This window comes from Aeromonas aquatica (assembly GCF_000764655.1).
Taxonomy (GTDB): domain Bacteria; phylum Pseudomonadota; class Gammaproteobacteria; order Enterobacterales; family Aeromonadaceae; genus Aeromonas; species Aeromonas aquatica.
On record NZ_JRGL01000087.1, the window covers coordinates 1 to 115,343 of the forward strand.

General features: G+C 62.2%; 93 protein-coding genes, 1 tRNA gene and 1 pseudogene (1 of these 95 running past the window's edge). 49 read left to right on the forward strand and 46 right to left on the reverse strand.

Translation table 11 applies throughout. The annotated features are described in order from the left end of the window. The 14 genes and pseudogenes from LG30_RS0108195 to LG30_RS0108255 form a co-directional block, all read left to right on the forward strand. A pseudogene (locus LG30_RS0108195) lies at positions 1-392 on the forward strand (type VI secretion system tip protein VgrG); the annotation flags it as partial. A gap of 9 nt (positions 393-401) precedes the next feature. Then, a complete protein-coding gene (locus tag LG30_RS21140) occupies positions 402-2,780 on the forward strand; it encodes a glycoside hydrolase family 24 protein (RefSeq protein ID WP_052100911.1) in 2,379 nt (792 codons plus the stop codon). Next, positions 2,770-3,195, forward strand: coding sequence for a hypothetical protein (locus LG30_RS21990; protein ID WP_152599126.1), 426 nt, complete (start codon positions 2,770-2,772; stop codon positions 3,193-3,195). Before LG30_RS21140 ends, LG30_RS21990 begins: the two co-directional genes overlap by 11 nt. A gap of 1,376 nt (positions 3,196-4,571) precedes the next feature. Beyond that, entirely contained in the window at positions 4,572-5,705 is a 1,134-nt protein-coding gene (gene hybO, locus LG30_RS0108205; protein ID WP_033130221.1) for a hydrogenase 2 small subunit, read from the forward strand. A 2-nt stretch (positions 5,706-5,707) separates the two neighbouring features. Continuing rightward, a complete protein-coding gene (gene hybA / locus LG30_RS0108210) occupies positions 5,708-6,727 on the forward strand; it encodes a hydrogenase 2 operon protein HybA (RefSeq protein ID WP_033130222.1) in 1,020 nt (339 codons plus the stop codon). Next, a complete protein-coding gene (gene hybB / locus LG30_RS0108215; protein WP_033130223.1) occupies positions 6,720-7,907 on the forward strand; it encodes a Ni/Fe-hydrogenase cytochrome b subunit in 1,188 nt (395 codons plus the stop codon). The genes hybA and hybB overlap by 8 nt, the downstream gene beginning before the upstream one ends. Then, positions 7,904-9,607 (forward strand): hydrogenase 2 large subunit, encoded by a 1,704-nt coding sequence (gene hybC / locus LG30_RS0108220; protein ID WP_033130224.1) that lies wholly within the window; start codon positions 7,904-7,906, stop codon positions 9,605-9,607. Before hybB ends, hybC begins: the two co-directional genes overlap by 4 nt. Beyond that, complete coding sequence (locus LG30_RS0108225) at positions 9,607-10,137, forward strand: HyaD/HybD family hydrogenase maturation endopeptidase (RefSeq protein ID WP_033130225.1); 531 nt, start codon at positions 9,607-9,609, stop codon at positions 10,135-10,137. The genes hybC and LG30_RS0108225 overlap by 1 nt, the downstream gene beginning before the upstream one ends. After that, positions 10,119-10,628, forward strand: a complete 510-nt coding sequence (gene hybE, locus LG30_RS0108230) for a hydrogenase-2 assembly chaperone (protein WP_033130226.1) — start codon at positions 10,119-10,121, stop codon at positions 10,626-10,628. The genes LG30_RS0108225 and hybE overlap by 19 nt, the downstream gene beginning before the upstream one ends. 105 nt (positions 10,629-10,733) lie before the next feature. Continuing rightward, positions 10,734-12,314 carry an ABC transporter substrate-binding protein gene (locus LG30_RS0108235; protein ID WP_033130227.1) on the forward strand — a complete coding sequence of 527 codons (1,581 nt, stop codon included), beginning with the start codon at positions 10,734-10,736 and terminating at the stop codon, positions 12,312-12,314. Next, positions 12,299-13,309: an ABC transporter permease gene (locus LG30_RS0108240; protein ID WP_033130228.1), complete on the forward strand. Its 1,011-nt coding sequence runs from the start codon at positions 12,299-12,301 to the stop codon at positions 13,307-13,309. The genes LG30_RS0108235 and LG30_RS0108240 overlap by 16 nt, the downstream gene beginning before the upstream one ends. Next, on the forward strand, positions 13,299-14,111 hold the full coding sequence (locus LG30_RS0108245; protein WP_033130229.1) for an ABC transporter permease: 813 nt from the start codon (positions 13,299-13,301) through the stop codon (positions 14,109-14,111). Before LG30_RS0108240 ends, LG30_RS0108245 begins: the two co-directional genes overlap by 11 nt. 136 nt (positions 14,112-14,247) lie before the next feature. Further along, the gene (locus LG30_RS0108250; RefSeq protein WP_033130230.1) at positions 14,248-15,036 is read left to right on the forward strand and encodes an ATP-binding cassette domain-containing protein; all 789 of its coding nucleotides are present in this window, start codon (positions 14,248-14,250) and stop codon (positions 15,034-15,036) included. 302 nt (positions 15,037-15,338) lie between these two features. Further along, positions 15,339-15,986, forward strand: a complete 648-nt coding sequence (locus LG30_RS0108255; RefSeq protein WP_033130231.1) for an ATP-binding cassette domain-containing protein — start codon at positions 15,339-15,341, stop codon at positions 15,984-15,986. Positions 15,987-16,110: 124 nt separating this feature from the next. Here the strand turns inward: LG30_RS0108255 and hypB are convergent, their stop codons facing one another. After that, positions 16,111-17,061, reverse strand: coding sequence for a hydrogenase nickel incorporation protein HypB (hypB, locus tag LG30_RS0108260; protein WP_420796342.1), 951 nt, complete (start codon positions 17,059-17,061; stop codon positions 16,111-16,113). On the opposite strand from hypB, the gene LG30_RS22990 reads away from it, so the two are divergent. Next, entirely contained in the window at positions 16,942-17,292 is a 351-nt protein-coding gene (locus LG30_RS22990; protein WP_420796343.1) for a hypothetical protein, read from the forward strand. The genes hypB and LG30_RS22990 overlap by 120 nt on opposite strands. Here LG30_RS22990 and hypA read toward each other — a convergent pair. The 19 genes from hypA to LG30_RS22005 form a co-directional block, all read right to left on the reverse strand. After that, positions 17,270-17,611 carry a hydrogenase maturation nickel metallochaperone HypA gene (gene hypA, locus LG30_RS0108265; RefSeq protein ID WP_033130233.1) on the reverse strand — a complete coding sequence of 114 codons (342 nt, stop codon included), beginning with the start codon at positions 17,609-17,611 and terminating at the stop codon, positions 17,270-17,272. The two genes, LG30_RS22990 and hypA, sit on opposite strands and share 23 nt — an antisense overlap. A 25-nt stretch (positions 17,612-17,636) precedes the next feature. Then, entirely contained in the window at positions 17,637-18,641 is a 1,005-nt protein-coding gene (gene hypE, locus LG30_RS0108270) for a hydrogenase expression/formation protein HypE (protein WP_033130234.1), read from the reverse strand. A 180-nt stretch (positions 18,642-18,821) separates the two neighbouring features. Next, positions 18,822-19,934: a hydrogenase formation protein HypD gene (hypD, locus tag LG30_RS0108275; protein WP_033130235.1), complete on the reverse strand. Its 1,113-nt coding sequence runs from the start codon at positions 19,932-19,934 to the stop codon at positions 18,822-18,824. After that, a complete protein-coding gene (locus tag LG30_RS0108280) occupies positions 19,928-20,179 on the reverse strand; it encodes a HypC/HybG/HupF family hydrogenase formation chaperone (protein ID WP_033130236.1) in 252 nt (83 codons plus the stop codon). Before LG30_RS0108280 ends, hypD begins: the two co-directional genes overlap by 7 nt. Before the next feature lie 9 nt (positions 20,180-20,188). After that, positions 20,189-22,588: a carbamoyltransferase HypF gene (gene hypF, locus LG30_RS0108285; protein ID WP_052100914.1), complete on the reverse strand. Its 2,400-nt coding sequence runs from the start codon at positions 22,586-22,588 to the stop codon at positions 20,189-20,191. Next, positions 22,585-24,525, reverse strand: coding sequence for a SelB domain-containing protein (locus LG30_RS0108290; RefSeq protein ID WP_033130237.1), 1,941 nt, complete (start codon positions 24,523-24,525; stop codon positions 22,585-22,587). The genes hypF and LG30_RS0108290 overlap by 4 nt, the downstream gene beginning before the upstream one ends. Positions 24,526-24,529: 4 nt before the next feature. Next, a complete protein-coding gene (gene selA, locus LG30_RS0108295; RefSeq protein WP_033130238.1) occupies positions 24,530-25,924 on the reverse strand; it encodes an L-seryl-tRNA(Sec) selenium transferase in 1,395 nt (464 codons plus the stop codon). Between the two features lie 203 nt (positions 25,925-26,127). Continuing rightward, positions 26,128-26,219, reverse strand: a tRNA-Sec gene (locus LG30_RS21995). 188 nt (positions 26,220-26,407) lie between these two features. Next, on the reverse strand, positions 26,408-26,902 hold the full coding sequence (hycI, locus tag LG30_RS0108300) for a hydrogenase maturation peptidase HycI (protein ID WP_033130239.1): 495 nt from the start codon (positions 26,900-26,902) through the stop codon (positions 26,408-26,410). Next, a complete protein-coding gene (locus LG30_RS0108305; RefSeq protein WP_033130240.1) occupies positions 26,902-27,315 on the reverse strand; it encodes a formate hydrogenlyase maturation HycH family protein in 414 nt (137 codons plus the stop codon). Before LG30_RS0108305 ends, hycI begins: the two co-directional genes overlap by 1 nt. Continuing rightward, the gene (locus LG30_RS0108310) at positions 27,308-28,123 is read right to left on the reverse strand and encodes an NADH-quinone oxidoreductase subunit B family protein (RefSeq protein WP_033130241.1); all 816 of its coding nucleotides are present in this window, start codon (positions 28,121-28,123) and stop codon (positions 27,308-27,310) included. Before LG30_RS0108310 ends, LG30_RS0108305 begins: the two co-directional genes overlap by 8 nt. After that, on the reverse strand, positions 28,123-28,662 hold the full coding sequence (locus LG30_RS0108315) for a formate hydrogenlyase complex iron-sulfur subunit (protein ID WP_052100918.1): 540 nt from the start codon (positions 28,660-28,662) through the stop codon (positions 28,123-28,125). Before LG30_RS0108315 ends, LG30_RS0108310 begins: the two co-directional genes overlap by 1 nt. A gap of 9 nt (positions 28,663-28,671) precedes the next feature. Continuing rightward, complete coding sequence (locus LG30_RS0108320) at positions 28,672-30,390, reverse strand: hydrogenase large subunit (protein WP_033130242.1); 1,719 nt, start codon at positions 30,388-30,390, stop codon at positions 28,672-28,674. Positions 30,391-30,466: 76 nt separating this feature from the next. Next, positions 30,467-31,420: a respiratory chain complex I subunit 1 family protein gene (locus tag LG30_RS0108325; RefSeq protein ID WP_033130243.1), complete on the reverse strand. Its 954-nt coding sequence runs from the start codon at positions 31,418-31,420 to the stop codon at positions 30,467-30,469. After that, entirely contained in the window at positions 31,420-33,309 is a 1,890-nt protein-coding gene (gene hyfB / locus LG30_RS0108330) for a hydrogenase 4 subunit B (RefSeq protein WP_033130244.1), read from the reverse strand. Before hyfB ends, LG30_RS0108325 begins: the two co-directional genes overlap by 1 nt. Further along, positions 33,309-33,971: a 4Fe-4S dicluster domain-containing protein gene (locus tag LG30_RS0108335; RefSeq protein WP_033130245.1), complete on the reverse strand. Its 663-nt coding sequence runs from the start codon at positions 33,969-33,971 to the stop codon at positions 33,309-33,311. Before LG30_RS0108335 ends, hyfB begins: the two co-directional genes overlap by 1 nt. Before the next feature lie 312 nt (positions 33,972-34,283). Continuing rightward, complete coding sequence (gene kup / locus LG30_RS0108340) at positions 34,284-36,152, reverse strand: low affinity potassium transporter Kup (RefSeq protein WP_033130246.1); 1,869 nt, start codon at positions 36,150-36,152, stop codon at positions 34,284-34,286. Positions 36,153-36,761: 609 nt separating this feature from the next. Then, complete coding sequence (locus LG30_RS22000) at positions 36,762-37,430, reverse strand: hypothetical protein (RefSeq protein ID WP_152599128.1); 669 nt, start codon at positions 37,428-37,430, stop codon at positions 36,762-36,764. Positions 37,431-37,707: 277 nt separating this feature from the next. Beyond that, entirely contained in the window at positions 37,708-38,643 is a 936-nt protein-coding gene (locus LG30_RS22005) for a hypothetical protein (RefSeq protein ID WP_152599130.1), read from the reverse strand. A gap of 910 nt (positions 38,644-39,553) precedes the next feature. Here LG30_RS22005 and LG30_RS0108345 point away from each other — a divergent pair. The 14 genes from LG30_RS0108345 (at position 39,554) to LG30_RS0108415 (ending at position 56,083) form a co-directional block, all read left to right on the forward strand. Then, positions 39,554-40,141 (forward strand): 4Fe-4S dicluster domain-containing protein, encoded by a 588-nt coding sequence (locus LG30_RS0108345; RefSeq protein ID WP_033130247.1) that lies wholly within the window; start codon positions 39,554-39,556, stop codon positions 40,139-40,141. 227 nt (positions 40,142-40,368) lie between these two features. After that, on the forward strand, positions 40,369-42,513 hold the full coding sequence (gene fdhF / locus LG30_RS0108355) for a formate dehydrogenase subunit alpha (protein WP_081966088.1): 2,145 nt from the start codon (positions 40,369-40,371) through the stop codon (positions 42,511-42,513). An 81-nt stretch (positions 42,514-42,594) separates the two neighbouring features. Continuing rightward, positions 42,595-42,993 carry a hypothetical protein gene (locus tag LG30_RS0108360; RefSeq protein WP_033130250.1) on the forward strand — a complete coding sequence of 133 codons (399 nt, stop codon included), beginning with the start codon at positions 42,595-42,597 and terminating at the stop codon, positions 42,991-42,993. Positions 42,994-43,328: 335 nt separating this feature from the next. Continuing rightward, positions 43,329-45,479, forward strand: a complete 2,151-nt coding sequence (locus LG30_RS0108365) for a sigma 54-interacting transcriptional regulator (protein ID WP_033130251.1) — start codon at positions 43,329-43,331, stop codon at positions 45,477-45,479. A gap of 14 nt (positions 45,480-45,493) precedes the next feature. Further along, positions 45,494-46,318: a formate dehydrogenase accessory sulfurtransferase FdhD gene (fdhD, locus tag LG30_RS0108370; protein ID WP_152599143.1), complete on the forward strand. Its 825-nt coding sequence runs from the start codon at positions 45,494-45,496 to the stop codon at positions 46,316-46,318. Positions 46,319-46,481: 163 nt separating this feature from the next. Next, complete coding sequence (gene recR, locus LG30_RS0108375) at positions 46,482-47,084, forward strand: recombination mediator RecR (RefSeq protein ID WP_033130253.1); 603 nt, start codon at positions 46,482-46,484, stop codon at positions 47,082-47,084. Positions 47,085-47,230: 146 nt separating this feature from the next. Further along, positions 47,231-49,144 (forward strand): molecular chaperone HtpG, encoded by a 1,914-nt coding sequence (htpG, locus tag LG30_RS0108380; protein WP_033130254.1) that lies wholly within the window; start codon positions 47,231-47,233, stop codon positions 49,142-49,144. Positions 49,145-49,408: 264 nt separating this feature from the next. After that, a complete protein-coding gene (gene adk, locus LG30_RS0108385) occupies positions 49,409-50,053 on the forward strand; it encodes an adenylate kinase (RefSeq protein WP_033130255.1) in 645 nt (214 codons plus the stop codon). 113 nt (positions 50,054-50,166) lie between these two features. Then, positions 50,167-51,141: a ferrochelatase gene (gene hemH, locus LG30_RS0108390; protein ID WP_033130256.1), complete on the forward strand. Its 975-nt coding sequence runs from the start codon at positions 50,167-50,169 to the stop codon at positions 51,139-51,141. Positions 51,142-51,247: 106 nt separating this feature from the next. Further along, entirely contained in the window at positions 51,248-51,640 is a 393-nt protein-coding gene (locus LG30_RS0108395; protein ID WP_033130257.1) for an MAPEG family protein, read from the forward strand. Positions 51,641-51,835: 195 nt separating this feature from the next. Next, positions 51,836-53,140, forward strand: a complete 1,305-nt coding sequence (locus LG30_RS0108400) for an inosine/guanosine kinase (protein ID WP_033130258.1) — start codon at positions 51,836-51,838, stop codon at positions 53,138-53,140. Between the two features lie 160 nt (positions 53,141-53,300). Next, entirely contained in the window at positions 53,301-54,929 is a 1,629-nt protein-coding gene (locus LG30_RS0108405; RefSeq protein WP_033130259.1) for a methyl-accepting chemotaxis protein, read from the forward strand. Between the two features lie 124 nt (positions 54,930-55,053). Then, on the forward strand, positions 55,054-55,416 hold the full coding sequence (locus LG30_RS0108410) for a DUF2750 domain-containing protein (protein WP_010674427.1): 363 nt from the start codon (positions 55,054-55,056) through the stop codon (positions 55,414-55,416). Positions 55,417-55,588: 172 nt separating this feature from the next. Continuing rightward, complete coding sequence (locus LG30_RS0108415; protein WP_033130260.1) at positions 55,589-56,083, forward strand: hypothetical protein; 495 nt, start codon at positions 55,589-55,591, stop codon at positions 56,081-56,083. On the opposite strand, the gene LG30_RS0108420 is transcribed toward LG30_RS0108415, so the two are convergent. Beyond that, positions 56,046-57,683 (reverse strand): EAL domain-containing protein, encoded by a 1,638-nt coding sequence (locus tag LG30_RS0108420; protein WP_033130309.1) that lies wholly within the window; start codon positions 57,681-57,683, stop codon positions 56,046-56,048. The two genes, LG30_RS0108415 and LG30_RS0108420, sit on opposite strands and share 38 nt — an antisense overlap. 187 nt (positions 57,684-57,870) lie before the next feature. Here LG30_RS0108420 and glgC point away from each other — a divergent pair, with 187 nt between their 5' ends. Beyond that, positions 57,871-59,148, forward strand: coding sequence for a glucose-1-phosphate adenylyltransferase (gene glgC, locus LG30_RS0108425; RefSeq protein ID WP_033130261.1), 1,278 nt, complete (start codon positions 57,871-57,873; stop codon positions 59,146-59,148). Positions 59,149-59,219: 71 nt separating this feature from the next. Here the strand turns inward: glgC and LG30_RS0108430 are convergent, their stop codons facing one another. Both LG30_RS0108430 and LG30_RS0108435 read right to left on the reverse strand, forming a co-directional pair. Next, a complete protein-coding gene (locus LG30_RS0108430; RefSeq protein ID WP_033130262.1) occupies positions 59,220-61,220 on the reverse strand; it encodes a hypothetical protein in 2,001 nt (666 codons plus the stop codon). A gap of 134 nt (positions 61,221-61,354) precedes the next feature. Beyond that, a complete protein-coding gene (locus tag LG30_RS0108435) occupies positions 61,355-61,909 on the reverse strand; it encodes a lipoprotein (RefSeq protein WP_033130263.1) in 555 nt (184 codons plus the stop codon). Positions 61,910-62,245: 336 nt separating this feature from the next. Between LG30_RS0108435 and LG30_RS0108440 the strand changes: the two genes are divergently transcribed. From LG30_RS0108440 to LG30_RS0108470, 7 genes are read left to right on the forward strand one after another with little or no spacing between them, the layout of a single operon-like run. Continuing rightward, positions 62,246-63,394: an isochorismate synthase gene (locus tag LG30_RS0108440; RefSeq protein WP_274518498.1), complete on the forward strand. Its 1,149-nt coding sequence runs from the start codon at positions 62,246-62,248 to the stop codon at positions 63,392-63,394. Further along, positions 63,391-65,058, forward strand: coding sequence for a (2,3-dihydroxybenzoyl)adenylate synthase (locus LG30_RS0108445; protein ID WP_033130265.1), 1,668 nt, complete (start codon positions 63,391-63,393; stop codon positions 65,056-65,058). The genes LG30_RS0108440 and LG30_RS0108445 overlap by 4 nt, the downstream gene beginning before the upstream one ends. A gap of 23 nt (positions 65,059-65,081) precedes the next feature. After that, the gene (locus LG30_RS0108450; protein ID WP_033130266.1) at positions 65,082-65,990 is read left to right on the forward strand and encodes an isochorismatase family protein; all 909 of its coding nucleotides are present in this window, start codon (positions 65,082-65,084) and stop codon (positions 65,988-65,990) included. Further along, a complete protein-coding gene (amoF, locus tag LG30_RS0108455; protein WP_033130267.1) occupies positions 65,987-69,076 on the forward strand; it encodes an amonabactin biosynthesis non-ribosomal peptide synthetase AmoF in 3,090 nt (1,029 codons plus the stop codon). Before LG30_RS0108450 ends, amoF begins: the two co-directional genes overlap by 4 nt. A 17-nt stretch (positions 69,077-69,093) precedes the next feature. Next, the gene (gene dhbA, locus LG30_RS0108460; RefSeq protein WP_033130310.1) at positions 69,094-69,843 is read left to right on the forward strand and encodes a 2,3-dihydro-2,3-dihydroxybenzoate dehydrogenase; all 750 of its coding nucleotides are present in this window, start codon (positions 69,094-69,096) and stop codon (positions 69,841-69,843) included. Between the two features lie 21 nt (positions 69,844-69,864). Further along, positions 69,865-76,161: a non-ribosomal peptide synthetase gene (locus LG30_RS0108465; RefSeq protein WP_033130268.1), complete on the forward strand. Its 6,297-nt coding sequence runs from the start codon at positions 69,865-69,867 to the stop codon at positions 76,159-76,161. Then, entirely contained in the window at positions 76,158-77,687 is a 1,530-nt protein-coding gene (locus LG30_RS0108470; protein WP_033130269.1) for an amino acid adenylation domain-containing protein, read from the forward strand. The genes LG30_RS0108465 and LG30_RS0108470 overlap by 4 nt, the downstream gene beginning before the upstream one ends. A 214-nt stretch (positions 77,688-77,901) precedes the next feature. On the opposite strand, the gene LG30_RS0108475 is transcribed toward LG30_RS0108470, so the two are convergent. Then, positions 77,902-78,843 carry an ABC transporter substrate-binding protein gene (locus tag LG30_RS0108475; RefSeq protein WP_033130270.1) on the reverse strand — a complete coding sequence of 314 codons (942 nt, stop codon included), beginning with the start codon at positions 78,841-78,843 and terminating at the stop codon, positions 77,902-77,904. Between the two features lie 195 nt (positions 78,844-79,038). On the opposite strand from LG30_RS0108475, the gene LG30_RS0108480 reads away from it, so the two are divergent. Further along, positions 79,039-79,770, forward strand: coding sequence for a 4'-phosphopantetheinyl transferase family protein (locus LG30_RS0108480; protein ID WP_033130271.1), 732 nt, complete (start codon positions 79,039-79,041; stop codon positions 79,768-79,770). Positions 79,771-79,830: 60 nt separating this feature from the next. On the opposite strand, the gene LG30_RS0108485 is transcribed toward LG30_RS0108480, so the two are convergent. From LG30_RS0108485 to LG30_RS0108505, 5 genes are all read right to left on the reverse strand, one after another. Continuing rightward, positions 79,831-80,658, reverse strand: a complete 828-nt coding sequence (locus LG30_RS0108485) for an amonabactin ABC transporter ATP-binding protein (RefSeq protein WP_033130272.1) — start codon at positions 80,656-80,658, stop codon at positions 79,831-79,833. A gap of 43 nt (positions 80,659-80,701) precedes the next feature. Then, positions 80,702-81,772 (reverse strand): amonabactin ABC transporter permease subunit 1, encoded by a 1,071-nt coding sequence (locus LG30_RS0108490; RefSeq protein WP_033130273.1) that lies wholly within the window; start codon positions 81,770-81,772, stop codon positions 80,702-80,704. Positions 81,773-81,782: 10 nt separating this feature from the next. Further along, on the reverse strand, positions 81,783-82,799 hold the full coding sequence (locus LG30_RS0108495; protein WP_033130274.1) for an amonabactin ABC transporter permease subunit 2: 1,017 nt from the start codon (positions 82,797-82,799) through the stop codon (positions 81,783-81,785). 76 nt (positions 82,800-82,875) lie between these two features. Further along, positions 82,876-84,849, reverse strand: coding sequence for a siderophore amonabactin TonB-dependent receptor (locus LG30_RS0108500; RefSeq protein WP_033130275.1), 1,974 nt, complete (start codon positions 84,847-84,849; stop codon positions 82,876-82,878). Positions 84,850-84,908: 59 nt separating this feature from the next. Beyond that, positions 84,909-86,147 (reverse strand): MFS transporter, encoded by a 1,239-nt coding sequence (locus LG30_RS0108505; protein ID WP_033130276.1) that lies wholly within the window; start codon positions 86,145-86,147, stop codon positions 84,909-84,911. A gap of 248 nt (positions 86,148-86,395) precedes the next feature. Here LG30_RS0108505 and LG30_RS0108510 point away from each other — a divergent pair, with 248 nt between their 5' ends. Beyond that, entirely contained in the window at positions 86,396-87,148 is a 753-nt protein-coding gene (locus LG30_RS0108510) for a hypothetical protein (protein WP_033130311.1), read from the forward strand. 60 nt (positions 87,149-87,208) lie between these two features. On the opposite strand, the gene LG30_RS0108515 is transcribed toward LG30_RS0108510, so the two are convergent. The 4 genes from LG30_RS0108515 to LG30_RS0108525 all read right to left on the reverse strand — a co-directional run bounded on the left by LG30_RS0108515 (position 87,209) and on the right by LG30_RS0108525 (position 90,905). Then, complete coding sequence (locus LG30_RS0108515) at positions 87,209-87,679, reverse strand: DUF2919 domain-containing protein (protein WP_033130277.1); 471 nt, start codon at positions 87,677-87,679, stop codon at positions 87,209-87,211. Positions 87,680-87,821: 142 nt separating this feature from the next. Further along, positions 87,822-88,769 carry a magnesium/cobalt transporter CorA gene (corA, locus tag LG30_RS0108520; protein ID WP_033130278.1) on the reverse strand — a complete coding sequence of 316 codons (948 nt, stop codon included), beginning with the start codon at positions 88,767-88,769 and terminating at the stop codon, positions 87,822-87,824. 378 nt (positions 88,770-89,147) lie between these two features. Next, positions 89,148-89,249, reverse strand: coding sequence for a 4Fe-4S dicluster domain-containing protein (locus LG30_RS22995; protein ID WP_081966090.1), 102 nt, complete (start codon positions 89,247-89,249; stop codon positions 89,148-89,150). A 3-nt stretch (positions 89,250-89,252) separates the two neighbouring features. Next, positions 89,253-90,905: an electron transfer flavoprotein-ubiquinone oxidoreductase gene (locus tag LG30_RS0108525; protein WP_033130279.1), complete on the reverse strand. Its 1,653-nt coding sequence runs from the start codon at positions 90,903-90,905 to the stop codon at positions 89,253-89,255. Positions 90,906-91,031: 126 nt separating this feature from the next. On the opposite strand from LG30_RS0108525, the gene LG30_RS0108530 reads away from it, so the two are divergent. From LG30_RS0108530 to aroG, 5 genes are all read left to right on the forward strand, one after another. Further along, complete coding sequence (locus LG30_RS0108530) at positions 91,032-91,784, forward strand: electron transfer flavoprotein subunit beta/FixA family protein (protein ID WP_033130312.1); 753 nt, start codon at positions 91,032-91,034, stop codon at positions 91,782-91,784. A 94-nt stretch (positions 91,785-91,878) separates the two neighbouring features. After that, complete coding sequence (locus LG30_RS0108535; RefSeq protein ID WP_033130280.1) at positions 91,879-92,808, forward strand: electron transfer flavoprotein subunit alpha/FixB family protein; 930 nt, start codon at positions 91,879-91,881, stop codon at positions 92,806-92,808. A 224-nt stretch (positions 92,809-93,032) separates the two neighbouring features. Beyond that, the gene (gene serC, locus LG30_RS0108540; protein WP_033130281.1) at positions 93,033-94,121 is read left to right on the forward strand and encodes a 3-phosphoserine/phosphohydroxythreonine transaminase; all 1,089 of its coding nucleotides are present in this window, start codon (positions 93,033-93,035) and stop codon (positions 94,119-94,121) included. A gap of 317 nt (positions 94,122-94,438) precedes the next feature. Then, positions 94,439-95,722: a 3-phosphoshikimate 1-carboxyvinyltransferase gene (gene aroA / locus LG30_RS0108545; RefSeq protein WP_033130282.1), complete on the forward strand. Its 1,284-nt coding sequence runs from the start codon at positions 94,439-94,441 to the stop codon at positions 95,720-95,722. A gap of 218 nt (positions 95,723-95,940) precedes the next feature. Further along, positions 95,941-96,996 (forward strand): 3-deoxy-7-phosphoheptulonate synthase AroG, encoded by a 1,056-nt coding sequence (aroG, locus tag LG30_RS0108550; RefSeq protein WP_033130283.1) that lies wholly within the window; start codon positions 95,941-95,943, stop codon positions 96,994-96,996. A gap of 94 nt (positions 96,997-97,090) precedes the next feature. Here aroG and LG30_RS0108555 read toward each other — a convergent pair whose 3' ends face one another. Then, positions 97,091-97,813, reverse strand: a complete 723-nt coding sequence (locus tag LG30_RS0108555) for a TerC family protein (RefSeq protein WP_052100920.1) — start codon at positions 97,811-97,813, stop codon at positions 97,091-97,093. 106 nt (positions 97,814-97,919) lie between these two features. Here LG30_RS0108555 and LG30_RS0108560 point away from each other — a divergent pair, with 106 nt between their 5' ends. From LG30_RS0108560 to LG30_RS0108570, 3 genes are all read left to right on the forward strand, one after another. Continuing rightward, on the forward strand, positions 97,920-99,035 hold the full coding sequence (locus LG30_RS0108560; protein ID WP_033130285.1) for an ATP-NAD kinase family protein: 1,116 nt from the start codon (positions 97,920-97,922) through the stop codon (positions 99,033-99,035). A gap of 108 nt (positions 99,036-99,143) precedes the next feature. Beyond that, positions 99,144-99,422 (forward strand): YfcL family protein, encoded by a 279-nt coding sequence (locus LG30_RS0108565; protein ID WP_033130286.1) that lies wholly within the window; start codon positions 99,144-99,146, stop codon positions 99,420-99,422. 99 nt (positions 99,423-99,521) lie between these two features. Then, the gene (locus tag LG30_RS0108570; RefSeq protein ID WP_033130287.1) at positions 99,522-101,183 is read left to right on the forward strand and encodes an AMP-binding protein; all 1,662 of its coding nucleotides are present in this window, start codon (positions 99,522-99,524) and stop codon (positions 101,181-101,183) included. Positions 101,184-102,063: 880 nt separating this feature from the next. Here the strand turns inward: LG30_RS0108570 and cdd are convergent. The 3 genes from cdd to LG30_RS0108585 all read right to left on the reverse strand — a co-directional run bounded on the left by cdd (position 102,064) and on the right by LG30_RS0108585 (position 104,297). Next, positions 102,064-102,945: a cytidine deaminase gene (gene cdd / locus LG30_RS0108575; protein ID WP_033130288.1), complete on the reverse strand. Its 882-nt coding sequence runs from the start codon at positions 102,943-102,945 to the stop codon at positions 102,064-102,066. 247 nt (positions 102,946-103,192) lie between these two features. Further along, a complete protein-coding gene (locus tag LG30_RS0108580; RefSeq protein WP_033130289.1) occupies positions 103,193-103,879 on the reverse strand; it encodes an LrgB family protein in 687 nt (228 codons plus the stop codon). A gap of 58 nt (positions 103,880-103,937) precedes the next feature. Next, positions 103,938-104,297, reverse strand: coding sequence for a CidA/LrgA family protein (locus tag LG30_RS0108585; protein ID WP_033130290.1), 360 nt, complete (start codon positions 104,295-104,297; stop codon positions 103,938-103,940). Positions 104,298-104,429: 132 nt separating this feature from the next. On the opposite strand from LG30_RS0108585, the gene LG30_RS0108590 reads away from it, so the two are divergent. Further along, entirely contained in the window at positions 104,430-106,145 is a 1,716-nt protein-coding gene (locus tag LG30_RS0108590) for a glycoside hydrolase family 36 protein (RefSeq protein WP_033130291.1), read from the forward strand. An 84-nt stretch (positions 106,146-106,229) separates the two neighbouring features. Here the strand turns inward: LG30_RS0108590 and LG30_RS0108595 are convergent, their stop codons facing one another. Further along, the gene (locus LG30_RS0108595) at positions 106,230-106,736 is read right to left on the reverse strand and encodes a hypothetical protein (RefSeq protein WP_033130292.1); all 507 of its coding nucleotides are present in this window, start codon (positions 106,734-106,736) and stop codon (positions 106,230-106,232) included. 148 nt (positions 106,737-106,884) lie between these two features. Beyond that, positions 106,885-108,312, reverse strand: a complete 1,428-nt coding sequence (gene sbcB, locus LG30_RS0108600) for an exodeoxyribonuclease I (protein ID WP_033130293.1) — start codon at positions 108,310-108,312, stop codon at positions 106,885-106,887. 180 nt (positions 108,313-108,492) lie between these two features. Between sbcB and LG30_RS0108605 the strand changes: the two genes are divergently transcribed. Further along, the gene (locus LG30_RS0108605; protein WP_052100922.1) at positions 108,493-109,686 is read left to right on the forward strand and encodes a tyrosine-type recombinase/integrase; all 1,194 of its coding nucleotides are present in this window, start codon (positions 108,493-108,495) and stop codon (positions 109,684-109,686) included. Here LG30_RS0108605 and LG30_RS22010 read toward each other — a convergent pair. The 7 genes from LG30_RS22010 to LG30_RS0108635 form a co-directional block, all read right to left on the reverse strand. After that, the gene (locus LG30_RS22010; RefSeq protein ID WP_102948335.1) at positions 109,633-109,827 is read right to left on the reverse strand and encodes a helix-turn-helix transcriptional regulator; all 195 of its coding nucleotides are present in this window, start codon (positions 109,825-109,827) and stop codon (positions 109,633-109,635) included. The two genes, LG30_RS0108605 and LG30_RS22010, sit on opposite strands and share 54 nt — an antisense overlap. An 8-nt stretch (positions 109,828-109,835) precedes the next feature. After that, positions 109,836-110,252 carry a hypothetical protein gene (locus LG30_RS0108610; protein ID WP_033130294.1) on the reverse strand — a complete coding sequence of 139 codons (417 nt, stop codon included), beginning with the start codon at positions 110,250-110,252 and terminating at the stop codon, positions 109,836-109,838. Between the two features lie 87 nt (positions 110,253-110,339). After that, positions 110,340-112,151 carry a DNA cytosine methyltransferase gene (locus LG30_RS0108615; protein WP_052100924.1) on the reverse strand — a complete coding sequence of 604 codons (1,812 nt, stop codon included), beginning with the start codon at positions 112,149-112,151 and terminating at the stop codon, positions 110,340-110,342. Further along, positions 112,148-113,155 (reverse strand): phage N-6-adenine-methyltransferase, encoded by a 1,008-nt coding sequence (locus LG30_RS0108620; RefSeq protein WP_033130295.1) that lies wholly within the window; start codon positions 113,153-113,155, stop codon positions 112,148-112,150. The genes LG30_RS0108615 and LG30_RS0108620 overlap by 4 nt, the downstream gene beginning before the upstream one ends. After that, complete coding sequence (locus LG30_RS0108625; protein ID WP_033130296.1) at positions 113,152-113,688, reverse strand: phiTE_072 family protein; 537 nt, start codon at positions 113,686-113,688, stop codon at positions 113,152-113,154. Before LG30_RS0108625 ends, LG30_RS0108620 begins: the two co-directional genes overlap by 4 nt. Further along, a complete protein-coding gene (locus LG30_RS0108630) occupies positions 113,685-114,029 on the reverse strand; it encodes a DUF4406 domain-containing protein (RefSeq protein WP_033130297.1) in 345 nt (114 codons plus the stop codon). The genes LG30_RS0108625 and LG30_RS0108630 overlap by 4 nt, the downstream gene beginning before the upstream one ends. 210 nt (positions 114,030-114,239) lie before the next feature. Next, positions 114,240-115,343, reverse strand: partial view of a hypothetical protein gene (locus LG30_RS0108635; RefSeq protein WP_033130298.1) — the 3' portion only. Its footprint extends 102 nt past the window's final position; the window shows 1,104 of its 1,206 coding nt (coding positions 103-1,206); its start codon lies off the right edge, out of view; the stop codon is at positions 114,240-114,242.

Sequence of the window (115,343 nt, forward strand, 5' to 3'; positions counted from 1 at the left end):
AAGCCGATTACTCGCTCACAGTGGATGCCTCCCTGCACCAGAAGCTGGGGCAATCCCTGCTGGTACAGGCCGGGCAGGAGGTGCATATCAAGGTGGGGGACAAGCTGGTGCTGGAGGCGGGGGCCGAGATCACCCTCAAGGGCGGTGGCAGCTTCGTGAAAGTGGATCCGAGCGGCATCAAGCTGGTGGGGCCCGCCATCAAGCTCAATGCCGGCGGCAGCGCGGGTTCCGGTTCTGGCTGGGCAGGCAAGGCTCCGATCGTTCCCAAGGCGGTGGAAGTGGTCAAGGCGCCCGATGCGGTAGAGCTGCTCAAAGCCATTCCCACCGAGAAGGCGATGGAGGCGCTGCTCAAGGAGCAGAAACCCATGGCGTTCTACCTCTTTTCTGAATAAGGAGAAAGCATGAAGTTTGCATTTCCCATCCTCACGGCCAAAGGGGAAGAGTTCAAGGACGCCAAGGCGCTGACAGCGTTGATCAATGGGGAAAAGTCAGGTCACTATCTGCTCGGCAATCACAACAAGTGGCACGGTGGCATTCATATCAGCGACAAGAGCGCCCCTTGGTGCAAGGATAAATACCCCGTCAGGGCCATCGCCGATGGCAAGGTAGTGGCATTCAGGATGATGGAGGATTACCTGATCTCCGAATTCAAGGGAGAATCCCTGCGCTATTCCAACTGCTTCTGTCTGGTGCAGCATGAATATTGTGAAATGAATCCAGAGACAAAGGCGAAAAACGAGTTCACCTTCTATTCGCTCTATATGCACCTACTGCCTTGGCAGCATTATCAGAATACCGAGAAACTGGTGCTGAAAAAGAACTGGAATGCCCGCAATTCGGTGCCCCATGCCAACCCTGATGAGGATCAGAAGCGTGCCGATGCGGCCTTGCCCCGCTTCGCGCTACCCAAGGATACCGAGCTGGAAATAGACAGCGGTACCCCGCCGCAAAAAGGCATGGTAGGCGGCAAGGAGTATGACTTCATCAAGGTGACCATCAAGAGCCCGCTTTCCAGTACCCAAACAACAGAGGGTGAGAAAGCGGGGGTATTGGTCAGCGAAGGGAGTTCGGTCTGGATTGCCAATAGCCCGGATGCGGTGACTTTTATCAAACCCAATCTGCCAAGTTGGCTATTCGATCAGATAGACGCCGAGTTGCTGACCAATATGGCTGGTCGGGCAGATCCCACTCCTGATAATGAGACTGGTCGTCTGATGGCCGGCAGTAGCAGCGTCTCCCTGCCAGCGGGCACCAAAGTGCAGTATGATGCGCACCAACTCGAATTTCATTGGGTGGGTGACAAGGCGCGCAAGATGGCCAGATGCAAATATGTGATGCCGAGTGTGGACGGGGCGCCAGGAAGTTGTGGCTTGGCCTGGGTATGCGTGGAAGATGAATATATCAAGGTGAATGCGCGCGCACCGTCTCATCTTGGCGAGTTATATGTATTGTCTTCGCCGGTCGCCATCGCGGCGGGGGAGACCATCGGTTATCTCGGCCTGGTGGAAACACCGGGATCCCTGATGGGGGGAAAACAGAGCAAGCATCAGGTGCATCTTGAGGTCTTCACCCAGGATCCCAGACTGGACGATGTATTGTCCAACAAGGCCAATACAAAAGGCGGTGCTACCTATGCCAAGGTACCGGCAGAGCTTGTCTTGCATGAGAAGCAAAAACAGGATGGTAAAGATCAGTGGGTGAAGACCGAGGGCAAGAGCCTGGAAGATCTGATTGAATCGCCCATGCTGGAGAAAGATGACGCAAAGAAGGAATGGGTCTGCGTCTCGTCAGGAAAATATGTCGAGAAATCGCAAGTCGAGCTGCTGAGTCAACATGACTGGCTGAAGCTCGGTTTTAAAAAGATCGATGGCTCTGGCTCCGATGGCTATCTGGATCCCGATGCGCCGCCTGCATTCTTTACCAATCTGGTAAAAAGTTTTGATACCGATGGCAATGGTGAACTTAGCAGTGAAGAGCTCCAGGCTGCACTGCAAAATAGCGGTAATGCCGATCAACTTCATAAGCTAATCGTCAAGCACCCCAGCGAGTGGTACGAAAAATCCTCGGCCAGCAGTTATCTATGGCTGGACAAGTTAATGGCCAAGATTGGTCTGCCCGATTTTGACCAACTGGTGGATCATGAAAAACAGCGGATCGATAAGCTGGAGTGGATGCAGAGTGCTGCCAAGTTAAAGTTTGAGAAGGAGATTTGGCATCTATACCCATTACTTTATTTGCAAACAAATTTAGTACCGACGTTAAGTGATGCTCGAGTTAGAGCTTTTATGAGAATGCTACGAGTAGGTGAAGGTACTATTGGAGATAAAGGATATGAAACGCTCTTTAGTGGCAAGTCATTTATAAAGGATTACAGTCGAGACTTTTCTGATCATCCTAGAATAAAAATAAAATCTGGTAAGTTGATTTCCAGTGCGGCAGGGGCATACCAAGTAATGGGTTATACGTGGGATGACCCATCGATGGTTAAGGCTAGGAAAGAATATAATGTAAATGACTTCTCTCCATTGTCCCAAGATATTTTTTGCCTTATCTTATTTAAGAAGAAAAGGGAAGGGACATTGGATAAAATAAGACGAGGTGAAATTGAGGGAGCATTAGATAAGTTAAGTTATGAGTGGGCAAGTCTTCCACCTGGCCGATATGGGCAACCATCAAAAACGATGGGAGAGGCATTGTCTATTTTTGATCAATATTTAAAAGAAGAACTTGATGGAAAAACGGACTTAAAAATATCTTTTGGGGTGACAAATGAGTTTTAGAATTTATTTTTTTATTTTTACATTTTTATTTTCATTTAATGTTGGTGCCAATGAACGGTGGGCCATTGATTGTGAATCAGGAATAGGGAATATTCTTTTTAAGAATAAAGGTGAAGCGGAGATGATAGTTAACTCAAATCAAATTGTAGTGGGTGCTGCAGTAGTTCGGAATGATAATTCATTATCGTTTTTTCTTGAAGAACCACTTGATTTGGGGCGGGGAGGGATGATGCTTAATTGGGATGAATTTTCCAAGAAAAATGCTATTGCCGATGCTGTAATAAGTGGCGATAAGATGAAGTTATCATGGAAGGGCTTTTTCGAAAAAAATACATCAAAATATATATGGAAAGCAGACTCTGATTTTTCTGCGTTAAGTGATAAAAATTATATCGTCATAAATAAATGCGAGTGAAATGTATTTAACATCTCTTGATAGATTATAGAGGCACTGGCGATAGTCAGTGCTTTTTATCACCTCAGATTGAATTATCCATGTAGTAGAAGCATTTCACTATAATCGCTTAAATATAACAAGTCGATATCCTTTACTATCAATAACTTTAGTGAATTACATGAAATAATATAATATTACAAAGCGAATGTACGGGTGAGTGTAGGCATGAATAAATGAGGTTGTTTTGAAATTAAATACCCGTCTATGCTCGTTTCTTTAGCAACACTTTCGTTAGCCGTTACATGCTAACGGAGAAGATAATAGCTTATGTCTATCTGATGAAATAAAAATAGCAGTATGTCATATAGATGAAAGAAAACAAAGGTTGGTGTCATTTTGTTTAGATAAGAATAAGCTGTCGATTTGGTAAAAAAGATGCTGTGGAGTTGGTTTTAAATTTTGATGATAGAAACCAACTTCAACGATGGACTGATATGGGAACATATACTGTTTATTTTGGTTTTAAACGTGAATAATATTATATATTTGGTGTTCCGCAGAAAACACTGGATGCAAAGGCATTTCTTACTGTCAATAAAAGCAATGTTGAGTTAGATCTTGATAATTTCTGTGTAAGCAATCCATTTGGCGAAAAAATATATCTAGTCATGCGATAATCGATATTGATGATAACGTAGTAAGAGATAATGAATTCAATTTCCCTAATTGATTAGTGCCCTTGCTAGTGGTCTCGAACACCGGCTTCAAGCCGGTGTTTTTTTATGTCGTTTGAGTTCATGTCTTATTCGAGACCTATATCACATTTGTTTTGAACAGTACCCTCCTACCCAGCCCCATAGGGGACCCTCCTAAACATTCTTGATCGGGGCGATAGAAGGCCATTATAGAGGTCTATATGAGGCTCTTTATATCACCTCTAGGATCGTGCTTCATTTCAAGCCTTAACCTCGTTCAGCTAACATCGATTTTTTGATTAATTAATTCAGGGTTTTGTGACTTCTGGTTGCGATCACACCGGGCACTACTGATCTCGGAATTGCGACCAGAATCGGACAGGGGCTAATAACAGCTGCGAATGATAAATGCTGTGACAACGCTTTCATTTTAAACCACCGAATGCCGGGAATAGGCCGAAGTTTAAATGTGGTTAATTCATGATTGTCATAAATTAACCCTTAATGGGTAATTTTTGTTTGAGAATGATTTTCGATAACTCATTGCTGTGTATGGCTTTTTTAGAAACACTTGATGAGTTTTATCGGCGGCTAATGTCCCTTGACTTGATAGAGATCAACATACAGAGCGAAGGGGAGGCATAGCATTCCCGCCATTAAGCATTTGTCAAACAATGCTCACTGACGGGAATAAAAAGAATGGTCGAGGATACATTTTTATCGGCTCATGGAATTAATCGCCGTGATTTTATGAAATTGTGCGCCGGGATGGCCGCAACCCTGGGGTTAAGCCAGAATGCCGTGGCCAAGATGGCCACCGCACTCACCAGTCCCGAGCGGCCTCCGGTGATCTGGATTGGGGCGCAGGAGTGTACCGGTTGTACCGAGTCGCTGCTGCGCGCCACTCACCCCACCATCGAGAACCTGATCCTCAACACCATTTCGCTGGAGTACCACGAGGTGCTTTCGGCGGCCTTTGGTCATCAGGCGGAAGAGAACAAGCACAACGCCATCAAGCGTTATAAAGGCAAGTATGTGCTGGTGGTGGATGGCTCCATTCCGCTCAAGGATGGGGGTGTCTACTGCATGGTGGCCGGCGAGCCCATCGTCGATCACATCCGCCGTGCGGCTGCCGATGCGGCCGCCGTCATCGCCATCGGCTCCTGCTCCGCCTGGGGGGGGGTGCCCGCCAGCGGCAGCAATCCCACCGGGGCCGTCAGCCTGGAGGAGGCGCTCGGCAATATCGGCACCCCTCTCATCAATATTCCCGGCTGCCCGCCGAACCCCCATAACTTCCTCACCACGGTCGCCTACTACATCACCTACGGCAAGTTGCCGGCGCTGGATGCCAAGAAGCGGCCGTTGTTTGCCTATGAGCGGCTCATCCACGAGAACTGCGAGCGTCGCCCGCACTTCGATGCCGGCCGCTTCGCCAAGGAATTTGGGGACGAAGGCCACCGGCAGGGCTGGTGTCTTTATCACCTTGGTTGCAAGGGGCCCGAGACCTACGGCAACTGCTCGACCCTGGAGTTCTGCGACGTGGGCGGCGGCATCTGGCCGGTTGGGATCGGTCACCCTTGCTACGGCTGCAACGAGCAGGGGGTCGGCTTTAGCAAGGGGATCTTCCAGCTCGCCAAGGTGGAGAATCCCACCCCGCGAGTAGAGAAACCCGACGTGGCCATCCAGGAGGGGGGGCATGTGTCGCCCACGGCCACCGGCCTCATCGGCGGCGCCCTCGGGGCGCTGGCGGGGGTCAGCCTGATGACGGTGCGTGAACTCGGTCGCCAGCAGAAACGCCACGAAGACGGGCAGCACCCATCACGGGAGGAGTGACCGTGAACAGACGCAACTTCCTGAAATTTGCCTCCGTCGGTGCGCTGGCGGCGGGCACTACTGTGCCGGGTACGGCGCTGGCGGCGGCCAAGAACAAGCCGCCCATTCCCGGGTCGCTGGGCATGCTCTACGACTCCACCCTCTGCGTCGGCTGCCAGGCCTGCGTGGCCGAGTGTCAGCGGCTCAACGGCAACCCGGCCAGTCCGGCCGGTGAGCAGACCTGGTCCAACAACGACAAACTGACGCCCTACACCAACAACATCATTCAGGTGTGGAAGAGCGGAACGGGGGAGCGCAAGGATCAGCTGGTGGATGGCTATGCCTACATCAAGAAGCAGTGCATGCACTGCGTCGATCCCAACTGCGTCTCCGTCTGTCCGGTGCAGGCCCTCAAGAAGGATCCCAAGACCGGCATAGTTCACTACGACCCGGATGTCTGCACCGGATGCCGCTACTGCATGGTGGGCTGCCCGTTCGACGTGCCCAAGTACGACTACGACAACCCGCTCGGCGCCATCCACAAGTGCGAGCTGTGCAACCAGAAGGGGCTTGCGCGCATCGATCAGGGCAAGCTGCCCGGCTGTGTCGAGGTCTGTCCCACCGGCGCCGTCATCTTCGGTACCCGCGAGGATCTGATGGCCGAGGCCAGGCGCCGTCTGCTGGCGACCCCCGGCAGCGAGTACGTCTACCCGCGCCAGACGCTCACCGCCAACGATCCCTATCGCCACCAGGTGCCGAGCTATCAGCCCTATGTCTATGGCGAGAAGGAGGGGGGCGGCACCCAGGTGCTGGTGCTGGCCGGGGTGCCTTATACCAAGCTCGACATGCCGGACTTGCCGGAGCTCTCCTCCGGCGCCCGCTCCGAGCACATCCAGCACACCCTCTACAAGGGGATGGTGCTGCCTCTGGTGGTGCTGACTGGTCTCTCCGTGCTGATCCGGCGCAATGCCAAGAAACACGAACAGGATCATGACCAGGAGCCTGGGCAAGGAAAAGAGAAGGGAGGCGACGACCATGAGTGAACATAAAGCCCGTCCGCTCGGCGGCAAGCTGGTCAGCTGGCCGGTCATCGTGCTGGCGCCTTTCGTCGTCCTGTGCGGCATCCTGATCTTGAAGCGCCTCATCTTCGGGTTGGGCTCGGTGACGGACTTGAACGGCGGCTACCCCTGGGGGCTCTGGATCTCCTTTGATCTGCTGATCGGGACAGGGTTTGCCTGCGGTGGCTGGGCCCTGGCCTGGGCCGTCTACGTCTTCAACAAGGGCGAATATCACCCTCTGGTGCGACCGGCGCTCTTGGCCAGCCTGTTTGGCTATTCCCTCGGCGGTCTCTCCATCACCATAGACGTGGGCCGTTACTGGAACCTGCCTTACTTCTACATTCCGGGTTTCTTCAACACCTCCTCGGTGCTGTTCGAGACGGCGGTCTGCATGACCATCTACATAGGGGTCATGGCGCTGGAGTTTGCCCCCGTGCTGATGGAGAAGTTCGGCTGGAAGGTCTCCCTTGCGCGGATCAACAAGGTCATGTTCTTCATCCTGGCGCTGGGGGCCCTGCTGCCCACCATGCACCAGTCCTCCATGGGATCCCTGATGATAGTGGCGGGGGAGAAGATACATCCGCTCTGGCAAAGCTATGAGCTGCTGCCGGTCTTCTCCTTGCTGACCGCCTTCATCATGGGTTTCTCCATAGTGGTGTTCGAAGGCTCCCTGGTGCAAGCCGGGCTCGCGGGGCGCGGCCCCAACGAGAAGCCGCTGTTCTACAAGCTGACCCAGGTGATCGACATCTTCCTGATCCTGTTTGTGGCGCTGCGCTTTGCCGAGATCGTCATCAACGACAAGTCGGAGTACCTCTCCGAGTTCAACCGCTACGCCGTCATGTTCTGGAGCGAGATCGCGCTGATGATCTTCCCGCTGCTGGTGTTCCATTGGGACAAGAGCCGCCGGGATTCCCGCATGTTGTTCCTGGGGGCCCTCAGCATGCTGCTGGGCGCCGCCCTCTGGCGACTGGACTACTCACTGCTCGCCTTCAATCCAGGCAATGGCTATCACTACTTCCCCAGTGCCGAAGAGGTGCTGATCTCCCTTGGCTTCGTTGCCATCGAGGTCTGTGCCTATCTGCTGCTGATCCGGCTGTTACCGGTGCTGCCATCGCTTGAACGTGTTCACCAAGATTATCAGGCCCAAGGGAAAGTCAACGTATGAGCCAACGTATCACCATAGACCCCATCACCCGTATCGAGGGGCACCTGCGTATCGACTGCGAGATCGACGGCGGCGTCGTCACCAAGGCCTGGTCATCCGGCACCATGTGGCGCGGCATGGAGGAGATCCTCAAGGGCAACGATCCGCGCGACGCCTGGATGATAGTGCAGCGCATCTGCGGGGTCTGCACCTCGATCCACGCCATCGCCTCGGTGCGGGCGGTGGAGAATGCCATCGGCGCCAAGGTGCCGGTCAACGCGCAATTCATCCGCAACCTCATCATCGCGGCCCACAACATCCACGATCACATAGTCCACTTCTACCAGCTCTCCGCGCTGGACTGGGTGGACATCACGGCGGCGCTGCAGGCCAATCCGCAAAAAGCGGCGGGCATCCTTAAAGGGGTGTCGACCTGGTCCCTCAACAGCGCCGAGGAGCTGACCAAGGTGCAGGAGAAGATCCGCGCCCTGGTGGCGAGCGGCCAGCTCGGCATCTTCGCCAACGGCTATTGGGGCCACAAGGCGATGAAGCTGAGCCCTGAGGTGAACCTCATCGCCGTGGCTCACTACCTGCAAGCCCTGGAGTGCCAGCGCGATGCCAACCGCATCGTCGCCATTCTGGGGGGCAAGACGCCCCACATCCAGAACCTGGCGGTGGGCGGGGTGGCCAACCCCATCAACCTGGATGCGCCCAGCGTGCTCAACCTCGAGCGGCTGCTCTATGTGAAAACCTTCATCGATCGGCTCGGCGAGTTCATCGAGCAGGTCTACAAGGTGGATGCCGCCATCATCGCCGCCCACTACCCCGAGTGGCTGGCGCTGGGGCAGGGTGCCAAGCACTATCTGAGCGTGCCCGAGCTCCCCACCGATGCCGACGGCGGCAGCTTCCTGATGCCGGGCGGCTACATCGAGAACGGCGATCTGGCGAATTACCGCCCCATCGAGAGTCACCAGGATGCCTGGCTGATGGAGGGCATCGCCGAGAGCAACAAGCACGCCTGGTACAAGGACGATGCCCCGCTCAAGCCCTGGGAGGGCAAGACGGAGCCGAACTACACCGGTTGGCAGGATGACGGCAAGTACTCCTGGGTCAAATCCCCCACCTTCTACGGCAAGGTGGTCGAAGTGGGCCCGCTCGCCGACTTGCTGGTGAAGCTGGCGGCCAAGCACCCGGGCACTGTGACCCATTTCGATCAGCTCAACGGCATCTACCAGGCCCTGACCGGCTCGGCCATCAAGCCTGCGCAGCTGCACTCCACCATGGGTCGCATCATAGGCCGGGCGGTGCGCTGCTGCGTGTTGAAAGACACCTTGTCCCACCAGTGGCAGGCGCTCATCGACAACATCGGCAAGGGGGACTTCAGCGCCTACATCAAGGCCGAGATCCCGGCGGACAAGGAGTTTCGCGGGGTGGGCTTCGAGGAGGCGCCGCGCGGCATGCTCTCCCACTGGATCGTCATCAAGGGCGGCAAGATCGAGAACTATCAGGCGGTGGTGCCGTCGACCTGGAACTCGGGCCCGCGCAACTTCAACGACGAGCCCGGTCCCTACGAGCAGGCGTTGGTCGGCACCCCGGTGGCGGATCCCGCCAAGCCGCTCGAGGTGGTGCGCACCATCCACTCGTTCGATCCCTGCATGTCCTGCGCGGTGCACGTGGTGGACACCCAGAACGGGGAAGTGACCCAGGTGAAGGTGCTGTGATGAACACCTTGATCCTGGGGGTCGGCAACCTGCTGCTGAGCGACGAGGCCGTCGGGGTGCGCATCGTCGAGGCGCTGGAGCGCGAATACCGTTTCGCCCCCGGCATCGACTTGCTCGATGGCGGCACCGCCGGCATGGAGCTGCTGGAGGAGATGGCGAACCGCGACCACCTCATACTGGTGGACGCGGTGCGCAGCGGCAATCCGCCCGGCACCGTCGTCACCCTGAAGGATGAGGAGATCCCGACCCTGTTTGGCCGCAAGATCTCCCCCCATCAGCTCGGGCTGGCGGACGTGCTGTCGGCGCTGCACATGACCGGGGAGTCGCCCAGGCGGCTCAGCCTGATCGGGGTCGAGCCAGAATCCCTCGAACCCCGCATCGGCCTCACCTCTGTGGTGGCGGCGGCGATGGGGGAGGCGAGGGCGCGGATCCTGAACCTGCTGGCCGAGGCCGGTTGCCCGGCCATTCCCCTTTCCGAACAGGAAAGGGCCGCACGAGAGCAGGAGGGCGCATGGCGCAACCCCATCTGACCGAGGCAGCGGACGCGGTGGAGAAGCTTGCGGGTTTTGCCGCCGATCCCGCCCCCCTGCTGGTGGCCCAGTACGAGCGCATCGCCCGCGAGCAGATGGCCGATCTGCCCTTCTACCACTCCGCCATGCCCATAGTGGCCGAGTGCGTGTTGTTCGAAGATCAGTGGCTCGGCTGCGTGCTCACCCCCTGGATGCTGAGCGTGGTGGTGTTGCCCGGACCGGATCAGCGCTGGCCAAGGCGCGGCAGCGGCGAGCGGCTCGCCCTGCAACTGCCCTGTGGTGACATGACCTTCATGGTGGGGGAGCTGCCCGAAATAGGCCAGATGCTCGCCTGCTCGCTGATGTCGCCGCTCGACCCGCACCTGGAGGCCGAGACGGGCAGGGCGCTGGTGGCCAGCACCCTCAGGATGCTGCACTCCCTGCCGCTGCAACAGGGCACAGGGGCGGTGGATCTGGGGCGCAGGCGGCTGTTTGGCGCGAGAGAGCGCTAGCCTGCCGGCACCGGCAAAGATAGACATGGGGCCCATCAGGCCCCTCATTCGCTTTTAGTGGTGGCCACTTTTCTTCCCGGGTGGCAGCAAGAGACGAGAACATTGATGACGATCCAACCCCTTGGCGCCGCCGTGCTGCTGGCCCTCTCGATGGGCGCCGGCGCGCAGAGCGCCGCCCCCCAGCCCATACCCGCCGAGCTCAAGCTCGCCATCGGCAGCGAGCCCACCGAAGGCTTCGATCCGCTGCTCGGCTGGAGCCACGGCAGCTACCTGCTGCTGCACAGCCCGCTGCTCAAACAGGGGGCCGATCTCAGCTGGCAGAACCTGCTGACCGAGTCGGTCAGTCCGAGCGAGGATGGCAAGGGCTGGCTCATCCGCCTCAAGCCCAGCCTGAAGTTCTCCAACGGCGCGCCGCTCGATGCCGAGGATGTGGCCTTCACCTACAACAGTGCAGCCAAGGGCGGTGGCAAGATCGACATGGGCAACTTCGTCGCCGCCCGGGTGGTCTCCCCGCTGGAGGTGGCCATCAGTTTGAGCGCCCCCCAGAGCACCTTCGTCAACGTGCTGGGATCCCTCGGCATAGTGTCGAAGCGGGATTACGATCCCAAGCGCTACGCCCGCCAGCCCGTCGGCGCCGGCCCCTACCGGCTGCGCAGCTTCCTGCCCGGCCAGCAGCTGGTGGTGGAGGAAAACCCCTATTACGTCGGGGAGCACAACGATTTCAAGCGGCTGGTGTTCGTCTTCATCGACGAGGAGAGCGCCTATGCCGCCGCCCAGAGCGGCCAGCTCGACGTGGTGCGCATCGCCCCCTCCCTGGCGCCGACGGTGCCGGCGTCTCTCAAACTCTGGGTGCGCCCGAGCGTGGAGAACCGCGGCATCGTCTTCCCCATCCCGCCCGCCGGCGGCAAGGATGCCAAGGGAAACCCCGTCGGCAACGACATAACCTCGGACGTGGCGGTGCGCCGCGCCATCAACTACGCCATCGATCGCCAGCTGCTGGCCGATCAACTGCTGGAGGGGCATGCCATCCCCGCCTACAGCGCGGTGCAGGGGCTGCCCTGGTACAACCCGGCCAGCGCCTTCAAGGACGGGGACCCCGCCCATGCCAATGCCCTGCTCGAAGCCGCTGGCTGGCAGCGGGGCAGTGACGGCATCCGCCACAAGGGCTCCCGGCGCGCCGCCTTCACCCTCTGGTACACCAGCGGTGACAGCACCCGGCGGGATCTGGCCGAAGCGGTGCGCGCCATGCTCAAGCCCATCGGTCTGGAGGTAAGCCTGAAGTCTGGCAGCTGGGAGCAGGTGGAGCGGGAGATGCACGCCAATCCGGTGATGATGGGCTGGGGGAGCCTGGATCCCATGGAGCTCTATCACCACTATCAGAGTGCCGCCGCCGGGGTCGAGTTCTACAATCCCGGCTACTACCGCAACGCCGCGGTGGATGCCCACCTCAAGCAGGCGCTGGATGCCCCGAACTGGCAGGCGGCCGTGCCGTTCTGGCAACAGGTCGAGTGGGATGGCAAGACAGGCGCCGGGGTGCAGGGGGACGCGGCCTGGGCCTGGTTGCTCAATGTGCAGCACAGCTATCTGGCCAACGCCTGCGTCGATCTCGGCAAGGGGGCGCCGGAAATCCACGGTAGCTGGTCCCTGTTGAACAACCTGCAGGATTGGCGGTGGACGTGCCGCTAAGATCGCCCCTGAGTCTGACCGGCAAGGCGCTGGGAAAGGCCCTGCTGCGGCTGGCAGGGCTGCTCGCGCTGGTGTCGCTCGCCAGCTTCGTGCTGCTGAGCTACTCCCCCATCGATCCCATCAAGGCCTATATCGGCAACGATCTGCTGCACGTGCCTCCCGAGCAATACGCCAGGATCGCCGCCCGCTGGGGGCTGGATCAGCCGCTGTGGCTGCGTTACTGGCACTGGTTCGGCCAGGTGCTGCGGGGGGATCTCGGCTACTCCATGCTCTACAACGCGCCTGTCACCGAGGTGATCGGCAGCCGTTTCGCCGCCTCTTTTGCGCTGCTGGCGGGGGCCTGGCTGCTGTCCGGCAGTCTCGGTGTGCTGCTGGGGCTTTTCGCTGGCCGCTACCTCAACCGCTGGCCGGACAGGCTCATCTGCCGCCTGGCTTACCTGCTCGCCTCCCTGCCCACCTTCTGGGTCGGCCTGCTGCTGCTCGCGCTCTTTGCGGTGCACTGGCCGCTGCTGCCGGTCTGCTGCGCCTGGACCCCGGGCCTCGGCGCGGACCAGGTGGACTGGGCCTTGCGGCTGCGCCACCTCATACTGCCGATCACCACCCTGGCGCTGCTCGGGATGGGCAACATCGCTCTGCATACCCGGGGCCGGGTGGCCGAGGTGCTCGGCAGCGACTTTATCCGCTACGCCCGCGCTCAGGGGGACGGCGGCTGGCCCATGCTGCGCTTTCACGTATTGCGCCACGCCCTGACCCCGGCCCTCTGCCTGCAATTTGCCTCCCTTGGCGAGCTTATCGGTGGATCCCTGCTGGCGGAGAAGGTATTCGCCTATCCGGGGCTGGGGCAGGCGACCGTGGATGCGGGGCTGCGCGGTGACATCCCCCTGCTGATGGGCATAGTGTTGTTCTGCACCCTGCTGGTGTTCTTGGGCAACAGCATGGCAAGCGGGTTGCTGGCCCGCATCAATCAGGGCTGGGAGGGGCGTCATGCTGTTTAATCCACTGCCTTCGCTGCTGCGACTCGGTTTTGCGTTGACCTGCCTGATCCTGCTGGCCTGCTATGGCTGGAGCCTGTCGGCTCAGGACGTGCCCATGGATCTGCTGTCCCGCCATCAGGCCCCCTCCATGTTGCACTGGTTCGGCACCGATCAGATGGGGCGGGATCTCTGGCAGCGCGCCTTCCAGGGCACCCTCACCAGCCTGGATCTCGGTGTCAGCACGGCGCTTTGCAGCGGCATGCTGGCCATGCTGGCCGCCAGCCTCTCGCTGCTGCATCCCAGATGCGACAGTGCGGTGCGCCTGGTCATCGACGCCATGCTGGCGCTGCCCCACATGCTGCTGTTGATCCTCATCTGCTTCACCCTGGGGGGCGGCATGCACGGGGTGATCCTGGCGGTGGCGTTGACCCACTGGCCCAAGCTCGCGCTGATCCTGCGGGCCGAGGCGAGGCGGATCGCCTGCAGCGACCATGTGGTGCTGGCTCGCTGCCAGGGCATGGGGCCGCTGCGGCGTTGGTGTGTTCATCTGCTGCCCGGCCTCTTGCCCCAGTGGTTTATCGGCACCCTGTTGATGTTTCCCCATGCGGTGCTGCACAGCGCCGCCTTAAGTTTTCTGGGGTTTGGTCTCGCGGCCCACGAGGCGTCGCTGGGGCTGCTGCTGGCCGATGCCCTGCGCTATCTGGCGGGGGGCGGCTGGTGGCTGGCGCTCTTCCCCGGCCTGATGTTGCTGCTGCTGGTGTTGCTGTTTGATCAGGCTACCCGCGCCCTGCAGCAGCTCTGGTTTGGGGGGGAACCATGCTGATACTTGAAACCGCCACCTGGCGTCAGCACAGTCTGGCTGGCGCTCTTCCTCAGTTTCATGATGTTGTCGCTGGCGCTGCTGTTCGATCAGGTTACTCGCGCGCCCTGCAGCAGCTCTGGTTTGGGAGCAATGAGCGATGTTGAGCTTCGAGCACGTCACCATAGAGGCGGCCCGCTACAGCTGGCTTGGCCGCCGTCGCTGGCAGCCGTTGCTGAGCGAGGTCAGCCTGCAGCTGGCTCCCGGCGAGATAGTGGCGCTGGTGGGGGGCAGCGGCGAGGGCAAGAGCCTGTTGCTGCAAAGCGCCCTCAGCTTGCTGCCGGACAACCTGCGCATGGGCGGCACCATCACCCTCGATGGTGCGTCCCTGTGTGACGAGGGCCGGGCCCGCTTGCGTGGCCATACCCTCTGCCATGTGCCGCAGGGGGTGAGTGCCCTCAACCCCTTGTTGACGGTGGAGCGCCAGCTCGGCCGCGCCGCCCGTCTCTGCGGCCAGAGCGGCTCCCACGAGCAGCTCAGCCGGCAATTGCTGAGATACCAATTGCCCGTGCAAACCCTCGCCCATTACCCGCGTCAGCTCTCCGGCGGCATGGCGAAACGCATCCTGGCCTGCGCCGCCGCGCTCAGCGGGGCGCGATATATTTTGGCAGACGAGATCACCGCCTGGCTCGATCAACCCCTGGCCTGCCAGCTGCTCACCCAGCTGCGCGAGCTGGCCCAGGAGGGCAGCGGCATCCTCTGGGTCACCCACGATCTGGCGCTGGCGGCTCGCTTCGCCGATCGCATCGTCGCGCTCCATCAGGGGCGGGTGAGCGACAGCCTGAGCAGCCAGCAGCTGCGGGCGGGGCAGGGCAGCGCCATGCTGCGGGCCCACTGGCAGGCGCTGCCGGAATTCAACTCACTCTTCGCGGCTTCAGAGGTTTCCTGATGGCTGAATCGCAATCTCTGATCTTCTCTCTGGCTGCGGCAGGTCGGTGGCAGGCGCTGCCGAAATGCAATTCATTCTTCGCGATACCGGAGGTCTCCTGATGATTGAGTCGCTGGAACGGATCGCTTGTCAGGCTGCGGGCATTCGGTGGCAGGCCTTGTCGGAGTTCAACTCACTCTTTTGCACGCCGGAGGTTTCTTGATGATTGAGTCGCAATCTTTGGCCTTCTCTCTGGCTACGGGTATTCGGTGGCAGGCGCTGCCGGGGTTCAATTCACTCTTCTCTGCACCGGAGGTCTGCTGATGTTCGAGGTACGGGATCTCAGCCTCCATCAAGGGGAACGCCCCCTCTGGCAGGGGCTGTCGTTGACTATCCAGGCGGGCGAGCGACTCGGTCTCTCGGCGCCGAGCGGCCATGGCAAGACCACCCTGGGGCGGGTGCTGGCGGGCTGGCAACCGGCAGGGGGGCAGCCGGGGGAAGGCAGTAAGATCTTGCTCGATGGCACTCCCTTGCCATCACGGGGTTACAACCCGGTGCAACTGGTGCCCCAGCATCCTGAGCTCAGCTTCAATCCCTATCGCAGCACCGGCCAGTCGCTGTGGGATGTCTGGCGCCCCGATGACGCCACGCTGGCGCGCTTTCTGATCAAGCCCGAGTGGTTATCCAGAAAACCGTCTCAGCTCTCCGGCGGTGAACTGGCCCGCATCGCCCTGCTGCGGGCGCTCGATCCCCGCACCCGCGTGCTTATCGCCGACGAGGTGACAGCCCAGCTCGATCCCCACATCCAGCGCCAGCTCTGGCAAGAGCTGATGCGCGAATGCGATACCCGGGGGCTCGGCATGCTGGTGTTCAGCCACCAGCAGGCGCTGCTACAGCAGGTGTGTCATCGAATCATCCGCTTTGGCGAGCAAGGAGAGCAGCGGAATACGCTAACCTATCACGCAGCCTGAGCATCTTCTGCTGTCAGAATAAAAAAGAGAGGGAGGCATCAGCCTCCCTCTCTTGTTATCAACATTCCCGGCACCTTGGTGGCGGTAGGTTCGATTAGCGCAGCGTAATCGGACGCTCGTAACCTCAGGCGCTGGCGAGCCAGTCGAGCCAGGCGTCCATCCCCTCGCCGGTGGTGGCGCTGAGCTGGATCACCTGGATGTAGGGGTTGACCCGCTTGGCATTCTCGATGCAGCGCGCCACGTCGAAACTGACATGGGGCAGCAGATCCGTCTTGTTGATGATCATCAGCTGGGCGGCGGCAAACATGTCAGGGTATTTCAGCGGCTTCTCCTCCCCCTCGGTGACCGAGAGGATGGCAACCTTGTACTTTTCGCCGAGATCGAAGCCGGCGGGGCAGACCAGATTGCCCACGTTCTCGATGAAGAGGATGCCCCCTTCATTGGCGGGCAGCTGGTGGCAGGCGTCGTGCACCATCTTGGCATCCAGGTGGCAACCCTTGCCGGTGTTGATCTGGATAGCGGGCACCCCGGTGGCCCGGATGCGATCCGCATCGGCACTGGTCTGCTGATCCCCCTCGATCACGGCGCAGGAGCGCTGGCCCTCCAGTCGGCGCAGGGTCTCGCACAGCAGGGTGGTCTTGCCCGAGCCCGGGCTCGACACCAGGTTCAGCACCAGCTGACCGGCCTGGTCGAAGTGCTCCCGGTTGTGGACCGCCAGCTTGTTGTTCTTGGCCAGCACATCCATCTCGATGGCGATCAGCTGACGCTGGCCCATGCCCGGCACCGACAGCCCCGCCGCGCCCTTGCCATAGTGCAGATCCGCATGCTGATGGGCATGGCCATGCTCGTGAGCGTGTTCGTGGTCATGGGAGTGGGCATGATGGTGCTCATGCTCATGCTCATGCTCATGTTTATGTTCATGGCCGTGATCGTGGGGGTGAGCATGATGATGCTCATGGTCGGCGGCGTGATCGTGGGGGTGAGCCTGATGATGCCCATGGTCGGCGGCGTGGTCATGGGGGTGAGCGTGATGATGCCCGTGAGCCTGAGGCTGGCCGGCCTGCACAGTGCCCACCCCGTGGTAGTGGTGATGGACATCCCCCTGATGGTGGTAGTGATGGTGAATGATCAGGGTGCGCGGCGCTGGCTGCCGATGAGCGTGCTCATGGTCGTGATCGTGGCCGTGCTCGGCATGATGCTGGTGTTCGTGCTGGTGTTCATGTTCATGTTCATGATCGTGCCCGGCGATTCGTGCCTGGCCGCATCCGCATACGCTACACATATCAACTTACCTCGATGTCGGTGATGCGCAGGCTATCGCCCTGCGCGACTCGTAATTTGTATCCGCCACACAGGGGGCAGGCCTGGCCGCGCTCGGTGAGGGTCACCGTCTTGCTGCAGTCGTAGCACCAGCCCTCGGCGGCCTGGTGCTGAAAATGCAAGCTGGCGCCCTCGACGGCCGTGCCTTTGGCGGCGGCCTCGAAGCAGAAGGCGATGGTATCGGGGTCGACGCAGGAGAAACTGCCGACCTCCAGCCAGAGTGCGGTGACCCTGGTAAAGCCGCGCTGGCTGGCCTGCTCGGCCGCCAGATCGATGGCCGCCATGGCAAGGGACATCTCGTGCATGATCAGGGCTCCTTTGGCCGGGTGCTTAGCAGATGCGGGGGAGCAGCTCCCCCTGTGGCAGTTCGAGATAACGGCGGCTGCCCCAGGGATTGTTGAGGATCACCTTGTGCTGGGGGCTCTCTTTCACCACCCCGATCCGGCTGGCGGAGGGGTTGAAGGCGCGCAGCAGCGCCAGCGCGGCGTCCGCCTGCCCGGCGGGCAGGGCCAGCACCATGGTGCCTTCGTTGGCGAGATCATGGGGCTCGAAGCCGTACAGCTCGCACAGGCCGCGCACCGGATCGCACACCGGGATGGCGGACTCTTCCAGCTCGATGGCGACCCCGGAGGCGGTGCTCCATTCGTTGAGCACGGCGGCGAGCCCGCCCCGGGTGGCGTCGCGCAGGGCGTGGGGGGTGAGCCCCGCCGCCAGCAGCGCCTCGACCTGGGGCCAGAGGGTGGTGCAGTCGCTCTTGAGCGCGGAGCCGAGCTGCAGGGCGTCGCGGGCCATCAGGATGCAGGCGCCGTGGCTGCCGATATCCCGCGACACCAGGATGGCGTCATCTGGCTTGAGGTTGCGCACCGAGATCCCCCGGCTCTGTTCGGGCAAGGGGAAGGTGCCGACCCCGCTGGTGTTGATGAACAGCTTGTCCGCCGCCCCCCTCGGCACCACCTTGGTGTCGCCGCAGACGATGCGGGCGCCGCTTTTGGTCAGTTCGGAGGCCATGGACTCGACGATGCGGGCGAGATCGGCGTAGGGGAAGCCCTCCTCGATGATGAAGCTGCAGCTCAGGTACTCGGGCCTGGCCCCCATCATGGCGAGATCGTTGACGGTGCCGGCGATGGCCAGCTTGCCGATGTCGCCCCCCTCGAAGAAGAGCGGGGAGACGGTGAAGCTGTCGGTGGTGAAGGCGACGGGGCCTTGTACCGGCAGCAGGGCCGCGTCTTCACCGCGCAGCAAGATCTCGTTGCCAAAGTGGCGGAAGAAGAGCTGGTTGATCAGCTGGTTCATCTCGACACCGCCACCACCGTGGCTAAGTTGAATCTCTCTCATCGGGATGGGGTCTCCAGGTAGTGATAAAAGCAGACGGGTTCATCTCGACCCATCACCCGACCACCGTGGCTAAGTTGAATCTCTCTCATCGGGATGGGGTCTCCAGGTAGTGATAGAAGCAGACGGGTTCATCTCGACCCATCACCCGACCACAGTGGCTAAGTTGAATTTCTCTCATGCTCATTGGATCCCCATATAGCGGTAGTAGGCGTTGCAGGCCCCCTCTGAGCTGACCATGCAGCTGCCCATGGGCTGGGTCGGGGTGCAGCCCCGGCCGAAGACCTTGCACTGGTTCGGCTTGGCCAGCCCGCGCAATATGTCGGCGCACTGGCACGCCTTGTGATCGTCGATGGGGGTCTGACTGAGCTGGAAGTGGCGCTCCGCATCGCGGGCGGCGAAGGCGTCCCGCAGGCGCAGGGCGGAGGCGTTGATGTCGCCGAGGCCGCGCCAGCGAAAGTGCTCGCGGGTCTCGAAATAATGGGCCACCAGCCGCTGGGCGGCCTGGTTGCCGCTGGCGGTGACGGCGCGGCTGTACTGCACCTCCAGCGCGCAGCGTCCCTCCACCTTCTGGCGCACCATCATCAGCAGCGCCTCCATCACGTCCACCGGCTCGAAGCCGCTCACCACCACCGGCACCCGATAGCGCTCGACTATGGGCAGATAGATGTCGGCGCCGGTGATGACGCTGACGTGGGAGGGGCCGATGAAGGCGTTCACCTTGGCGACCCCATCGGCCATCACGGCGTGAATGGCGGGGGGCACCAGCACATGGTTGATATGAAACAGCAGGTTGTTCACCCCGGCTGCGTCAGCCGCCGCCAGCAGCGCGGCCGTCATGGGGGTGGAGGTCTCGAAGCCGATGGCGAAGAAGACCACCGTCTTGTCCGGGTTCTCGGTGGCGATGCGCAGCGCATCGAGCGGGTCGTAGACCGGGCGGATGTCGCTGCCCCTGGCCCGCTGCTGGGCCAAGGATCCCTTGGAGCCCGGCACCCGGATCATGTCCCCCAGGGTCACCAGGATGACGTTGGGCTGACCGGCCAGCTCTATGGCCTGATCGATGCGCTCCTTGGGCATCACGCAGACCGGGCAGCCGGGGCCGTGGACGAATTCGATGCTGTCCGGCAGCAGCTGGGGCAGGCCGTACTTCATGATGGTGTGGGTATGGCCACCGCACACCTCCATCACCCGCAGGGGCTCGGGCATATCCTTGGCCAGCGCGTGGATCTGGGCGGCGAGGGCGCGGATCACCTCGGGCTGGCGAAAGCCCTGAAACAGGTCATTGAGCGTCAGCATGGCAAGATGTCCTGCTTGGGCATCAGCGCCACCATCTGGCGGAAGCTCTCCAGGCTGGCCTGGGCCTCCTCCTCGTCAATCTTGCTCATCACGAAACCGATGTGGAGCAGCACATAGTCCCCCAGGGCCAGGGGATCCTCGAGCAGCATGCAGCTGACCCGGCGCTGTACCCCCAGGGTGTCGACGGTGACGCAGTTATCTTCGGGGTGCAACTGCACCACCTGAGAGGGAATGGAAAGGCACATGAGAGACTCCTAAATGGCGGGGGAGAGGGGCTTGGCCCTCTCCTTCGCAACATGGTGGATGGCAAACCAGAGCTGGCCCGCGGCGATGCCGCCGTCGTTGAGGGGCAGGGTCTGGCTTATCAAGACCTCGCGCCCGGCCTCGGCGAGGCGGGGGAGGAGCTGGTCCATCAGCACGCGATTCTGGAAGACGCCGCCTCCCAGCACCACAGGGTGGGTGGGGAAGCGCTGGCTCAGGGTGAGGATGAGCTCGCCGATGGCGCGGATAAAGCCGGCGGCCAGCCTGGCGACCTCGACGCTGGCGCGCCATTGCAGCAGCTCGGCCAGCAGCGGCGCCCATTCGATCAGCAGGGGGCCGTCTTCTTGGTCGGTGATCCCGAATTGCAGCGGCCAGGGCGCGGTGCCGGGCGTGAGTCGCAGCGCCGCCGCCTCCAGCAGCAGCCCCGCTTCGCCCTCGTAGTCGGGGGTATCGATCAGGCCGAGCAGGGCGGCGACCCCGTCGAACAGTCGGCCCATGGAGCTGGTGTGGGGGGCGTTGCGGCCCAGGCGCCACAGCTGGTGCAGGTTATTGATCCGATCGGCGGGCAACTGGTCGATCACCGCAATATTCAGCTCGCCGATCTCGCGCGGGGTCGCGGATTCAAACAGCAGCCCCAGCAGCTGGCGTACCGGCTCGCGGATGGCGGCTTCGCCGCCGATCAGCCGAAATGGTCTTAGGTGCGCCACTCGCTCAAACCCCCATACGTCGGCGATCAGCAGCTCGCCCCCCCAGAGGGTGCCGTCGTCGCCGAGGCCCGTGCCGTCGAAGGCGAAGCCGAGCACGGGCCCGCTGTGGTCGTGCTCGGCCATCACCCCTAGCAGGTGGGCGTGATGGTGCTGCACCTCGAGATGGGTCGCATCCTCTGCCGCGCAATAGTCCTTGGCCCACTGGTGGCTCAGATAACCCGGGTGGCGGTCCGACACCAGCAGGGTTGGAGCGAGATCGTAGAGCTCGCGGAAGGTGGCCAGGGTCTGCTCGAAGTGCCCCTGCATCGGCAGGCTGTGCAGATCGCCGATATGGGGGCTGTAGATGCGCTGGCGACCGAAGGCGAGCGCCAGCTGGTTCTTCTGCTGGGCGCCGACCGCCAGAAGGGGCCGGGCCACCGGCTCTTTCAGGCTGGGGGTGCAGGGGGCATAACCCCGGGCGAGACGCAGGGTCTGGCGCTTGCCGCCGGCCCACTGTACCAGGCTGTCGTCGCAGGGGTGCAGTATGGGGCGATCGTGGTCCAGGATGCCGTCGATCTGGCTCCCGAGCTCAGCTATCACCGCCTCGCACTCGATGAGGATCGGGCTGCCGCGGCCATTGGCGCTGGTGGCCACCAGCGGCATGGCGCAGGTCTCCAGCAGCAGCTGGTGGAGCGGGGTATAGGGCAGCATCACCCCCAGGTAGGGGATGCCGGGGGCGATGGCGTCAGCCAGCGGTATTGTGTCGGACGACTGCTGGTCAGGCTCCCGCTTGCGCAGCAGGGTGATGGGTCTTGGCTGGGAGCAGAGCAGCTCCCACTCGGCCTCGCTGCCGGTCACGTGCAAGCGCGCCTCTTCGAGGGATCCCATCATCACCGCCAGCGGCTTGCGCGCGCGGCGCTTGAGCTGGCGCAGCCGGGCCACGGTCAGTTCATTGCGGGCATCACACATCAGGTGGTAGCCCCCCATCCCCTTGACCGCGACCAGGGCCCCCGCTTGCAGGGCCTGGGCGGCCGCCTGCAGCGCAGCCTCCCGGCTGGCCTGCGCCTCGCCGGTGCCGCTGCGCCAGCAAAGCTGCGGCCCGCACTGGGGGCAGCTCACCGGCTGGGCGTGGTAGCGCCTGTCTAGGGGATCCTCATAGGCGCTGGCGCAGCGCGGGCACATGGCGAAGCTGGCCATGGCGGTGTGGGGTCTGTCGTAGGGGAGGCGGCGAATGATGCTGTAGCGCGGGCCGCAGTGAGTGCAGTTGGTAAAGGGGTAGTTGTGATGGCGATCCGCCTGATTGGCGATGTCCAGGGCGCAGGCCTCGCACATCCCCTGATCCGGCGAGATGGCCACCGTGGCCGCGCTCTGCTGCTGGCTGGCCCTGATATGAAACTGGCCATCGAAATCGGGGTCGCTCGTCAGCGGCAGCGCCCGCTGGTCGAAGCTGTCGATGCGGCTGAGCGGCGGCGCCAGCGCCCGCAGGTCGCGGCCAAAGGCGGCGAGCTGGGCGGGAGAACCCTCTGCCCCTATGGTGACGCCGCTGGCATCGTTGAGCACATAGCCGGTGAGGCGATGGCGCAGGGCCAGGCCATAGACGAAGGGGCGAAAGCCGACCCCCTGCACAATGCCGTTGATATGAAACTCGAGGCGCAGCGGGGTGCTCGCCTCTGGCGGCAGGGTCATTGGGGTTGTGGGCGCCGTCATGCCGGCGTCTCGTCAGCCAGGGGGTTGCCCTCGGGCAGGCGCAGCACCCGGCGATCGTTGTCTTCCCGTCGCACCCAGCCGTCCATCTCCATGCGCAGGCAGAAGGGGATGGCGTATTTGCGCGACAGGCCGGTGATCTCCTTGAGCGAGCCCATGTCGATCAGATCCCCGACCCGCTGGCCTGCCAGCACGGCCCGTACCATGTGGTGATAGAGTTCGGCATCGTAGTAGATGGGACCTTCCAGCTGTATCAGGTAGGTGAGCCTTGCCAGATTGCGCAACTGCTTTTGCAGCGCCCCCTTTTGCCGTAAACCGGCCGGCAGGGTGAGATGACGCACCGGGTCTATCTCCACACCGCCGGGGCCCAGTTTACCGGGCTGGTAGCCCTCCTTGCCTTGATCTCGCACCAGTTTGAGCACCAACAGTGCCTCTTCCCCGAGATCGTCTTCCGACTCGCCACCGCCGGGCTGCCACTTGTCGTGGTGCAGCCGGATCCGTTGCTCGGCCTTGAGCGCCAGCAACAGCGGCTGGATAGCCTCGAGGCCGATGCGCAGCCTGCCGGCGAGCTCGGCGCCGCTCAATGGCTCGGCCTGCAGGGCGGCCAGCATGGCCTCGCGGGTCTGCGCCAGCCAGGACTGGCTCATCATCCAGTCGCCCTGTTGCACAGCCCCGGCGGGGGGAGCATCAAAGCGGTCGGCGGGGGCATAGCCATTGAGCCCCAGCAGCAGGGTGGCGGGGTTGTGGCCCGCGAGATCCTCCGGCAGCGCCCGCAGCAGGGCGTGCAGCGCCTTGCGCCTGGCGGGGGAGATGTCGCCGCACCAGAGGATGCGGGCGCCGTGCAGCAGCTCGCTGCTGCCGTGGCGGATGATGGCGAGCGGCTGGCCGAAGAAGCAGGGCAGGGGACTGGTGAAGACGAGGCGGGCGAGCCCAGGGTGATCGGCATCCTCTGCGTCAGCGTCGCGGATATAGATCAGCTGGGCCCGGCCATGCCAGCTGCCCAGCGCCACCTCGACCTCCTTGTTGCGCAGAGAGGTGCGCAGTTCTTTGCTGGATTGGCCATCGGCCTCCAGGCGCACTATCAGGTGGGTGGCCGCCTGACAGCCCCCGGCCGCGTTGCCGAGGCAGTGGCCGCGGGCCACCTCCTTGTGGGGCACTTTTTTCAGCCCCACCGCCACCCGGCAGACGGCGCCTATCTCGTCGACGCTCTGGTGATAGGCCTGCAGGGAGCGCACCTGCACCTCCCGATCGGCGGGGTAGAGGCGCAGCTTGTCCCCCACCTTGAGGCTGCCTTGCTGCAGGGTGCCGGTGAGCACTGTGCCGGTGCCGCTGGCGGTGAAGACCCTGTCCACATAGAGGCGGGGTGGCGCCTCTTCACGAGAGCGGCGCGGCGCCCCCTGTTCGCGGGCAGTTTGCGATTCTTGTACATCGGCAAGCTGGCCCACGATGGCGGCGTGCAGGCCGTCGATGTTGTCGCCGCTCTTGGCGCTGACGCAGACGATGTCGGGCACCATGCCGCTCTCGTCCATCACCCGCTCCAGCAGCGTCTCCTCCAGCAGTTCAAGCTCGTCGGGGCTCACCAGATCGCACTTGTTGATGCAGACCAGCAGGCGCGGCACCCCCATGGCCTTGAGCAGGCGCAGGTGATCGCCGGTCATCGGCATCCAGCCCTCGTCGGCGGCGATGACCAAGAGCACCAGATCCAGGCTCCAGAGCCCCGCCACCATGTTGCGGACATAGCGCTCGTGACCGGGCACGTCGATCACCCCTATGGTGTTGCCCTGGCCGTCGTCGAAGTGGGCGAAGCCGAGATCCTGGGTCATGCCGATGGCCTGCTCGTGGGCGCGGGCCGTGGTGATGCCGGTGAGGGCCTTGATCAGCAGCGTCTTGCCGTGATCCACGTGGCCGGCCAGACCGATGACGGCGCGGTAGGAGGTCATGGGATCAGGGCTCCTGTGCGGCTGGTATGAGCAGCTCGCTCAGCTGGGCGATCAGCAGCGGCATGTCGTCCGCCAGCAGGCTGGCCATGTTGAGCAGCACCTTCTGCTGGCGCACCGTGGCGATCACCGGCACCGGCAGCTCCCGCAGCGCATCGAGCAGCTGCTGGGCCGGGCGCGGGTCGCGGCATTCGAGCGCCGGGGCGGGGTAGAACTCGTCCGGCAGGGTGCCGCCGCCGACCACCAGCTGGGCGGGGACGGGCACGAAGCAGCCGGGCAGGGCGGCCAGCAACTGGTCGGCCCTGGCCTGCATGGCGGCGGGGGAGCTCAGGGTACGCTGGGCGATGCCGGCCCCGGTGGGGGACTTGTTGAGCTTGTGGATCAGCAGGCGCTCGAGCAGGGAGTAGACGATGCGGCTCGGGCGGAAGGTGCGCATCATGGGGTGCTTCTCCAGCCGCTTGATGAGATCCGCGCGGCCGCCGATGATGCCGCACTGGGGGCCCCCCAGCAGCTTGTCGCCCGAGTAGCAGACCAGATCCGCCCCCGCCTTGAGGTACTGGCGCACCGAGGTCTCGTCCGGCGCGAACTCCTCGGTGGTGAGGCCTGAGCCCTGATCCACCGCCAGCACTATGTGATCCGGCAGGGCGCGGGCCACTTCGCCGATGTCGGGGGACTCGGTGAAGCCGCGAATGGCGAAGTTGGATCTGTGCACCATCAGCACCAGCGCGGTCTGATCGGTGATGGCATCGAGGTAGTCCCGGACCGTGGTGATGTTGGTGGTGCCCACCTCCACCAGTTTGGCGCCGGACAGCGCCAGAATGTCGGGGATGCGAAAGCCGCCGCCGATCTGGATCTGCTCGCCCCGGGAGACGATCACCTCGCGCCCCTTGGCTATCTCCTGCAGCAGCAGAAACAGCGAGGCCGCGTTGTTGTTCACCACCAGGGAGTCTTCGGCCTGGGTCAGGCAGCCGAGCAGGGGGGCGATCAGCCCCTTGCGCCCGCCGCGCTTGCCGGTGGCGAGATCCAGCTCCAGGTTGTTGTAACCGGTGTTGAGCTCGCGCACCTCGTCCCACAGTTCGGCGCAGAGCGGCGAGCGCCCCAAATTGGTATGAACGAGCGTGCCAGTGGCGTTGATCAGCCGGGTCTGGCGCTGGCGCACCCACTGCCGGCAGCGACTGTCGATCAGCCCCTCAAGCCGGGCGAGCGCCACCCCATGCTGGCGAAAGCCTTCGCTCTGGCGCAGCTCGCTCAAGGTGTCGCGCACCAGCTGGGTCACCAGCGGCCGGCTCAGACGGGCGATATGGGGGGCGAGGAAGGCTTGCTGCAGCAGCTGCTCCACCTGTGGCAGGCGATGGCTTGGCTGGTTGACGGTTGACGCTTGAGGCTGTGACTGGTTCGGCATGGGGGTTACCAGGGCAGTGCGTGGGTGACGGATGCACACCGGTTTGCCGATAGATTGACGGGGCTGGCGGTTATTTGCGGGCGGACAACTTGCACAGAGTGTTAATGCTGAAACGGTTCTGACAAATTAATTTACGACCGAGGAAGCCATCCCGGAATAATATTGGCAAGCGGTATCTAGTCGATGCATCCAATATAGGAAAGTGGCGGAAGAGGCAGGAATCGAACCTGCCCGAGCCTTCTCGGCTCACATCGGTTTTGAAGACCGAGGAGGCCACCAGACCCCATCAACTTCCGCAGTGGTCGCCATTTTGGGGCAAGGTCCCCTGGCTGACAACGCTTTTTTTGCCATATAAAAACGGCATTTATATTATTTAACGGAGAGTTGTTTTATATCAAAAACAGGGCAGTTAGCCCGATGTTTTTATTTTAACATCGGGCGTCGATTAAATTCCTGTCTGGCCGTTTTTAACAACTCGGTAAATTATAGTGCCGCGTCGTTGACCTTATTCCACTGGGCGAGCTGGCGGATTAACAACTTGGTATCCTTGGCGGTATCCAGATGCTGATGGAGGTAATCCATGGCGCCGCTCACCATCCCGGTCATGGGGAAGGAGAAGGCGACGATGGCGGGTTGCACCCCGACGAAGATCACCTCGGGCACGAAGCGCTTGAGCTCGTCGATGAGAAAGTTCAGCGGCATGTTGTGGGTCGAGAAGATGAACATGTCGGCTATGGTGTCGGGGGGGATCACCTTGAGGGTGCCCGCCTTCTCGCCGAGCTCGGCGGCATCCACCAGCAGCACCCGATCCGGTTTCAGCTCCCGCACCTGGTGCACCCTGTTCTCCGGCGCTATGCCGCCGTCGATGTGGATCCAGCCGGGCAGGGGGGCGGCCTGCAGCTTTTCGGCCAGATAGGGGCCGGCGCCATCGTCGCCCATCATGGCATTGCCCACGGTCAACACGAGATTGCAGCCCATCAGCGGCTCCTTACCATCAGGTACATATGAGGATCGTTATGCAGGGCGGTGAGCTGGTTCATGAAAGTGTCGGTCCAGCCCCGCTCCTGCTCGTTCAAGACGCCTGCGGCCTGGCGCAGCCGGTCGAAGGCGCAGGCCAGCATGTGGCAATGCTCCCGATAGACGGTGATCTCGCCGAAGGTGAGGAAGCCCTCCATCTTGCGGCGCGCCTCGCTGCCGGCGGGCAGCTTGGCCACCCAGTCCCGGTAGCCTGCAAAGGGGCAGACCAGATCGGCGCTCAGGCAATCGACGATGCCGAGGTGGTGGCCGATGGCGAGGCTGTAGTACATCACCTCCTTCGCCTCCTCGGGCACGTCGAACTGCTCGTCCACAAACTTGCGGGAGAGGCGATAGAAGAACACCTGGTCAGCCATGGGCGACCTCTGCTTTCCCCGCCACCCGGTTGAGGCAGGCGTTGGCCAGGTTGTTGACGATCTCGGAGAGGCGCGGGTCGTCGTGCTGGGCAAGGTAGCCCTGGATGCGCAGATCCACGTCCTGCTGGGTGGCCCCCTCCAGCAGCGCCATGAACTCGTCGGCGATGATGCGGCCCTGGCGGTAGCCCGCCATGCGGCGCGCCTCGCGCTCTATCATCACCCGGATCTCGCTCGGGATGCCGGTGTGGCGCAGCTCCACCCGCTCGCCCGCCTGCACCTCGTGGCTGGTGGCCTTGAGTTTCTGCTCCAGCAGGCCGAGCGCCACCGCGAAGCCGTAGATGGTGGCGGCCGGGGTGGGCGGGCAGCCGGGGATGTAGACATCCACCGGCACTATCTTGTCGGTGCCGCCCCAGACGCAGTAGAGATCGTGGAAGATGCCGCCGTCACAGCCGCAGGCGCCGTAGGCGATGCAGATCTTGGGATCCGGGGCCGCCTCGTAGGCGCGCAGGGCCGGCACCCGCATAGCCCGGGTCACGGCGCCGGTGAACAGTAGGATGTCGGCGTGGCGGGGGGAGGCGACCACCTTGATGCCGAACCGCTCGGCATCGAACAGCGGGGTGATGGTGGCGAAGATCTCTATTTCGCAGGCGTTGCAGCCGCCGCAGTCCACCCGATAGACATAGGCCGAGCGGCGAATGTCCTTGAGCAGGGTCTGCTTGAGGCGGGTGATTTCCGGATCCTGTGCCAGCGGCACGGCGCGAGTATGGGCATCGCCGACAACGGCTTCTATGCCTTTGATCTTGCTCATCACATCGACTCCTGTTGGGTGAGCGTGGCGGCGCCTGATGCGGGCTGGCTCAGCATGCTCTGTTTGCGTTTGCAGTCGGGGCAGTGGTGCAACCGCTGTGGGTGGGCCAGCGGCTGGGCCGCCAGCGCCAGGGTATCTTCCACCAGCACCACCAGCCGGGCCGGGGCAAAGTAGGTGCCGCACAGGGTGCAGGGGGCCAGCGGGAAGCGGGCCTCCTCATAGAGATCGGCCTTGTTGGTCACCGCCAGCTCGAAGTTGGGGGAGAGGGCGATGGCGCGGGTCGGGCACACCTCCTCACAGCGGCCGCAGAAGATGCAGCGGGCGATGGAGAGTTCCCAGCGCCGCTCGCCGGTCTCCAGATCGGTCTCCATGATCAGCGCATTGGCCGGGCAGGCCTTGGTGCAGGCGGCGCAGGCGATGCACTTGTCGGCCTGGTATTCGGGCTTGCCGCGAAAATCCCGGTTCACCTCATAGGGGGCGAAGGGGTACTTGGCGGTCGGCGTGCCGGCCCGGAGTATGGTCTTGAACAGCTTGATCATGATGACCCCTTACTTGAGCGGAGAGTTTTTGCGATCGATACCGTAGCGCTCGATCTCCTTGTAGGAGACCACGGTGGACTTGCCCTTCTTGGGATCGACCAGGGTGACCCGATCGGTGCAGGAGTAGCAGGGATCCAGGCTGCCGATGATGAGGGGCGCATCCGCCACCGTGTTGCCCCGCAGCATGTAGCGCAGGGCGGGCCAGTTGGCGTAGGTGGCGGCGCGGCAGCGCCAGCGGAACAGCTTCTGGTTGTCCCCCGTCATGCTCCAGTGCACGTTCTCGCCGCGGGGCGCCTCGGTGAAGCCCAGCGCAAACTTGCCCGGCTGGTAGGTGAAGCCCTCGGTGAGCAGCGGCCCTTCCGGCAGGTGCTGCAGGCCGAATTCGATCATGTCGAGGGAGTCGTAGAGCTCGTGGATCCGCACCAGCACCCGGGACTGCACGTCGCAGCCCGCCAGGGTCTGGATCTCCATGGGGAGTTCGCGGTAGGCGGCGAAGTCGTGCACCCGGCGCACGTCGCGCTTGAAGCCGCTGGCCCGCACCATGGGGCCGACGCAGCTAAAGTCGCGGGCCACTTGCGGATCGAGCCGACCTATGCCCACCAGGCGGGAGCTGATGTTGGCGGTGTCGAGCAGCATGGCCACCAGGGGCTTGAGCTCGTCGCGCAGTTCGCGCACCAGCTGGGTGCCCTTGATGCGGTCCTCCTTGAAGATGTCGCGGCGCACCCCGCCGATGAGGTTAAGGCCATAGGTCTTGCGCGCCCCGGTCAGCAGCTCGGCCAGGGTCATGGATTTCTCCCGCACCCGGAAGAACTGCATGAAGCCGGTGTCGAAGCCGGTGAAGTGGCTCGACAGGCCGATGTTGAGGATGTGGCTGTGCAGCCGCTCCACCTCCAGCAGCACGGCGCGGATCATCTTGGCCCGCTCCGGCACCTGGATGCCCATGGCGTTCTCCACCGAGGTGGTGTAGGCGACGCTGTGGGTGAAGCCGCAGATGCCGCATACCCGATCGGTGAGGAAGGCCACCTCGTTGTAGCCCATGCGGGTCTCGGCCAGCTTCTCCATGCCACGGTGGACATAGAACAGCCGGTAGTCGGCGTCGATGATGTCCTCGCCGTCCACGAACAGCCGGAAGTGACCCGGCTCGTCCGAGGTGATGTGCAGCGGGCCCACCGGCACTATGCGGTTGGCCTCGTTGCCCAGCTCGTTTACGAAGGGGTAGGTCTCGGTGTCCGTGGTGGGCATGGGGCGCTGGCGGTAATCCATGGCGTCTTTGCGCAGCGGATGGATGTCTTCGGGCCAGTCATCGGGTAGCACCAGCCGGCGCTCGTCCGGCAGGCCTACCGCCCGCAGGCCGTACATGTCGCGGATCTCCCGCTCCCCCCACACCGCCGCCGGGATGGTGGGGGTGATGGAGGGGTACTCCTGCTCTATGGCGTTGACCAGCACCTTGACGGTGATCCAGCTCTTGGTCTCCCCCTCCATGGAGAAGACGTGGTAGACGGCGAAGTGGCCGTTCAGGCTGCGCTCGTCGTTGGCGAAGGAGACCGACAGCCAGCCCCCCAGCTTGTGGAACAGCAGGCTGGTGAGGGCCACCAGATCGGTGGGCTTGACGGTCAGGGTGGCCTGATCGACGGTCTGCCACTGCTCGTCGATGATGGCGTGGGGCAGTTGCTGTCGCAGCTGCTGGATGTAGTCGCAACCGATGCGATCCATGATGGCGATGGTCATGCAGTTCTCACTTTATGTTCGGGAATGAGCAATCGGAAAAGGTGAAATCGGAAAAAGCGGCTGTGGCGGGCATGGCTCAGATCCCGACCAGATAGGCGAGCAGGGCCAGCAGGGCCAGCCCCAGGCCATAGCGCGTCAGCTTGTGGGTGCGCACGAACTGGGTGCGGGCCATGGCGTTTTCGATGAGACCCGCCAGTGCGAAGGCCACCAGCAGCTTGCAGGCGAGGATCAGCGCCGCCACCGCCAGCGCGGGCAGGCTCCAGTCCGCCGCCTTGCCGAAGGGGAGGAAAATCACCAAAAAGAGCTGCACCACCACCAACTGCTTGAGGCCAAGGCCGAGCTTGAGCAGGGCCAGGCCCGCGCCGGAATACTCGGTGAGCGGCCCCTCTTGTAGCTCCTGCTCGGCTTCCGCACAGTCAAAGGGCAGCTTGCCCATCTCGACGAAGACCGCGAAGGCACAGGCGGCGCCCGCCAGCAGGGTGGCGACCGGGGCGGCCAGCGGCTGGGTGGCCACGTAGGTGCTGATGTTGCCCAGATCCGAGCTGCCCACCATCATCGCCATGATGAAGCAGGCCAGCACCAGGATGGGCTCGACCAGGATCCCCAGGGTCAGCTCGCGGCGGGCACCTATGCCGGCAAACATGCTGCCGCTGTCGAGCCCCGCCAGAGAGAAGAAGAAGCGGAAGATGGCGAACAGGTAGATGTCGGTGATGAGATCCCCGGCGATGGGGAAGGGGGATTCATGGGTCAGGGTCGGCAGCGCCATGGCTACCAGCAGCAAGGCGGCGATGAGCACCGCCGGCATCAGGTTGAAGATGATGCCGGCAGGCTCGGGGGTGACCTCCTGGCGGCGCAGCAGTTTCCCGATATCGCGGTAATCCTGCAGCAGGCCGGGCCCCTGGCGCGAGTGCATCTTGGCACGTAGCACCCGGTTGAAGCCGGTGGCGAGCGGAGCCAGCGCCAGCATGGCGATGGCCTGGGTGAGGGCCAGGGCAAGCATGCCCCAGCTTGGCATTTCGAGAGCGGGCATCATTGAACTCCAACAGCCATCAGGATAAAGAGCACCAGCACCAGGCCATGGAGCAGCCAGCCGGCGGGGGACGGCGCCGCGCTCACCCCTTGCAGCGAGCTGGCGAGATCGAGGCGCGGACGCTGCCGATAGAGGGGGGCGCAGATCTGGCGCAGGGTATGGGTGACACCGCCGGAGGTGAGGCTCATGCGCTCCTCATAGGCGTAACCACAGGCCCAGGGCGTACCGGCGTGACGACGACCCAGCTTGGGCCCTTTGAACAGCGCCAGGATCAGCAGCGGCACCAGCAGCAGGCCGAGCAGGGTGATGGCGATAACGGGCGGGGAGAGGATCGCCTGTGAGCTGTCGAGCGGCAGCAGGGTGGCGCCGGTCGCTACCTGGCTCGCCACCTGCTCGGCGATCAGCGCCTGGCCGTAGCCGTTGACCAGGGGGGCAATCCAGGGGGCGCCCAGCCCCAGCACCAGACAGACCGCCGCCAGCAGCAGGGTGCCCGCCACCATGGTGCTGGGCACTTCGCGGGCCTGACTCGCCTTCTCGCTGCGCGGGGCGCCGCAGAAGCAGATGCCATAGACCTTGACGAAGCACATCACCGCCATGGCGCCGGTCACCGCCAGCATCACCACCGCCAACGGGGCCACCACCGAGGTGCCGAGTTTGGTCATGGAAAGGAGCGCCTGATAGATAAACCACTCGCTGACAAAGCCGTTGAGCGGCGGCAGCGCCGAGATGGCCATGGCGCCGATGAGGAACGCCAGCGCGGTCCAGGGCATCAGCTTGGCGAGGCCGCCCATCTTGTCCATGTCACGGCTGTGCAGGCGGAACATCACCGAGCCGGTGCCCATGAACAGCAGGCTCTTGAAGATGGCGTGGTTGAGCAGGTGATAGAGGGCGCCGAGCAGCCCCAGCACCACCAGGGTCGGTTGCTGGTTGGCCAGGCCAATCATGCCGATCCCCATCCCCATCAGGATGATGCCGATGTTCTCCACCGTGTGGTAGGCGAGCAGCCGCTTGAGATCGTGCTCGGCGAGCGCAAACAGCACCCCGAGCACCGCCGAGCAGGCGCCGAAGATCAGCACCATGTAGCCCCACCAGAGCTGGCTGGCGCCGAGAAAATCGATGGCCACCCGCAAGATGCCGAAGAGGCCCAGCTTCACCATGACCCCGGACATCAGCGCCGAGATATGGGAAGGGGCGACGGGCTCGGCCACCGGCAACCAGCCGTGCAGCGGCACGAAGCCGGCGCGCAGGCCGAAGCCGCAGAAGCTGAGCAGGAACACCAGCGAGGCCAGGGCGCCGCCGAGGTGATGCTCGCGCAGCACGCTGAATTCCAGACTGCCGCTGCCCTGGCAGAGCAGCCAGAAGGCGACCAGCACCAGCGCCATGCCGATGTGGTTCATCACCAGATAGAGGCGGCTCTGCTTGGCGGCGTCCGGGTTGGTCTTGACCAGCCAGTAGCTGGTGAGCGTCACCAGCTCGTAGCTGAGCAGGAAGCCCAGCGCGTTGTCGCACAGCACCATGGCGACCATGGCGAACAGGAAGAGGTTCATCAGCACGCCTATGCTGATGTCCCCCTTGCCCTGGTACTCCTTGATGTAGGCAAAGGAGTAGAGCGCCACCGCCACACCGACCAGCGTGATCACCAAGAGCATCAGCACCGCCAGCATGTCGAGGTGCACCGAGCCCAGCAGCCAGAGGGCGCCGTCAATGGGGGTGCCCCGCGCCAGGGTCTGTCCGGCGACCATGACACCGCAGAGGGAGCCCAGCAGGGCGAAGCCGCTGTTGAGGCGGTTGGCGAGGGCGGCGCTGTTCAGCAGCCAGCCTGCGGCGGCGCCCAGCAGCGCGCCTGCCAGAAGGAGCAACAGGGTGCCCAGTAGAAGAGGGGGCAGCATCAGCGATCTCCCTTGGCTGTCAATGAGTGCGGTGAAGAGGGCGAGGCCGTGGCACTGAATGCGGGGGCCCCTTCCGGATGGGATTGGGCTGCCTGCAGGCGACGCTCGCGGGCGGTGTGGGCACAGACACTGTCGTTGACCAGGGTCAGTGCTTGGGAGGGGCAAGCCTCGATGCAGGCCGGGCCCTCTTCGCGAAACGCGCAGAGATCGCATTTGACCGCAATGCTGCGCACGCCGGGCTCCCAGCTCAGCAGATCTTCCCCGAAGCAGCGCAGGCCGGCGGAGGTGGAAGGGTTGCTGGAGCGCACCGAGCAGGGGATGTAGCTGTCATAGCTGGTGGCCATGGCCACCGGACGGCTGCCGCCGCTGCTGATGGCGCCGAACGGGCAGGCCACGGCGCACAGGTTGCAGCCGATGCAGAGGGATTCGTTCAGCTGCACGCTGTCCTCGGTCTGGCAGATGGCCTCGACCGGGCACACCTTGATGCAGGGGGCGTCGTCACAGTGACGGCACTGAACCGGCATGGTCGCCTGCTCGTGTCGCATGACGGTTAATCGGGGGGCCTGTTGCAAACCCTTGGCCTTGTGAACCGTGCTGCAGGCCGCCATACAGGTGCCACAACCGATACAAAGTTTGGGATCAGCGATAACGAAGCGGTTCATAGCCTACCTTGTCGTGTCGCGAACGGAGAAAGTAGGGGCAGGATGGCAAAATGCGGGCCAGATTGTGTGTGGCGCCAGGAATGAGTTTAACTGACTGTTTTCATGTGTATTTTAATTTTGTCCAGGGGTGTGTCGCTGAGGCGGGCAACTGTCGAACCGTGACGTTCGTCACTTGTGACGAAGGGCAGGACAGGGTTCGTCACACCAGGGGCGCCGGAGCATGAGGAGGGCAATCTCGGTTAACGGCAAAAAAAGAGGGAGGCCAAAGCCTCCCTCCGTCTTGCTGGCGTTCTTTATGCCATCAGAATGCCATCAAATATCCACCTGCGAGCCCAGCTCGATCACCCGGTTGGGCGGGATCTCGAACTGATCCGGCGCCCGCAGGGCATTGCGTTGCAGCAGCATAAACAGCTGGCCGCGCAGATAGAGGTACCAGGGGCGCTCCTTCATGATCAGCGACTCGTGGGCCATGAAGAAGGAGGTCTCCATCATGCGACAGCTCAGGCCCTCCGCATTGCAGCGATGGAAGATCTCCTCCATGTTCGGGGTCTCGCGCCAGCCATGGCTGGCCACCACCCGCCAGAAGGTGGGGGAGAGCTGCTCGATGCAGACCCGGCGCACGTTGTGGACGTAGGGCACGTCCTCCACCCGCAGGGTGAGCAGGATGATCCGCTCGTGCAGCACCTTGTTGTGCTTGAGGTTGTGGAGCAGCGCATGGGGTATCACATTGACCACCCGCGACATATAGACGGCGGTGCCCGCCACCCGGGTCGGCGGGGATTTTTCCAGCGAGGCGATCATCGGCTCCAGCGAGTTGCCGTGCTCGTTCAGGCGGCGAATGAGTTGAAAGCGCTCGCTCTTCCAGCTGGTCATCAGGGTGAACATGACCGCGCCCAGGGTGAGGGGCAGCCAGCCGCCGGAGAAGATCTTGGCGAGGTTGGCGACAAAGAGCGGCACATCGATGGCCAGCAGCAGGGCGAACAGGGCGGCCACCAGATAGGTGGGCCAGCGCCAGCTGTTCTTGGCTACCGAACAGAAGAGGATGGAGGTGAGCACCATGGTGCCGGTCACGGCGATGCCATAGGCGGCCGCCAGATTGCTGGAGTGCTCGAAGCTCATGATGACGATCACCACAGAGACATAGAGCATCCAGTTGATGACCGGGATATAGATCTGGCCCGACTCCTGCTCGGAGGTGTGGACGATGCGGATGGGTGAGAGATAACCGAGCCGCACCGCCTGCCGGGTCAGGGAGAAGACCCCGGAGATCACCGCCTGGGAGGCGATCACCGTCGCCATGGTCGCCAGCAACAGCAGGGGCAGCAGCGCCCAGGTGGGGGCGAGCAGGAAGAAGGGGTTGGCGATGGCCTCGGGGTTGCCCAGCAGCAGCGCCCCCTGGCCGAAGTAGTTGAGCACCAGCGACGGCAGCACCACCATAAACCAGGCGCGCCGGATCGGGCTCTTGCCGAAGTGGCCCATGTCCGCGTACAGCGCCTCCACCCCTGTGATGGCCAGCACCACGGCGCCGAGGGCAAAGAAGGAGGTGAGCCGGTATTCCATAAAGAAGCGCAGGGCCCAGACGGGGTTGAGCGCCCCCAGCACCTCGGGATTCTGGAGGATGCCGCGCAGGCCCAGCACCGCCAGGGTCAGAAACCAGGTCAGCATGATGGGGGCGAACAGCTTGCCCACGGTGGCGGTGCCATGTTTCTGAATGGCAAACAGCAGGGTCAGCACCAGCACCGAGAGCGGCACTATGTAGGGATCCAGCGAGGGGGCCACTATCTTCAACCCCTCGATGGCCGACATCACCGACATGGCGGGGGTGATCACCACCTCGCCGTAGAAGAAGCTGCCACCAATCAGCCCCAGAATGATCAATACAGGGGCCAGCCTCTCGGGGCTGTTGCGGGTCGCCAGCGACATCAGGGTCAGGATGCCCCCCTCACCGGCATTGTCGGCCCGCATCACGAAGGAGAGGTACTTGACCGAGACCACCAGGATCAGCAGCCAGAAGATGAGCGAGAGAAAGCCCAGGATGGAGGCGGGTTCGGCCCCGAACCCGAATTGACCGGACAGGCACTCGCGAAGGGTATAGAGCGGACTGGTGCCGATATCGCCATAGACCACGCCGATCGCCGCCAGGGTGACGCCGGACAGGGCGGGTTTGTTAGTACAGTTCATGAGTTATCTTGTCAGATTGCCGGTGGCGCAGTCGCCAACACAGGGGTCCCGAGCGATCGGAAAACCGGGATCGTTATTCGGGAGGGTATTCAAGGATTGCAATGGGAAAGGGCGTTAGCTGGATAGAAATAGGCTCATCATGGGACACAGTCTGTTCATCTGCGATTCAGCTCATGATGACACAGAGTCTGTGGGAATCGATGCTGGTATAAATAATCAAAGGGCCATGTTGAGTGAAATTATTAATTGTTCATTGATTGAAAAGCAGCGCCGGTCGGTGAGCAAGTGCTTGTTTTAGCTGGAGTTCCATTTTACCCAGCGTTTCCTGTCAATCTGGCTGAAAAATAAACGATAAAATGCTGGCCAATAAATTACCTGTCTGTATTGCTAAGATGTCGAAATTGGGAGGCGATAGAGTCTTTATTTTGCGAAATAGGGATTGCAGGAAAATGAATTGATGATCTCGAAGATAGATACCATAAAATGAAGAGAACTAAGTAAGTGCATCTATTATAATGATATTATGTTTTTTAATTAAACATTACAATACGATCCTTCGGATGAAGGATCGTGCAAGAAAATAAAAGGTGGGTTCTGCAGCGTTGTGTATTATATGTTCTTTAATTCATGCTTAAATGCACATAAGAAATTTTCCATCTGTAGAGCATTCAGTTTTTGAATTGACGGTGGAAATTCATCTGTTCGTAAGGTATCTTTTAGTGATGAATCTTTGGAAATGAACCCCTGCCTTTCTAAATTCCTCACACCATCTTTCGTACCAGCATGCAAAAAAACAACAGTTGGTTGATAACCTCGAAACGATGATATACGGACAGCTGTATCATAAATAGATAGCTCACCGAAACCAGTTACTTTGGTTGATTTTATTATTTTAAATATATCATCGAATGATACCGCTGACTCAAGGTGTGAGGTTCTCAAAAGTAATTTACTTGCCATGGTTGTTAATATGGAGTTGTTTACCCCTCTCAAGTTATTTTGAGCATCTTCAAACTCTTCTTGATGTGTATGCTTAAGTTCATATTGCTGTCCTCTATATTCAATTTTGAATCTTGCAGTGCAAGCACCAATTATTGTGTCTTGTAGATTTTCTTGATCGCGATAATAGTCTAAGTAGATTTTTAAAAAATCTGCTCTACTATTGAATTCAAAGTTAATATTTATATTTTCACCTTTCGCATCTAGTTTTTTATAAAAGCTATATGATTGGGTAAAATACTTATCTACAATTGTCTCTAATTTTTTAGTCGCTGTCATATATAAAATCCTATACATGATGACGTTATGTCAGTATTAATTTAATAACAATGCACTAATTAAAGGAATGCGTTTGTGATACGAATCATATTAGCTCGACGTTCAACTATTATATTCTTAATCTAGAGAAGATAAAATTCTTATATTCTCAAGAGCTACTAACATTTTTTGAGATGAAGAAATAATATAATTAGTGCTGCTAATTACTCGATCAGTTAAGGCTGTTTGAGCACTGTGCTGTACTCAGCATATGTTAACATAATAATGTACTTGCTTTTTAGCTAAAAAAGGTTTTTTGCAGTTGTAGATTATTTTCAGTGCAGATCTTTATTTTGTCACCTGATAGGGAGCCAAATCCTCTAAGATCCAAAGTTCCCAAGCAGAATGTATAAGTGCAAAGCATCGCGTAGTAATAGCTTTTATATCTTTCAAGAGAGGATCTACTCGTTTTAAAAGGACTTAATACAGCACCATGGGAACGCTCATTTCTCATGTTAAAGAGCAATAACGAAAGTAAAAACTCTATTCTCTGATTAGGGCTCGGCAAATTAGCTGATTTTGTAAGGTCCAAAAATTTATATGAAGTATTACTAGGTGCTTGAGTACCTTTTTTTCCAGATAAATATAGCTTTAAAAAACTGGCGCCTTTATTAATTCGCTCGGATGAAATGTTTCCAGTTGTTTGGTTATTATTGTCGATAGCAAATCTTTGTATAAAGTCGATATAAAACTGCCTACCAAAGCAATGAGCTGCTCTTTCTGATAGCTGATGACTATTTGAATCAGTCAGAAAATGTGCTTCACAGATCCTCTTCACTAAAAACCGACAAGTCATTAATGGTATATTAGCACCTAGAATATTTATAATTGACTCCCAGCATGCTCTTTCGTGATTCAAAAGTCTGTTAGGAAGTTCTTGAACAATACCTTTTATACCTTTATTAGGAAAGAAAAAGCTACCGGCTTCATCAATGATTTTGAAACAATGATCAAACATATAGTCTGGTCTGTATGGTAAAAACTCTAGTCCATCAATTAAATGCCCGATACATGTCTGGTATGTAGCGTCATCTCCATAACCAAGTTGAATTGGTGAAAAGGGAGTGATGGACTTTGCTCTATATAATTTATCCTTAAACTTTATCTCAGCTTTAAATTGAACTAACTCCGGGAATTTATTATGACAATGTACTCTTTCTTTTTTGAAATCCAAAACTATATAGCTCCAGTATAAAACACCATGGTATTTTGTTCTTTAAAGAACATATGTTAACAATTTTTAAAAATTAAAATCAATGTGTTGGATTATCTTCTAGTTTTTTTACGTTATTTTTTTCTGGGCTGTATATAAAAACTAGTATGCATATCATTAAAGCCTTACCATACTGCCTAAGTGAAAATAAACAATACCAATTTAATTGTTTAATGCGACAAGCCAACTTCCTTTGAAAGTTGATAAGGGGTTGAGAGATAGAATTGAATGCTAAACCAAAATATATATTAGTAAGCTGCCGCCCCTAAGTTCCAGCCCCCAGTTTGCTGCTATTAACCCGCGATGTTTGAGCTATCTGTTGCATGGAAGCGACCCCAACGGAGCTGGTTGCCATCTGGGGCATGCTAACAGGTGGGATAAAAAACAGAAGAGGAAGGCGTTAGAAACCGGATCTTGCTCAATAAATCTGTCAGTAGAGGGGCTTTTTTGTTCTGTTTTTCTTTACGACTGGTTTGTTCTAGGTGGAAAAACTAAACAACTTTGACCCCCATTTGCCCTCTCCAGGGCCTGTCGTTGTTGTCTTGAGCCCTCTTGCAGCCATTTCATCAATGAGTCGTCGATATGTCGCCGAAAGGTCGGCCCATCCAATGGGGCAGGGGAGTCGTCAACGGGTGTCGAGCTCGTCACTTTTGTCGTGTCGAGCCCGGCGTCCCGCCTCGCTCGTCATCGTCACTCGCCTGAAAACGCTCGCTCACACTCCTGATTACCTCTTTATTTTCAGTGCCTTGTGATTTTTATCGCACATGGAGACCGGTTTGGTCTGATTAATGCCTAGTGGGGTGACCGGCCGCGTCGTTGCTCGTATCAGTCCGGCGGCCGGTGCAACGAACCATTTAGGATCCCTCTTTTTATGAACAGCTTCGTGATTGCCGATCCCAGTCTCTGTATTGGGTGTCGTACCTGTGAGGTGGCCTGCGCCGTGTCACACCAGTCAGCGTCCTGCGCGGGCACCGTTGAGCGGGAGGGCGGTCTGCGTCTTGCCATCGAAGATGGACATCTGGTCTCAAAAGACAGCTATTTTCAGCCCCGTCTGAAGGTGGTGGTGGGCAGCAAGGTGACCACGCCGGTGCTCTGCCGCCAGTGTGAAGACAAGCCCTGTGCCAAGGCCTGCCCCAACAACGCCATCGTCACCGAGGATGGCCACGTCAAGGTCTATCAGGCGCGCTGCATCGGCTGCAAGTCCTGTGTGGTGGCCTGCCCTTACGGCGCCATGAACGTGGTGATCAAAGAGGTGGCCCCCGCGGCCGGTGCGCTGTTCAAGGGAGTGCAAACCAAGGCGCTGGCCTTGAAGTGCGATCTCTGCAGCCATCGCGAGGGGGGGCCGGCCTGCGTCGAGGTGTGCCCGACCCAGGCGCTGCGGCTGGTGACCCCACAGAGTCTGGCGACCCTGAGCCGGCAAAAACAGCTGGCCAGCGCCGAGGCGATGCCAGCGGGTTAGGTCGCGGCTTTGATGGCGATGCGGGTGTCGGCGTGTCAGCGCGGGTCTATGGGATTGAGCGTGAGCCGCAGTCCCGGCGTCGCCGACCAAGCCGACCCGCCGGATGGGCTCTGGGTGGTGCAGTGCCTTTCTCTGCCTTGAGTGACTTTTTCTCGTCATAGGCACTGCCAGAGAGCCATCACCCCATCAAACCAACCATTTATCGTTAACCAACAAGAGATTGAGTCATGAAAAAAGTCATCACCGTCTGCCCCTATTGCGGCACCGGTTGCAAGATCAACCTGCTGGTTGAGAACGACAAGGTGGTGGGGGCCGAGGGTGCCCACGGCCGGACCAACGAGGGGCAGCTCTGCCTCAAGGGCTACTACGGTTGGGATTTCCTGAACGACACCAACCTGCTGACCCCGCGCCTCAAGAGCCCGATGATCCGCCGCGAGCGCGGTGGCAAGCTCGAAGCCGTCTCCTGGGACGAGGCCATTGGTTTTGCCAGCAGCCGTCTCTCCGCCATCAAGGCGAAATACGGCGCCGACGCCATCATGACCACGGGCTCGGCCCGCGGCCCCGGCAACGAAGCCAACTATGTGATGCAAAAATTTGCCCGCGCCGTGCTTGGGACGAACAACGTCGATCACTGCGCGAGGGTGTGACACGCACCCTCAGTCTCCGGTCTGGAGACAACAGTAGGCAACGGCGCCATGAGCAACGCCATTCCCGAAATTCAAGAGACCAAGTGCCTGCTGGTGTTTGGTTACAATGCGGCCGACTCCCACCCCATAGTGGCGCGTCACATCCTCAAGGCGAAAGCGAACGGAGCCAAGGTGATCGTCTGCGATCCGCGCATGGTGGAAACCGCCCGCATCGCCGATCAGTGGCTGCCGCTCAAAAACGGCTCCAACATGGCGCTGGTCAATGCCTTCGGCAACGTGCTGATCGCCGAGAACCTCTATGACAAGGAATTCGTCGCCAACTACACCGAGGGCTTTGAGACCTACAAGGCGCTGGTAGCCAAGTACACCCCGGAATATGTGGAGGAGATCACCGGCCTCAAGGCGGCGGATATCCGCGCGGCCATTCGCACCTATGCCGAGTCGCCCGCCTCCATGATCCTGTGGGGTATGGGGGTGACTCAGTACGGTCAGGCGGTGGACGTAGTGAAAGGCCTCGCGGGGCTGGCGTTGCTCACCGGCAACTTCGGCCGGCGCGGCACCGGCTGCGGCCCGGTGCGCGGTCAGAACAACGTGCAGGGCACCTGCGACATGGGGATGCTGCCCCACCAGTTCCCGGGCTATCAGTCCGTGGCCGATCCCGCCATCAGCGCCAAGTTCGCCAAGGCCTGGGGTGTGGAGTCGCTGTCCCAGAAACCGGGTTATCGCCTGACCGAGCTCAGCCACAAGGTGGAGGAGGGCAAGTGCAAGGCCTTCTACATCTTCGGCGAAGATCCGGCCCAGACGGAAGCGGATCTCGCCCAGTTCAGGCGCACCCTGGGGGGCATGGAGCTGGTGATAGTCCAGGACATCTTCATGACCCAGACCGCCGAGATGGCGGATGTGATCTTGCCCGCCACCAGTTGGGGCGAGCACGAGGGGGTCTACAGCTCGGCGGATCGCGGCTTCCAGCGCTTCTACAAGGCGGTGACCCCGCCGGACAATGTCAAACCGGACTGGGCCATCTTCTCCCTGATGGCGACCGCCATGGGTTATCCCATGGAGTACCGGGATACAAACCAGATCTGGGACGAGATGCGGGCACTCTGCCCACTCTACGCCGGGGTCAGCTACGACAAGATGGCGGATCTCAAGAGCGTGCAGTGGCCTTGCCCGACCGAGGATCACCCGGGCACCAGCACCCTGTTCGAGGGCAATGTGTTCACCACCCCGAGCGGCAAGGGTCAGCTCATCGCCTCCGAGTGGCGGCCACCCCTGGAGCAGCCCGACGAAAACTACCCGCTGGTGCTCTCCACTGTGCGGGAGGTGGGTCACTACTCCTGCCGCTCCATGACCGGCAACTGCTCGGCGCTGCAGACCCTGGCCGATGAGCCCGGCTATGTGCAGATCCACCCGAAGGATGCGCAACAGCTTGGGGTCAAGGATCAGGCGCTGGTCTGGATCTCGTCTCGCCGTGGCAAGGTGATCACCCGCGCCAACTACAACGAGCGGGTGAACGCCGGGGTGGTCTACATGACCTACCAGTGGTGGATAGGGGCCTGCAACGAGCTCACCATAGAGCACGTGGACCCCGTCTCCTACACCCCAGAGTACAAATACTGCGCGGTGAAAATAGAGCGAATTGATAATCAGTCTGAGGCGGAGAATTATGTCCAGACCGAATACAGTGCGCTCAAGGCGAAATTGCGCAGCGCCGCCAAGGGGTAAGTCTCGTTAAATAAAGTGGATCCAGGCTCTGTTCGCAGGGCCCGGATCCCCTCATCCTTTTTTCAATTGGCAGGAACCATCATGAGAAGTGAATTAACTATCTCGTTCGGGATCTTTTATGTTTCAGCCTATTTGCTGGCAATGTTATTGGGCATGGGGTGTTACCTCTGGTACGACGAATTGATATTCCTGCTGGGCTTTGGTTTCTTCGGCTGTTTTATCGCCGCACGTATCGCCATGGGGGCCGTGCTGGCGGCTCTGAGCGTGCAGTTGGCCTGGTTCATCGCCTTCCTCTCCACCACCCTGATCAACAGCCTGCTGATGGGCCTGGTTGCGCTGGTTGTCTACCTGACCCACCAGGCGGTATCTGAAGAAATATCCGATAATATCAGTGGGTTATTGGTTGCCTTTCAGCTGCTGTCTGCCGGCTTCATCTTCGGCGGCCTCAAGCTCTATCGCCATGATCTGCACCCCTCCTGAGACGGGACAAGGCGCGTCGAGTCGCACTGGCTCGCGGCCGGATAGAGTGTTCTGAATATCGCCGGGAGCGGCGGTATATTTCCAGCGGGAGGAATAAACATGCCCTGCTTATGAATAATAGGCGGACGGGCGCGGTTGTAATGCCATTGGGCCTACTCTATGATGCGACGCACCAGCACGATGCTATTTCAATGGATGTTTGTTTTTATAATTAAGTGTTAATTTGTTAAGTCTTAATTATAACATCTGACGGAATTGGCTGAGGCATCGTTTATCGTCGTTGCTGATTGCAATGTGCCTGCAATTTCCCCACACAGATATAATGCGAGGCCAGAATGCTGAATCTGAGTGCCATTCCGTTGACCGATATTTCCCCCATCTGGGATGACGGCTTTCTCTCCCTCTCCAAGACCCTGCTCTCCGCCGTCACTCTGGACGACTTCATCGAGAAGCTGAACCGGATCGAGGCCTGTTTCGGTGGCGTGACCCGGGTCAACCTCATCCTCAATCTGGGGGGAGAGGAGGCGGTGGTCTGCTTCATGGGGGAGCAGGGCCCGCAGCACCTCGTCTGCCGCAAGGGGGATCTGCACTTTTCCGCCCACTCGGAGCAGGCCATCGTCCTGCCGGCGGCCCGCTTCGTGAACCGATGCGCCAAGCTTGCCAGCACCCCGGTGTATGACGGCCTGCAATCCTATTGCCAGTTGCCCATCACCACGGCTCGCAGCCACCTGGGCGGGGTGGAGTTCATCAGCACCCAGCCCAATGCCTTCCCGATGGAGACCCTGGCCAAGCTGACCCAGCTCGCCGCCATCGTCGCCATTGCGCTGGAGAGCGTGCAGGACAAGGAGCGCACCCTGGAGCAGGCCCACTCCCTACGCCTGGAGCGCGACAGTTGCAAGATCCTGGTGGACGTGACCAATGCGGTGATTAAATTAGTGCGCATCGCCGAGCTGCCAAAGAGCCTGTTCGCCATACTGCAGCACCATTTTTCCATCAGCAGCCTCTGTCTGGCCGAATACAACGCCACCTCCGACAGCTTCAAAAGCTATCTGGTGAACCCGCGGGAGAGCGATCAACCCGGCATCATCAACCACTCCTGCTTCGAGAAACACTGCCTACAAGGGGCGCTCATCCAGAGCGAGCCCTTCTTCGTCTACCGCGAGCAGGGCCACGGCTGCAATTCCGGCTGTCGCTTCAGCGCCCAGATCCTGCCCCCCGATGCAAGCAGCTCCTGCATCCTGCCGCTGCGTTATCGCGGCAACCTGCTGGGGGTACTGATCCTCTCCCACCCGAGGGCCGATTTTTTTGCCGACATCGACCTCTCCCTGCTGGAGCAGGTGGCGGCGCGCACGGCGATCGCCATGAACAACGTGCAGGCGCAGCAGGAGATTTCCAACACCAACGGCGCCCGCGAGAAGACCATCAGGGTGGCCGACAGTCAGCCCGATGCCGACTTTGCCAACATCATCCATCAGAGCGCCGCGATGCAGAGCGTGCTGGAGAAGGTGAGGCTGGTGGCCCAGAGCGACTGCTCGGTGCTGATCCTGGGGGAGACGGGCACCGGCAAGGAGCTGATCGCCCAGGCCATCCATGGCTTGAGCCAGCGCAATGAGCAGGAGATGGTGAAGGTGAACTGCGCCGCCATCCCCACCGGTCTCATCGAGAGCGACCTGTTCGGCCATGAGAAGGGGGCCTTCACCGGCGCCCTGAGCCAGCGCATCGGCCGCTTCGAGCGGGCCCACAAGGGCACCCTGTTCCTGGATGAAGTGGGGGACATGCCCCTGGACCTGCAACCCAAGCTCTTGCGGGTGCTGCAGGAGCACGAGCTGGAGCGGGTTGGCAACAGCAATCCCATCGCCATCGACGTGCGGCTGGTGGCGGCCACCAACTGCGATCTGCTCTCCATGGTCAAGAACAAGCGCTTTCGCAGCGATCTCTACTACCGGCTCAACGTCTTCCCCATCGAGCTGCCACCCCTGCGCGAGCGGCGCGAGGACATACCGCTTTTGGTCAACTTCTTCATCAAGAAGATCGCCAGGCGGATGCGGCGCAACATCACCGCCATCCCGGCCGATGCCATGAAGATGCTGGTCTCCTTGCCCTGGTACGGCAACATCCGCGAGCTGGAGAACATCATAGAGCGGGCCGTGGTGATGACCCGCGGCCAGGTGCTCAACCTCTCCCCGGACGAGCTCTTGCCCCTCAAGGGCTTTCACAAGATTGAGACCCTAGTCTATGACGAGCCCTCCCAGGGGCTGTTCGGCGGCAAGGGCAGTCACGGAGAGCGGGCCCAAGCCGCGGGGGAGCGCGACGGCATGCAGGGGGAGGATGAGCGCGAGGCCATCATCGCCGCCCTGCGGGCCTGCAACGGCATCGTCGCCGGCGAGCGGGGGGCCGCCAACCGGCTCGGCATGAAGCGCACCACCCTGCTCTCCAGGATGAAGCGGCTCGGTATCTCGGCGAAAGCCCCCGAGACCCTCGACTAAGGACGGCGCAGTTGTTGTCAGAGAACGAAGGGGCATCCCCCCTGCACGGCCTGTGCGCCCCCCGCGAGGTGGTGCACTACCACAGAGAGGGGAGTCGCACCGACAGCGCCATGCTGTTGCCCGCCGAGACCCCGGTGGCGCTGGTCTACAACGGCATCGCCCACGGCGTCATGATGTGCTCGGCCGCGGATCTGGAGGATTTTGCCATCGGCTTCTCGCTGTCCGAGGGGATCATCGACGGCCTGCACGACATCCACGACATAGAGCGAGTCGATGGCTGCCAGGGCATCGAGTTGCAGATCACCCTGGCCAATCGCTGCGTCCATCGCCTGAAAGAGAAGAAGCGCACTCTGGCCGGGCGCACCGGCTGCGGCATTTGTGGCAGCGAGAGCCTGGAGCAGGTGGTGCGCACCTTGCCCTCCCTGCCCGACAGCCAGCGCTTCGAGGTGACCCTGATCGACAAGGTGCTGGACGCGCTGCGCCCGCTGCAGTTGCTGGGGCAGAGCACCGGCGCCACCCATGCCGCCGTGCATGTTGACGGGGCGGGCAACATCCTCGCCATTCGCGAGGACGTGGGCCGTCATATCGCGCTCGACAAGTTGGTGGGGCACCTTTGCCGCAGTGGTCGGCGTGACGGCGCCATCCTGGTGACCAGCCGAGCCAGCTTCGAGATGGTGCAAAAGTGCGCCAGCGCCGGGGTCGAGATCCTGCTCGCTATCTCGGCGGCCACCGGGCTCGCGGTGGAGCGGGCCGAGCAGACCGGCCTCACCCTGGTGGGCTTCTGTCGCCCGGGCCGGGCCGAGATCTACAGCGGCCGCCAGCGCATCTTGCTGGAATAAGCGCGCCCGGGCTCCACAGTCTCGCCTCACCCGGCGAGGCGCCGATCATTGGCGCTCGGGGCCGGCTCGGGTATAGTCCTGCGCCAACAAGATAGGTTTGGATGGATAAGCCCTGGCCACGAGCCCGGCTTGTCCCTCTGGCGCGGCTTTAAAGGATATCCCCATGAAATTCAGTCCCCTGCTCGATGAGATGATGAAGGCGCTGCAGGTGCTGCCGGGCGTCGGCCCCAAGTCGGCCCAGCGCATGGCGTTCACCCTGCTCGAGCGTGAGCGCAGCGGCGGCCTGCGTCTGGCCTCATTGCTCAACCGGGCGCTGACCGAGATAGGTCATTGCAGCCACTGCCGCACCTTCACCGAGAACGATCGCTGCGAGATCTGCGCGAACCCCAAACGGGAGGAGAGCGGTTTGCTGTGCGTGGTGGAGAGCCCGGCGGACGTGGCGGCCATCGAGCACACCGGCCAGTTCTCCGGCCGCTACTTCGTGCTGATGGGGCACCTGTCACCCCTCGACGGCATAGGCCCGGAAGAGCTGGGGCTGGAGATTTTGGAGCGGCGACTCAAGGATGAATCCATCAAGGAGCTGATCCTTGCCACCAATCCCACCATCGAAGGAGATGCCACCGCCTGGTACATCGCCGACATGGCGCGGGCCGCCGGGGTCGAGGTGAGCCGCATCGCCCACGGGGTGCCGGTGGGGGGAGAACTGGAGCTGGTGGATGGCACTACGCTGTCTCACTCCCTGATGGGACGGCAGCGGCTGAAATAACCGGTCTGGGAGCCGGCCAAAAAATCGGCAATCGAGGTTGTCATGAGGGGCGAGTGAGCAAGATTGCACACTCGCCCCTTGATATTTGGGAGGCCACCCCCATCTAGGTTGGGAATCTGTTCAACCGACGTTTTGAGGATTGGTCGATGACCCAAAGTGTTCACGCCGAAACCCACGGCTTTCAAACCGAAGTCAAACAACTGCTGAGCCTGATGGCTCACAGCCTCTACTCCAACAAAGAAGTATTCCTGCGCGAGCTGATTTCCAACGCCTCAGATGCGGCGGACAAGCTGCGCTTCAAGGCGCTTTCCGATGCCTCTTTGTTCGAAAACGACGGCCAGCTGCGCGTGCGCCTGGTGGTGGACAAAGAGAACAAGACCCTGACCATCTCGGATAACGGCATCGGCATGACCCGGGATCAGGTGATCGAACACCTTGGCACCATCGCCAAGTCCGGCACCGCCGACTTCTTCAAGCACCTGTCCGGCGATCAGGGCAAGGACTCCCAGCTGATCGGTCAGTTCGGGGTGGGCTTCTACTCCGCCTTCATCGTCGCCGACAAGGTGACCGTCATCTCCCGCGCCGCCGGCACCGAGCCGAGCCAGGGCGTGCAGTGGGAATCCGAGGGTGAAGGCTCCTTCACCGTGGCCGATGTGACCAAAGAAGGTCGCGGTACCGACGTCATCCTGCACCTGCGTGCCGAGGAAGAAGAGTTCCTGGACGACTGGCGCCTGCGCTCCGTGGTCGCCAAGTATTCCGATCACATCAGCGTGCCGGTTGAGATGTACAAAGAGGGCACCCCGGATCGGGAGGAGGACGGCGAGACGATCAAAGGTACCCCGGGCGAGTGGGAGCAGGTCAACCGCGCCACCGCACTCTGGACCCGCAACCCGAAAGACATCAAGGACGAGGAGTACCAGGAGTTCTACAAGCACGTTGCCCACGATTTCGAAGATCCGCTCTTGTGGGGTCACAACCGGGTGGAAGGGGCGCAGGAGTACACCAGCCTGCTCTACATCCCGGCCCGCGCGCCCTTCGATCTCTACAACCGCGAGCAGACGCACGGCCTGAAGCTCTACGTGCAACGCGTCTTCATCATGGATGACGCCGAGCAGTTTATGCCGACCTACCTGCGCTTCGTGAAAGGGGTGCTGGATTCCAACGATCTGCCGCTCAACGTCAGCCGCGAGATCCTGCAGGACAACAAGGTCACCGCCTCCCTGCGCAAGGCTTGCTCAAAGCGCGTCCTGACCATGCTGAACAAGCTGGCCAAGGATGACGGCGAGAAGTACGCCAAGTTCTGGAGCGAGTTCGGCAACGTCTTGAAAGAAGGCCCGGCCGAGGATTACGCGAACCGCGAGGAGATCGCCAAGCTGCTGCGCTTCGCCAGCACCGCCGGCGAGGGCGAAGCCCAGACCGTCTCCCTTGAGGATTACGTTGGCCGCATGAAGGAAGGCCAGCAGAAGATTTACTACATCACCGCCGACAGCTTCGCCGCGGCCAAGAACAGCCCGCACCTCGAGATCTTCCGCAAGAAGGGCGTCGAAGTGCTGCTGATGTGGGAGCGGGTGGACGAGTGGCTGATGAGCCACCTCACCGAGTTCGACGGCAAGCAGCTGGTCTCCGTCACTCGTGGCGAGCTGGACCTGGGCGAGCTGGAAGACGAAGCATCCAAGCAGGCGCAGGAGGAGGCCGAGAAGGCCAACGCCGGTCTGGTGGAGCGGGTCAAACAGAGCCTGGGGGACAGCATCAAGGAGGTGCGGGTCACCCATCGCCTGACCGACTCACCGTCCTGCATCGTCACCGACGATCACGGCATGAGCACCCAGATGATCAAGCTGATGCGCGCCGCCGGCCAGCCGGTACCGGAGCAGAAGTACATCCTGGAGCTCAACCCGGACCACGCGCTGGTGAAGAAGCTCGACACCATCGAAGACGACAGCCTGTTTGGCGAGTGGGTCAGCCTGCTGCACGAACAGGCCCAGTTGGCCGAGCAGGGTGGCCTCAACGATCCGGCGAGCTTCGTCGCCCGCATCAACCGCTTGCTGCTGCAGGCGTGATGACGCTGCCTGGCTGACAGTTTTGACATCAAGGCCCGCTTGTATCACAGCGGGCCTTTTTATGGCACCAATCTGGCCAGACCACTGTTTTGCTGCATTTTCAATCATTTTTTGTGGGCGAGTCCTGCGTCTTTGGTCGCATCGCCCGCACGAATCCATGGTGATAATGTGGCCACTTGCACGGGGCAAGCTTGTTAATAGGGGCGAAAACGTGTAGTTTTTTGCCTTCTCAAGAATTGAATAACCAATCAATTAGGAGCGTGTATGCGCATTGTTCTGTTGGGAGCACCGGGTGCCGGCAAGGGTACCCAGGCTCAGTTCATCATGGAAAAACACGGTATTCCGCAGATCTCCACCGGCGACATGCTGCGTGCGGCGATCAAGGCGGGCACCGAGCTGGGCCTCAAGGCCAAGGCCGTGATGGACGCAGGTCAGCTCGTCTCTGACGACATCATCATCGGCCTGGTCAAAGAACGTATCGCGCAAGCGGATTGCGCCAACGGCTTCCTGCTGGACGGCTTCCCGCGCACCATTCCCCAGGCGCAAGCCATGAAGGATGCCGGTGTGGTGGTGGACTTCGTGCTGGAATTCGACGTGCCGGACGAAGAGATCGTCAAGCGCATGAGCGGTCGTCGCGTGCACTCCGGCTCCGGCCGTACCTACCATGTGGTGTTCAACCCGCCGAAGGTAGAAGGCAAGGATGACGTGACCGGCGAGGATCTGGTGATCCGTGCCGACGACGAAGAGACCACGGTGCGCAAGCGTCTGGATGTGTACCATCAGCAGACTGCGCCGTTGATCGGTTTCTACGGTAAAGAAGCGGAAGCGGGCAACACCCGTTACGTCAAGATCGACGGCACCCAGCCGGTGGATCTGGTCAGCAAGCAGCTGGCCGCCATCCTGGGCTAAGCCTGCCATTGCCAACCGCAATCGGTCGATAACGAGTCTGAGACAAGGGTCCATCCAGGGCCCTTTCTTGCATCATAACAAGAACGACAAAAACAGCATGACAGGAAGCTAACGTGACCACCAAAACCGGGATCTTGCTCGTCAATCTGGGGACGCCAGCGGCGCCGACCACCTCCGCCGTCAAGGCCTTCCTCAGCCAGTTCTTACAGGATCCGCGGGTGGTCGAGATACCTCGCCTGTTGTGGTCCCCCCTGCTCAACTTCGTCATATTGCCACTGCGTGCCCCCAGGGTGTCCAAGCTCTACCAGCAGATCTGGACCGAGCAGGGATCGCCGCTGATGGCCATCAGCCAGCGTCAGCGCGATGCTCTCGAGCAGGAGCTCAAGCGCGAAGGGGTGGATGTGCCCGTGGTGCTCGCCATGACCTATGGCAGCCCGTCACTGAGCGATGGCTGGCAGGTGCTCAAGTCGCAGGGGGTCAACCGGGTGATACTGTTGCCGCTCTATCCCCAATATGCGGCCAGTACCACGGCCGCGGTGTTCGACGGCTGGGCGCGGGTGATGAAAAGCGAGCGCCACCTGCCGGTGATGCGCCTCATCCGCGACTATCACAACCACCCCGAATACATACAGGCGCTGGCCATGAGCGTGCGTCGCCAGTGGGAGCAGCAGGGCCAGGGTGAGCATCTGCTGATGTCGTTCCACGGCATCCCCCAGCGTAGCGAGGACGAGGGTGATCCCTATGGTCATCAGTGTCGCCGCACCGCGACCCTGCTGGCCGAGGCCCTAGGTCTTGCGCCCGAGCAGTGGAGCGCCAGCTTCCAGTCCCGCTTCGGCAAGCAGGAGTGGCTCAAGCCTTATACCGATGCCACCATCACGGCGCTGGCGGGGCAGGGGGTCAAGCGACTCGATGTGATCTGCCCGGCGTTTTCCGCAGACTGCCTCGAGACGCTGGAGGAGATCCAGGTCGAGAACCGTCACCTCTTCACCGAAGCGGGTGGGGAGCAGTTCCACTACATTCCCGCGCTCAACAGCGATCAGGCCCACATCCGCATGATGGTGTCGCTCATCTGCCGCGAGTTGGCGTGATGATGTCACTCGCGGTGCCAGTTCTGTGATGGTGTCTTTCATCCATCCGCCGCGATCTGGCCTGAGCGGTCTTGGGATTCAACATTCAACGATAAGGATTGTCTAGATGATGCATATCACGCTGATCTACGCCGGCCTCTTGGGGCTCTTGTTCCTGCTGCTCTCCTGCTGGGTGGTCAAGCGTCGGCGCCAGTTCAGGGTCAAGATAGGGGCAGGGGACGCGCCCGAGATGCTGGCGGCGATCCGGGCCCACGGCAACTTCGCCGAGTACGTGCCGCTCACCCTGCTGCTGATGGCCCTGTGCGAGCTGGCCGGGGTCGGTGCCTTCTGGCTGCACCTCGGCGGCTCGCTGCTGCTGGTGGGGCGGATACTGCACGCCATCGGCATCCAGCTGCCCGAGGCACCGAACAAGCCCCGGCTGTTTGGCACCCTGTGCTTCTGGTTGTCGCTTGGGATCTTCTCGGTGCTGGCGCTGGTGCAGGGATTGTCGTTTGGCTGAGTGCCAGCGCCAGGTCCGCTCATGTAATAAAAAAACCACCTCATTCGGAGGTGGTTTTTTTATTGCATCAGAGTCAAACGTTTGCCTTCCCAGCCCTTGCCTATACTGACGCCATATTTTAATCGGGCGACTTTTCGGCGAGGCGGATTGTGTTAAAATCCCGCCCCTCTTTCCCCCAGAGCACAGAACATTGCCATGAAATTTCCCGGTCAGCGCAAGTCCAAACACTACTTCCCGGTCGACAGGCGTGATCCCCTGATCCCGCAGAATCCCCTGCTCACCGAACTGGGCAAGGCCTATGTGGTGGGCATCGATCAGACCCTGGTGGACATCGAAGCTCATGTGGATGAAGACTTCCTGAACCGTTACGGCCTGAGCAAGGGCCACTCGGTGGTGATCAGCGATGACGTGGCCGAGCGGGTCTATGAAGAGCTCAAGACCAACAACATGGTGGTGAGCGAGTTTGCCGGTGGCACCATTGGCAACACCATGCACAACTACTCGGTGCTGGCCGATTCCCACTCCATCCTGCTCGGGGTGATGAGCCAGGACATCCGCATCGGCAGCTACGCCTACCGCTATCTGTGCAACACCTCCTCCCGCGTCAACCTGGACTACCTGCAGCCGGTCGACGGCCCGGTCGGTCGCTGCTTCACCTTCATCACCGAGTGTGGCGAGCGCAGCTTCGGCATCAACGCCGGCAAGATGAACCAGCTGGATGTGCACCATGTGCCGGAAGAGGTGATCAAGGGGGCCTCCGCCCTGGTGATCACCGCCTACCTGGTGCGCGGTGACGATGGCGATCCCATGAAAGAGGCCGCCATGAGCGCGGTGCGTTACGCCCGCGAGGCCGGGGTGCCCGTGGTGCTGACCCTGGGCACCCGCTTCGTCATCGCCGACAATCCCCAGTGGTGGCGCGACTTCATCGCCGAGAACGTGACCGTGCTGGCGATGAACGAGGACGAGGGCGAGGCCCTGACCGGGATCAAGGATCCCCTCGGCGCCGCCGACAAGGCCCTCGACTGGGCCGACATGGTGCTCTGCACCGCCGGCCCCATCGGCCTCTACATGGCGAGCTACACCGAGGAGGACTACAAGCGCGAGACCACCCATACCCTGCTGCCTGGGGTCATCCCCGAGTTCAACATGTATGAGTTCAGCCGCCCCATGGCCCGCGAGAAGTGCCGCAATCCGGCGCGGATCTACTCCCATATCTCCCCCTACATGGGCGGTCCGGAGAAGATCAAGAACACCAATGGTGCCGGGGATGGCGCCCTGTCTGCCGTGCTGCACGACATGGTGGCCAACGCCTATCACCGCATGAATGTGCCGAACTCCGCCAAGCACCTGTCCGAGTTCCTCACCTACTCTTCACTGGCCCAGGTGTGCAAATACGCGAACCGGGTGAGCTACGAGGTGCTGGCCCAGAGCAGCCCGCGTCTCTCCCGCGGCCTTCCGGAGAAGGAAGACAGCCTGGAAGAGGTGTACTGGGAGCGCTGATAGCGTCAACCGGACATGAGACAAAGAGGGTGCCACCAGGCACCCTTTCTCATTTTTGGGCTGGATCATGTTTTTGGCACTGCTTTTGCTGTCATCGTGGACAGCCCGCGCCATGGCGACATACCTTGTTAACAACATGTAGCGGTTGAGGGATGAGCTTATGTTGAGACGATGGAGTATCGGCCGGCGACTGTCGCTGGTGACCCTGATGGTGTTGGTTCTGCTGGGGCTCTTGCTGTTTTCCTGTCTGCAGATCTACCAGCAGGGGCTGATGGGGGAGAAGAGCCGCCAGACCCGGGCTCAGGTCGAGACCGCCTACAGCCTGGTGGCCCAGTTCGAGGCCAAGGTGCGACGGGGTGAGCTCAGCGAGGCAGACGCCAAGGCCCAGGCGCTGGCACTGCTCAAGGGGCTGCGCTATGGCCAGGACGACTACTTCTGGATCAACGACAGCCACCCCACCATGGTGATGCACCCCATGAAGCCCGCGCTGGACGGTCAGGATCTCTCCGGGGTGGAAGACAAGCAGGGGCTCAAACTGTTCGTCGCCTTCGCCGAGCTCGCCAAGGTGCAAGGGGCGGGGGAGGTGGCCTACTACTGGCCCAAGCCCGGGGTGGAGGAGCCGGTACGCAAGATCTCTTACGTCAAGCGCTTCGCCCCCTGGGACTGGATCATCGGCACCGGCGTCTATGTGGATGACGTCGAAGCCCAGTATCGGGAAGTGCTGCTCACCCTGCTCGGGATTGGCGCTCTGCTGGCCATGCTGCTGTTCCTGGTGGTCGGCCTCATAGTGCGCAGCATAGTGGTGCCCCTCTCCCAGTCGGTATCGGCCCTCGGCAACATCGCCAGGGGAGAGGGGGACCTGCGGTTCCGCCTGCCCGAGTTGGGCCGGGATGAGCTGAGCCAGCTTTCCGCCAACTTCAACCAGTTTGCCAGCCAGATGGCGCAGCTGGTGGGACGCAGCCAGCAGATTGCCGCCCAGAACCGGGAGCAGGCCCATCAGCTGGAGCAGATTGTCGATCGCACCGGCGCCATCGTCACCGGCCAGGAGCAGGACACCCTGAGGGTTGCCAGCGCCATGGAGCAGATGACGGTGAGCAGCCGCGAGGTGGGCCAGCACGCCGCCCGGGCGGCCGATGCGGCGGACGCCGCACTCAATCTGGCCCAGCAGGGTCGCGAGGTAGTGGCCCAGACCATCGCCACCATCGATCAGTTGGGGGACGAGATGGCGCAGACGGTGCGAGCCGTGGGTCAGCTTGAGCAGGAGACCCAGCAGATTGGCTCCGTGCTCGATGTGATCCGGGGGGTGGCCGAGCAGACCAACCTGCTGGCCCTTAACGCCGCCATCGAGGCGGCCCGGGCGGGCGAGCAGGGCCGCGGTTTTGCGGTGGTGGCGGACGAGGTGCGTACCCTGGCGACCCGCACCCACAGCTCCACCGACGAGATCCGGCAGATGATACAGCGACTGCAGGAGGGGGCGGGCAAGGTCGCCAGCGGCATCACCCAGCTGCAGCAACTCTCCCGCAGCACCGCCGACAAGGCCGGTGAGGCCGATGGCGCCATCCATGCCATCGATGGATCTGTGCACACCATCAATGCCATGAATAGTCAGATCGCCACCGCCGCCGCCGAGCAGAGCCGGGCGGCGGAGGAGATCAATCAGCGACTGGTGGCCATCACCACGCTGGCGGCGGACGCCCTGGCCCAGAACCGGTTGACGGAGCAGGCGGCAAGCACCCTGGCCCACTCCTGCGACGAATTGGGGGCCCTGGTCGCCCAATATCGTACCTGAGGGCGCTTATCCCCTGCTTTTTGGGGATTTGACTTGAGTCTGGGGGGCTTTTGGGACACCATCAGCCCCATTCTCGGCCACCTTGGCCGACTGCCTGCCATTTGCCAGCAAGAGAGAGATCCCCATGAGCAAACTAACTGACAATCTTGACGCCAATTTCCAGCTGTTTATCGAAGAAGTCCGTGAGTCGGGTCAGGTGTGGGGTCTGCGCTACGGTGAAGACTGGGTGGTATGCCGCTCCGCCGAGTTCGAAGATGCCGATGTGATGCCGCTCTGGTCCGCCGAGGGCGATGCCCGTCTGCACTGCGTGGACGAGTGGGCGGATTACGAACCGGAAGTGATCGAGCTGGAAGAGTTCCTCGACATCTGGATCAACGATCTGGACGAAGACGACGTGCTGGTCGGCCCGAACTGGAACGCCGATCTGGAAGGCCAGGAGCTCGAACCCATCGAACTGGCCAAGGCGCTGGTCGAACTGGACGCCTGAACTGTGCTGCATTGAGAGCCCGCAAGCGGGCCCTCTGACAGCAGAACCGACCGCCGCGAGGCGGTCGGTTTTTTTATGCCCGCGCCGGCAGAATACTGAATGAAAAGGCGATTTGCCTTGGCGAAGGCGGCGCTATGGGCCATCATCAACCCTTTGCCGGACGGGAGGTGCCATGTTTGTATTTGACGTGACCACAGCGGCGGGCGCGCGGGCACAGATCCGGGTGCAGGCGCTGGACTGGAGCCAGAGCGGACCCGTGACCTTCAACTGTGACAGCGACGAGCTGGCGCTGGTGCTGCTAGGCGGCTGTCGCTGCGATGCGGTGGGATTTTTCAACCTGCTGGCCGGCTGCAAGCCGCTCTATGTGGAGCAGTGGCTCGCTTACTTGCAAGAGGGCGGCCACATCGACAAACAGAGTTGTCAGCTGGAGAGCCCGGCCCAGAGCGATTATCTGGCCAAGGCCGGGCTGGATGATGAGGAGCTCAATGCCCTGCTGGGTCAGGTCTACAAGGTGGCCGGCTTCAATCGTCTGCAAATCAACCGCTACCTCAAGAATCGCCACAACCCGACCATGCTGGCGACCCGTTACGATCAGAAGGAGCTGGAGCGTTATCGCCAGCTTAACGACATCATTCTGACCCTGCTGAAGCTGAAACGGCCTCAGTAAAGAGGCCGAACTGGCCGTTGTCCGGTCTCAGCTCCTGGGGCCGGGCAATGAGATACCCCTGCAATCCGTCCACATACATGCCTTGCAGCAACTCTTGCTGGCTGAGCTGCTCCACCCCTTCCGCGATCACCACGCACCCCATGCGATGGGACACGTCGACTATCATCCGCACGAACTGCTGGTTGGTGAGATCCTGCTCCAGCTCGGTGATGAGGGCGGGATCCAGCTTGATGTAATCGGGCTTGAGCTCACGAAACAGGCTGAATGACCCTATCCCCTTGCCAAAGTTGCAGATGGCCGAGCGACTGCCGTGGCGCCTGAGCAGCTCGAACAGCCGCCTGGCCCCGGTCAGGTTGCGCTCCAACTGCTCCTCGTCCAGCTCGAACACCAGGTTGGCGCCGATGTCGGGATCCCGCTGCAACTGGTGATCGAGCCAGATCAGGAAGGCGCTGTTTTGCAGCAGGCTGCCCGGGAGGTTGAGACCCCAGCGGCTGCTGTGGCTGCCGAAGGCCCGGTATTGGTGCATGAGGTGCCGGATCACCATCTGCTCCAGTCGCATCGTCATGTCCAGCCGCTGGGCCATGGCGAGCAGGGTATCGCTGGGGAGTACGGTGCCGTCGACGTTGCTGAAGCGGGGGTAGATCTCGTGATAGGCGAGCATGCCGCTGTGCAGGGGCAGGATGGGCTGGCAGCTGAAGCTGATGCGCTCCTGCTCCAGCAGATCGGTCAGCACCTGGGTCCAGTGGCGTTGCCCCTGCAGTTCGACCACCTCATCATTTTGCTGGATGGCCCAGCCGTTGACCGCCTCTGTCTGAGCGCGGGCCAGCGCCAGATCGGCCCGGGCCAGGATGGCCTCAATCTTCTGCTCGCTGCTGAGGCGGGTCATCCCCGAATAAGCCGCGCTCTCCAGTTCGTGTTCTTGCTGGTAGTGGTCGAAGGCATGCTTGAGATCCCGTCCCAGCAGATGGGGCGGGATCTTGGCGAGCGGTGGCACCAGCACCGCGAAGTCGGCGCCTGAGATGCGATAGACCTGATGGCCCGGGAAGCGGCTTACCGTGTGGATGATGAGGTGGGCTATGTCCTTGATGTAGGCATCTCCCGACTGGAAGCCGCGCTGGGCGTTGAGTTTGCCAAGTTCGGTGGCGCGGATCAGCACCAGGATAGCGGTCTGGGTGTCCTCCTGTTGCAGCAATTCGGTCAGATCGCGCCGAAACGCGTGGCGATTGCGCAGCCCCGTCATCTCATCCTGAGTGGCCTGACTGTGCAGCTCGCTGATCTGGCGGTGGGCGTCGAGTTCGGCCTCGCTGAAGGAAGCAAGCAACTGGCGTAGCGCCGTTTGTGCCTGCGGGCTCTCCAGTATGGCGGGATCCCGTTGTTGCAGCGCCAGCAGCCAGCGCTGCTCCTGCCTCTCCCGCTCCCCCTTGCGCACGCTGTGGGTGAGAAAGATCAGCAGGGCAAAGCCGAGCAGGGTAGTCGCCATGACCAGCAAGGGGGTGAGTGACGAGGCCGGGGGGACTAGCCAGATCCCTTGCAGCAGCAACAGGGGAAGGCAGACCAGGGCGCCGACCAGCAGCAGATTCCCTTCAGGTTTAATCAACATCGTTTCATCCTTGATGATGTCCATAATGGATGAATTCTAATCAAGTCGGCAGCCTGATGCCTGTGTACTCACACAACTCCGGAAAAAGATGAGTGAAAAGCGGCTAATCTGTGAGTGAAAACACTTTCATACCCGCTAAAAAAGGTGAAGATGGGATGAAAACAGCTCCAACTAGGCCGAGGTGATTATGTCGTTAGAACCCGTAGATACTGCCAAAGCACGGCAACTATTGAACCAGAGTATGGCCTTGGTGCTCGCGGGAGGGCGGGGCAGCCGCCTGAAGCAGCTGACCGACAACCGTGCCAAGCCCGCCGTTCATTTCGGCGGCAAGTTCCGCATCATCGATTTCGTGCTCTCCAACTGCATCAACTCCGGTATCCGTCGGGTGGGTGTGGTGACCCAGTACAAGTCCCACAGCCTGCTGCGCCACCTGCAATCGGGCTGGTCCTTCCTGCGCTATCAGATGAACGAGTTCATCGACCTGCTGCCCGCCCAGCAGCGAGTGGATGAGGTGCACTGGTATCGCGGCACCGCCGACGCCATCTACCAGAACGTCGACATCATCCGCGACTACGGCCCGAAGTACATAGTGGTGCTGGCGGGGGATCACATCTACAAGATGGACTATGCCGCCATGCTGCTCGATCACGTGCGCCTCGGCGCCAGGGTGACGGTGGGCTGCATCGAGGTGCCGCGTGCGGAGGCCTCCGCCTTCGGGGTCATGGACATCGACGAGCAGCGCCAGATCCGCGCCTTCGTGGAGAAGCCAGCCAACCCGCCAGCCATGCCGGGTAACGAGGACGTCTCGCTGGCCTCCATGGGGATCTACATCTTTGATGCGGAGTATCTGTATCAACTGCTGGAGGAGGACATCAACAACCAGGAGTCCAAGCACGACTTCGGCATGGATCTGATCCCCCGCATCGTCACCGAAGGCAAGGCCTTCGCCCACCCCTTCACCATGTCTTGTGTGGGTTCCAAGGAGGGGGTGAAACCCTACTGGCGCGACGTGGGTACCCTGGATTCGTTCTGGGAGGCGAACATGGACTTGGCCTCAGTGGTGCCCGAGCTCGACATCTATGACGAGAACTGGCCCATCTGGACCAGCCAGAACATGGCGCCTCCCGCCAAGTTTGTGCAGGACCGCAACGGCCAGCACGGCATGACCATCAACTCCATGTTTGCGGGGGGCTCCATCGTCAGCGGCTCCTTCGTGCTGAATTCCGTGCTCTTTACCAATGTGCGGGTGCACTCCTTCTGCACCCTGGATCAGGCGATCATCTTCCCCGGGGTCGAGATCGGTGCCGGTTGCCGACTGCGCCGGGTGGTGGTGGACAAGGGCTGCAAGCTGCCCGATGGGCTGGTGGTGGGGGAGAACGCGGACGAGGACACCCGTCGTTTCTACCGCTCCGAGCAGGGCATCGTATTGGTGACCAAGGAGATGCTGGCCAAGCTGAAAGAATGATCGGCGATGATAAAAAACAAGGGAGCCACGAGGGCTCCCTTTTTCATGGGTCAGATGACCCGTTCGTTCACTTATTTCTCACTTACGACGGCCTTGCCAGCCATCACCATGGCGGTGCCGTGCTTGCCACCGGCGGCGGTGACTTGCGGTACGCCGTCTTCGTCGGTGTCATGGCCTGCGCCTTCGATGACGTTCTCACCGGAGTCGCCGATCCACTCGGCCATCTGCATGCCGCCGTTGACGGTGCCACGGAACCAGCTCACGTAACGCTGGGTCAGCTGCGCCAGTTCCAGCTCGGGGGCCTTCTCGGCGCCTTCGTTGCGCAGGTTCAGCATGGCGGAGCGCAGGGCGCCGGAGATGGCGGCCTGGGTCCAGGGGCTGTATTCACCCTGCTTGCCCGCGAGCCAGGTGCCGGCCTTGGGGTTGAAGAAGGCCTTGTCGGTGGCGATGAACAGCTCGCGCGCCGCGCTGCGGTACTTGGCGTCCGAGGTGGCCAGGAAGGCGGCGGTCAAGCCACGGATGGCGGCGAACTGCGCCTCGATGGATTGACCCGCATCCGGCTGGCCACCCAGGGTCAGACCGTTATGGACCAGACCGTTCTTGCCCTTGAGCTGCGCCAGGATGAAGTCAGCCTGCTTGCGAACGAGCACCAGTGCCTGCTGGCCCTGGGCGGTCTTGAGGTTCAACTCGCCGTTGTCACCGGCGGCGTAGCCGACCGGCAGCGCATCCTGGGCGCGTTGGAAGATCTGCAGGGCGACCAGGGAATAAGCGGCGTCAAAGGTGGTGACGTGATTGCCCTGTTTGCCCGCCTGCCAGCTGTCCACCAGGGTACCGGCCTTGGCGTCGAAGTGCAGGGCGGCCAGGTTCTTGAAGGTCAGGTTGGAGAGGTTCTGGGCCAGGGAGAAGGCATCCTGGCCCGCGACCAGCTTGGCGGCATCGCTGCCCTGGTTGACGGCCGGCGCGGCGGCGAAGGGGGCACCGTCAAACACGGCGTGGAAGGCCGGGTTCTGGTTGGTGTTGGCGCTGCGCTGATCGCTGAAGGCGTAGAACTCGGAGAGCGGCCACAGCAGCATCCAGGCGTCGCGCAGCTGGGCTGAGCCATCCACGACGGCCAGCTTGCCGATGGCACCGACGTCGTTCTTGCTGGTTTCGGTCACTTTCACCTGATGGGGGAAGTAGACCACGCCCTTGGCCGGATCGTATTGGGGGCTGATCCTGGCGCCGAGCTGCTTGCCGTCGAAGCCGAGCTGGCCCTGCAGTATGGCCAGCTTGTCGATGGACTGTTCGGTCAGCATCATGCCGTTGAAGCCGTCGGCCGCGGAGACGCCGAGCTTGTGCTTGCCGTCCTGATCCATGGTGGACGACGCGGCTTCCACCTCTTCATCGCTCTCGGCCACGTGCATGCCGCCGAGGAAGTCCTGGGACCACATCACTTCCTTGAGCAGGATGCCGCCCACGGCCGCCGGGTTCAGCAGGTTGTCACTGCCGCTCCAGCGCAGGGTCGTGTAGTCACGGAAGTAAGCGGGAACCTGGGTCTTGACGGATTTCTCGGTGCCCTTGGCGGTCTTGATGGTGAGCTGATCGCCGTTGACCGGGGTGGTGTTAACCCCTTGCGCAAACTCGGGATTGGCGGAGGCGTAGGGCAGGGAGAGGGGATACATGCCTTGTGGCACTTCATCGGCCGGGAAGCCGACCGCTTCGGCCATGGCCAGCACCCGCTTGCCGAGATCGGCCAGGGTGCCGCCACGGGCCAGATTCTGGGGTCCGTTCACCAGATGCGGGCCCATGCCTGACTGGTAGTTCAGGGCGTACATGGCTTCTTCGGAGTATTCATAGGATTCGATGCCGGCGGCGAAGTCGAACGGAGTCGGCTCATCGGCGCGATTGGCATCCAGCACGTCCAGATCCAGGCCGAGGGCCTCGGCCAGCGGCTCGCCGGAGAGCTCGAATTCGGTGTAGGCCAGCATGCTGGCGGCGGTATTGAAGGTCTTGTCCTCGACCTTGACGGCGGCGTGCGCGGCGCCGCCGATCAGTGCACAGGCGATCGCCTGCACCAGTACGGTTTTTCTCATGTCCTTTTCACCCATATGTTTGATTTTATTATGACGCTTCTCAGAATCGAAATGAGAATGGTGTGCATTATGGGGCAAAGGGGCAGGCTTGAGAAGAAAAAAGCCGCGCCTCGAGCGAGGCGCGGCGATGAGCATTACATCAGCTTGAAGGGGATGACCAGACGGCCCGGTTCCACCTTGAGGGCCTCGACCTTCTCCTTGATCCTGGCCTCGTTCTTGCGGCTGCCATCCAGACGGTAGACCGGGGTCTGGGAGAGGAACAGGGAGAGGGACTGGTTGAAGGTGGGCAGCAGCGGGGTGAGGGCGGCCCCCACGTCGGCCGGCTCCGTCTTGACCGAGATGAGCTCAAGATCGCGCAGGTAGATGGCGCCTTGCTCGGCCACATAGTCCGGGCGGGCACTCAAGGAGAGGCGGATCTTCATTTGCTGACTGCCGAGGGGGCTCGCCACCTGCAGATCGCCAGCTGCATCCAGCTCGACCCGGTCGGCGCGGCTACGACCTATGCGGCTCTGCAGATCGTCGAGCCGGATCTTGCTCGACATGATGCCGGGGATCCCTATCTCTTTCTCGAAGGCGACCCTGTCTTTGAGGTACTGGTTTATCTCGCTCTCGCTGACGTTGTATTGGGTAAGGGAGGAGCAGGCTGCCAGCAGCAGGCTGAGGGGAAGCAGAAGCAGGTATTTTAACATGGAGGGTTCCATCTCGACGGGTGACAACAGGATATGGCGCCATCTTAGGGGCAAAGCGGCGTTGCCGCCAGCTCAGGCCCTTTTATCCCGTTTCTGTCGCATCCCCCATATGGGGATGGCAATTTGTGTTCATTCGAGTAGCACTTCAGGCCCCGGTCACGCCAGGCCAGTGCTGGCCTCATCCCTCCTATATCCACAGATAAGCTCCAGTTTTTGCGCCAAAAAATCCCCTTGACCGGGCTCTTTCGACCCGCGTATTTTACCGCCGCTCAAAAGCAATTGATAACGATTATCATTATGAATCATCTTTGAGGGTCTAGCGTGAATACTCTTGTAATGGAAGATGGTGTCCCTGCCGAGGCCGGATCCCCGCCTGATTTCTTGTTTACCTCGGGCCAGGGCTGCCTTCGTGCCTATGATTTGGGCCAGCCCATCAGCACCCCGGCCAGCGAATGGCCCCTGCTGGAGCGGCAGATAGTCCAGGCCCTGGCGGTGGCGCAGGCCCAAGGCCAGGCCAATCCCCTGCTGGTCGGTGCCTTCGCCTTTGACCCTGCCGAAGCCTCCTGCCTCTATGTGCCCGACCGCTACGAGCGGGGAGAGCGAGTCCCCCCCCAGGCGAGTACCCCCGACACCAATCGGGTGATCTCGGTCAACAGCACGCCCGCCGCTGCCGAATTCAAGGCCTCGGTGAGCTCGGCCCTCGATGCCTTCGCGAAGGGCAGCCTCGCCAAGGTGGTGTTGTCGCGCAAACTCAAGCTGCACCTGAGCAAAGCCGCCGATCCCGAGCAGGTGCTTGCCCGCTTGATGATCCAGAACCCCAACGCCTTCCACTTCTCCTTGCCGCTCGGGCAGGGCCGTCGCCTGCTCGGTGCCAGCCCCGAATTGCTGCTGCGAGTCAATGAAGGCGCCGTCTTCACCCATCCGCTGGCGGGCTCGGCCAAGCGGGGCGGCGAGCCGCAACAGGATGAGGCGGTGGCGCGCAAGCTGCTGGCGTCCCACAAGGATCAGCATGAACACCGCCTGGTGATCGACGAGATCCGCCGGGTGCTGACTCCCCACTGCCGCGAGCTGGCGATCCCCTCGAGCCCGACCCTGATGAGCACGGACACCCTCTGGCATCTGGGCACGCCCATCGCAGGCCAGCTGCACGGCAGCGACGCCTCAGTGCTCTCTCTTGCCTGCCAGCTGCATCCGACCCCGGCCCTGTGCGGTTACCCCACGGATCTGGCGCGCCAGTTCATTCGTGAGCAGGAGCCCTTCCGGCGCGCCCTGTTCAGCGGCATCGTCGGTTGGTGCGACAGTCAGGGCAATGGCGAGTGGGCCGTGGTGATCCGCTGCGGCGTGCTGGATGGTCATCACGTGGAGTTGTTTGCCGGCGCCGGCATAGTCGCGGGTTCGGATCCCGCCATGGAGTGGGCCGAAACCGGCACCAAGCTCGGCACCATGCTAAAAGCGCTGGGCCTGGATCTGGAGGTGGCCCTATGAGCGAGTCCAATCACTTCCTGCCCTACACCCGCTGGCCGACCGAGCTGGCCGAATCGTACCGTGCCAAGGGCTATTGGCGCGGCGAGCCGCTGACCGCCATGCTGGCGCGTCAGTGCGAGGTGACGCCTGATGCGGTCGCCATCCTCTGCGGAGAGCGCAGCATCAGCTATCGCGAGCTCGATGAAGGCGCGACCCGGTTGGCCGAGAGGCTGGCCCGCCATGGCTTCAGGGTCGGCGACACCGCCCTGGTGCAACTGCCCAACGTTGCCGAGTTCTACCTGGTGTTCTTCGCCCTGCTCAAAGTCGGCATAGCGCCGGTCAACGCGCTCTTTAGCCACAACCGGCTGGAGCTTACCGCCTATGCCGAGCAGATAGCCCCCCGGCTCTTTATCGGCTCCACCGCGCATCCGCTCTTCGCCGGCGTGGATCGTGGCGCCGAGCTGCTGGCAGGGATAGGCGCCGAGCTGGTGCTGCTCGATGGCGAGAGCGCAGAGCTGGGCCTGGCCCACTGGTTGGCGGCACGGGATGACATGGGGTTGGCGCCCCTGAGTTATGGCCCTAGCCCGGCGGACGAGGTGGCCTTCTTCCAGCTCTCCGGCGGCAGCACCGGCACCCCCAAGCTCATTCCCCGCACCCACGACGATTACCTGTACAGCGTGCGCCGCAGCAACGAGATCTGCGCCCTGGGGCCCCATACCCGCTACCTCTGCGCCCTGCCGGCACCCCACAACTTCCCCTTAAGCTCTCCCGGGGCGCTGGGGGTGTTCGAGGCGGGCGGCGCCGTGGTGCTGGCGCCGGATCCCGGCCCCATGAGCTGCTTCCCGCTGATCGCCCGTCACGGCGTCAACCTCTGCTCCCTGGTGCCGCCGGCGGTCTCCCTCTGGTTGCAGGCGGCCGAGGCGGACCCGTCCGTGCGCCGCCAGCTCGAGAGCCTGGCCTTGCTGCAAGTGGGCGGTGCCAAGCTGGCCGAGGCGGTGGCCAGCAAGATCACCCCGCTGCTCGGTTGCCAGCTGCAACAGGTGTTTGGCATGGCCGAAGGCCTGGTCAACTACACCCGGCTGGACGATAGCGACGACAAGATAATTCACACCCAGGGCCGCCCCATGTGTCCGGACGACGAGGTGCGGATCCTGGACGAGGAGGGCAACCCGGTGCCCCAGGGGCAAGCCGGCGCTCTGCACACCCGCGGCCCCTACACCTTCCGTGGCTACTACCGGAGCTCGGCCCACAACGCCCGTGTGTTCGATGCCGAGGGCTTCTACTGCTCCGGGGATCTGGTGGTGCAAGACCAGGATGGCTATCTGACCGTGGTGGGCCGGCAGAAGGATCAGATCAACAGAGGCGGCGAGAAGATCGCGGCCGAAGAGGTGGAGAACCAGTTGCTGCACCACCCGGCCATCACCCAGGCGGCCCTGGTCTCCATGCCGGACAGCACCATGGGGGAGAAGAGCTGCGCCTTCATCGTCACCACTGAGCCGGGCCTCAGGGCGCTGACCCTGCGCAAGTTCCTGCGCTCTCGCGGTGTCGCCGAATTCAAGTTGCCGGACAGATTCGAAATCCTCAACGCCCTGCCCATGACGGCGGTGGGCAAGATCGACAAGAAGGGGCTGCGTGAGCGCATCGCGCAATCCGTTGCCGCAAACCAGCCCCAGGCAACAGTTTAAAAACTAAAAGGAATCATGACGTTATGGCTATCCCAACCCTGAACAACTACGCCATGCCCAGCCAATGGAAGGCCAACAAGGTCAGCTGGACTTTGGATCCCAAGCGCGCCGCCCTGCTGATCCACGACATGCAGGAGTATTTCACCGCCTTCTACGGCGAGAACAGCCCCCTGATCACCGCCCTGACCGAGCGTCTGGCCGCGGTACGCAAGCACTGCAAGGCCCTCGGCATCCCGGTCTACTACACCGCCCAGCCCAAGGATCAGGCCCCCGAGGACAGGGCCCTGCTCAACGACATGTGGGGCCCGGGTCTGAACAAGCGCCCCGAGCTGCAGCAGGTGGTGGCCCCCCTGTGCCCCGAGAGCGATGACGTTGTGCTGGTCAAGTGGCGCTACAGCGCCTTCCAGCGCTCCGAGCTCGAGCAAATGCTAAAAGAGCAGGGGCGGGATCAGCTGATCATCGGCGGCATCTACGGCCACATCGGCTGCATGATGACCGCCTGCGACGCCTTCATGCGCGACATCCAGCCCTTCTTCCTGGCGGACGGGGTGGCGGACTTCTCCCTGGCGGATCACCAGATGGCGCTGGACTACGTGGCGACCCGCTGCGGCAAGGTGGTGCCCTGCGAGGAGGTGCTGGCCCTGGTCGTACCGGCTTTCACTTCCGAGACCAATCCGCTGCTCACCTACGAGGGGCTCAAGGCACGGTTGCTGAGCCATATCGACGAGGATGAAGAAGAGTTCGATGCGGACGAGAACCTCATCGACTACGGTCTCGACTCGGTGCGCATCATGTCCCTGCTCACCGAATGGCGCGCCGCCGGGGTGGAGCTCGGCTTCGTGGATCTCGCCAAGACGCCGACCCTGAACGGCTGGTGGCGCCTGATCGACGCCAAGCTGGCCGAGCAAAAAAACCTGGAGGTGGTGCAATGAGCCGCTTCTCCTTGACCATCCCCCAGCAGGGGCTCTGGTCCGGTCATCTGCTCAACGACGACAAGGCGATGTTCAACACCGCCGAGTGCATCGCCTTCGATGGCAAGGTGGACGGCACCGTGCTGGCCGCGGCGCTCGCCCAGGCGGTGGGCGAGTGCGAGGCGCTGCAGGGCCACTTCGATGCGGCCAACGAGCCGGTCTGTTTCGTCTCCCAGCCAGTGCCCCTTGCCTATCGCGAGCTGGTGCTGGAGGGGGGCGACGAGGCCGCCGCCCGCGCCTGGGCCTGGGCGGATCTACGCCGCCCGTTCGAGTTGACCCGCGAGCCTCCCTGCCGCTTCGCCCTGCTGCGCGGCGTGGAGCGGGATTACCTCTACAGCTGCGTGCACCACATCGCCCTGGACGGTTTCGGCACCACCCTGCTGTTCCAGCGCATCGCCGAGCTCTATGGTGAGGGGCTGGCCGGGGTGGTGAATTCACCGTCCCCGTTCGGCCTGCTCGATGAGGTGCTGGCCGAGGAGCTGACCCGAGAGGAGAGCGGCAAGAACGCCGCCGCCCGCACCTTCTGGCAGGCGCAGTTGCAAGGCTGGCCCGAGGTGAAATCCTTCAGCGAAGCCCGCGCGCCCATCGCCGCCGAGTTCATCCGTGAGAGCCGCCCGTTGCCCGCCGACCTGTGGCAGACCCTGGTGCGCTTTGCCGATGACAACAAGCTGGGCTGGCCGGATCTGCTGCTGGCCGGTCTCTCGGCCCAGTTGTCCCTGGCCAGCGGTCAGAGCCAGACCCTGCTGGGCCTGATGATGATGAACCGCATCGGCTCGGCTTCCCTCACCGTGCCCTGCATGCAGATGAACATCACTCCCCTGGCGCTGGCGCTCGAAGAGGGGCTGGATCTGATGGGGGCCGCTGGCGCCGTGGCCAAGGCCAAGCGCGGGGTGCGCAAGCATCAGTACTATCGCTACGAGCTGCTGCGCCGTGACCTTGGGCTGGTGGGGGGTGACAAGCGGCTGTTCGGTCCCCTGGTCAATATCATGCCCTTCGATCACGCCCGCCGCTTCGGACCCCTCAGTGCCCATATCCTCAACATCAGCGCCGGCCCGGTGGAGGATCTCACCATCGAGGTGCAGGTCGGCGCCGATGGCCAGCCACGCCTGGATCTGGACGCCAACCCTGGCTGCTACCAGCAGGGGGCTCTGGCGGCCATCGCCGATACCCTGTTTGCCCTGCTGGGCCGCTGGCTCGCCGAGCCCGCCCTGACTCTGGGAAGCCTCAAGGCCGACTGGCTGGCCGAGCAGCGGCTGGCTGCGCTGATCACTGGCCCTGACAATGAAGTGATCAAGGTGCGCCCTGTGCTGGATGCGCTCTGCCACTTCGCGGCCCAGACCCCGCACAAGATTGCTCTGATACAAGGGGAGAGCCGCTTCAGCTACGAGGCGCTGCTGGCGCGCAGCGAGCAGATGGCCTCGGCCTTGCAAGCCGCCGGTGTGCAGCCAGGGGACAGAGTCGGCGTCATGCTGGCGCGCAGCCCCCAGGCCATCTTCGCCCAGCTGGCGGTGCTCCTGGCGGGCGCCGTCTATGTGCCGCTGGATCCCGAGCAGCCCCTGGAGCGCCAGGGCCACATACTGCGTCTGGGGGAGGTGAAGACCCTGATCACCCAGGCGGAATATCGCCACAAGCTGGCCAGCCTGTTCGAGGGCCGCACCCTGCTGGCGGGGGATCTGGTGAGCGAGAACCGCCTCTGTCAGCCGACCAGCGGCGCTGCGGTGGCCTACCTGATGTTCACCTCCGGCTCGACCGGCCTGCCCAAGGGGGTGGCGGTCAGTCATGGGGCGCTGGATCACTTCGCCGCTGCCGCCCGCTGCCGCTATCACCTGAACGAGGGCGCGCGGATGCTGCAATTTGCCCCCTTCAATTTCGACGCCAGCATAGAGGAGGTGTTCGCCACCCTGAGCGCCGGTGCCACCCTGGTGCTGCGCACCGACGCCCTGCTCGAATCCATCCCCGCCTTCGTGGCCGGAGTGGAGGAGATGGGGATCACCCACCTCGATCTGCCCACCGCGTTCTGGAACGAGTGGGTGGTGGCGCTGACGGCGGGCCAGGCCCACATTCCGGCCAATCTGGCCACCGTCATCATAGGCGGCGAGGCGGTATACCCCGAGCAGCTTGCCCAGTGGCAGCGTCAGGGACGCGCCGATCTGCGCCTGTTCAATACCTATGGCCCCACCGAGACCACTGTGGTGGTCACCACTCAGGAGCTGCAAGGGGAAGACCCGGCGCAGGCCCAGCTGCCCATCGGCCTGCCGCTGCCTGGCATGCAGGCGCTGATCCTGGGGGCGGGGGAACAACCCGCCGAGGAGGGGGAGCTGGTGCTGCTCGGCCCGCAACTCGCCAACGGTTATGTGGGGGGCGTGCAAGGCAGCTTTGGCACCCTGCGGGTCGGGGAGCTGGATCTGGCCGTCTATCGCACCGGCGATCGGGTGCGCTGGGTGGCCGGTCGTCTGGTCTATCTGGGCCGGCGTGACAACGAGTTCAAGATCAGCGGCTATCGCATCCAGCCCGGCGAGGTGGAGGCCCAGTTGCTGGCGCTGCCCGGGGTGGATGAGGCCTGCGTGCAGGGGGTGAGCATCGGCAATGTGCGCCGGCTGGTGGCCTTTGTGGCGGGGCCGGAGCGCGACAGCCGGGTCATCAAGGCGCAGCTCGCCAAGGTGCTGCCCGCCGCCATGATCCCCACCGACTATCGCCACCACGATCAGCTGCCCCGCACCGGCTCCAACAAGCTGGATCGCAAGGGGCTGCTGGCCCAATACCAGGCGGGTGGGGAAGCCCTGACCCTCGGCAGCGAGACCGAGAACAGGGTCGGCGCCATCTGGCAGCAGATCCTGGGGCTGGCCACCATGGGGCCGGCGGACAACTTCTTCGAGCTGGGGGGCCAGTCCCTGCAGACCATACAGATAGTGAACCGGCTCGGCGCCGAGTTCGGGGTGCAGGTGAAGGTCTCCGATGTGTTCGATCATCCCCGTCTGGACGACTTCTGCCGTTTCCTCGACGGCAAGCTGACCGAAGACGAAGAGAGCGTGGAGATGGTCTGGTAATGAAAGGCGAACAGATGATGAACGTTGATTTCAGTGGCAAGCGGGTCTGGGTGACCGGGGCCGGACGTGGCATAGGGTATGAGGTGGCACAGCAGTTCGTGGCCGCTGGCGCCGAGGTGATAGGGCTGGATCAGGCCTTCCCCCATGCAGATTACCCCTTCGCCACCCGGCTGCTCGACATTCGTGACTCGGGGGCGGTGAATGCTTGCTGCGCGGAGCTGCTGGCGGATGGCGGGCTGGATGTGCTGGTGAACGGGGCCGGTGTGTTGCGCCTCGGCCCCACCGAGAGCTTGAGCGACCAGGATTGGGATGACTGCATGGCGGTCAATGCCAGCGGCGTCTTCTACCTGTTGCGGGCCCTGGTGCCCCATTTCAAGGCACAGCAGCGCGGCGCCATCGTCACCATAGGCTCCAACGCGGCCCATGTGCCGCGCATGCAGATGGCGGCCTACTGCGCCTCCAAGGCGGCGGTCACCAGCCTGACCCAGACGGTCGGGCTGGAGTTGGCCCCCTTCGGCGTGCGGGTCAACCTAGTGTCACCGGGCTCGACGGATACCGAGATGCTGCGCGGCATGTTGCCCGATGAGGGGGCCATGGTCCGCACCATAGCGGGGCTGCCGGCCCAGTTCAAACTCGGCATACCGCTCAACAAGATCGCCACCCCTCGCGAGATTGCCAATACCGTCCTCTTCCTGGCCTCAGACCTGGCCAGCCACATCACGCTGCAGGATCTGGTTGTCGACGGCGGCGCCACCCTGAGCGCCTGATCCAAGAGGCTGAGATAACTTATGAACAACATGATTGCGTTGCTCCAGCAGATGGAGCGCCAGGGAGTCAAGCTGGCCCTGAACGACAAGGGTCAGCTCATCTCCCAGTCGAGCAAGGAGGCGGTGACCCCCGCCATCGGCACCCTCATCAAGGCGCACAAGGATGAACTGGTGCGCTGCCTCGGCGCTCGCGCCGCCTTCGAGGCCCCCATCCTTGCCCAGGGTGCCCTGCAGGGGCCGCTCTCCTCCTCCCAGAGCGGGCTCTGGTTTATCGAGCAGTACGAGGAGGCCTCCCACCTCTACAACATGCCGGTCTATTTTCGGGTCAGGGGCGAGCTGGACACGGCCGCGCTGGAATTTGCCTTCGATCACCTGTTCGCCCGCCACCCCAGCATGCGCACCCGTTTCGTCAAGGACGAGGCGGGCAGGGGGGCCCAGGAGATCCTGCCCCATGTTCACTTCAAGCTGCAGATAGAGGATGTGAGTGCCGCGTCCAATGCCGAGCGCGAAGCCTACGTGGCCAGGCGGGTGCGCGAAGAGATAGGCCGCCCCTTCTCCCTGACCAAAGGGGACTTGAGCCGGGTGCACCTTATCCGGATCGGCCGCCATGAGCATGTGCTGCTCATCACCCAGCACCACATCATCTCCGATGGCTGGTCGGTCAAGAACATGTTCGCGGACTTGAAGCGTGCCTTCCTGGCCCATCAGAACCGCGCGCCCTTGAGCGTGGCCGAGCTGCCGCTCAACTACCTCGACTACGCCCACTGGTTCAACTCCGCGCGCTTCCTCGATTACCACGCCGAGTTCAAGCCGTTCTGGGTGGACCGCCTGGGCGGAAGCCCCGAGGTGCACGGCCTGCCGCTCGACAAACCGCGCCCGGCCCATCAGGCCAGCGGCGGTGAACTGGTATTCTCCACCATAGACAACGCCCTGTGGGACAGCTTCAAGCGGCTGTGCCAGCGTCACAGCACCTCCAACTTCATCGGCCTGCACGCCCTGTTCGCCCTGCTGATGGTGCGCCAGAGCGGGGAGAAGGAGGTGGTCATCGGCACCCCGCTCGCCTATCGCGAGCGCCACGAGATAGAGTCCCTGGTGGGCTTCTTCGTCAATACCCTGGTGCTGCGCACCCGGCTGGAGGGGCGGCCGAGCTTCGTCGACTACCTGCAACAGTGCCGGGAGGAAGATCTCGCTGCCTTTGACCATCAACTCTATCGATTCGAGGCGCTGGCCGAGGCTATAGGAGCGGATCGCACTACCGCCATCAACCCCATCTTCCAGATCATGCTGGTGTATCAGGCCAAGGTGGATTTCAACGATCTCATCCCCGGTTGCCAGCTGGTGGAGGAGACCTCCCCCGTGCTGCCCGCCAAGACCGACATCTCGGTCAAGGTGACCGAGTTGATGGACTCGGTGCGGGTGGACTGGCTGTTTGCCACCGCCCTGTTCGAGCGTGAGACCATCCAGGCTTACGCCGATCGCCTGCTGCACCTGATGCGCGCCGTGGTGGCCGCCCCCGAGACGGATATCTGGCAGCTGCCGCTGGAAGCGGGGATGGATGAGGCCGCGCTGGCCGCCGAGCTGGCCAGCCTGCCGAGCGACTACCCGAGCCGGGAGACCCTGCTCTGCCAGTTCGAACGCCAGGCGGCCACTCATCCTGCAGCCTTGGCGGTGACCGACGGCGAGGGTGCCCTGAGCTACGGCGAGCTGGAGGCGCGCGCCAACCGGCTGGCCCACTGGCTGCAATCCTGCGGCGTGAAGCCGGGCGCCGCCATCGGCATCCAGGCCAGACGGGATGTGGCTTTCGTGGTCGCCCTGCTTGCCTGCTGGAAGGCGGGGGCGGCCTATGTGCCGCTCGATCCCGCCTATCCCGCCGAGCGGCTGGCCCATATCCTGAGCAACGCCGCCATCAAGCTAGTGCTGGGGGGCGCGCCGGACGCACGGCTCGCCGAGGCGCTGGTGGGCGCGACTGCTGAGTATCACGACCTGCACGGACTTGCTCTGGATGAGATGCCGAGCAGCACTCCTGCCATCCCCCGGGACGCCGCCATGCTGGCCCAGATCATCTACACCTCCGGCAGCACCGGTCTGCCCAAGGGGGTCATGGTGGAGCAGGGCAGCCTGGTCAATCTGATGGCCGATCATGCAGAGCGTATCGAACTCGATCGGAGCGGCACCATGTTCAACTGCATGTCCCTGTCGTTCGATGCAGGCAACATGACGGCCTTGCTGCCGCTCTCTTGCGGCGCGGCTCTGCACTTCGGTGAGCCGGGGGAGGGGGTGATCGCCGCCGCCATGGCCAAGGGCGCCAGCCACATGATCTTGCCGACCGCCCTGCTGGCCAACCTGCTGCCGCCGGCGGATCTCGGATCCCTCAAGGCCATCGGCTTTGGCGGCGAAGCCTGTCCCAGCTCCCTGGTGGATCGTTGGGGCAACCGGGTCGCACTCTATAACATGTACGGCCCGACCGAGTGCACCGTCACCGCGCTCTGCGCGCGGCTCATGCCGGGTCAGCCCATCACCATAGGCCGGCCCATCAACAACCTGAAGGCGCTGATCCTGGACGAGGCGGGCAACCCCTGCCCGGTGGGTGTGCCGGGTGAGCTCTGCCTGGCCGGCCTCGGGCTGGCTCGTGGCTACCTCAACCTGCCGGAGCGCACCCAGGAGGCCTTCGTCGAGCTCAGGTTTGATGACAGCGGCGATGGCCGCACTTATCGCCTCTATCGCACCGGGGACAGGGCGTTGCGGCGTCGCGATGGCAACATCCAGTATCTGGGCCGGCTTGACGAGCAGATCAAGCTGCGGGGCTATCGCATCGAGCCTGGCGAGATAGAGACCCAGATTGCCGCGCTCGAGCCGGCCATTCGCCAGATCAAGGTGGTGGTGCAAGAGGGCCGCCTGCTCGCTTACGCCAGCCTGCAAGCTGGCGCGACCGAGCCGGACGCCGAGGCCCTGCTGCAACGGGCCGGCGAACAGCTGCCCGAATACATGGTGCCGGTACGACTCTGTTGGCTGCCCGAGATGCCGCTCACCCCCAACGGCAAGCTGGACCTGCGCCGCCTGCCCGCCATCAGCTGGCAGGAGAGCAAGGCCGGGCCACAGAGCGAGCTGGAGCAAACCGTGCTCGCCATCTGGCAGGGGGTGCTGAAACAGCCCCTCGGGGTGGAGGATGACTTCTTCCGCCTAGGCGGCGATTCCATCCTCAGCATCCAGCTCACCACCCGGCTGCGGGACGCCGGCCTGCACTGCAGCGTGAAAGACGTGTTCGAGGCCAAGACGGTGCGCCGTCTCTGCCGCCAGCTCGGTCAGCAGCAGGCCGTCAGCCACCAGACTGAGCAGGGGATCCTGGAAGGGGAATTCCCCCTGCACCCCATTCAGCACTGGTTCTTCGAGCAGGGCTTCGCCAAGCCCGGCCACTGGAATCAGGGGGTGATACTGCGCCTGCCCGCCGGCATCGACGACGCCGCCCTGAGCGGTTGGATGAGCGCCCTGCTCGGTCACCACGACGCCCTGCGCCTCGCGGTCACCCCGGCCGGTCAGCACTATCTGCCCGAACTGGCGCTGCCGTCTCTGCAAAGGCTGGACGCGGCCGGGCTGGACGAGGCCGAGTTGCAGGCCCGGCTGACCCAGTGGCAGGGGGAGCTTGCGCCCGAGCGCGGCCAGACCCTGGCCTGGGCCCGGCTGCGCAATCTCGCGAGCGAGGCGGATGCCGAGCCTGTGGAGGGGCTCTTTATCGCCTTCCACCATCTGGTCATCGATGCCGTCTCCTGGCGCATCCTGGCCGAGGATCTGGCCCGCCTCGCCGAGGGCCGACCCTTGCCGGGCAAGGGCAGCAGCTACCGCCAGTGGGGTGAGGGGCTTGCCGCTTATGCGGCCCGCGAAGCCGCGCAGCTCGCATTCTGGTTGGGGCAGGGGGAAGGCTGCGAGCAAGCCTTGCTGGAGGCGCAGCGCGCCCCCGATGGCCGCGCCGCCGCCAGCCTGTTGCGTCTGGATGAGCAGACCACGGCCCGCCTCATAGACCCGGCCAATCAGGCCCATCTCACTCAGGTGCCGGATCTGCTGCTGGCGGCCCTGACCCGCACCCTGAGCGAGCTCGGTTACGGCGCCAAGCAGTGCGTGATGCTGGAAGGGCACGGCCGTGAAGCAATCGATGCTGAAGGCATTGATTCTGACACCAGAGCCCCGCAACTGGATGTGAGCCGCACCCTGGGCTGGTTCACCAGCACCTATCCGCTGGCGCTGGCCGATAGCGCGTCCTGGAGCGATCTCGTCTGTGACACCAAGGAGCGGCTGCGGGCCGTGCCGGACAAGGGGGTGGGCTTCAACGCCCTGCGCCTGCACCATCCCCGTGGTCAGGCGTTGCCTCACTCCAATATCGTTTTCAACTACCTGGGGGTCTCCCACAGGGGCACCCCGGCCCCCTGGCAGCCGCTGCCGGTGGCGCCGGGCCAACCCTCGGCACCACAGAACTTGCCGCGCGAGCTCATCAGCCTGCACGGCGGCGTCTACGGCGGTTGCCTCACCCTGCGCCAGGTCGGCGCCCTCAACCAGCAGGCGAGCGACGCCCTGATGACGGCCCTCGCGGCCAACATAGAGGCCCTGGTGAACGCCTGCTGCGCGCAAGCCAAGCCGCGCCGCACCCCGAGCGACGTCCCGGGTCTGGCGCTCTCCCAGCCAGCCCTGGACAGGGTGCTGGACGAGGCACTGGCGGGCGGCGAGGTGGAGACCCTGCTGCCCATGACCTCATTGCAGCAGAGCATGCTCTATCACAGGGCATTGGCGCCCCGTGATACGGCCTATCACCTGCAGACCGAGATAAGCTATCGGCAAAACCTGGATGTGGCAGCCTATTGCGCTGCCTGGCAGGCCCAGCTCGCCCGCTGGCCCGTGCTCAGAGCCGCCCTGCTGATGGAGGAGGGGGTGGCGTTGCAGCGCATACTGCGCCACGCCGAGTTGCCGTTCCACCATGAGGACTTGTCCGGCGTGGCGGGGGCGGACGCCCGCATCGAGGCCTATCGTCAGCAGGATCTGGCCCATCCCATTGCGCTGGACAAGGCGCCGCTGCTGCGGATCGCCTGCTTCACACTGGCCCCCGATCACCACAAGGTGATCCTGAGCGCTCATCACGCCGTGCTCGATGGCTGGAGCGGCCCCGTGCTGCTGGGCTCCCTGCATCGGCATTATCAGCAGTCAATGACACAAGGGAAGGCGCCCGAGGTGACACCGGATACCGCCTGGCTCGCCTTCGGTCGCCATATCGCCAGCGAAACGGCCAGCAGCACCGCCTACTGGCAGGGACGTGCCGAGCTGCTGGCCAAGCCCAACGATCTCTCGTGCCTGTTCGGGGTGGCGCTGGAGCCACACCTGACCCAGCACAGACCAGAAGTCTGTGGCGAGACGCTGGCGCCGGCCCTGTCCGGGCAACTGGAGGCCCGGGCCCGGGCGCTCGGGGTGACCGCCGGTCTGCTGGCCCAATACGCCTGGCATCGGCTGCTCGCCCGCCAGTGCGGCGACGCGATAACCCTGGTGGGCAACGTGACCCCGGGCCGGGACTTCCCCATCGAGGGGATCACCCAGAGCGTCGGGCTCTACATCAACAGCCTGCCGCTCGCCCTGGATTGGCGAACAGAGGCGACCCTCGAGCAACATATCGCCTTGCTGCAGCGGGACTCGCTGGCGCTCAATCAGCACGGCACCCAGTCCCTGGCAGCCCTGACCCGGGGTGGCCCGCGCCTGTTCCAGAGCCTGTTCGTGTTCGAGAACTACCCCATGCCGGCGCGGCCCGAGACGCCGGAGCCCCATCAGCTGATGCCGCAGTTTGGCGCCGTGGTGGAGAAGGTGGAGCTGCCCTTGTCGCTCGTGGTCAACGCCCGTGGCGGCCAGCTTAACCTGCGCCTCGAATACGACGGCGAGCTGATAGCGCGGGAAGGGGCACAGAGGGTATTGGCGCAGTGGCTGGCGGAGTTGGCGTGGCTGGCGCAGGCCCCCCTGACCGAGCCTGCCCGCCTGGTGGGGGTGGACAGGATCCAGGCCCCCGCGCCGGTTCAGATCCCAGCAGGACAGGAGGCGTGTCCCGTCCATACTGACGCCCGCCGCCTGTTGGCCCTGTGGCAGCAGCACTGTGGTGAAACCGCGCGCTGGCAGCAGCCGCTGGCAGCGCTCGGGGCAGACTCGGTGCAACAGCTCGCCCTGCTGGCGGCCCTCAATCAAGCGTTCGCCGGGGATCACCGCCCGCTGACGCTGCGGGATCTCAAGGTGCACGGGGCGCCTTGTGCCCTCTACCATCACTGGCTGGAACGGCTGCCCGAGGAGGTGCTATGACGGTGTTGACTCCTGATGCAGTAAAAGAGGCGGGGGTCACCCCGTCCCATTCCCCGCAGCGGGCGGGGCTGAGTGCCCGGCTGGCCGGGTTGCTCGGCGGCACGCCGCTGGCCCCCGCCATCGGCATGGAGGGTCATTGGCTCACCTACGCAGATCTGCAACGTCGGGTCGATCAGATCGCCGCTAGCCTGCAAGGGTTGGCGGTGGGGGAGCGGGTCGGTCTCTATCTGGATCGCACGCCGGATCTGGTGGCCAGCCTGCTCGCCTGTCTGCGCCTTGGGCTCTGCTTCGTGCCGCTCGAGCCGGATTTCCCGGTGGAGCGCCTGCAGGGCATCGCTCGTCAGGCGCGGCTGTCGGCGGTGATCTGCGACCGTGGGCAATCTGTGCCGGACTTTGGCTGCCCGCTGCGGGCCCTCGCCGAGCTGGCTGACTCCGGCCTTGTGCGAAGGGAGGCGGCTTCCTGTCCCCAGGTGGACGATGCCCTGGCGGCCTACATGATGTTCACCTCGGGCTCCACCGGCGAGCCCAAGGGGGTGGTCATCAGTCGGCGCGCCCTGCTCTGCTTCCTCGACGGGATCCGCGAGCGGTTGGGTCTGACCCCGGCTTGCCACTGGCTCTTTATCACCACCCCGGCCTTCGACATCTCATTGCTGGAGATGCTGGGGCCGCTCTGGAGCGGTGGCCGCCTGACGGTGGCGGGCAATCGGCACAACAAGGATCCCCTGGGGATGCTGGCGCTGCTGGCGGCGGACGCCTCCATCAACTGGCTGCAGGCGACCCCGGCCTGTTGGCGCATGCTGCTCAAGGCGGGCTGGCAGGGATGCGAGCGCCTCACCGCCCTGTGCGGCGGCGAGGCGCTGGATCTGGGGCTCGCCGAGCAGCTGTGCGGCCGCACCCAGCGGCTGTGGAACTGTTACGGTCCGACCGAGGCCACCGTCTGGTCCCTGGTGAGCGAGGTGCGCATGCCGCCGGTCGGGGGGCGCATCACCGTTGGCCACAGCCTGCCGGGCTACCGGCACTGGGTGCTGGACGCCGAGGGGCTGCCGGTGGCAGAGGGGGAGGAGGGAGAGCTCTGCATCGAGAGCCCGGCCCTGTGCGAGGGTTACTGGCGCAAACCGGCCCTCACCGCGGCGGCCTTCCTGCGCCTCGGCACCCATCGCCTCTATCGCACCGGCGATCGGGTGCGCAGGCTCGGCAGCGACAGCTTCCTCTACCTGGGGCGGCGCGATGACCAGATAAAATTGCGCGGTTTTCGCATCGAGTTGGGGGAGGTGGAGGCCGGCCTTCGCGGCCAGCCCGGGGTGCAGGAGGCGGCGGTGCGGCTGGTCGGCGAGGGGGACGAGGCCATGCTGGTGGGCTATGTGGAGGCCAAGGCCGGGATAACCCTGAACCGGCTGGCCCTGCGCAAGGGCTTGCAGGCCAGCCTGCCTCACTACATGGTGCCGGCCCGCCTCATCCTGCTGGATGCCCTGCCCAAGACCGGCAGCGGGAAATTGGATAGAAAGGCGTTGCCACTGCCGGAGTGAGCCGTGGTGAAATAGTAAACTGCCAAGACTGGATTTAGTCGTCTATTTATGCTTTTAAACTCAAGATAATTGGTGAGTTGTCGTCTTGGGGCTTGTCCCGCTCTCGACAGGCCGGATCCCGCCAAGGGGTCTTATCCCCGCTGGTAGGTACCTAGCCCCACCAGACAATCAAAAGCCCGCATGATGCGGGCTTTTTTATTCCTGTGTGACGGTATTAGCGGGTGATGGGGGCCGCATCCGGCTTGGCTAGCAGCTGCTCCACATCGTCGATCACCCGCAGGGCCGCCTGGGGGCCGCCGGTGGAGGTCCAGAGCGACCCGTCCACGGCGCCGAAGCGCTTGCCTTTGATGGCGCTCAGTTGCTGGAAGGCCGGGGTCTGTTCGGCCTGCTGCATGGCATCTACCGCATCGCCGCTGGTGCTCAGGGTGCCGATCACCAGCCAGTCACCGTCCAGCAGGTTGAGGGACTCGAGACTCAGGGCCGGGGAGTGGGGGCTCTTGTCGCCGAGCTGGTGGGCCGGTCGGGCCAGGCCCATCTCCTGCACCACGCTGCTGGCGAAGGTGCCGCCGTGCATGTAGCTCGGCCCCTTGGGGTTCCAGCGCACTATGCTGATCTGCTCCCCCTGATGCTTGGCCAGTTGGGTGCGCGCCTCCTGCAGGCGGGCGTCATATTGGGCGAGGAAGGCCTTGCCCTCGGCCTCCTTGTTCATCACCAGGGCGCTGCGCTGGAACACCAGCTTCCAGGGCTCGCCCCAGTTGCCGGTGACCACGGTCGGCGCTATCTCTTTGAGCAGGGCCAGCAGCTCGGGCTTGGTCTGGCCGGTCAGGATGAGATCCGGCTCGAGATCGATGAGTTTCTCCAGGTTCGGATTGTCCAGATCCCCGACCACGGCGATCTCCTTGCCCGCCTTGTCCAGCAGGTAGCGGGGCAGGGTGGCCTGGCCACGACCGTTGACGGTGCCGACCGGCTGCACGCCCAGGGTCAGGGCGCTGTCCAGATCCAGCTCGCTCAGCACCACTATGCGCTTGGGAGCGTCGGGAACGGCTTGGGACTGGCCGTTGGCATCGAGGATCTGACGGGTGCCGGCCTGAGCCTGGAAGCCAACCAGGCTCGCCAGCATCAAGGCGGCGGCGGCCAGGGGGGAGGAGATCTTCATGGTTACATCCTTATGGGTGAAATCGGCGGGCACCCTGGCGGCTCTGTCTATCGACCAGGGGGCACTCTCTTTGTTCGGCCCCAAATGGGCGGGAACATGCTACCACAGGAGCGATTGAGAAACGTTGTCATTTGTATTTGTGGCATGTTCCGGGTTGGCTTTGGTACCATCAGGAACCCATGCCAGGAGCCTTCCATGCCCCCTTCCTCCCCCTCCGCCGACGGGCGCTTTATCCGTCACGCCGATGCCTTGTTCATGCCTTGTCTCGACAGTCTCCCCCTTCACAGGGTCTGTTTCGATCTAGCGGCCTTCAGGCCCGCTTGCTTTGCCGAGCAGGGGATACCCTTGCCGGCCGAGTTGCAGAGCGCCGTGGCCAAGCGACAGGGGGAGTTTCTGGCGGGGCGGCTGGCGGTGCGGCTGGCCCTGCGTCCTTATGGGCTGGGCGACGAGACGGTGGTCATAGGCCAGGATCGCGCGCCCTGTTGGCCCGCGGGGATGGAGGGCAGCATCAGCCACAGCCAGTTGCTGGGGCAGGGGATGGCGCTGTGCGCGGTGCGCCCCGGCAAGGCGGGGCTGGGGCTGGATCTGGAGGCCTGGCTCGATGAAAGCCAAACGGCGCAGCTCTGGCCCGGCATCCTCGATGGGGAGGAGTGGGGGCGACTGGCATCGGGGGCCGCCGCCGCCGATCTGAGCCTGGAGGAGGGGCTGACCCTGGTGTTTTCGGCCAAGGAGAGCCTGTTCAAGGGGCTCTACCCCAGGGTCGGGCGCTACTTCGACTTTCTCGATGCGAGCTGGTCGGCCATGGGGGCCCAGACCCTGAGGCTGAGTCTGAAGACGGCGCTTGCCCCGGACTTGCCCGCGGGCTGGCACTGCACCCTGCGCTGGCAGCGGCTGCCGGGGGGCCTGCTCACCCTGCTGGCGCTTTGAATCCGTCAGGAGATCAGCCAATAAAAAAACCGCCGGATGGGCGGTTTTTTATTGAAGGCATCAGGCCCGTTGTTTGCCGGCCGCGGCATCAGTGCGCCGACGGGGCACTGTCTCAGAGCGCCGGCGCGGCACTATGACGGGGGCGCCGTCGCCGGGGGCGTGCAGTATGTCGACGTCGGTCTGGTAGAGACGGTCGATGAGCCCCTTGGTCACCACCTCGCGAGCCGGTCCCATGGCCTGAACGCCACCGTTACCGAGGGCGATCAGCTCGTCGCAGTAGCGGGCGGCGGTGGCGAGATCGTGAATGACGATGAGCACCGTCTTGCCCTCGGCGGTGATCTGGTGGATGGCCTCCATCACCTCGGTCTGGTGGCCTATGTCCAGGGCGCTGGTGGGCTCGTCCAGCAAGATGATGTCCGCGTCCTGGGCCAGCACCATGGCGAGCCAGACCCGCTGGGCCTGACCGCCGGACAGCGAATTGGCGCTCTGGTGCCAGATGGCGTCCAGCTGCATCCGCTCGCGAGCCCAGTTGACCATGCGGGCGTCCTCCGCGCTCCACTGATTGAACCAGCCTTGGTGGGGATGGCGGCCGTATTGCACCAGCTGCTCCACCAGGATGCCCGCAGGCACCAGAGGGCGCTGGGGCAGGTAGGCGAGCTCCCGGGCCAATGCCTTCATGCCGTGGCTCGCCAGCGGCTTGCCCTTGAGCAGGATCTCCCCGCTCTGGGGCTGCTCTTGCCCCGCCAGCAGCTTGAGCAGGGTGGACTTGCCGCCGCCGTTGGGGCCGACGATGCCCACCAGCTTGCCCTTGGGCAGGGTGAAGGAGACGTCGTCGAAGACGGATTTGTGCTGATAGCCGAAACGCAGGTTATTCACGCAGAGGGTCATAGGAGGGCCCCTTGTCGGTGTTGGAAAAGGATGGAGTGCATCATCAGTCGGCTCTCTGCCTGTCTTTGATAAGGATGAACAGCAGCAACAGGCCGCCGAGGATACGGGTCATGATGCCGGTGGCGACCTCGTGGGGGCTGGCCAGCACCCGCACCAGGGTGTCGCTCGTCAGCAGCAGCAGGGCACCGCACAGGGCCGCTATCCAGAGCGGCACTATGCGATCCCGGGAGAGCCAGGAGGCGAGAATGGGGGCCGCCATGGCGATGAACACCACGGGGCCGCCGATGGCGGTGCCGAGCGCCGCCACCATGATAGCCTGGGCCAGTACTCCGAGCTGCACCCGGTTGACGTTCACCCCCAGCGTCTGGGCCGTGATGGGGCCGAGGCGCAGCACGCCGAGGGCGCGGGAGAGATAAATGATCCAGGGGCAGATCAGCAGGATCAGTATCCCCACCGGCGCCACGGTACCATAGCCCTGGCCGACGAAGTTGCCCATGTTCCACAGGTAGAGGCTGCTGAGGTGCACCAGGGACTGGGTGGACATGGCGAACTGGCCGATGGCGTTCATCAGCTCGGAGACGCCGATGCCGATCACCACGAACAGGTAGCCCTGCTCCCCCGGCTTGTTGCACAGGGCGTAGAGCACCATGGCGGCGAACAGGGCGCCGAGGGGCGCGGCCCACCAGGGCCAGCTGCCCAGGGTCAGGTAGAGGGAGAAGATGATGATGGCCAGGGAGGCTCCCTCGTTGACCCCGATCATGTCCGGGGTGGCGAGGCGGTTGCGGATCAGGGTCTGCACCAGGCAACCGGAGAGGCCCATGGCGGCACCTGCCACCAGCACGGCGACGATGCGCGGCAGCCGGATCTTGAACACCGTCACCTGATCGAGTCGGCTCCCCTCACCGAGCAGGGTCTGGACGACTCCCAGCATGGTGATCTTGCCGGAGCCCAGAGTCAGCGCCAGCAGGGAGAGCAGCACCAGGGCGACGATCAGCGCGAGCGTGATAAGCCAGGCGCGGCGTTCGAGCAGCAGGGTGCGGGAGCCCAGGCGCAGGCAGAGGGTGCCGGCGGGGAGGGGGTAGGGGGCAGGGGCGTCGTGGATGGCGTTATGCATGGGAGGCTCCTTATTTGACGGCCAGCAGGGAGCGGAAACCGCCGCTGCGCACCACCAGGATGAGCACGGGGGCGCCGATCAGCGCCAGTATCACCCCGTTGGGCAGTTCGAACGGCTGCAGCAGCCAGCGCGCCAGTATGTCCGCGCCGAGCAGGAACAAGACGCCGAACAGGGCGGAGAAGCGCACCTGAATGGACAGGCGCACCGGCTCCACCAGGCGGGCACAGTAGGCGGCGAGGAAACCGACGAAGCCGATGGGGCCGGCGATGGCGATGGCGCAGGCGGTGAACAGGGTGGCGGCCAGCAGCACCCCGATGCGCACCCGGGTCGGCCGGATGCCGAGCGCCTGGGCCTGATTGTCCCCCATCTGCATCAGGGTGAGCTGACGGCACAGGGCCAGGGTCAGCAGCAGGCCCGCGAGGGCGAAGGGCACCACCGTCAGCACCGAATCGAGGCTGGAGGCGGCGAGCGACCCCAGGTTCCAGAAGCGGAATTGCTCCAGCACCACCTTGTTCGAGAGCAGCAGGAAGTTGGAGAGGCCGCCGAAGGTGGCGGAGAGGGCGACCCCCACCAGGATGAGCTTGAGCGGGTTGGAGCGACCCACCATCAGGCCGAGGCCGAGCACGACGAGGTTGCCGAGCAGGGCCCCCATGCCGGACCAGAGCAGGTATCCGTAGGCCGATTCGACACCGAAATAGGTGAGGCCGATCACCAGGGCGAAGACGGCGCCGGCGTTGACGCCGAGCAGGCCGGGTTCGGCCAGGGGGTTGCGGGTGGCGCTCTGCAGCATGGAGGCGGCCAGCGCGAGGCAGGCGCCCACCACCAGGGCCGCCAAGGTGCGGGGCAGGCGCAGGGTGTTGACTATCATGGCGAGTTTTTCATCGGCCACGAGGGCGGGATCGCCCAGCAGGAAACCGGCGACCTCGCGGCCACCATAGACACCGGCCCCGGTGGCCAGTGACAGTGAAATCAGCAGGAAGAGGAGCAGCACTCCGAGCCAGAACAGCTGTGCTTGGTATCTGAGCACTCAATGACTCCTTTCAATTAGGGGCAGTAGAAACGCAAAAAGGGAGCCCTGTCGGGCTCCCTGCACAAGGGGGGGATTACATCTTGTAATCGATCCCGGCATAGACGGTACGACCTTCCAGGATGAAGTCGGCGTCGGTGGCGACCTGATCACGTTGAGTATTGGTGAGATTGGTGATGCCGAGCTTGAAGTCCAGGGCCGGTGTGACGGCCCAGTTAGTGTTCACGTCCAGAGTCTGGTAGTGCTTGGACTTGAGCGCCTGGGAGTTGTGCATCGGCACCTTGATGAACTGGCTGCCGACATATTGCCAAGCCAGGTTGGCACTGACCACGTCGCTCGCCTGCCAGTCCAGACCGAGGTTGCCGGTGTGCTCCGGGGTCTTGGCCAGATCTTGACCGGTGCTCTTGTCCTCGGAGTCCAGCAGGGTCCAGTTACCGGTCAGCTGCACGTTGTCCAGTACGTCGACCCAGCCGCTCAGCTCCAGACCCTTGATGCGGGCCTTCTTGACGTTGAGGTAGGTCATCACACTCGGGTTGTAACCGGGGCCCCACTGATCGCTCTGGATCAGATCCTCGATATCGTTGTGGAAGCCGGTCAGCCCGGCGCCGAAGCGGGCGCTCTCGTAGGCGGTGCCAAGCTCATAGCTGACCGCGGTTTCCGGTTTCAGATCCGGGTTGCCTATCACCTGGCAGGCGCCGCGGCAGGCGGTGGTGGAGAAGCCTTCGCTGGACTGGGCCAGGGTCGGTGCCTTGAACGCCTTGCCGGCGCCACCCTTGATCACCCACTCGTCGGTCAGGGTGTAGAGGGCGTAGGCACGGGGGCTGAACTCGGTGCCATAGGTCTCGTGGTGATCCAGACGACCGGAGAGGGTCAGGGCCAGATCGCCGAAACCGAATTCGTCCTGCAGATAGACGGCGCTCTGGGACGCATCCACGCTGCCGTTGGCGATGTTGCGGCTGTGCTCCAGCTCGGTCTTGCGCAGCTCGGCACCGGAAGTCAGCAGATGCTCACCCAGGTAGCCGCTGACCTGACCGTCGACGGTGTTGTTGGTCTGGGTGACATCGGCGGCGCCGCCATTGAGCTGGGAGTCGTCCATCAGATCTACTTGCTCGAAGTAGTAGCGGACCCGGCTGTCAAAGTGCTGCCAGCGGCCGTTGTGGCTTACTCCCAGGCTCAGGCGATCGAGGTTCTGCACGTTGTGGGCGGTGGCTGGCGCCGTTGCTGCGCGCGGCACGTTGTTGAAGTAGCTGTCCATGTCGTTCTGGTTGTAGCCCAGATCGAATTCCACGTCCTGGTTGTCGGCAACCAGCCACTTCAGGCCGGTCAGCACGTTGACCACTTCGCGTTTTTCCAGCGCATCGGCGTCCGGGTTGTTGGACTGATCGCTCTTCCAGCGGTCACGCTGATAGCCTTCGACCACTATGTTGCCGAGCAACTTGTTGTCGATGAGGGCGCCGGACACATAGGCGCTGCCCTGGTTGGCATCGCCGCCGTCACCCTTGGTCGGGATGCTGTGGGTATAGCCGACGGAGGCTTCGGTCTTCTCGGTGGCCTGGCGCAGGATCACGTTGACCACGCCCCCCAGGGCATCGGCACCGTACAGGGAGGAGACGGGGCCACGGATCACTTCGATGCGCTCGATGGCCGCCATGGGAATGGAGCTCAGGTCGAAGTCGTTGCCATAGGCGCTGCCCAGGGTCTCGCGGGCATTGACGCGCTTGCCGTTGATCAGCAGCAGGGTGTAGTCACCGCCCATGCCACGGATCTTGATCTCGTTACGGCCGGTGGGGTTGGTGGCGATGATGTTGACGCCAGGCACATGCTTGAGCGCATCGCCGATGTTGTTGACGTTCATCTTGTCCAGATCGGCGCGGCTCACGACCGAGACGCTGGCCGGGGCCGTGAACTCGGTGTGCTTGGTCTGGGTCGCGGTGACCACCACGGTCTCGTTGGCCTTGGTCGGCTCGGCCTGAGCCAGACCCGGCAGGGCCAGCAGACCGAGGGAGAGCAAAATGGGGTTCAATTTAAAGACGCCGTGCTGCAACTGCATTGTAAAAACTCCATGGATAAAGCCGAGGTTATGGGTTCCGGGCTCTTCTGGTCCGGTGCTCACTGACTTCCTTGTCTGGCAGTGCCAGGGGCAGGATTATTGTTGTTTTGTATCCGCGCCAGTCCCCGGATGAGGAACCAGACGCCCGCGCAGGCCAACAGGCCGCAGGCGATATTGATCCAGGCGAGCGTAGCGAAGCCGTGCAGGACGCCGCTCTCGTCCGAGATGAGGAACTTGGCCGACAGCAGGCTGCCGAGTCCGGCCGCCACATTGGTGACCGTGCCCTGGAATGACATGAAGGCGGCACGCTGATGGGGAGCCGGAATGGCAGCGGTGACGGCTAGCGTGGTGCTGGCACGGGCCGAACTCAGGGCCATGAACAGGGTAAACAGCAGGTAGATGGGCATGCCGGCCGGCAGGGCGAAGCCGAGCAGGGTCACCAGGGCCAGCAGCAGGCTGGTGAGCAGGATGGCGCCCTGAGCACGGCCCTTGTCTATCCAGCCGCCGCACAGGCGCATGGTGACCATGCTGGCGAGGCCACCGCACAGGTAGAGGGCGGCGATCTGCTCGCGCGGGAAGCCCTGGTTGAACTGGAAATAGTTCGCAAAATGCGGGATCAGCAGGAAATGGCCGAACATCTGCAGACTGAGAATGCCGAGGGCGCCCTGACACAGGGGAGAGCTCAGCAACTGGCGCACGCCGCTGCCGTGGGGGGCGCGGGTGACCGGCAGGGAGGGCAGCAGGCGGCGGCTTATCAGGGCCAGCAGCAGGCCGCAGGCGCCAAACAGCAGGAAGGGGCTCTGCCAGCCGAGCCCCTGGGCCAGGGTCAGGGCGATGGGCACGATCAGGATGGCGGCAAGGGAGAACGCCATGCCCACATAGGCGAGGCGGCGTCCGCGCTCGGCCGGTGGCACCAGATCCAGCACCGCGGCCATCAGGATGGCGGAGAGCGGGCCCGCCACGCAGCCCGACAGGATGAACAGCAGCAACAGTTGCTGGCTGTCCTGCATCAGGGCGCAGGCCATCAGCAGCAGGAAGCGCAGGGTCAGCAGCAGCAACAGGGCGGGTTTACGGTTGACCCGATCGAGCCAGGGTGCGGCGAGGATCCCCATCAGGGCGGCCCCCAGGGTCGCGCCGCCACTGAAATAGCCGGTCTGCTCCGGCGCCATGCCGAGGCTGATGACGAGATCCGGCCCGAGCGGCATCACCATCATCATGCTGCCCATGGAGAGCATGTTGATCAGCATCGCCAGATGAATGGCGGCAGGGATGCTGGAGAGGGCAGAAACTGGCTTCATCAGAGGCTGACTCAAAAAAATGAGTCCGAATTGTATCCGAGGGTTTCCGTTGTGACAACAAATGATAACCATTTTTATTTGTATTGAGAGGTCTCTCAATGAGTCTTTTGTTTAACGCCATGTAATGACTCTGGCGAATAGCGCATAGCATGTAAATACACAGCAAAATGAAGGGCTTCTGACCCCGATATCATTACAATGACGGCACAGGGTGGGAAGATAACGACGGCAGGAAGGGGGAGACGATGATGAGAGGGTGGCGATGGATCTGGCTGTGGTGCTGCTGTGGGCTCTGGGCCTTGCCGCTGCACGCCGAGGTCAAGGTGATCCCCGTGTTTGAGGCGCCGGCCATGGTGCAGACTCTGAAGGATATCTACCCGGCGCTCGGGGTGAGCGCCATGGGCAATCAGCTGGTGCTGAGCGGCACACCCGCGCAGTTGCAGGAGGCAGAGGCAACCCTGAACCAGCTCAACCAGCCACCCCAGAGTCTGCTCATCGAGTGGCGGGTGGAGGGGGCCTCAAGCGGTCGGCAGTTGGGAGTGGGCGTTGGCAACCATAACGCCAAACGGCAGTGGCTTGTCGAGGGCGGGGCGCAGGATTATCAGCGCAGCCAGAACGACAGCTGGCAGGTGCGCGGCCTGTCGGGGCGGCCGGTGCTGCTGCAGATGGGCTCCTACCAGCCGGTCACCTTCTATCGCTGGCAGGGGGGGCGAGTGGTGGGCATGGTGCCGTTGATCAATGGCCTCTATGCCACCGCGACCCTGATAGGCGATCGGGTGCAGATAGCGCTCAGCAGTGAGCAGGCCAGGCTGGAGCGGGGTGACATCAAGACAGGGCAGAGCGCCACCGAGGTGAGCGGTACGCCCGGCCAGTGGATGACGGTGGGGGAGCTCTCCACCACCCAGGCGAGCCGGGGGAGTGAGCTCTCGAATTCGTCACAACTCGGGGTGGCCAGCGGCAGCGAGCGCCAGACATTGCAGATCCGGGTCACTCGCCAATGAGACGCCAAGCGGATCATGTCGTCCCCTGGGTTCGTGATCACCCTGGTTGAACTTGGCTGATCAGTTTCCGGCGTGGGGTTGGTCGACGGCGTATTCTCGCAGCTGGCGGCTCTTGAGCAGATACCAGAGCGCCCAGAGGCTGCCGATCAGCACCAGTGCCGTCGGCCAGCTGAACGACCACTTCTGCAGGTTGAGACTGTGCAGTTGCAGCGCCAGGCCACTCAGGGTCGAGCAGAGCAACAGGCCGCGGCTGTGGCGCCTGAGCCAGGCGCGGGGACTACGGGTCTGTTGATGGGTGCCGCCGAAGGCGAGCAGCGCCAGCATGGCGGGCAAGTCGCTCAGCAAGCCGAGATAGAGGCTCATCCTGTCCGGATAAAACAGCGTCAGGATCTCGCTGCCGCTCTCGCGGGTGACCCCCGCCATCAGAAACAGCCAGACCGAGCGGGTCAGCAGCAGGGCGATGGGCCAGAACCAGAGCGGCGGGCGCAGCTGGCCGTGATCGTCATAGCGGTGTTCGGGATAGAGGGTCATGAGGCCCTGTCGGAGGTTGAGCGAGTGATGAAGAGGGATATGGGGCGGCGGTTGGCCCTTTACAAGGCGGGAGTCGGGTCGGAATTGATCGGGGGCCCTGCCCCCAATCCATCTTCTTCACCGTCCGGCACTCTTCGGTGTGTTACAGCCAGCCCTTGCGCTTGAAGAACAGGCCGGTGCCGAGCGACGACATCACCATCAGCACCAGCGACATCTGATAGCCATACTCCCAGGCGAGCTCCGGCATGCGGCCGAAGTTCATGCCGTAGATGCTGGCGATCAGGGTCGGTGGCAGGAAGATCACCGCGGCCACCGAGAAGATCTTGATCACCTTGTTCTGCTCCAGATTGGTCACCCCCATGGAGGCCTCCAGCTGGAAGTTGATCTTGTCGAACAGGAACTGGGTGTGGGGCAGCAGGGACTCCACATCGTGCAGCATCTCGTCGATCCACTTGTTCTGCTCGCTGGTCATGCGCTGGCGCAGGCTGCGCTTGAGGAAACGCAGGGCGCGGCGGGTATCGTGCAGGGAGAGGCGGATCTGGCCGTTGGCCTCTTCCTGGGCCATCAGCTCCTTGAGCATGGCGTTGATCTGATCCGGCTCAAAAATCTGGTCTGCGGTGTTTTCCAGGGTTTTGTAACCGTCTTCGATGAGATCGGAGAGATATTCCACCTTCAGATTCTGTACTTCCAGCAGGATATCGAGGGCATTCTCCACTTCCAGCCTGTCCTGACGCATGTAATGGCGCAGCAGGCGCACCAGGCCGATGTCATCCTCGCGGATGCTGATCAGCAGGTTGTTGCGCAGGGTGAAGGAGACGTGGACACCCTTGGTGTCGCGGCCGATCCGCTGGGGGAACAGGGAGTGGATGTGCAGGCCGTCGGTGTCCCAGTAGAAACGGGCGGAGGCCTCGATGTCGTCCAGCTCTTCCTTGTCCGGTACCTCTTCCAGGAAGAGGCCCGTCAACCATTCTCGCTCCGCCGTGTCCGGCTTGTAGGCATCCAGCCAGACGGTGTTGTCGGGGACTATGTCGTCCGGCCCGAGCGTGACTATGTCCAGCACCTTGTTATTGAGAATGTAGGCGGTGATCATCTGTCCCCCCTTAAGAAGTCGTGGGTAATCAGGGATGGTTGCACAGGTTCATGCGGCCCTAGATCGCACAGAAAGCGATCCCATGAAATAGCGTAGCGAGGCCGATGGACAACCTGAATGCGGCGAACTATACAGGGGCTCGCCGCGCTTGTCAGGGGCTATTCATCAGGGTTTCGGCCTGTTCGCTCAAAAAAACAGCGAGGTCGGATCAGCGGTTCCGGCCTCGAAAGCAGGGATATCTGCCTCCTGTTATTCCCCTGCCGAGCCAGAGGAACAAGAGGGCAGGCGTCATATGGCTGGGCTGTGGGGGCCGAGCCGATCCTGAGCGGGATCCAGACGATATTCTGGGTTTGAGCATCCTCGATGTCGCAGGTTTTCTCACATATTGGGGGTGTTGGGGCCCGCTCCCCCCTGGGGCGGCGTCCAGACGATGTTCTGGGCTTGAGCATCCTCGATGTCGCAGCTTTCCCCACATCCCACATCTCACATATTGGGATAGTTCGGCCCAGAGCCACCTTGCGGCGGGGTCCAGACGATATTTTGACTAGGATCTTTGATGTCGCAGGTCTTGCAGTGGATGCAGTTCGCTGCGTTGATCTGCAACCTGGGCTGGTTATCTGTCTCCAGGATCTCGAACACCCCCGCCGGGCAGTAGCGCTGGGCGGGTTCGGCCCAGGTGGGCAGGTTGACCGTCACCGGGATGCTCGCATCCTGCAGCCGCAGGTGGCAGGGCTGATCCTCGTCATGGCTGGTGTTGGCGAGATAGACGGAGGAGAGCTTGTCGAAGCTGAGCTTGCCATCGGGCTTGGGGTAGACGATAGGTTGGCAGCGGCTGGCCAGGCGCAGCTGGCGATAGTCGGCCTCCCTGTCTAGCAGGGTGAAGGGGGAGCCTGTGTGCAGCTTGCTGAAGAGTCGCTGCTCCAGCCAGTTAAAGGCGCCGCCGAGCCAGGGGCCGAAGCGGTGCAGGGCGGCGCCGAAGTTGCGGGCCGTCTTCAGCTCACTCGCCAGCCAGCTCTGCTGCAGCGCATCGCCGAACTCGGCCAGATCCCGACCTCCCTCATCTCCCCCACGCAGGCTCATGGCCACAGTGCGAGCCGCCAGCATGCCGGACTTCATGGCGCAGTGGATGCCCTTGATGCGGGAGAAGTCCAGGGTGCCGGCGTCGCAGCCGATGAGCAGGCCGCCGGGAAAATGCATGCGTGGCAGGGAGTGCCAGCCCCCCTTGGTGATGGCACGGGCGCCGTAGCTGATACGCTCACCCCCGCTCAGGGCCTGCGCGATCAGCGGGTGATGCTTGAGACGCTGGAACTCGTCGAAGGGGCTGAGCCAGGGATTCTGGTAGTTGAGATCGACGATGAGGCCGACCGCCACCTGGTTGTCCGCCAGATGATAGAAGTAGAAGCCGCCCTGGCTCTTGTTGCCCTTCTCCTCGCCGAGCGGCCAGCCGCTGCCGTGCAGCACCAGGCCAGGTTTCGACTGGTCGGCGGGCACCTGCCACAGCTCCTTGAAGCCGATGGCATAGTGTTGCGGCTGGGCGTCGCTCTCCAGATTGAACTCGGCGATCAACTGCTTGCCCAGGTGGCCGCGGGCCCCCTCGGCAAACAGGGTGTAGCGGCCATAGAGCGCCATGCCGGGCACGTGATCCGCCTTGGGGTTGCCTTCTCTGTCCAGCCCGAGATCGCCGGTGATCACCCCCCTTACCCTTCCTTTTTCCAGGATAAGTTCGCTCGCGGCGAAGCCGGGGTAGATCTCGACCCCGAGGGACTCGGCCTGCTGGCCGAGCCAGCGGCAGAGGTTGCCGAGGCTGATGATGTGGCAGCCGTCGTTGTGCATGCGCGGCGGCACCGCCCAGTGGGGCAGTTGCAGGGCGCGGGTTGCGCTTTGCAGCAGATGCACCCGATCGTCCGTGACCGGTACCCCGAGCGGTGCCTGCTGCCAGCTGTCCGGCAGCAGCTCCTTGAGGGCGACGGGATCGAGCAGGGCGCCGGAGAGCAGGTGGGCGCCGATTTCCGCCCCCTTCTCCAGCAGGCAGACCGCCAGATCCGGGTTCTGCTGCTTCAGTGCGATGGCGGCACTGAGACCCGCCGGGCCGCCACCGACGATGACGACATCAAATTCCATTGCTTCGCGTTCCATCTTGCCTCTGCGCTCGACTTGGCCTAGGGTAGTGCTGGTAGTTTACGTAAACGTAAAGCATTTTGTCAGCATAAAAGTGTGAGAGTGCAAAATGGATCCACTCAACCGATATGAGGAATGACCGCCATGAAGCTGCTGGTCGCTGTCAAACGGGTCGTTGATTTCAACGTCAAGATCCGGGTCAAGCCCGATGGCTCCGATGTGGAGCTCGCCAATGTGAAGATGGGCATCAACCCGTTTTGCGAAATCGCGGTGGAGGAGGGGGTGAGGCTGCGCGAAGCCGGGGTCGCGACCGAGCTGGTGGTAGTCACCTTCGGGCCAGCCGCGGCCGCCGAGCAACTGCGCCATGCCCTGGCGCTGGGGGCGGATCGGGCGCTTCACTATGTGACTGACGAACCGTTGAGTCCGCTCAAGGTGGCGCAGGCGCTGCAAAAACTGTGCGAGCAGGAGCAACCGGATCTGGTGCTGCTCGGCAAGCAGTCCATCGATTCCGACAACAATCAGGTCGGCCAGATGCTGGCGGCGCTCAATGACTGGCCGCTCGCCACCTTCGCCTCTGCCATCAAGCTGGTGGAGGGGGAGCTGCAGGTGACCCGGGAGATAGACGGCGGCCTCGAGACCCTCGGCATGGTGCTGCCCGCCCTGGTGACGGTGGACTTGCGGCTGAACGAGCCCCGCTTCGCGTCGCTCCCCAACATCATGAAGGCCAAGCGCAAGCCGCTGGAGAGCCAGCCGTTTGCGGCGCTCGGTGTCGAGCCCGCCGCCCAGACCCGGCTGCTCGGGGTGATGGCACCCGCGGTGCGCAGCGCCGGCGTGCGGGTCGGCTCCGTGGATGAGCTGGTGGACAGACTCAGAAACGAAGCCAAGGTGCTGCCATGAGCGCCCTGGTGATGGTGGAACCCATCGGGTGCCAGCCTGTTGCCGGAATAGGTGATGTGGCGGGCAAACTCAACAACGAAGCTAAGGTGCTGCCATGAGCGTACTGGTCATAGTCGAACATCATCAGGGCCAGTTGGCCGACAGCGCCGCCCGTCTGGTGGCGGCGGCCACCCAACTCGGCGGCGAGGTGCACCTGCTGCTGCTGGGGCAGGGGTTGACCGAGGCGGGGGAGCAGGCCGCCAGCCTGCGAGGAGTCGATCGGGTGTTGCTGGCCGAGCATCCTCTGCTGGCAGAAGGCCTGAACGATGGGGTCGATCGGTTGCTGGCTCAGGTGGCGCGGGACTATCAGCACTGCCTGATGGCGGCGAGCAGCCACGGCAAGGATTTGCTGCCGCGGCTGGCGGCCAGGCTCGGGGTGGAGATGATCTCCGAGGTGACCGGCATTGAATCCGCCGATACCTTCCTGCGCCCCATCTATGCGGGCAATGCCATCGCCAGGGTCGCGAGCTCGGCCCTCGTCAAGGTGCTCAGCATTCGCGCTAGCGCCTTCACCGGGGTCAGTGGCGGGGCGGGTGGAACGCCCGTCGAACGATTGCCCGTGCCCGATCTCAGGTGTCGCACCCGCCTCATCGAACGGCGGGCGGTGCGCTCCGCGCGGCCCGAACTCGGCGCGGCGCGGGTGGTGGTCTCGGGGGGACGGGCGCTCGGCTCGAAGGAGCAGTTCGCGCTGATCGAGGCCTTGGCCGACAAGCTGGGGGCGGCGGTCGGTGCCTCCCGGGCGGCGGTGGACGCGGGCTTCGTCGCCAACGATCTGCAGGTGGGCCAGACCGGCAAGATAGTAGCCCCCGAGCTCTACATCGCCGTCGGCATCTCGGGGGCCATCCAGCACCTGGCGGGCATGAAGGAGTCCAAGGTGATCGTCGCCATCAACAAGGATCCCGAGGCCCCCATCTTCCAGGTGGCGGACTACGGCCTGGTGGGGGACCTGTTCAGCCTGTTGCCCGAGCTCACCGCCAAGCTGTGATGTTGTGAAAAAGGGCCTCGGCAGTGCATTTATGCCAGCAGCCGGCCATTTCTCTGCACGTTCTCTGCAAGCCCTGACCCATTCAGGGCTTTTCTACTCTTTGGGATCAGCCTGGCTGACCCAAAAGGGTGCGCCAGATCCCAAAAAGCCTTTGATCCGGTGGGGGCCTCTCGTGTAAAAACGTTCAAGTCATCGATCACTCTCATCCACTCACGGAAAGCGTCATGAGCAAACAGATTTACAACTTCTGCGCCGGCCCCGCCATGTTGCCGGTTGAAGTCATGGAGCGCGCCCAGCGCGAATTTTGTAATTTCCAGGGGCTGGGAGCCTCGGTCATGGAGCTGTCCCACCGCGGCAAGCCCTACATGGCGGTCGCCGAGAAGGCCGAGGCTGACCTGCGCGAGTTGCTGGCGGTGCCGGCCAACTACAAGGTGCTGTTCATGCACGGCGGTGGCCGTGGCCAGTTCTCCGCGGTGCCCATGAACCTGCTCGGCGGCGCCAACAAGAAGGCGGATTACCTGCTGACCGGCGTCTGGGCCCAGAGCGCCGTGGATGAAGCCCACAAGTATGGCGACATCCAGACCTTCCAGGGGGTGGCCAAGAATGCGCAGGGGGTGAGCCACCTGCTGCCGACCCCGGCGTTTCGCGCCGACGCGGCCTATGTGCATTACTGCCCGAACGAAACCATCGATGGCATAGAGATGTTCGACATCCCGGCCACCGGCGATGTGCCGCTGGTGGCGGATCTCTCCTCCACCATCCTCTCCCGTCCCATCGACGTGAGCCGCTTCGGCATCATCTATGCCGGCGCCCAGAAGAACATCGGCCCCTCCGGCCTCGCCATCGCCATAGTGCGGGACGACTTGCTGAGCCAGGCGAGAGCCGATGTGCCCTCGATCTTTGACTACCAGCTCACCGCCAAGAACGACTCCATGTTCAACACCCCGCCCACCTACGCCTGGTATCTGGCCGGGCTGGTGTTCGAGTGGCTGAAAGAACAGGGCGGGCTCGAGGCGATGGCAGCGCGCAACAAGGAGAAGGCCGATTTCCTCTACGGCTATCTCGATCAGTCCAGCTTCTATGGCAACCAGGTGGATGCGGCCTGCCGCTCGCGCATGAACATCCCGTTCCAGCTCAAGAACGCCGAGTTGGACAAGCTGTTCCTGGCCGAGTCGGAGGCGTCCGGTCTACTGGCGCTGAAGGGGCACCGCATCGTCGGCGGCATGCGTGCCAGCCTCTACAACGCCATGCCGCTGGAGGGGGTCAAGGCTCTGGTGAGCTTTATGGATGGCTTTGCCAAGCGCCACGGCTGAGGCGCCGCTCACGCGCTGACTGCGATGTCGTGATCAAGGCTCATGTGCTGCGCGGAACCATCATTGATGGGTATCAACTCAGGTTCCTGCGCTGCGCTTCACCTTGCTGACGGCCTCTCGCGACAACCCGTGAACAGGTTCTAAAGCATCTTCCCTCTGATGCAAGGCGCCGGGGACTCCCCGGCGTCTGTTTTTCCGGTGGATCCTGACCGCCCGCATCAGCGGCCCGGTTTTTGTGCCAAGAGTAGTCTTGCCGCGCAGAACGCAGGCTGTTAACGTCCGGTTAGGTGATTTAATTGAGATAGTACAGGAAGTCTATGAATTCGTTGCGTTTGGAACCCATTTCTCGTGTGGCTGGCGTGGTCAATCTGCCTGGCTCCAAAAGTGTCTCTAACCGTGCCCTGCTGCTGGCAGCCCTGGCGCGGGGCACCACCCGGCTGACCAACCTGCTCGACAGCGATGACATCCGTCACATGCTGGCGGCGCTGACCCAGCTTGGCGTCAAGTACAAGCTCTCCGCCGACAAGACAGAGTGCACCGTGCACGGCCTGGGCCGCAGCTTCGCGGTGAAGGAGCCGGTCAACCTCTTCCTCGGCAACGCCGGCACCGCCATGCGTCCGCTCTGCGCTGCGCTCTGTCTGGGATCCGGCGAATACATGCTGGGCGGTGAGCCGCGCATGGAGGAGCGCCCCATCGGTCATTTGGTGGATGCCCTGCGTGAAGCCGGCGCCCATATCCAGTACCTGAAGAAAGACGGCTACCCGCCGCTGGTGGTGGATGCCAAGGGACTCTGGGGTGGCGATGTGCATGTCGACGGCTCCGTTTCCAGCCAGTTCCTGACGGCGTTTCTGATGGCAGCCCCCATGGCGGCCGGCGATACCCGCATCCACATCAAGGGTGAGCTGGTCTCCAAGCCCTACATCGACATCACCCTGCACATCATGAAGCAGTTCGGGGTGGTCATCGAGCACGACGACTACAAGCTGTTCTACATCAAGGGCAACCAGACCTACGTCAGCCCCGGTGACTTCCTGGTGGAAGGGGATGCCTCCAGCGCCTCCTATTTCCTCGCGGCAGGTGCCATCAAGGGCAAGGTGCGGGTGACCGGCATCGGCAAGCACAGCATCCAGGGCGACATTCACTTCGCCGACGTGCTGGAGAAGATGGGGGCGAAGATCACCTGGGGTGACGACTTCATCGAAGCGGAGCAGGCTCCGCTGCACGGCATCGACATGGACATGAACCAGATCCCGGACGCGGCCATGACCATCGCCACCACGGCGCTGTTCGCCGAGGGGCCGACCTCCATTCGCAACATCTACAACTGGCGGGTGAAAGAGACGGATCGGCTGCACGCCATGGCGACCGAGCTGCGCAAGCTCGGGGTTGAGGTGGAGGAGGGGCACGACTTCATCACGGTGACGCCGCCGGCCAGCCTCAAGCACGCGGCCATCGACACCTACAACGATCACCGCATCGCCATGTGCTTCTCGCTGGTGGCGCTGTCGGACACCGCGGTGACCATCAACGATCCGGGTTGCACCTCCAAGACCTTCCCGGACTACTTCGACAAGCTGGCCAGCATCAGTCAAGCGGTCTGATCCCAAAGGTCCGCTGCCCGTGCCCGCCCTCTCGCCATGCGCGAAGGGCGGGCCTCTTCTTTTTAGCCCCTCAAACACTTTGCTAGCAGTATTATTACAACTTGCAAGACTCCGTTGCTAAATTCATTTCGTGAAGATGTAATTTTCTATTTACACCGCTTCGGCTGCGGGCTAGATTGAAGTTTCTTTATCGCAGTTATCTAGCAGGAAGCCTTGTCATGAAGCATCAAACCGACGACGTTCGTATCAGTGAAATCAAAGAATTATTGCCCCCGGTTGCGGTGCTCGAGAAGTTTCCGGCGACTGAAACCGCTTCATCGACCGTGTTTGAATCCCGCCAGGCCATTCATCAGATCCTGGCCGGCGAAGATCAGCGCCTGCTGGTGGTGATCGGCCCCTGCTCCATCCACGATCCGGTGGCGGCATTGGAATATGGCAAGCGCCTCAAGACCTTGCGTGACGAGCTTAAAGGTCAGCTGGAAATCGTGATGCGAGTCTATTTCGAGAAGCCGCGCACCACGGTCGGCTGGAAGGGGTTGATCAACGACCCTTACCTCGACAACAGCTGCCAGATCAACGATGGTCTGCGCATCGGTCGCAAGCTGCTGCTGGACCTCAACGACATGGGGCTGCCGACCGCCTCCGAGTTCCTCGACATGATCACTCCGCAATACATGGCGGATCTGATGAGCTGGGGCGCCATCGGGGCCCGTACCACCGAATCCCAGGTGCACCGTGAGCTGGCCTCCGGTCTCTCCTGCCCGGTCGGTTTCAAGAACGGCACCGACGGCACCATCAAGGTGGCCATCGATGCCATCGGCGCCGCCAGCGCGCCGCACCACTTCCTGTCGGTGACCAAGTACGGCCACTCCGCCATCGTCTCCACCGCCGGCAACCCGGACTGTCATATCATTTTGCGCGGTGGCCGCGAGCCGAACTACAGTGCCGCCCACGTGGATGATGTGGTGAAGGGGCTGGACAAGGCCGGTCTGCCGCAGAAGGTGATGATCGACTTCAGCCACGCCAACAGCAGCAAGCAGTTCAAGAACCAGATGTTGGTGGCCGAGGACGTGGCCGGTCAGCTGCGCGCCGGCAGCAAGGCGGTGTTCGGTGTCATGGTGGAGAGCCACCTGGTGGAAGGACGTCAGGATCTGGTGGAAGGCTGCGAGCTCACCTTCGGCCAGAGCATCACGGATGCGTGCATCAACTGGGCCGATACCGAGGTCCTGCTGCGCAACCTGGCCGATGCGGTGGCGACGCGCAACGCGCTCTGATGCCCAGGCCCAAGCGGCCCGTTCACAACGGATAAAAAAAGCGCGACCCGGGGTCGCGCTTTTTGTTGGCCTTGTGTGGCAGGAAGTCGGCAGCTTACTTGGCTTTTTCCTGATGGCCGCGCAGGCGGATGTTGATCATCTCCACCACCAGCGAGAAGGCCATGGCGAAGTAGATGTAGCCCTTGGGTATGTGCATATCCAGCCCTTCGCCGACCAGCGCGACCCCGACCAGGATCAGGAAGGAGAGCGCCAGCATCTTGATGGTGGGGTGCTCGTCGACGAAGTCACCGATGGCCTTGGCGGCAAACATCATGACCCCGACGGCGATGACGATGGCCAGCACCATGACGGGCACGTGGTCCGCCATGCCGACGGCTGTGATGACGGAGTCCAGGCTGAAGATGATGTCGAGGATGGCGATCTGCACCAGTGTCGACATGAAACCGGCGGTCTTGCTCACCATCCCCTGCTCGTCGGCGGCCCCTTCCAGGCTCTGGTGGATCTCGTGGGTGCTCTTGGCGATGAGGAACAGGCCCCCCACCAGCAGGATCATATCCCGGCCCGAGATGGCCTCGTCGAACAGGCTGAACAGCGGATGGGTGAGGCGCATCACCCAGGCCAGGGACAGCAGCAGCAGGATGCGGGTCCCCATGGCGAGCCCCAGTCCCAGGATCCGTGCCCGTTGGCGCTGGGCCTCCGGCAGCCGACCCACCAGGATAGAGATGAAGATGATGTTGTCGATGCCCAGCACGATCTCGAGCAGGGTCAGGGTGGCGAGTGCTACCCAGGCAGAGGGATCAGCAATCCATTCCAGCATGATTGAACCTTGGTTGAAATATTGAAGCAGCGCATTTTAGCAGGCAAGCCCGGCTTGTCCCATAGCGGCGAACAGATAAAATAGCGGCGATCAGAGGGAGAGAATCATGTTTCGTTTAGGGCTCATTATCAACCCGGTCGCCGGCATCGGCGGGGCGGTCGGCCTCAAAGGCAGCGACGGTGTCGTGGCCGAGGCGCTGGCGCGGGGCGCGGTGCCAAAGGCGCAGGAGCGGGCCCGTCAGGCCCTGCTGCCGCTACTGGATCTGACGCAGCCCTTCGAGCTGCTGACGGTGGCGGGGGAGATGGGGGCGAGCCTCGCCGCCGAGCTGCAACTGCCGCATACCATCGTCTATAAGTCCGCCGGCCCGACAACCTGCGCCGACGATACCCGCGCCGCCGCCGCGCTGATGCGGGAGGCGGGGGTGGATCTGCTGCTGTTTGCCGGTGGCGATGGCACGGCCAGGGACATCTGCGCCGCGGTGGGGGAGTCCTGCCATGTGCTCGGCATCCCGGCCGGGTGCAAGATCCACTCCGGGGTCTACGGCGTGACCCCGGCCGCCAGCGGGCGGGTGGTGGCGCGGATGATAGGCGGTGAGCTGCTCAGCCTGATGGACGCCGAGGTGGTGGACATCGACGAGGAGGCGTTTCGGGCCGGCAAGGTGCGGGCTCGTCACTATGGCCAGATGCAGGTGCCCGGCGATCTGCGCTACGTGCAGGCGACCAAGCAGGGCGGGCGGGAGTCCGAGGAGCTGGTGCTCGCGGATCTCGCCGCCGGGGTGGTGGAGGAGATGGAGCCAGATACCCTCTATCTGATGGGGTCGGGCAGCACGGTCGCCGCCTGCATGGCCGAGCTTGGGCTGGAAAATACGCTGCTCGGTGTGGATCTGGTGGAAAATGGCCGGCTTATCGGGCAGGATCTGTCCGCCGCCGAGATCCTGACCCGGATCCGCGGTCGTCGCTGTCGCCTGATCATTACCCTGATCGGCGGTCAGGGACATCTGTTCGGGCGCGGAAATCAGCAACTGAGTCCAGAGGTGATCAGGGCCGTCGGGCGAGACCATATTCAGGTGCTCGCCACCAAGACCAAGCTGGCGGCACTCCAAGGCCGTCCGCTGCTGGTGGACACCGATGACCCGGCACTGAACCGGTCGTTAAGGGGTTATCTGCGGATAACCACCGGCTACAAGGACCAGGTCATCTACCCGGTGGCCAACCCGGAATAGGACATCAAGGATGCGGCTGGCCTGGCGCCAGAGAGCCGTGATCAACAAGATCGCGGTTCCACTCCCCGAATTATTTTGCCGGCAATCCCGGAAATGAGGCTGCGTTACATGACAATTCACGATTTTGAGCACAAGTTGTTGGGATTGATCGACGGCATGGTGGCCACGGCCAGCGATGACGATCTGTTTGCTGGCGGCTACCTGCGCGGGCATATCTCGCTGGCGGTGGCCCGTGCCGAGCTGGAAGGCAAGACCCTGGTGCGGGATGTAAAGAGCTATGTCTTGCGTAGCCTGAATGAGGCCATCTTGCAGGGCGAACTGTCCGAGCAGGATGAGGTGCTGGTGCAGGATCTGTGGCAGCGTCTGCAGCAACAGGCGGAAGCTTGATCCCATTCGCAGTTCAAACAGAAGTTTAAGTAATCTGCTTCCCTGAGTGTTATCAAAAGGTTAATAATGGGACTCGCCTTTTGTTTCAGGGATTGAACTATGTCCTCCTCACGCATTGCCAACAAACTGCCGCTCGAGATGCTCTATCACTGGGAGCGGCAGTCGCCTGACCGAGTCTACCTGCGTCAAACCATCCACCGTGAATACGTCGACTTCACCTGGTCTGACGTGGCCGACGAGGCGCGGCGCATGGTGACGGCCCTGCGCGAGCTGGGGCTGGTGGCTGGTGACAAGGTGGCGCTGCTCTCCAAGAACTGCGCCCAGTGGTTCATCGCCGATCTGGCGATGCAGATGGGGCAGTACGTGAGCGTGCCCATCTACCCGACCGCCAACGTCGACACCATCGAATACGTGCTGCGTCACAGCGAGGCCAAGGCGATCTTCGTCGGCAAGCTCGATGACTGGCAGAGCCAGGAGGCGGGGGTGCCGGCTTCCTTGCTGCGCATCGCCTTCCCCTATGACACCATGCCGGCCCCTCATCAATGGGACGCTCTGCTGGCGACGCACGCCCCCATCACCGACAGCCCGGTGCAGGCGCCGGACGCCCTGCTGAGCCTGGTCTACACCTCCGGCAGCACCGGCAAGCCCAAGGGCGCCATGCTGAGCGTGGAGCGCTACGCCTGGTCCTGCGAGAAGCTGGTGGAGGCGGTGGCGCTGACCGAGGCGGATCGCGGCTTCTCTTACCTGCCGCTGGCCCACATCACCGAGCGGGTCTACATCTACGGCGGCAGCCTGTTCAGTGGCGCCACCATCGCCTTCCCCGAGTCCCTCGACACCTTCATCGACGACGTCAAGCGTTGCCGACCTACCGTCTTCATCTCGGTGCCGCGCCTCTGGGCCATGTTCCGCATCAAGATCCTCGAGAAGCTGCCCCAGAAGAAGCTGGATCTGCTGCTCAAGATCCCGCTCGTCTCCGGCCTCATCAAGCGCAAGCTGCAAAAAGGGCTGGGGCTGGATCAGGCGCGGGTGCTGGGCTGTGGCTCGGCCCCGGTGGCGCCGGCCCTGCTCGAGTGGTACCACCGCATCGGCATCGAGATCACCGAGGCCTGGGGCATGACCGAGAACCACGCCTTCTCCACCCTCAACTATCCGTTCAGGGCCGACAAGATAGGCACGGTCGGCAAGGCGGGCCCCGGGGTGACCCTCAAGATCTCCGACGAGGGGGAGATCCTCTGCCGCTGCGACGGCATGATGCTGGGCTACTACAAGGATCCCGAGCACAGCGCCGAGGCCATCGACGCCGACGGCTGGCTGCACACCGGTGACATGGGCAAGCTGGACCGGGAGGGCTACCTCACCATCACCGGCCGCATGAAGGACGTGTTCAAGACCGCCAAGGGCAAGTACGTGGCGCCGGTCCCCATCGAGGGGCTGCTGGGGCAGGAGCCCATCATAGAGCAGCTGTGCGTCATCGGTTACGGCATGCCGCAGCCGGTGGCCCTGGTGCAGCTGGCCGAGAGCGCCATGAAGGGGGATCGCGCCGCCGTCAACGCCCAGCTGGAGGCGGCCCGCAACCGGGTCAACGACAAGCTGGAATCCCATGCCCGCATTCGCGGCATCCTGGTGGTGAAGAGCCCCTGGAACATCGAAAATGGGGTGCTGACCCCCACCATGAAGATCCGGCGCCACCTGCTTGAGCAGAAATACGCGGACATCGGCGATCGCTGGTCCGGCTCCCAGAGCATTATCTGGGAATCCTGACGGACAGAGGCATTTGGAAAACAAATACAAAAAGGGGAGCCAGTGGCTCCCCTAATAGTTTTTGCCTGCCGATCAGACGGCTTTGTACTCCAGTTCGACGGATCCCAGCGCCTTCAGGGTGGAAAGTGGATTGAGCCGCATCTCGCTGGCTGACCCCCACCATGAAGATCCGGCGCCACCTGCTTGAGCAGAAATACGCGGACATCGGCGATCGCTGGTCCGGCTCCCAGAGCATTATCTGGGGATCCTGACGGACAGAGGCATTTGGAAAACAAATACAAAAAGGGGAGCCAGTGGCTCCCCTAATGCATTTGGCCTGCTGATCAGACGGCTTTGTACTCCAGTTCGACGGATCCCAGCGCTTTCAGGGTGGAAAGTGGATTGAGCCGCATCTCGCTGGCTGATCCCCACCATGAAGATCCGGCGCCACTCGCTTGAGCAGAAATACGCAGACATCGGCGATCGCTGGTCCGGCTCTCAGAGCATTATCTGGGGATCCTGAGGGACAGGGGTATTTAGAAAACAAATACAAAAAGGGGAGCCAGTGGCTCCCCTAATGCATTTGGGCTGCTGATCAGACGGCCTTGTACTCCAGTTCGACGGATCCCAGCGCCTTCAGGGTGGAAAGTGGATTGAGCCGCATCTCGCTGGCTGATCCCCATCATGAAGATCCGGCGCCACTTGCTTGAGCAGAAATACGCGGACATCGGCGATCGCTGGTCCGGCTCCCAGAGCATTATCTGGGAATCCTGATGGGCCTGTGAGGGGGCCTGCGGCCCCCGTATCGGCATTTAGCAAATCACTGCCAAGCGCCGCACTATTTAGATAACAAATGAAAAAGGGGAGCCACCGGCTCCCCTTTTTGCGTTCAAGGCATCGATTAGACGGCTTGGTACTCCAGCTCGACTGTTCCCAGCGCTTTCAGGGTGGACTGGGCCGCATCTCGCTGGCTGATCGGGCTGTTGCCGTTCTCCAGCAGCACGGCACGGCGCACGGTGCCGAGATCCTCGCCGTTCAATACCGCATGGGCACAGGCCATCTGCATCGGTGGCAGGCTGGGGTTGAAGGCGGCGTTCTCGGCGTAGCGCCCGCAGAAGACGCGGCCGTCGGCGAACTGCAGCGCCACCGCGGCATAGCCCTGGCTGTAGGGGGCATAGCTCTGGCGGGCGGCAGTCAGCGCGGCCTGCCACAGGGGATCATCGCTTTCCAGCACCAGCTCGTCATGGGCTTGCGGGCTCATCAGGGCGTCGGTGATGTCCAGATCGGCGGGACCGAACGAGTGGGGCAGGAAGGACTGCAGCTCGCTCAAGTCATCGGGCAGGGAGACCTTCAGGGTCTTGGCGGTGCTCAGCTCGTTCATGAACTGACGGCAATGGCCGCAGGGGGTGTAGTTGACGGTGATTTCACTGATCCCGGTCTCGCCGCCGAGCCAGGCGTTGGAGATGGCGGACTGCTCGGCGTGCACCGAGTGGAACAACCCCGGACCGGCAAACTCCATGTTGGCACCCAGATACCAGTGGCCGCTCAGGCCACAGGCGATGGCGCCGACGAAGAACCTGGAGATGGGGGCGACCGAGCAGGCGGCGGCCAGCGGCAGCAGGGCGAGACGCAGGGCACGATCCTCAAGGCCGGTGGCGGCTTTGAGGATGGCGATTTGCGCCGGGCTGAAGCTGGCGTTGAACCCCTCATCCAGCATGGGGCGCAGGGCCGCTTGCAACGGGGCTGACAGGGTCTCGAATGGCTTGGCAAAACGGGGATGCATACTGTGTCCTCAAAGGCCAATTGGGGGGCCATTGTAGGGAGCAAGCGCGGCGAAATGTGTGAGCGCGCTCACGCCTTGGTGGGCAAAGGGCCGGCGATGTTAAAGGAAACGTTTGTCTTGCGCAATCTGTGCGTCAGCTCCCAGCACGGGGGCGTTTTAAGTGTCACCTGAGTACGAGATGGTGTTTGGATAGAAAGCGAGCAATGGCCGCCAGGGGTGGCCATTGCAGGGGACGCGCGCGGTGGTTTCAGGTCAGCCAGTGGTAGATGGCAAACAGCAGGGGAGCGACCGCGGCGGTGAGGATACCGCACACCACCATGGCCAGCGACGAGAAGGCGCCCTGGGTGACCCCCTTTTCGGCGGAGGTGGCGGTGCCGATGGCGTGGGCACAGGCCCCCATGGCGAGGCCCTGGGCCTCGGGATCGGTGACCCGCATCAGCTTGAGCAGGGGGTAGCCGATGAGGGCGCCGATGATCCCGACCACCACCACCACGGCGGCCGCGATGGCGGGAATGCCGCCCAGCGACTGGCTGACGCTCATGGCCAGCGGCGTGGTGATGGACTTGGTGGCCAGCGAGGCCAGCAGCGCCGGATCCGCCCCCATCAGGTGGCCGATCAGCAAAGTGGTGCAGACCGAGATCAGCACAGAGGCCAGGGTGCAGGCAAGGATGGGCTTGAGCCTTGAGCGGATCTGGCGAGCCTGCTGATAGAGCGGCAGCGCCAGCGCGACCACCGCCGGCTCCAGCAGCGCCGTGATGGGGAAGGTGCCGTGCTGGTACTGCTCCAGCGGCAGATCCAGCCAGAGCAGCAGGCCGATGATGACGGCTGTGGGGATCAGCACAGGGTTGACGATGGGCCAGGGCAGACGGCGGTAGAGGGCCCGGGTGGCGAAATAGAGCGCAAGCGTCAGGGGAATGGCAAACCAGAACATCATGGTTGCTTCCTTGTCATGGGATGGCGGGATTGAGCGGGGGAGATGGCAAGCCGGCGCATCATTGCTTGTTCATCCTCTGGTAGAGGTGGCCGACGGTGGCCAGGATCAGCACTATGCCCAGCACCACGCACAGCAGGATGAGCCCGAAGGATTGGCGCAGGGGCTCGAGCCAGGCCACCAGCCCGACCGCCACCGGCACGAACAGCACCCCCATGTGGCGCAGCAGCAGGCCGGCACTCTGTTCGACCCAGTGCAGCTTGATGAATTGCAACGAGAGCAGCACGAACAGCAGCAGCATGCCGAGGATGCTGCCGGGGAAGGCGAAGGGCAGCAGGGCCGCCAGAGCTTTGCCTGCCAGCAGGCAGGCGACGATGACCATGAAATCACGAAGGTAGAGCAAGGCGCGTTGAAGCAGCACTGGGGCCTCATCTTGGCAACTGTGAGCGAGGTCGCAGTTTAGCAGAGCGCAGGGGGCGCAGAACAGGGTCAACTGGCCCACAGGCTATACAATGGCGACCAGAGTCATTCCTATTCATAAGAAGGAGATCCCATGTCCTCCCCCTCTCTCTTGTCCCGGCTGCGCCTACTGCCTGCCGATCTCGCCCTGCCTCCCCAGCTGTTGCAGACCCCTGAGTGGGACGGCCCCCTGTGCCGGGTGCGGCTCGACAACACCGGCGCCACCCCTGAGCCCGTGCGCGACTGGCTGCTGTTTGACGGCGAGCTGGGTATCTCCCCCGAGGCGGCCATCTACGGCGAGGGATTCCAGATGCTGGCCCAGACCATGGGCACCTGGCAGGCTCCGGCTCCGGTCGGCCGCTGCCCGGATGCGAACGTCTACCGCATCACGGCGGACTTGGGCTATCACACCGTCCACAACCTGCTGCTGGTAGCGCAGGACACGGGCTGGCTGCTGCTGGCATTTGCGAGCTGCCAGCGTTTCGGCGGCGAGTTTCGACTCTATCCGAGTGGCCGGCTGCAGATCCTGATGAACGGCGAGGGACGGCAACTGCTGCCGGGCGAACATTGGCAGAGCGAAGCCCTGCTCTGTCTGGAAGGGCCGGACAGGGAGGCCCTGCTCAGGGAGCTGGCGGACTACATCGAGGCCGAACATCCTTCGCTGGTGGCGGACGTGGCCGCGCGCCCGAGTGGCTGGTGCTCCTGGTATCACTACTATGCGGACGTGAGCGCCGCCGACATTCGCGAGAACCTGGCAGTGCGGGCCGAGCGTTTCCCTGGGCTGCGCTATGTGCAGATCGACGACGGCTACCAGGCCAGGATGGGGGACTGGCTCACTCCCTCCGCCAAGTTCGAGCAGGGGGTAGCGGCGCTTGCGGCCGAGATCCGGGCGGCGGGTTGCGAGCCGGCGCTCTGGGTCGCCCCCTTTATCGCCGAGCCGGGCTCTCGGGTGTTTCAGGATCACCCCGACTGGTTCGTGAAGGGGGATGACGGCCTGCCGCTGCCCTCGGAGCGGGTCACCTACGGCGGCTGGCGCTGCACCCCCTGGTATGTGCTGGACGGCACCCACCCCGAGGTGCAGGCCCACCTCGAGCGGGTGTTCCGGACCCTGCGCGAGCAGTGGGGCATTCACTACTTCAAGCTGGATGCCAACTTCTGGGGGGCCATCCACGGCGGCCACTTCTGCGATCCGTCCGCCACCCGGGTCGAGGCCTATCGCCGCGGCATGGCGGCGGTGCTGCGCGGGGCGGGGGAGGGCGCCTTCCTGCTCGGCTGCAACGCCCCGCTCTGGCCGAGCCTGGGGCTGGTACACGGCATGCGGGTGAGCGACGACGTGGAGCGCCAGGGCCCGCGTTTTCGCCAGATAGCCCGGGAAGCCTTCTGCCGCGCCTGGCAAAACGACCGGCTCTGGGCGCTGGATCCCGACTGTGTCTGCCTGCGGGACCTGCCAAACCAGCGGGCCGGCGAGCATGACTACCAGTTCCACCTCGCCGCCCTGGTGGCGAGCGGCGGCATGGTGTTGGCCGGCGACCGGCTGCAGGATCTTGACGAGGGCCAGGCTGGGCAACTGCACAGGCTGCTGGCCCTGTGCGAGGCGCGCGCGCCGGCGGCCCGTTTCGATGACATGAGTTTCAGCCGTGGCCGGGTGACGCTGCCGGAGGGGGGCGAGCTGCTGTGCCTGTTCAACTGGGACACCGAAGAGAAGACGGTGGAGGTGCCGGCAGGAGCCCTGGACTTCTGGCATGAGCGTCCTGTAGGGCAGCAGGTTGTGCTGCAAGGTGGGCAAGGCAGGGTGCTTAGCTACCGTTAACTGCTGTTAAAGCAGATAAAAAGGCTCCATTAGGAGCCTTTTTACAGGGTGTCGCCTGTTAAAATCAGCCCACGGCGTCCTGGCTTAGAAGTGCCACTCCACGCCGACGGCGTAGTTGGACGAGCCGTAGCCCGGAATGTCGTTGCTGGAGGCCAGCGCCTTGACGGTCAGGCGGTCGCCGAGGGGAATGCCCAGCCCCATGCCGATGGCGACCTCATCGCTCTGATCTCCCATCATGTCGACCCGCAGGGTGCGATAGAGGGAGAGATCCTCGCTCATCTGGGCGTAGATCTGGGACGACTTGTTGTAGAGCTGGCCGAACACTTCCATCTGGAAACCGTTCTGCGCCGTGATGGCGAGCGGGATCCCGGCGAAGCGGTAGAGATCGGAGTGGTTGAAATAGCTGTTGGTGATCAGGGGGGTGAAGTCGGTCTGCTGGTAGAGGGTGCTGAAGTTGCTCTCGATCTGCCGATAGGTCTGCTCCGGCAGGCGCAGCAGATAGTCCGGCACCTCGAAACGTGCCCCGGCCATGGCGGCCATTGGCAGCAGGGCACAGGCGATAAGCGTGAAAGCAGCTGGTCCTGAACGCATCAAACGTAAGATCCCCAAGAGTCGATAACACGGCATCCATGCCGTCAGTGCATACAAATAATTAAATTGTCAGGAGCTTGGCTCCCCTGCTCATTATGTCGTGAGCGCGGGGCGCGTACAGGGCTTTAACTGTGAAATCACTCACATATCAGAGATCTTCGAGGTAGCGATAGAGGCTCTTGAGGATGGCGAAGTTCCGATCGTTACCCTGATTTTGCTCCGCCAGCGCCTCGAGGCGGGGGACATAATCCGGCAGCCGCTGGCTGAAGTAGTCGCTGCAGTGCAGACGCCAGCGCTTCTGCTCGGCTTCGCTTAAGGTGTGTGGCCAGTTGCGGGCGCGATAACGAAACAGCATCTCGGGCAGGCGCGGGTCGCTGAAGGCAAATTCCCGCTCCCCCAGCAGATCCGCCGGGGTGGCGCGCACCAGATCCATGCTGGCCTTGTCGCCGTGACCGAAGAAACCGGCGTAGAGCTGGGTGTCGGGATCCGGATCGCTCTTGCCGGCGAACTCCTGGTTGAACACCTCCACCAGCTTTTCACGCACCTCGGGGTGGGCCCGCAGCAGGTTCAGGCTCTTGCGGCACTGCTCCCGGTCGACACCGAGCTCGTCCGCCCGCTCCACGGTCAGGGTGGCGGCGGGGGCCAGCACCGGGCACTTGTTGATGTGCACCAGCTTGACCGGAATAGCGGCCAGCTCCCCCAGCTCGTCCTTTTTGGTGTAGAGCCGCTCGCGGATCTCGTCGCTGGTGAGCTCGATGAGGGGGGTCGGATCCCGGGTGAGGTCCACCATGATCACCGCGTTCTGGTTGGTCGGGTGCCAGGCCAGCGGTGACACCCAGCTCACGCAGCCCTGCCAGGGGGAGAACATCCCCGAGACGTGGGTCAGCGGCTTCATGGTCACCACGTCGATCAGCGCCTTGACCTTGTTCTTGTTGCGCAGGGCAAACAGGTAGTCAAACAGTTTGGGCTGGGCTTGCTTCACCAGCTTGGCCAGCTCTATGGTGGCCAACACGTCCGACAGCGCATCGTGGGCGTTGGCGTGGGCCACGCCGTTGGCCACCGTCAATTTTTCGAGCCGAAAACTCGGCTTGCCCTCTTCATCGAAGGCCCACTCTATCCCCTCCGGGCGCAGGGCATAGCAGGCCCGCAGCATGTCGAGGATGTCCCAGCGAGAGTTGCCATTCTGCCAGCTGTAGGCATAGGGGTCGTAGAAGTTGCGATACAGGGTGTAGCGGGTCACCTCGTCATCGAAGCGGATGCTGTTGTAGCCCAGCACGCAGGTATTGGGGGTTGCAAACTGTTCGTGGATCTGACGGATGAAGTCCGCCTCGCACAGTCCGTCCTTCATCGCCTTCTGTGGCGTGATGCCGGTGATGAGGCAGGCCTCGGGCTCGGGCAGATAGTCCGCCGGCGGCTTGCAATAGATGACCAGCGGCTCGCCGATGATGTTGAAATCCCCGTCGGTGCGAATGCCGGCGAACTGCGCCGGCCTGTCTTTCGCGGGGCTTATCCCGAAGGTCTCGTAGTCGTGGAAGTAGAATGTGGGCTGGGTGGTCTGCTTCGCTGATGTGCTCATGTGTTCTTTTTTGTTCACGCTTCTGATTGATTTTTCAGGGTTTAGTGTCGTTCTGGTGAGGTGCAGATTCCGAAAACACTTTCATCGTTCACCCAAACTTGACGTTGTTCAATGGCCTGCTGGTACATTATCTGGTACAAAACACCCCATGAAACTGGTACAAAATTTTATGGGGTGGCAATGGCGTTATCAGATAGCTGGCTTCGAGGGGTGAATGGTAAACCATATGCTGGCTCGAGCGAAGTGAACGACGGTGATGGGCTGAGTGTCCGGGTCTCTCCGAAGGGGCTGATCGCGTTCCAGGTTCGGCATGTGGTCGACGGGAAACGGGTCCGGACCTCTCTCGGTCGGTATCCTGCTCTGACCCTGCGCGAAGCACGGATCAAGGCCGATGAGCTCAAAAGTGGTGCCGTACAGATCAGTGCCTCGGGCGACGAGCCCACCCCGGCCGCCCTGTTTGACGAGTGGTTCGAGAAGTATGTGATGCGGGAGTGCCGAGAAGGCACCCAGAAGAACTATCGCTACACCTTCTCGTCGGTGAAGAACCGCTTGCCTAACCGACCACTCAACCATATCACCATGGACATGTGGCTGAGCTATTTCGATGCCATCAGCGAGCGGGCCCCGGGGGTTACCCGTGCGGTGATCACGGGGTTGAAGGCCTGCTTCAACTGGCATATCCGCCGCGGTACGATCAACATGCCCAACATGATGAGTCTGCGGGCCAGGGATGTCGGGGCGCCAGCCAAGACGGGGCACCGGGTGTTGACGATTGCCGAGGTTGCCAAGATCTGGAGGGCCATCGAGGCCAGTCGGGCAGGCACCGGCAACAAGGTGATCCATCTGCTTTGTCTGGTCTATGGCTGCCGGCTATCCGAGGCCAGAACGCTCAAGCGCCAAGACTTGGATTTCGAGTCTATGGTCTGGACGGTGCCGGCTGAGATCAGCAAGACTGGTCGGCCGATTCGCAGGCCCATTACGTCGGTGGGAAGGCAACTGTTTGAAAGAGCTGCGATGGCGTCGGTGGACCCGGTCTATCTGTTCCCTGGTCAAGGGGAGGGGAATGGGCCGCTGGAGATCCACTCGTGTAATCGACTGGTGAGCCGCTTGCGCAGCAACTTGGGGATCCCCCATTGGCGGATCCATGATGCTCGCCGGACCCTGTCGACCCGGTTATCGGAAATGGGGGTGTCGCCCCATATCACCGAAGTGATGCTGGGGCACACCCTGCTTGGCGTGATGGCTGTCTACAACAAGCATGACTGGCTGGAGGATCAAGCGGTTGCCTATGAGCGCTGGTGGACGGTGATTCAGCGAGAGCTAGGCGTTGCCACTGATCCGGTTGTGGCTGTCAATCCAGGCCATGATGTGTGACTTAATCCAGCGCAGTGGCTGATGGTCGATAGGCTTGGGGAATGTGGTATCCCTCATGCGCAGGTGATACAGCGCCGTGCGCCCCTTTCCCAACATGACCATCAGCTCACTCTGGTCAATCTTCTCAATCTGTTCTTGCATGCTTCCTCCTATCTATTCTGCTCATTTGTTTCGACGGCCCAGCGATAGCCACCATGGGTTGCCTGAGAGTTGTTCAGGCACCGGGTGATGCTGACCCGTACAAACCCGCCTGTTCGTTCCGCCTCGACAATGCTGCCGAACCTCACAACCTGCAGCTCGTCGTTGATGCCGATCACCGGCGTCTTGTGCCACTGCGGATCCCGCACCTGGTCCACGTAGAGGCGGCGGGTGTGCCGCCCTCTGCGGTTTTCACCGACCATGCAAAAGTGCTCAACCCGAGTGGTGAAGCGGGTTTCCCTGTGGATCTGGCCCATCACGATGCTGGCCTTGCTGACAGTGAGGGAGAAGGCCGCCGCAACCTCAGCGCTGATGGCGCCTTCCGGTCTGGCATGCACCCACTCTGCAATTTCCTGCACGATGCTCACGCGCTCCCTCCTATATCAGTGCCAGCGCAACGAATGCGGCCAGTGTGTTGAGCGCCAGTATGGTGAGCCCGGCGGCTTGATGCTTGGTCATGCTGCCTTCCTTATCTGCAGGTGCTTGTATGGGTTGTTGGCTCTGGCGATGGCCGCCATCGGCGGCGGGCTGACGCTGTTGCCGACCATCAGAACCTGATCGGTGATGGAAAGCGGGGTGCCATCGTGACCGCGGTCATGGATGTAGTGGCGTGGCATGCCCTGGCAGCCATAGAGCTCCTTCGGTACCAGCATGCGCAGGCCGATATCCACGATCACCCAAGTGTTGCCACACCAGGCCACGGTCACCAGTGCCAGCCGGTCCTTGGTGGTGATGGTGTGCATCGGGTCGGTGACGGCCCCCCACTGCCCACCGCTCGAGTAGTAGCGCATCAGGAAGGCGCTGACCCGCAGGGCCCCGGCCTCTTGCTCCGGTGTCAGGCCAAACTCACCCGGGCTAGCCATCACTGTTTGCACCAGGGCGTGGTGCTGGCCCGCCGAAACGATGGTGGGGAGCTGGCTCTCCGGAGTGCTCGGCGGCAGGTTCTTGCGCAGGTGCACCATGAAAGCGGAGGCCAGTTGCTGCTGGCTACCGCTCGAGGTGATGGTGCTGCATGGGTCAGCCACGGATCTAGCAGGCACGGTGTTGAACCCACCGTTGGCCTGCACCATCAAGGGGGCCGCCAGCATGGACTTGCCACCGCCGCCGGCCATGATGGCCGCAGCAGGTACATCCACCCCGTGCTCGCCTCCTTTACCGAAGTGGCGCACCACAAGAGGGGCCAGACTCGGGTTGCAGACGGCGAACGCGCCACCCTTGGGCCAGCCGGTGATGGTGCGCAGCGGGGCATCAACCGAATCGATACCTCGCCCTGACCAGTTGGCCAGCTCAATGATGAAGGGCTTGGAATTGGTCAGCACCTCGCGGATCACCCCGATCGCCACGCGCTCCAAGGTGGCATCGGCCAGCGGGCGTTTGACATTGAGCCCTTGTGCCCGGGCTTCTTCCTTGGTGAGGAAAATGCTGGGGGTGGGGATCGACCAGTCAATGTGATCCGCCGTCACTCGGTACGGTTTGAGGTGACTGCCTGGTACCGGTGCCTTGCAATGGGTTGGGGCGGGCCAGCAAACGGGCTCCCCGTCTCGGCGGGCAACGAGGTAGAGGCGCTGGCGGCTGGTGGCCGCACCGTAATCGGCTGCATTCTTGACGGTATGGTCCAGTTCATACCCCATGCGTTCGATACTGGCCAGAAAGCGGCGCCAGGTCTGGCCCGCCCGCTTGGGATCCGGTACCAGATACTGCTGCTGGCGTGGCACCCGCTCCCCGGGCTCGGCGATATGCTGCTCGATCTTGGTCTTCTTGCCGCGCAGAACCTCGACCAGCTTGATCACCCGGCCGGTGGCCTTGTCCCGCTTGGCGACGAGGGGCCCCCAGGTGCGCATCTGCTTGACGTTCTCCATGGAGAGCACGGCAGGTTTGCCCAGGGCAAGCCACTTGGTTATCACCCAGGCCAGGCTGCGGATCTCCTGCTTGCGCGGCTGACCGCCAGCGGCCTGGGAGTGGTGGGTGCAATCCGGGCTGGCATGCAGCCAACCGATCGAGCGCCCCGCCAGCACCGTAACCGGATCCACTGCCCAGATATCCTCTTGCAGATGCAGGGCTTCCGGGTGGTTTGCCTGGTGCATGGAGAGCGCCTTGGGGTTGTGGTTGATGGCGATGTGCACCGGGCGACCCAGCCCGCGCTCTAGCCCGGTGCTGGCGCCACCGCCGCCAGCGAACAGATCCACGTTGATGGCAGACTTCAGGTTGAGCGGAGCCCGGCTCACCTTGGCCCTGACGGTACGGGAGCGGCGAGTGGACTTGATCATGCGGTCACCTCATCGTTCAGAGAGAGCGGCAGTTGATTTTCATCCGGGGTCAACAGGTGCCTGGCCATTTGGATGGCGTTCTCGAGGATCACTACACCATCAGTGCCGCTCGCCTGCAGGTTATGGATGTAGCCAGCCAGTAACCGTGTATTGGCAGGTGTGAGCAGGTCAGCTTCATCAATCTGATAGATGACCGATTTGATAGCTGGGTGGTGCTGCCAGTCCTGAAGAGGTTCGATACCTTGGGGTGTGATCACTGGCACCGGTTCGGCCGCAGCAGGCTGATCTTGGATCACAGCCGGTGCCAGCTTGTGTGTGGTGCTCCGGATGACCTGATCGGCGGCCAAGGTGAGCTCTACGGCCTGGCGGTGGATCATGTCGAGAATGATCTGGCCGGTGGTGATGAGGTCGTCACGGCGCAGGCGCGCCTCGGGGCGGCGCTCGCCCTGCCAGGTGGTGTCGAAAATCACCACGGCAGAGGCAAAGCCGCTGGAGCTGGGCTTGTCCTTCTTAGGGTCGCGGGGGACGTACCAGCTCGGCACCTCAAAGCCGATGCGGCCGCTGATGAACTGGATGAAGTCGGCATCCTCCGGCCACCAGGTCTCGCTGGTGGCCGCCTTGATAAGCAGCATGATCTTGGCGCCCAGCGCCCGCTGTTCACAGCAGTAGTTGAGGATGGCCTCCATCCCGGTGATGGGTTTGCCCTCGCTATCCGTGCAGGGGCGCGAATAGGGCGGGTTGGCGTAGGCCACGCCCCCCAGGCGGCGTAGGTCGGCGGCCAGCTCCTGGGTGAGGGCGTTGTCTTCGGCATCGTAGTAGTGCGGCACCAGGTGGTTGCAGTCGTCGGCAAACATGTCGAGTACCACCGGCCCGAGGGTGGGGGCGAACTGGTGGAATAGGCCCCAGGCCAATGCCTTGGGGGTCTGCCACTGGTCGCCGATCTGTTTAAGTTCGTGGTCTGGCTGGACCTGCAGCTCGGCCAGCGCTTGGGCGTAGTGGTTCATGCAGCCTCCTGCCCTTGGGAGATGTACTGGCGTAGCCCTTCGCGAACCGCTTGAATGACGCGGATCAGGTGCGTGTAGTCGGGGTTTTTTTTCTCCGGAAGGTCCATCCACCATTCGTCCCCAAGAACGGCTTCCATCAGCGCCGTGTTGCTGCAGTAGTCATTGGTGAGAGTGATGCTATCTGCCTCATTCCAGAATTTGAGGGCATCGTCCTTTTCCAACTCTCCGCACCGGCGTTGCTGGATAATCTTGCCCCGCAAATACTCGCCAAGCTCACCCATGTTGGTGATCGGCACATGTGAGCGGCAGGTGCTCAGGTTGCCTGCCAAATAATCGTCATCGCATGAAACGAAGAACTGCTCGACACTACGGCCGCCCATGGCGGGCCAGCTCGCTGACCAGCTCTTGCGGAAGCAGGTAATGGTGATCCGGCCGCGCCCTGGCTCGAAGTTCTCAAGGTAGATGGTGACCGGATCCAGGCGGTCGAGCTCGGTCAGACCCAGCTTGGTGTTGGTAGATACCTGGATCTTCATGCCGCCACCTCGGGGCTGGTGGGGTACCAGGCAAAGCCGTCTTCGGCTTGGCGGATGACCTTGCCGCACTTCATGGCGAGGTGGAACTCGGCGATGGCGCCCTGGCTATCGCGCCAGTCGGGGAGCATGACCAGCTCATCGGCGAGCATGAGCATGGGCAGGCAGCAGGCCATGTACTCGGCTTGGGTCAGGCCATCGGGTAGGGTGGCAGGGTTGAGCGGGATATGGCCGTTCTCACGTTGGTGGTTGGCCTCGGCATGGAAGGTAGGGCGGTTGCAGTCAGGAAGGCCGGACATGGGGCCGGCGATGTAGATGCGCTTGCTGTGTTGGTGGTTTGACATGGTTGATCCCGTTCACTGGTGTGTACGAGATAAAATACATTTTGTATATATTCCGGTCAATACATAATGTACTTTTAGGTCCTCGAAGGGGAAACAATGAACCCACCGTGCTGGTGGGCTTCATTTGTGAGGCATGTCTATTGCAACCTAGCAGAAGCGTTAAACCATGTACCTAGGTGTGGTTTGTTCAAACACTATGTGTTAAGAGTACTAGCAAGCTATGCTTTTTATCCACCACCAAGCATCAGGGGTAAGAGAGAAATATACAACATGAGCTAAAACAAAACCGATCGCCAGAACAATAGATATTGCCCATAGGATGCATTTCTGAAAAAAAAGCCGTTTGTCTAACGCTTGAAAAATGTCGTTAAAATTTGACGCAATGGTTTGGTGTTTATTCTTAATTAATTCTTTCTGGCGAGTGATTTCGCTATCTAGAACCTCAAGTGTATGTCGTTGGTTACAAATAAGGAAACTTACTAGGATAACGAAAATCCAACAACCCAATAATACTGCTGAGTTAACCCAAGTCTCATAACTTGTCGCTTTATCCGTGCTTGCATCTTTCATTTGTGTAGCGATAATAACTGTAGCTACAGGAATACCGACCACTTGGTTCTGAATATCGGAAAATACCTTATGTATCTTTCCGGTATATTCAATTTTGGCAGCTTCAAGATCGCTTCTGACTTTGTCATAAGAAAAATTAGAAACAAAAAGTTTATACCCGTCTGAAAATTTCTTTTGAAGCTCAGATAAATGCGACAGTAACTGTTGGAATCGATTCTCTGAAGGGGTGCTCTTTATAAGATTGATTGCTGCATCAGCGAGAATAACAAGTTTTTGCTCTCTATGAGTATCATTTGTGAACGTTTCTACGATCTTTTGCATGACCGAAAAATCAGCAGAAAGAAGGTCTGATGTGTCGTAGCTTATTGGTAATGAAAATTTACCTTCATTAATAAATACTAACTCCTCTCTATCGGAGTCTAAGTATGCGGCAGATTCCTTGAGTAAATTTATAAAGGTAAGCAGCTTCTGATATAGTTGTATATCAGAAGGGACATCTGAATCTCCTCGGCCATATTTACTGTTAATTAAAAAATAACGCTTCGGCTCTTCAATATGAGCTTTTCTGGTTCTGAGTAGGTTATCCAAATCGATAGCCAACACACCAAGACCGATTCTAGGAGAATCTATGCGCACATGTACTTTTTGTCCAACTACTAACTGGTCAGGATCTCCAGAAGTGAGGCATATCCCTGAATCGTCAAGATTCTCCTCCTTCAGAAGCAAGATAAGGGCATCTCTCAA

Coding starts and splice junctions, on each gene's coding strand:
- LG30_RS21140 (WP_052100911.1), top strand. CDS start 402: ATGAAGTTTGCATTTCCCATCCTCACGGCCAAAGGGGAAGAGTTCAAG.
- LG30_RS21990 (WP_152599126.1), top strand. CDS start 2,770: ATGAGTTTTAGAATTTATTTTTTTATTTTTACATTTTTATTTTCATTT.
- hybO (WP_033130221.1), top strand. CDS start 4,572: ATGGTCGAGGATACATTTTTATCGGCTCATGGAATTAATCGCCGTGAT.
- hybB (WP_033130223.1), top strand. CDS start 6,720: ATGAGTGAACATAAAGCCCGTCCGCTCGGCGGCAAGCTGGTCAGCTGG.
- hybC (WP_033130224.1), top strand. CDS start 7,904: ATGAGCCAACGTATCACCATAGACCCCATCACCCGTATCGAGGGGCAC.
- LG30_RS0108225 (WP_033130225.1), top strand. CDS start 9,607: ATGAACACCTTGATCCTGGGGGTCGGCAACCTGCTGCTGAGCGACGAG.
- hybE (WP_033130226.1), top strand. CDS start 10,119: ATGGCGCAACCCCATCTGACCGAGGCAGCGGACGCGGTGGAGAAGCTT.
- LG30_RS0108235 (WP_033130227.1), top strand. CDS start 10,734: ATGACGATCCAACCCCTTGGCGCCGCCGTGCTGCTGGCCCTCTCGATG.
- LG30_RS0108245 (WP_033130229.1), top strand. CDS start 13,299: ATGCTGTTTAATCCACTGCCTTCGCTGCTGCGACTCGGTTTTGCGTTG.
- LG30_RS0108250 (WP_033130230.1), top strand. CDS start 14,248: ATGTTGAGCTTCGAGCACGTCACCATAGAGGCGGCCCGCTACAGCTGG.
- LG30_RS0108255 (WP_033130231.1), top strand. CDS start 15,339: ATGTTCGAGGTACGGGATCTCAGCCTCCATCAAGGGGAACGCCCCCTC.
- LG30_RS22990 (WP_420796343.1), top strand. CDS start 16,942: ATGGTCGGCGGCGTGATCGTGGGGGTGAGCCTGATGATGCCCATGGTC.
- hypA (WP_033130233.1), bottom strand. CDS start 17,611: ATGCACGAGATGTCCCTTGCCATGGCGGCCATCGATCTGGCGGCCGAG.
- hypE (WP_033130234.1), bottom strand. CDS start 18,641: ATGAGAGAGATTCAACTTAGCCACGGTGGTGGCGGTGTCGAGATGAAC.
- hypD (WP_033130235.1), bottom strand. CDS start 19,934: ATGCTGACGCTCAATGACCTGTTTCAGGGCTTTCGCCAGCCCGAGGTG.
- LG30_RS0108280 (WP_033130236.1), bottom strand. CDS start 20,179: ATGTGCCTTTCCATTCCCTCTCAGGTGGTGCAGTTGCACCCCGAAGAT.
- hypF (WP_052100914.1), bottom strand. CDS start 22,588: ATGACGGCGCCCACAACCCCAATGACCCTGCCGCCAGAGGCGAGCACC.
- LG30_RS0108290 (WP_033130237.1), bottom strand. CDS start 24,525: ATGACCTCCTACCGCGCCGTCATCGGTCTGGCCGGCCACGTGGATCAC.
- selA (WP_033130238.1), bottom strand. CDS start 25,924: ATGCCGAACCAGTCACAGCCTCAAGCGTCAACCGTCAACCAGCCAAGC.
- hycI (WP_033130239.1), bottom strand. CDS start 26,902: ATGGGCTGCAATCTCGTGTTGACCGTGGGCAATGCCATGATGGGCGAC.
- LG30_RS0108305 (WP_033130240.1), bottom strand. CDS start 27,315: ATGGCTGACCAGGTGTTCTTCTATCGCCTCTCCCGCAAGTTTGTGGAC.
- LG30_RS0108310 (WP_033130241.1), bottom strand. CDS start 28,123: ATGAGCAAGATCAAAGGCATAGAAGCCGTTGTCGGCGATGCCCATACT.
- LG30_RS0108315 (WP_052100918.1), bottom strand. CDS start 28,662: ATGATCAAGCTGTTCAAGACCATACTCCGGGCCGGCACGCCGACCGCC.
- LG30_RS0108320 (WP_033130242.1), bottom strand. CDS start 30,390: ATGACCATCGCCATCATGGATCGCATCGGTTGCGACTACATCCAGCAG.
- LG30_RS0108325 (WP_033130243.1), bottom strand. CDS start 31,420: ATGCCCGCTCTCGAAATGCCAAGCTGGGGCATGCTTGCCCTGGCCCTC.
- hyfB (WP_033130244.1), bottom strand. CDS start 33,309: ATGCTGCCCCCTCTTCTACTGGGCACCCTGTTGCTCCTTCTGGCAGGC.
- LG30_RS0108335 (WP_033130245.1), bottom strand. CDS start 33,971: ATGAACCGCTTCGTTATCGCTGATCCCAAACTTTGTATCGGTTGTGGC.
- kup (WP_033130246.1), bottom strand. CDS start 36,152: ATGAACTGTACTAACAAACCCGCCCTGTCCGGCGTCACCCTGGCGGCG.
- LG30_RS22000 (WP_152599128.1), bottom strand. CDS start 37,430: ATGACAGCGACTAAAAAATTAGAGACAATTGTAGATAAGTATTTTACC.
- LG30_RS0108345 (WP_033130247.1), top strand. CDS start 39,554: ATGAACAGCTTCGTGATTGCCGATCCCAGTCTCTGTATTGGGTGTCGT.
- LG30_RS0108360 (WP_033130250.1), top strand. CDS start 42,595: ATGAGAAGTGAATTAACTATCTCGTTCGGGATCTTTTATGTTTCAGCC.
- LG30_RS0108365 (WP_033130251.1), top strand. CDS start 43,329: ATGCTGAATCTGAGTGCCATTCCGTTGACCGATATTTCCCCCATCTGG.
- recR (WP_033130253.1), top strand. CDS start 46,482: ATGAAATTCAGTCCCCTGCTCGATGAGATGATGAAGGCGCTGCAGGTG.
- htpG (WP_033130254.1), top strand. CDS start 47,231: ATGACCCAAAGTGTTCACGCCGAAACCCACGGCTTTCAAACCGAAGTC.
- adk (WP_033130255.1), top strand. CDS start 49,409: ATGCGCATTGTTCTGTTGGGAGCACCGGGTGCCGGCAAGGGTACCCAG.
- LG30_RS0108395 (WP_033130257.1), top strand. CDS start 51,248: ATGATGCATATCACGCTGATCTACGCCGGCCTCTTGGGGCTCTTGTTC.
- LG30_RS0108400 (WP_033130258.1), top strand. CDS start 51,836: ATGAAATTTCCCGGTCAGCGCAAGTCCAAACACTACTTCCCGGTCGAC.
- LG30_RS0108405 (WP_033130259.1), top strand. CDS start 53,301: ATGTTGAGACGATGGAGTATCGGCCGGCGACTGTCGCTGGTGACCCTG.
- LG30_RS0108410 (WP_010674427.1), top strand. CDS start 55,054: ATGAGCAAACTAACTGACAATCTTGACGCCAATTTCCAGCTGTTTATC.
- LG30_RS0108415 (WP_033130260.1), top strand. CDS start 55,589: ATGTTTGTATTTGACGTGACCACAGCGGCGGGCGCGCGGGCACAGATC.
- LG30_RS0108420 (WP_033130309.1), bottom strand. CDS start 57,683: ATGTTGATTAAACCTGAAGGGAATCTGCTGCTGGTCGGCGCCCTGGTC.
- glgC (WP_033130261.1), top strand. CDS start 57,871: ATGTCGTTAGAACCCGTAGATACTGCCAAAGCACGGCAACTATTGAAC.
- LG30_RS0108430 (WP_033130262.1), bottom strand. CDS start 61,220: ATGAGAAAAACCGTACTGGTGCAGGCGATCGCCTGTGCACTGATCGGC.
- LG30_RS0108435 (WP_033130263.1), bottom strand. CDS start 61,909: ATGTTAAAATACCTGCTTCTGCTTCCCCTCAGCCTGCTGCTGGCAGCC.
- LG30_RS0108440 (WP_274518498.1), top strand. CDS start 62,246: ATGGAAGATGGTGTCCCTGCCGAGGCCGGATCCCCGCCTGATTTCTTG.
- LG30_RS0108445 (WP_033130265.1), top strand. CDS start 63,391: ATGAGCGAGTCCAATCACTTCCTGCCCTACACCCGCTGGCCGACCGAG.
- LG30_RS0108450 (WP_033130266.1), top strand. CDS start 65,082: ATGGCTATCCCAACCCTGAACAACTACGCCATGCCCAGCCAATGGAAG.
- amoF (WP_033130267.1), top strand. CDS start 65,987: ATGAGCCGCTTCTCCTTGACCATCCCCCAGCAGGGGCTCTGGTCCGGT.
- dhbA (WP_033130310.1), top strand. CDS start 69,094: ATGAACGTTGATTTCAGTGGCAAGCGGGTCTGGGTGACCGGGGCCGGA.
- LG30_RS0108465 (WP_033130268.1), top strand. CDS start 69,865: ATGAACAACATGATTGCGTTGCTCCAGCAGATGGAGCGCCAGGGAGTC.
- LG30_RS0108470 (WP_033130269.1), top strand. CDS start 76,158: ATGACGGTGTTGACTCCTGATGCAGTAAAAGAGGCGGGGGTCACCCCG.
- LG30_RS0108475 (WP_033130270.1), bottom strand. CDS start 78,843: ATGAAGATCTCCTCCCCCCTGGCCGCCGCCGCCTTGATGCTGGCGAGC.
- LG30_RS0108480 (WP_033130271.1), top strand. CDS start 79,039: ATGCCCCCTTCCTCCCCCTCCGCCGACGGGCGCTTTATCCGTCACGCC.
- LG30_RS0108485 (WP_033130272.1), bottom strand. CDS start 80,658: ATGACCCTCTGCGTGAATAACCTGCGTTTCGGCTATCAGCACAAATCC.
- LG30_RS0108490 (WP_033130273.1), bottom strand. CDS start 81,772: ATGCATAACGCCATCCACGACGCCCCTGCCCCCTACCCCCTCCCCGCC.
- LG30_RS0108500 (WP_033130275.1), bottom strand. CDS start 84,849: ATGCAGTTGCAGCACGGCGTCTTTAAATTGAACCCCATTTTGCTCTCC.
- LG30_RS0108505 (WP_033130276.1), bottom strand. CDS start 86,147: ATGAAGCCAGTTTCTGCCCTCTCCAGCATCCCTGCCGCCATTCATCTG.
- LG30_RS0108510 (WP_033130311.1), top strand. CDS start 86,396: ATGAGAGGGTGGCGATGGATCTGGCTGTGGTGCTGCTGTGGGCTCTGG.
- LG30_RS0108515 (WP_033130277.1), bottom strand. CDS start 87,679: ATGACCCTCTATCCCGAACACCGCTATGACGATCACGGCCAGCTGCGC.
- corA (WP_033130278.1), bottom strand. CDS start 88,769: ATGATCACCGCCTACATTCTCAATAACAAGGTGCTGGACATAGTCACG.
- LG30_RS0108525 (WP_033130279.1), bottom strand. CDS start 90,905: ATGGAACGCGAAGCAATGGAATTTGATGTCGTCATCGTCGGTGGCGGC.
- LG30_RS0108530 (WP_033130312.1), top strand. CDS start 91,032: ATGAAGCTGCTGGTCGCTGTCAAACGGGTCGTTGATTTCAACGTCAAG.
- LG30_RS0108535 (WP_033130280.1), top strand. CDS start 91,879: ATGAGCGTACTGGTCATAGTCGAACATCATCAGGGCCAGTTGGCCGAC.
- serC (WP_033130281.1), top strand. CDS start 93,033: ATGAGCAAACAGATTTACAACTTCTGCGCCGGCCCCGCCATGTTGCCG.
- aroA (WP_033130282.1), top strand. CDS start 94,439: ATGAATTCGTTGCGTTTGGAACCCATTTCTCGTGTGGCTGGCGTGGTC.
- aroG (WP_033130283.1), top strand. CDS start 95,941: ATGAAGCATCAAACCGACGACGTTCGTATCAGTGAAATCAAAGAATTA.
- LG30_RS0108555 (WP_052100920.1), bottom strand. CDS start 97,813: ATGCTGGAATGGATTGCTGATCCCTCTGCCTGGGTAGCACTCGCCACC.
- LG30_RS0108560 (WP_033130285.1), top strand. CDS start 97,920: ATGTTTCGTTTAGGGCTCATTATCAACCCGGTCGCCGGCATCGGCGGG.
- LG30_RS0108565 (WP_033130286.1), top strand. CDS start 99,144: ATGACAATTCACGATTTTGAGCACAAGTTGTTGGGATTGATCGACGGC.
- LG30_RS0108570 (WP_033130287.1), top strand. CDS start 99,522: ATGTCCTCCTCACGCATTGCCAACAAACTGCCGCTCGAGATGCTCTAT.
- cdd (WP_033130288.1), bottom strand. CDS start 102,945: ATGCATCCCCGTTTTGCCAAGCCATTCGAGACCCTGTCAGCCCCGTTG.
- LG30_RS0108580 (WP_033130289.1), bottom strand. CDS start 103,879: ATGATGTTCTGGTTTGCCATTCCCCTGACGCTTGCGCTCTATTTCGCC.
- LG30_RS0108590 (WP_033130291.1), top strand. CDS start 104,430: ATGTCCTCCCCCTCTCTCTTGTCCCGGCTGCGCCTACTGCCTGCCGAT.
- LG30_RS0108595 (WP_033130292.1), bottom strand. CDS start 106,736: ATGCGTTCAGGACCAGCTGCTTTCACGCTTATCGCCTGTGCCCTGCTG.
- sbcB (WP_033130293.1), bottom strand. CDS start 108,312: ATGAGCACATCAGCGAAGCAGACCACCCAGCCCACATTCTACTTCCAC.
- LG30_RS0108605 (WP_052100922.1), top strand. CDS start 108,493: ATGGCGTTATCAGATAGCTGGCTTCGAGGGGTGAATGGTAAACCATAT.
- LG30_RS22010 (WP_102948335.1), bottom strand. CDS start 109,827: ATGCAAGAACAGATTGAGAAGATTGACCAGAGTGAGCTGATGGTCATG.
- LG30_RS0108615 (WP_052100924.1), bottom strand. CDS start 112,151: ATGATCAAGTCCACTCGCCGCTCCCGTACCGTCAGGGCCAAGGTGAGC.
- LG30_RS0108620 (WP_033130295.1), bottom strand. CDS start 113,155: ATGAACCACTACGCCCAAGCGCTGGCCGAGCTGCAGGTCCAGCCAGAC.
- LG30_RS0108625 (WP_033130296.1), bottom strand. CDS start 113,688: ATGAAGATCCAGGTATCTACCAACACCAAGCTGGGTCTGACCGAGCTC.
- LG30_RS0108630 (WP_033130297.1), bottom strand. CDS start 114,029: ATGTCAAACCACCAACACAGCAAGCGCATCTACATCGCCGGCCCCATG.